Source organism: Yersinia vastinensis (assembly GCF_044905075.1).
GTDB classification, from domain to species: domain Bacteria; phylum Pseudomonadota; class Gammaproteobacteria; order Enterobacterales; family Enterobacteriaceae; genus Yersinia; species Yersinia vastinensis.
In genome coordinates, this window is the sequence record NZ_CP173260.1 from 2473841 (window position 1) to 2589183 (window position 115343).

Below are 115343 nucleotides of genomic sequence, written 5' to 3' on the forward strand. Positions count from 1 at the left end.
AGGGCGGCGTGCGTCTGCTCACGATTGACCGGTTTAAACGGCTTATTGTGAGCATGGGTGACTTCCATTTGAATCGGTACTTCACCCTTTGCCAGCAAGTCGGCATGCAGTTCCCAATACTCTTCAGGAACGAATGCTTTAATGTCCCGCTCACGTTCGACCACTAAGCGCACCGCGACGGATTGCACACGCCCTGCAGACAGGCCACGAGCAATTTTTTTCCACAGCAGCGGAGAAACCATATAACCCACAACCCGGTCCATAAAGCGACGGGCTTGTTGGGCATTAACCCGGTTGATATTCAATTCACCAGGTTGATTAAACGCTTGTTGGATAGCATTTTTAGTGATTTCGTTGAATACCACACGACTAAAACGCTTATCATCACCACCAATCACTTCCCGCAAATGCCAGGCAATAGCCTCTCCTTCGCGGTCAAGGTCGGTTGCGAGATAGATATGGTCAGCGTTTTCAGCTAATGCTTTAAGCTCGGCAACCACTTTTTCTTTGCCGGGCAAAATTTCATACTGCGCTTTCCAGCCATGATAAGGATCGACACCCATGCGGTTAACTAATGCAACCTTTTCGTCTTTCTTTACTTTAGTTTTGGGTTTATCAGCTTTCTTGGCTTTATCTTCAGTTGAGTTAGCGCTCTTCTTACTGGCAGATCCACTGGTCGGCAAATCACGAATGTGACCGACACTGGACTTAACCACGTAGTTATTCCCTAAGTATTTATTAATAGTTTTGGCTTTTGCCGGGGACTCAACTATTACGAGAGCTTTACCCATAATTACCTTTACCTAAATTATTTCTTCTAAAAGAAGGTTTTTATCTTGCCGTACCGCGGCATTCGCAATCTCTTTTTTATATTGCGGTACTTTTTCAGGAGATCAACCTGTTTTTTTGATCGGTGCCACAAAAGAGTCATCCGAATCATGCTTGACGATCCCGCAAAATTTTTGCCTGCGCCCAGTGTAACAGCAGTGAATTCTGCCTTATGGCGTCAACAAAACCTTCCACCTAATAGTATAAAATCCCACACTGTACCTGATAAAAAGCGCTACGCAACCTAATTAGCTCGGAATCTTAATTTATCCAATATTGATGATAAAGCCATCAATAGCTCGAATAAACCTTAGTCGGTTTGCGAACAAATGCTAACCCGCAGTACAATAGTGAAAGAATTTACTTGGTTCTGAAAACAAATATGATTGTCGTGAGGGAATATAATGCTCGGAAACACAGCACCGATTACGCGTAATGAATTGTTGGCAGAAGCTAATGAGATTATTCGCCAGCATGAAGATTATCTGCATGGTATGGAAGCAACAGAGGTTGAGCAGAAAGGTTCTGTCTTAGTATTTCGTGGTGAATTCTTCCTCGATTCAGATGGTTTACCAACAGCAAAAACAACCGCAGTATTTAATATGTTCAAACATCTGGCACACGTGTTGTCTGCTAAATATCATTTAATTGATTAATTCTGATTATTCTTCTTTTATTACTTTCTCGTTTAGCTATTGAGCCAACAATAACAGGGGGTTTCCCCCTGTTATTATCTTGTAAAACTCAAATCCTATTCGACTAGAGCAGGGGTTTTTCCCCACGCTGCCACCACCGCAATAATAGGCGGTCGACACTTTCTGCGGCGCTCCCGGTAAAACGATCCATTAGACGTTTGCGACGCGAATAACGCACACCTATAACTTCGTGGTTATCCATTTCAGCAATCAGTAAATCATCACTGGTACCAATCGCATCAACCAACCCTTTCTCTTTTGCTTGAGTACCAAACCAATGTTCACCGGTTGCAACAGCATCAATATCTAAAGAGGGGCGTTGTTGTTGAACAAACTGCTTAAATAGCAGATGAGTTTCATTCAAATCTTCGCGAAATTTCTCGCGCCCTTGCTCAGTATTTTCACCAAACAGCGTTAGGGTTCTCTTAAACTCACCAGCGGTGTGCAGCTCAACATCAATGTCGTTCTTTTTCAATAAGCGGTGGAAGTTAGGTATCTGTGCGACAACCCCGATAGAACCAATAATGGCAAAAGGCGCGCTAATAATGCGATCCGCAACACAAGCCATCATATACCCCCCGCTCGCGGCCACTTTATCCACCGCGACGGTCAGACGTATACCTTTATGACGCAAACGCTCCAATTGCGAAGCCGCAAGGCCGTAACCATGCACAACCCCCCCCGGGCTTTCGAGTCTCAGCAATACTTCATCTTGCGCAGTGGCAACCGCCAACACAGCAGAAATCTCTTCACGCAATGACGTGACTTCATGCGCATCAATGCTACCTTTGAAATCAATGACATATAAACAGGGTTTCCCTGTTGCCACCGCACCGGCTTTCGCGCGCTGTTTCTTCAGTTTTTGATCGGATTTTTGCTGCTTTTTAAATTCTTTACTCCAGACTTTTTGCTCCGAGGGACTCATGCGCGCTAAACGCATCTCACGCTGCATTTCCTTATATTGCTCACCCAAGTCAACTAGATTGAGTTCGCCTCGTTGCCCTTGTTTCCTCATTCCTTGGCTGACAATCAGTAGTACTACCGCACCAATCGCAACCACAATGGTTACCACTTTAGCGAGAAACAGTCCGTACAGAGAAAATAACTCCACAAATACCGCCTTTATTCATCTGCTATTAAAGAGATACCTGCATTCTAGCGAACCCATCGGCCGCCGTCTTGCGCAAATGAAAAATTGCATTGGTTTCGCTTAAATATAAGAATGTAAGAGATATCGCGGCATGAAAAATAGAATACTCGCCGCCAGCAAGAGGAATAATTATGCATTATCAACCTAAAGGTGACCTGCTCGATAATCGGACTATTTTAGTCACGGGTGCAGGTGATGGCATTGGTCGCGAAGCGGCGCTGACTTACGCACGTTTTGGTGCTCGTTTGATTCTCGTCGGTCGTACAGAGAGTAAACTCGTCGCTGTAAAACAGCAGATTACAGAGGCTGGCGGGAGGTCTGCAATCGTTCTGGTGCTTGACTTACTGCATGCAAGCGAACAGGATTGCCAGCAGTTAGCCCAAACCCTCAGCACACAAATTTCTCATTTAGACGGAGTGCTGCACAATGCGGGTTTACTGGGTGAAATAGTTCCCATGTCCGAGCAAAGCATTGCTGTCTGGCAAGATGTAATGCAAGTGAATGTCAATGCAACTTTTATGCTAACTCAAGCATTGCTACCATTGTTACTTAAGTCTCCCAGCGCTTCATTGGTCTTCACCAGCTCCAGTGTTGGACGTCAAGGTCGTGCCGAATGGGGTGCTTACGCCGTCTCCAAATTTGCCACTGAGGGCATGATGCAAGTGCTGGCTGAAGAGTATAAGCACAGTAATCTACGAGTTAATTGCATTAATCCCGGCGGAACGCGGACTCAAATGCGGGCAAATGCCTTCCCTGACGAGAATGCCGATAAGCTAAAAACACCTGCTGATATTATGCCGCTATATCTTTACCTGATGGGCGACGATAGCCGAAGAAAGACGGGTATCAGTTTCGATGCACAACCGGGCCGCAAAGCTGGCCCCGCCGAATAAAGGAACGTTTATGTCTGAAGAACGCCACCAGCAGCGCCAACAAAAAATAAAAGAAAAGGTTGAATCACGAGTGGCCGCAGCACAGGAAATTCGCGGTATTTTGATTGTTTTCACCGGCAATGGTAAAGGTAAAACCACTGCTGCATTTGGTACAGTAACCCGTGCAGTTGGCCATGGTCTGAAAGCGGGAGTGATTCAATTTATTAAAGGTGAATGGCCGAACGGTGAGAAAAATTTGCTGCAACAACACGGTGTCGAGTTCCAAGTGATGGCGACAGGTTTTACCTGGAATACGCAGAACAGAGAGACCGATACCGCGGCCTGCCAGGCGGTTTGGCAACACGGATTGCGTATGCTGGCAGACCCGACGTTGGACTTAGTTGTGTTGGATGAGCTGACGTATATGGTGGCGTATGACTATCTGCCACTAGAGGAGGTTGTTAATGCACTAAAACAGCGCCCTGCCCATCAAACGGTCATTATTACGGGGCGTGGTTGCCATCGAGATCTGTTGGAAATGGCGGATACTGTCAGCGAATTACGCCCAGTCAAACATGCTTTTGATGCTGGCATTAAAGCGCAACAAGGTATTGATTGGTAATTATCTGATGGCATAAGAAGAAGTGGGAAGAAGAAAATATCTTCCCACTTAGTGGATTACCCGCGTTTGTTCGATCCGCGACGCCCAGTCGTTGCTGCTGGCGTTGCATTACCTGCATTCTGACGAGTAGAACCTTTACGTGCAGAACCTTGACGGCCTGCAACCTGACGACCAGCGACTTCAGTATGACGCTTAACCGCACGGCGAATTTGGTTCGCTTTCACGCGACGTCGGTCTTTCTCTACTGGCAATTTACTTACAGTTTCAGAATCCAGCTCCACTAATTCACGCAGATAGTTAGTGGCGTTCAGATCTAGCTCTGTCCAGCCGCCACGTGGCAAGCCTTTTGGCAGATTGATATCACCATAACGTACACGAATCAGGCGACTAACTTGCACACCGACAGCTTCCCATAAGCGGCGAACTTCACGGTTGCGCCCTTCGGTTAAGGTGACGTTATACCACTGGTTAAGCCCTTCTCCGCCTTGGAATTTAATGGTGCGGAATGCCGCAGGACCATCTTCCAATTGCACGCCACGGCTCAACTGCTTGATTTTTTCGTCATCAATCTGACCAAACACCCGCACGGCATATTCACGTTCAACTTCGCGGCTTGGATGCATCAGACGGTTAGCCAGTTCACCATCGGTGGTGAACAACAATAACCCGGAGGTGTTGACGTCTAAACGCCCGACCGCGACCCAACGAGACCCGCGCAGTTTAGGCAAACGATCAAATACGGTTGGACGACCTTCAGGGTCATTACGGGTACAAAGTTCACCCTCAGGCTTGTAATACGCCAGAACACGGCACACTGCCTCTTCAGATTCTTTAATAGATAGAAGATGACCGTCTAGACGAATTTTAGTGGCCTGAGTCACTTCAACCCGATCACCCAGCTTTGATATTTTACCATCAACGCTAACGCGGCCTTGTTGAATAATGGTTTCGATTTCTCGACGCGAGCCATGACCGGCGCGAGCCAAGATTTTCTGTAATTTTTCGCCCACAACTTTATCGCCCTGTGGTTTAGGGCTTTGTGGCTTTGAGTTTGGTAATTTCTGGTCTTCTGACTTCTCGCTCATTGAGCAACCTCTAATGTCGCCTTCACAGGCGTCGTGTATAATCGTCTCATCAATAAGTTATGTTTTTTTACCGCACATCAACTCATTGGATTTTAAAACTTTTCAAAGAAAGCACGCAAATAAGGCGCCACAGCAACTGCTACACCTGATGCTTAGGGGTCACGTATATTACACGAATTCTAGCATGAAAGATTCTAATAAATCTTTACAGCCTGTTTAGAGTAAACGAGGGAGTCGTCAGCAAACTCAATGGCATGCCTAAACAGCACCGCAGCCATCAAGACTCTTGGCAGCCCTTTTCTGACCAATTCGCCAGACACACTAAGTATCCACAGACGAGAATCAGAAATAATTGGCTTTTAAAAGATAACGATTTTGAGCCATTCCACTGTACAGCCCAATTTGACCAAAATCGTTAATATTGAATGGATCGAATAATCTTGTACAAACTAATGCTGCCGTGCATTTGTTCCTAGCGGACAGGGAAAATGTTTTTCCATGTCCGGAACCGTTAAACTAGAGAAGAAAATTTATAGTCTGAGCCACACCAGCTACTTTTCTTTATCACCAAAAACATGCCGCAGATTAATTTCTTAACACTCTCCTATTTAGTTTGCGTGACTCAGGAAAGTTAACTCCTGAGTGCAATACATGAGAATGTTACGTCATTATAATCATACCATTGTACTTTGTGGTCCAGAGTGTGTATTGCTCAAGAACTGTGAAACAATTCCGGCATTCATTAGCATAGGTTGTAATGTGTTGATACCCAATTTACCCAAAGCACTGCGTTTGTGATAGCTAACCGTTTTATTACTTAATTCCAAATGATCTGCAATATCATTGTTCGATTTGCCTTGCAGCAATAACGCCAGAACAGTTCGTTCTCGCCGCGATAATATGCATGGCCGTTTTTTATTCAGAGCTGGCGGGCTGGAAAATACTCGATTTAATTGGCTAACGAATTGACTCATCAGGGCATTTTGCGCAATAACAGCATAAACCTGCTCAACCCCAAAGAAATATTGCTTGAGTAGATGAACACAAAACTCATCTGCGATGATAATGACGCGACAATTTGGGCGATGTATCCGTAACCAGTCAACCACTAAGCTTAGGCTATCACCCGATGTATAGTCCTCACCACGTAGATTCAAAATGGCTAGATTAACAGTAGGAAACTTCACCAAGTTATCATAGCAATCTGTGAGGGAGCTGACACTGGCAGCAACATTGACGGATTCACTCATTAAGAGTTTTTTTAAAATACGCTCCAAACTGAAACGAGTAAAAGAACAAGGATGTTGAATGATGGCAAATTTCTCTTCCATAGTGTTAATTTCCTTGATAGCGAACATAAGTTGGACGTTATTTATCTAAACTCTCTTAATTTTTTGAAAAATGAATTAATAAAAAACATGGCGGTCATGGCTGAGAACAGCGATAACCATAATGAGAATGCAATAAGAGAATCATAAGTTTCTTCCGAGACAATAGCGCCGAGATAAATAGAGTGTACGTAGTTCATAAACTCCGGAAATGTCTCAACGATAATCAGGCTAAAAAAACAGAACAGCCAGATAAACCAGAAGAAATAGAGTGAATAGGATACTAATTTATTCATCGGGCAAGACCTTACTCCCATTGACCTTGGGAAATAATGCATATAGTCATTATGCATTCGTGGGCAAATCGACTTGAGGGAAGCAGCAATACCCCGATATTACTGCATCAATTGCACCATCAAGATTAATAACATCATCCTTCTTATATACATATCCACGAACACCTATTCCAAGACATTTTTTCAAATAATAAATTGAGGTTAGTGAGGTATAAATAAGCACTTTTGACTCAGGAGACATTAGCATGAGTTTTTGGATGAGATTAAGTTGAATGTTTTTATATCCAACAAAATCGACAACAATGATACTCGGCTTATAAATACTGGCCATTTTTATCGATTCTAACTCTTCGCCAGTTTCATAAACTTTTCCACCTTTGCACTCTATCAGTCCCCTCACGACATGCCTTATTAAAGGATGTTGGTCAATAATCAGAGCTGAAATGATTTTATTCATCGTGACTTACTCGTGAAGTTATGAGTGTTTAGGCGAAATTATCATTAATGATAAAATCGCCCAGCGAATATATGTCCTAATTAAGAGTGTATTGCCCCGATAATGCACAATTTAAGTCAAGAACAGTTTCAGCTGACGTCGATGGTGATGTAACATAAAGTCCATAATAAATACTGTCGGTATCATACTGCTCTGAAATACCATCAAATCCTGCGACATTAATTGGACGAGAGAATGAATAACCGGCAGCGGTCCCTGCATTACCATCACGATAAGCGCCACAAGTCACTTGAGTGTTCCCACCCGTCGCTATCGTTGTATTGGGTGTAATAGAAAAGTTTAATGTTTTACTTTTCACCGTTGATAACCAGTTAACACAATTAACCGATAACTTAATTTCGCCAATATTTTGCGACAACCGTGTTGCATTGCTGTTATACGAGTAAATATGTTCGCCACTCAAAGTATTCTCAATACTGAGAGGCCCAGATGCACTTGCCTCACAGGCAACATCAAGATTTTGGGCACCCAAATCAATAGTACTGGTTGTATAACCGGTTCCACCGGTAGCCAATGTACAATTGGCATTATTAAGACATGAAAAACCCTCTGAAGAGGTTGTAACTCTAAAACGCCCATTACTGCCAACGAGTGTTGAAATATTAGCATAAGGGATTGACACGTGCTGATTAAGATTGACACCATGGGCCTCTGCCACCCTTAGTGAATTATAATGAGTGGTGGCATTCGATAATTCTGTGTCATAGCTGCCGTCACCCTGAAGATCAACATATCCTCTTTGTATTTCTGCGCCAACAGCACCTGATGATGTTAATAAATTAAACACATAAACCAATCGGCAAGATTGTAATGATTGAGTCCCAGCGCCTGTTTTCATTTTGCAGGTATTAGGATGAGTAGTTTCGTGGCTAGGTAAATAATAATGTGTCAGATCAAAAGTAAGTTCACTTAGACTAGTTTGTGGATTTTCTACAACATAATGGCTAAGTGCGATATTTGGCAGTGCTGAAAAAGCCAATGTGAATGTGATTAAGTTAAATAATTTCATAGTAAATATCCAAAATAAGGTAATGACAAAGCAGGCATAAATTGCGGTAAATATTATTGCCTTCTTTTTTAACTATTCAGCTGCGCATAGAGGGTATTAACATTATGGACATACCCTCTATACCGTTATTTATTTCACTATCGCCTTACATTGTTAAAACAAATTTCATGCTAAATGGCACGGGCACAAACGTCATAACATCCGTATCACTGGTACCATTGATTGTTGCCGTCACGGTACTCTCCCCTGGATTAGTACTGACGAGTGTCACGATAACTTCACCATTTATATCGCTTGTTCCGGTGGCAGCGATCGTTGCGCTATTAGTGGCATTGAAACTGACTGATTGATTCGCGACCACATTGTCAAATGCATCAGTGACAATGGCTTTAACACTATTTTGTGCCGTGCCATCCGCTGGCATATTGCCGATAACAGATTCCAGACTGACCTTTGCCGTGCTCGGATCAGAGACGAAAGTCGTATCTACCGTTTGACTATGACCATTGACCGTCGCGGTGACTTTAGTCATACCTGATTTGGTATTGGTTAAGGTCAATGTCACTGAGCCATCTGCGTCGGTCGTACCGCTGGCTGCAATCACGCCACTGTTATCGGCACTGAAATTCACCAGCAGATTCGGCACCCGGTTACCCTGAGCATCTGTCACCACCGCTTTAACACTGTTTGTGGCGACACTATTAGCCAGCGCACCATCAACTTCAATCGTCAGTGCTCCAGCGACAATAGTTGCCGTACTTTCATCAGCAATAAAGGTGACATCTACATTTTGGCTATTACCATTCACAGTAGCAGTAACACGGCTGACCCCTGAGGTAGTATTGGTCAACGTGACCGTCACTGAGCCATCTGCGCCGGTCGTACCGCTAGCCGCAATCACACCACTATTATTGGCACTGAAATTCACCAGCAAATTAGGTATCAGGTTCCCATGGGCATCCGTCACCACGGCTTTAACACTGTTGGTAGCAGAACCATTTGCCAGCGCACCATCAACCTCAACACTCAGTGCTCCGCCCACAATGGTGGCTGTACTTTCATCAGCAATAAAAGTCATATCCACTGTTTGACTATGACCGTTCACCGTCGCGGTGACTCGACTCACTCCAGCCGTTGTACTGCTCACCGGTAACGTCACCGAACCGTCTGGGCCTGTCGTAGCACTGGCAGTCATCACTGCGCCATTATCGGCACTGAAGTTCACTAGCAGGTTCGGTACCCGATTGCCTTGTGCATCGGTGACTACCGCTTTGACACTGTTGGTAGCAGAACCATTAGCCAGCGCACCATCAGTTTCGATAGTCAACGCTCCACTCACAATCGTTGCCGTACTGCTGTCTGGAATGAAGGTCACATCCACCGCTTGGCTGTTGCCATTGACTGTGGCGGTGACTCGGCTTATTCCTGATGTGGTATTTGTCAGAGGCAAAGTCACCGAACCATCTGAGGCTGTCGTAGCACTGGCCGCAATTACCGCCCCGTTATTGGCACTGAATGTTACTGCCAGATTAGGTATTCGGTTGCCTTGCGCATCGGTGACTACCGCTTTGACACTGTTCGTCGCGACACCATTAGCCAGTGCACCATCGACCTCAATACTAAGTGCTCCGCTGGTAATGGTTGCTGTACTACTGTCTGGAACAAACGTGACATCCACCGTCTGGCTGTAACCATTAACCGTCGCCGTCACGTGGCTCACCCCAGAAGTGGCGTTAGTCAGTGATAAAGTCACCGAACCGTCGGTGCCCGTCGTAGCGTTGGCGGCAATCACCGCACCATTGCTCGCACTGAACGTCACCACCTGATTGGGTACCCGATTGCCAGTAGCATCTGTCACTATGGCCTTCACCGAGTTAGTCGCACTGCCATTGGCCAACGCATTATCACTGGTGATAGTCAGTGCACCACTGAGAATGGTCGCGGTGCCACCATCAGGGATAAACGTCACATCCACGCTTTGGCTACTACCATTTATTGTCGCAGTGACACGGGTCACTCCGGCCACCGTGTTGGTCAGTGGTAACGTTACCGCACCATCAGCACCCGTCGTGCCATTGGCGGCAATCACTGCGCCGTTATTAGCGCTGAAAGTCACCACTTGATTAGGCACCAGATTACCTGTTGAATCCGTCACGACTGCTTTCACCCCGTTGGTCGCACTGCCATTTGCCAACGCATTATCACTGGTGATGGTTAGTGAACCACTGGTAAGGGTGGCGGTTCCACCATCAGGAATAAAGGTCACGTCCACCGTTTGGCTATGACCATTGACCGTCGCCGTTATACGTGTCAGTCCGGTTGTCGTGTTGGTTAGCGGCAGGTTCACTGCACCATCAGCATCGGTAGTTCCGCTGGCGGCAATCACACCACCATGATTAGCGCTGAATGCCACCACTTGATTAGGCACCAAATTACCATTGGCATCCGTGACGACAGCTTTCACTGCGTTGGTCGCAATACCGTTAGCAATCGCATTGTCGCGGGTGATAGTCAGTGATCCACCGAGAAGAGTGGCTGTGCTGCTATCCGGAATAAAGGTCACCTCCACTGCCTGACTATGGCCATTGACCGTCGCCGTCACACGCGTTATCCCGGCAGTGGTGTTGGTTAATGGTAAGGTCACGGATCCATCTGTACCGGTCGTGCCATTGGCGGCGATTACCGCGCCATTATTCGCACTGAAAGTCACCACCTGATTGACGACCAGATTACCGGTAGCATCGGTCACCACCGCTTTTACTGAGTCGGTCGCACTGCCATTTGCCAGTGCATTGTCACTGATAACCGTCAGTGCTCCACTGAGAATAGTCGCGGTTCCGCTATCAGGAACAAATGTCACACTCACTGACTGGCTGTTCCCATTGACTGTCGCTGTCACATGACTTAGCCCGGCGGTAGTATTGGTCAATGGCAACGTGACAGCACCATCCGCACCTGTCGTGCCACTGGTAGCGATTAATGCATTGTTACCTACACTAAACGTGACCACCAAATTCGGTATGAGATTGCCGAACGCATCGGTGACAACAGCTTTTACAGTGTTCGTTGCAACACCATTCGCCAACGCGTTATCACTGATAATCGTCAGCGCACCACTCGCGATAGTTGCCGTGCCACTGTCAGGAATAAAGGTGGTATTCACACTTCGACTCTGACTATTGACTGTCGCGGTAATATGCACCATACCGGCTGTGCTGTTGGTTAGCTGCAAAATCACTTCGCCATTGGCATCCGTGGTGCCACTAGCGGCTATCACCGCACCGTTATCTGCACCGAACGTCACGATCTGATTCGGTACCCGGTTGCCTGTGGCATCGGTCACTACTGCTTTCACCTCATTAGTGGCACTACCATCAGCCAGTGCATTGTCGCGACTAACTGTCAGTGCACCATTGGCAAGTGTGGCCGTTCCACTATCGGGGATAAACGTCACATCCACTGTCCGGCTAATACCATTAATTGAAGCAGTTACACGCGTTACACCCGCAGTCACATTGGTCAGTGATTGCGTCACTGAACCGTCGGCTCCCGTTGTTCCATTAGCCACAATATTTGCACCATTGCTGGCGGTAAAAGCCACGGCGATATTAGGAATGGGGTTTCCGTGAGCATCGGTCACAATAGCTTTAACACTGTTACTTGCATTGCCATTGGCGAGGGCATTATCACTTTGTACAGTCAGCGCACCGTCGACAATTGTCGCCGTGCCAGTGTCTGGAACAAAGTTAACCGCGACACTTCGGCTGGTTCCATTGAGTGTGGCTGTTACATTGACGGCACCTGTGGTGTCGTTCGTCAGCATCACGGTAATTGCCCCATTCGTGTCAGTAGTGCCGCTAGAAAGTGACAGTGTGGCGCTGTTGTCTGCACTGAAATTCACCAGCATATTGGGAACAGGGTTACCATTAGCATCCGTTATGACAGCCATCACGCTATTGGTCGCCGCGCCATTGGCCAATGCATTGTTGCTCAGTACGGTCAGGTTCTCACCCAAGATGGTGGCGGTGCTTTCGTCAGCAAGAAACGCCACTGCGGCTTGTGCTCTGTTGCCATTATCCAACACAGCATGAACCTGCCCAGTACCAGCTCGAGTGCTCTTAACTGAAACAGTCGCTCTTCCTAAATTATCAGTGGTCGCACTTGGCGTGACAATGTCACCAACTGTGGCATTAAACATGACGTTCATGCCCGCCATCGGTGTGTTGGCTCCATTGGCGGTATCAACCACTAATGCCCGATAAGTGACTAGCGAAGCACCGTCAGCCGTCGCGCTCGTATTAGAACCCACAACATTCAGCGCTATCTGATGTGGAGATTCCTGCACAATAATATTCGTGGTCGCTGTATTCGATTTATTGCCACGAACATCATAGGCAACGGCACTGACTTGGTAGCTGTTGACGTTTTGCAGATGTTGATAAGCAGGTAGTGTAACGGAGGCCGATTCCATCGCCAGTGGCATCAAGGCACCACCAGTGGTAATCAATATCGGTGCACTCCACTCAACACGTTCAGCACCATATTTCGACGCCACAACACCTGTCAGAGTGACATTTTCTAAGGCATGAGCAGAAATCGATGCTGGCAGCGTTAAATTAATAAGATTTTGTTTCTCATACTGCATGACAATATTGTAATTGCGATCAACCAAATCATAACGGCTACCCGCCAGACTGCGCATCAAGCCAACCGTGTCTTTATTGATTTGATCAATCCAAGGCACACCGAAGCGGTAATTAAAGTTCAGACCCACCTGAAGCTCATTGGCGGTATTCTGGCCTTTCTTATGCGCCACATCGACGGTAACTAGCGGGATCGGCGTATAATTAACACCCAATGTTACCGCTGACGGTGAATCACCTAAATCATCTGGGTTGGTCTTACCACTATTCAGCGCGACACCTTTGCCGAAATATTTTTCATACATTAACGAGCCACCTAGCTGAGGATAGCTAGGCAGATAGGCCATGGCCCTGACGTCAAAACCATTGGCCGGGCGTTCGTTATAATCTTCCATTTCGGACAGCACTGACTGATGCCAGTCAGTTAAACGAAAATAGCCATTGGCAGAAAATTTGAGATTATCAGTCCAGGCTTCAGCCCCTACCCCTAAACGGCTATTTTTTCCGGTCAGGTCATAGTCATAAAAACTGTTAACGCCGAACATCCAGTTTTCAGTAAATTGGCGGACCCCAATACCCGCATTATTGGTAGTCCGATAACCATCGTAACGCACACCTAACTGACCAAATAACAGGTTGTCTTGAGATTCCACCAGCGGCAGTAATATATCGGCGTTACCCGTGCCAGTAGAATTAAGTTGTACGCGCGCATGACCAAATTGATTTAGCCAATCAGAGGCCGCCTGCGCTGCCAAACCAGAGGAAACCCCTCTCACGGCACTTTCTGCGGCTTTTGCTGAGTTATCACTTCCCATTACGCCCCAAAATTGGGTTGCGGTGCTGGCAACAGTATCTTCAGTAAGATTAAATTTATTCGCTCCAGAGCTATTTGACTCCTGAGCATTATCAGAACCTAAATCAGGTAATGTGCTACCTTGCGGTAAATTTGTAGCTTCTTCTTTCTCTATGAAGGGATTCTTTGATTGAGAATGGTAAGGAACAACCGGTTCTTTAATATAATTATTTGGCTGTTCAGAATAAGTATTAGGTGCCGCTGCCATAGGTTCAACCAGTATTTCGGAGGACCTCATCTTTGCCATTATCTCGTCTATTTCATCTGCACGAACAGATAATGATATTAACGGCGTGAAAGCTATTGTTATAGGCAGCAGTAATTGCATTAATAATGTATTAATTGCAACCACTCGCATAAGTGATTTATTTGAATGGAAACCGTTCATAGTGGATTCAAAGTTCCGATTTTGAATGGCGATATCCGTGACCGCGCAGATACGAGCCGTTTTATTATTGACAGAAATACAAACCCCATCACTGACCAACATATGATGTGATTGTGTATTCCACCCAATAAACTCATTTTTAATAAAGAAACAAAACGCATGACGAAAAGAAATGAGCAATTTAGCGAACTAAACTGCTCTAATTCTAATAGTTACATTAAAAATATCTTATCATCAAAAAATACAACATCTACGCTTACTAAATGTAAGAATGAACATCGTATAAAATGCGAAAACATAAACACACTGATTGTTATAATAACTAAATATAGCAAGTGTCACTGTGTCTTAGTCAATAAAAACTAAATCCGCGAGAGATAGTTCACTTTGTTTTGTACTTCATTGAACGCAGTATTTCTAACTCTGGCACACACCATTTTAAGTTTTGAATCCAGTTCCAGAGAAATGAGTTGCTTCGGATCGTTATCCAAAATGTTTCGGTTTTGTTCTAAAAATGCATACATATCGTTGATTTGGTCGAATTGCCCTCTAAATACACCGAACTCATTGGTGTTAAGCTTTTTGACCATGGAAAAATTATTGACGCACTGATCGTTGGTACTCTTTTTAATAATGGCGGCTGTCTGTTTCTCGGAGTCAACCTTTGCTTGTGTGCTGCATCCTCCCAATACTGCACTTGCCATCAATACTACTATCGCCACTGCTTTCATAAAATACCCTCATTAATCCTTTATAAGTATTCAACCTTCTATTGGATATTATACCCCTAAGACTGATATCATCCCGCATTGCTCTTTTGCCGTGATATCAGTCAGATTCGTTCAATTAAGGGGTCACCCAACATTTGTAGCAGGGACACCTTACATCGCGATCTTTTATGCTGTCAAATGGCGATATGTCAGATCTATAAGCTGAATTAACTCAATAGACCAGATGATTATACTACTCGAAGATCTCGATATGGATGGAAAGATCGTATTTTCAGGAATTAATGGTTTTATATCTCATATTATTTATATAAATCAGTTGATCACCCTAATTAAATTTAAGGCAAAAAAAATATGAATTTAATCTAATTTATTGATGCAGTGCAAAAAATGAAACGTTAATTGTCACCGCCATAATAAATAGAACACAACATCAGCAAATCAATAACAAAATATATCAAATGAGAAGGCGCGCTAATATATCAAGAAAAGTTTAAATAATTTAAGAATTATCTTGGTTGGGTAAGGTTGATTGTATTTAAGAAATATATATTTTTATGATTGAAACTCACTTATTGTTTTTAGCCAATAAATCCTTAAGCATTCCACTAATAACTTTAACTCCCAACTTGTTATATATATTACGTCTATGAGCACTTGCGGTTTTACTTTTCATATCAAGTTTTTCTGAAATTGCATTATTCGTCATTCCAGACAGGAGACACTCCAGAACTTCATTTTCTCTGTGGGTTAGTTGATTTTTTATTTTCCTGTAAAAAACAAATCGGTCAGATTCCTTAGGTGATTTTTTTGATAATAATAATCCCATAAGCATATCTGCTATTTGTTCAAGAGCTGCTGTTTTACATAAGACACCATCACACAACGCTGACAAGTAGATGAAATCCTCTGTATTTTCACCTTTTCGACTAAAAATCATAATAAAGACATGAGGGTTGAACATCCTTATCTTATCAATGGTATTGAATACTTTAGTCGGTGAAATATTGTCAACATCGAAAATAATAACACTGCGAGGGGGAAGTGGATTATAGAGGCTAGCATTATCAACAGAGGAGTATAAATTAATATTATCACTTTCATTAGGAATTAATTTTATTCCCTCAACAACAATCTTTAGAGATAATCTTGTTAAGCTACACTCACTAACAACAATGACTCCCATGACGTTATGTCACTCCTTTTTCACGATTTTTGGGTCGATATAGAATGGTGTTTAATCAATTTGATAGAATATAAATAACGGTGCCGAAGCACCGTTATTTATAAGAGAAGATGACGATTAGAAGTTGTATTTCACCCCTAGCATGACAGCAGTATCGCTGTAGCCTTTATCGCCCAATTGTTGGCCTACGTTGCCCCAAACATTGAGTTGTTTATTCAGTTGCCCCTCAACGCCCAGTTTCAACTCACCAATATTCTTCGCTCCAGCCTGTTTCATCTCAACGGAGTTCATCGTTGTACCGAAGTCTTTGGTGTTATGGATCCAATTGGCTTCAACAAACGGCTGGAATTCACGGTCTTTACCATTGTCGCTAGCATGGTGTCCTTTCATATAAGAACGAACCCCAAGACGCGTCTGGATATTACCATCGCCCTGACCACTCACCTGAGTGCCATTGGCTTCACGGTGCTCGTCTGCCTTCACACCCATCCACGTTATCTGCGCTTTCGGCTGGATAAAGTACGTTTCATTCTTAGCCTTGTTTTCGCCAATCTTGAAGGTGTAGCCACTCTCTACTGAGGCGGTTACCCCTTTCGATTTGTACTCTTCTGTCGCCAGGCCCTCACCTTTCACCGTATTGTTGAACCAGCTATATTGCGCCCAGCCGTCTACATACAATCCTGACTTGTCTTCGTTGTTAGCATACCAAGTGCCATACACACCGGTAGTGTAACCATCAACTGAACCATCAGACTGATAACCCGATGCCGAATGAGTGTTGCTCTTGCTGTTACCGTAACCCGCCATTACGCCTAAATGTAAACGGTCCAGATCATTATTGCTCCACTGAGCAATATCGCCCCCCAATTGCATCACGTACCGATTGCTTTGGGTCTTCAACTGGCCACTCATATCACGCGAACGATTATGCCCACCTTCATTTCGTAACCACATACTGGTGACTTTCTGCTCGCCAGTCAGCGCATCAATATATTGAGTTTCCCCTAAACGATCATGCAGTCGCGTCACGAACATATTGTTAGCCGTGGCCAAGTTAGCAGTGTAACTTCCAGCCTCAGGGCGTTTGATTTCTTCACCAGGATTCACCGGACTCTCTGGATTTTCTGGATTTTCCGGGTTTTCTGGATCAACCGGCACATTGCCTAAGCTGGTTAGATACCAGTTGCTGGCATTCTGTCCCACACCGCGTTTCAGGCTGTAATCATACGCACCAGCCACAATACGACCACTTTGCACGAAATTACCGTCAGACTGGCCGTTGACCTGAATCAACTCAATACCATTGAGCGTTTTAGCGCCAAGCCCTCCTGCGTTATCCACACTCACATTAGTGGTTCCGCTGGTGCTGCCGTTGACTATCATGCTGTCCGTTGCAGAGTTGTCATCACCCAGCGCCGTGTTGAAATGCAGCAATCCGTTGTTACCAATATAATGACCATTTACCACTAACTGATTACCGGTGGTGCCAGTACCGTTACTGGTTTTATTGCCAATAAAGACCGTGCCGCTGTTGGTTAAATCCGTCCCCACCGTGAATACGTTGCTGGCAGGTGCCAAACGGCTCAGTATTGACGTCACTGGTGCTACCGGATTGCCGACAAACAATACGCCTTGGTTATCAATCGCACCAGCTACGCCGCCAAAGCCGCCCATAAAGGCACCGTTGGCAATATTCACTTGCTGGCTAGCCAGTGTCATTGGATCTGCATTGCTGCCCAAGATCAGGCCGCCTGCCTTGATATCTGTCTGGCCGGTATAGGCCGCAGACGGTGTTAACGATACCGTGCCAGTGCCATTCTTAGTCAGACTACCGCTACCAGTAACGCTATTTGCTAATGCCCAATCAGCATCTGAGTTCAATACCAGCGAACCATTATTGGTCACGGACGCCGTGCCCAGGTTCGCCGCCTGAGAAACAGTAAGCTGGCTAGCGTTGTTAATATCAAACAGGCCGCTGAACAGGCTGTTATCACCGCTGGCGATGATGTCGCTATTATTCTGCAATACCACACTGCCCGCATCACTGATGGCATTCACCAACTGACCTGTCGCACTGGTCAATGTTAATAGACCGGCATTGATAATGTTGCCATCACCCAGACCGGCGGCATTGTTCAGTAACGCCTGCGCACCACTGGCAATGGTCGTTACTGCGCTCAGGCCTGTGTTAGCCCCATTAACCGTCAGCACATCGGCAGCGATCGTCAACGCGCCTTTACCGGTGAGTTCACCGTCTGAAATACCGCCTTGACTCAGGGTCAGACTGCCGCCATTGACGTTCAATGAGGAACCGGCAGTACCGTTCAATTCACCTACTGTCTGGCTATGACCGTTCATATCAAAGGCGGTATCGGCTGCCAGAGATAACAGTGACGTATTCCCCAGCACATTGTCATTCGACATTTGCAGGGTGCCACTGCGAACCTCAGTCGCGCCGGTGTAGTCGTTGTTCAGATTGGACAGTGTTACGGTATTGCCTGCGCCGGTATCAATGGCCAGCTCACCCATGCCGGTGATTTTGGCACTCAAATCTGCTGCTGGGCCGGTTTTATTGGTGGCATACAGTGACAATGCGTCAGCGCCGCTTCCCAGTAACTCAACTTGCGTCAGACCGTAACCGACATACAATCCATCGTTACCCACACCGCTGGTCAGGCGATAATCATAAGTTCCTCTAGCGACCGTGGTGCCATTTTGGGCAATATCTGCCGTGGTGGCGTCAGTAATGACATTGCCATACTGGTCTTGCAGCACCAGATTGCCGCCATTACCTTGTACCGCAACATCACTTGTTGCTAGCTGCAATAGCGTGTTGGCATCATCTTGTTCCATAATTGGCAAGGTAGGATTAACGGGAGTCTGGCTGTTATCAACACTCTCGATATTCACTTCTACCGTACCGGTGCCGAGTAAATTCATCTCCTTCGTGGTGTGAATCGTGCTTTTCGCTACCGTTTCACCCGGTGTGCCGGTGTTAAACTTCACCGTACCGCCATCGAAGGCCAGCCCGCCGATAGTCTGAACACCATCGCCCACGGTTGTAAAGCTATCTGCTCCCGCTTTCAGGGTTGCATTCACCAGTGCCGAGGTATTTTCAGCCGCCAGTTCAAAAGTGGCGTGTCCTAATGCCAATACACCATTGAAGGCATTTTGTGCCGCGTTGGTAGTAAAGTTGAATGCATTACCTGCGGCATTTACTGCTACTGTACCCAAGCCATTAAGTTTGCTGTTAAAGTCCACTGCATTCAGGTTGTTAATCTGCAGCAGGCTGCCATCACCTAGGTTAAAACCCGTATCGGCATTGTCATCCTGAGCATTACCCAGTGCCAGCAAGACATTATCCAATGTCAGTGTGGAGTTATTAATCAGGTCGATGTAATCCATATTTTGGATGGTATCAACATCACTCAGCGTATACACCGAGTTATCAAAGGTCAGGGTGTCGCTACCTGTGCCACCATTCAGCGAACTGAACACGCCAGTATCAGCCAGTGTCAGATCTTTTAGGATAAATTCGTCATCACCGCTGCCGGTGGTGAAATCCGTCCCTTTACTGCCTTGCATCAAGGTGACAGTGTTGTTTCCAGTCAATAAATTGACCTGGCCGATAATGCTGCCACCCGTCTGGTTAGTGAAGGCCACACCGCTCCCGGTATTAGTCACCACCGCCTGCTGCGCCGCACTGTTGGCATGGATCGCGCCACTGTTGACGAAACTGGTGACATAACCGTTGTTGATATCCACCACCGGGTTAGTTAGTGACTGTGATATCAAGTTACCAGACTGCTCGACCTCACTGGTGGTGCCTTGCACAATCAGAGCGGCACCGCCTGCGGCATCATTGACATTCACGCTGGCACCGGTTTTCAGATTCTGACTGGAATTAGTCACAATCCCTTTGCCCGCGGCGGAATTGACGTTAATCACCAAGTCAGCCGAGTCGGACATATCCAATGTGTTATCGGTAATGGTATCGCCGGTATTGGCAAACAAAATACCGGTACCACTGCCGTTCACATTGATGGTGCCCGAGTTAGTGGCCGCCATTGAAGCACCGGTACGAATACCCGCGCCATTTCCCACGGTCAACGTGGTGTCTTTTAACTGAATACCTGAAATTTCGGCTTTGTTCTCAATAGCATTACCGGAACCACCGGCTGTCATGGTGATGGTGGCACCATCCACGGTCAGTGCTGTGGCACCGGTATCCAACAGCACACCATGGGCCGTGCCACCGGCTTTGGTTTCACCATTACCCGACAAGGTCAAGCTAGCGCCTGTCCCCAATAAGAAAGCGGCGGTGCCATCAGTCGCATTGACGGTACCCGAGTTATTGACTGTCGAATTAGCGCCTTGAATATTTACGGCAGTGCCATTCACTGAGATCTGATTTTGGTTCGTCAGGATCCCTCCATCGACTAGCACACCCGTGCTGCCAGATTGAGTAAAGTCGATAGAACCTTTGTGGATCAACTCACCACCGTTGCGGGCAATATAACCATAGGCGCCAGAAGCGGTATTACCCGTCGTCAATACCGCCGAGCTGGTTAAGACAGACTGGCCAGTAGTCCCAGTCGCGATACCATCCAAACCGTAGTAATTACCGTCAACAATACCGGCGGTGGCCCCATTACCGCTGAGGATCAGGCTAGCGTCAGCGGTGATCGTACCGGTCGCCCCACCTTCAACTTTCACCCCGGTGGCACCTTCACCCGAGAGCACCATATCTAGTGCACCAGAGCTGAAGCTACTGCCCACTCCCGTGACCTGAATCAACGATGAATTCTGACCGGTTGCATTCATGGTTGAGGCAGTGGTTCCAGCAAAACTGGCTCCTTTATCAACACGATACAAAGTAGAGCCTTCAGTTGACACCGTCTCAGCACCCACTGCAGTGTTATTGACACTGGCACCTGCACCATAAATCAGATATCCCACTTGTTTCTTACCTGAAACAAACTCAACCTGACCATTACCGGTGACATTAATAGTGCCCTTATCTTCAGCCACTACGCCAATAGCGCCGTCGCCCGTAAGGTTAACCTGACCGGAAAGGTTAGCCGCAGCCCCCGTCCCCACCGCTTGAATACCGTAGTTGGCCAGATTGGTCGCCGCATCAAGCCCTTTATTGACATAAATATTACCCGCGTTAGTCGCGGCGCTGCCTGCCAATACTTTCATGCCAACAGTATTGATACCATTGATAATAATATCGCCATTATTGACAACATTGGTGGCGTTCTGGCTGGAAGAAATACCGACATTTTGTGCTGCATTTTGCCCCGGCGTTGCACCCGCACCATTCAACTCAATCGTACCGTTCTGACTAACGGCGGTTCTGACACCTTGTGCAATAATTGCGGTGGAGTTTTCAGTTTTGCTGCCAATGACAATTTTACCGCCCACATTATTGATAAAAGTGGCGATATTGCTCAAATTAACAGTATCTTGAATGAGTTTAACGGCATAAGACTCTGTTTTTATTGCCAGATCAGTGACCACATCGGTTAATGAGCGCTGGGCTTGGCGGCCCACATAGACGGTGCCATTATTCTCAAAGGTAGAGCCTTTCTGAACACTCACCCCTTCGTTCAGATATCCTGCTGCAGGGGATGTATCAACAGTTGCGGCAATGTTTATTGCCCCGTTATTAACCAATGTGGAGTTGCCGTCAATAATAGCTGCGCGGGTATAAACACTGGTGCCACGTGAAGCAGTATTAATCACGCCATTGTTAGTCACTGAAGAGGTGCCATTCGCTAAAATCGCGGTATGACTCCCACTGGCGACATTCAGTGGTAATGTGGCAGACGGTATAGGTTTAAAATCCAGCATATCAGGGTTAGTCCCGGCATCCAGAACCCCTGTTGCTTCGTTAATTACCGTACTGTCTGTTGCTAAAATAATATTGGTGCCACGAACCGTTCCCGCAGCCGAACCTAATATCCCTGCGTTATTCAATGTTGCACCGTCTTGTAGACGCACAACCGAAATATCGGTGTTAAAAGCTTGAATGTTGGCATCAGTGCCAATATTCACAATGGCATGCTGACCATCACCATGAATAAAGGCAACGCGGGAAGAGTCGATAATATGATTTACAGCATCATTGGCATCAATCCCCATATCGAGATAGATCGGGGTAACTTTTGGTGAGGTATTAGAGTCGTTAGTAAAATAGGCGCGTGCCAGCTCGGCCTGATAACCTTTACTGTCGAGAACAATCGCACCACTTTTAATACCTGCGATCAAATCATTGTTGTATTTTTGAAAATCAGCAAAATTTTGAACATTTTGGGCACCTAAATAAGGACTGGTGAAAGCGCCGGTAAAGTCATCAAGTACCGCATTGGCAACTGAGGTGCTTCTGTCACGTATGTTATTGCTGTTATTACCCAGATTGACAACTGTTTTGGCATTATAATTGAGTACAGTATTCTGAGATGATGCGTTATCTGAATCGACATAGAATCCAGAAGACGTGGTTGCTGCCGCCTCACTTTTTAAGCCACCTTTCAGAATGGCGCTAAAATAATTCGTACCATCATTAACCCAACCAGATGCGGTACTACCAACATTCACTGTCAGGTCACTGCTATCCTGCACATGGAATAAATTACGATTCACATACTGACCATTTTCACCGACAGCATAGGATACGGGTACCGCAAAATCGGCAAGTGGTTTAATCGACATCGCCGTGCTGCTGTACACATTAATAGTAATTAATGCACCCGTTCCTTTAGGATCAAGGAAAGTTTCAGTCACCATGTCACCTAAATTGAAAATATTTTTACTGATCAGATTCTCTGCACCATAGAGGAAATTCCCCGCTGGAATATCCCCTAGCTTACTATTTTTAAAACCGGCATCACCTCGGGCAATGTTGCTAAAACTCCCCGATAAAGTATTCCCCGCGCCTGTGAAGGATTGTTCAAAATCAACTTCAGGCGTAAATACCGGAACAGTAATATCTGCCGCAAAAGAAGAGCTGGCCCCGAATGTGAACATCAAGGCGATGGCCATCTGGCTCAGACGAGCGGGCGCTCTTAAACTTAAGGTTGTACCAATCACACCTGAACAATATGACTTGGTTTTTTTACCGGATTTGGAAAACTCTGACGCCACATCATAGCGACCTAGTGCACTATTCCAAATGACTTTAAATACTCGATTCATAAAATTCTCAATTTTCTCTATATGTTATTGGTCATAATTAACGAGCAAGAGTCATACTCAACTAAAAAAATAATTGAGTTGGTAAACGCCCACTAGAAAATGGTTTAACTCTGACATTGGCTCATTAATAGGGATATTAAACTCGCTATGCCATATAGATATATAGGAGCAGAGAACTACATGAGTAGGACGAATCCTACAAATACGAAGAAATGAATTTATTTACAATAAAAATCAATCGGTTAAAAATCGATTTAAATAAGAATATTCTCATAACCATATAAGATTATAGAATAAGATATTTTATATTCATTATTTACACCAGTGACTCACTATAACGGCTTACGGGCACATAATAATCAAAAGAAGTTACATGCACTCAAACATAAGAATGATGTTTTTAATAAAATTCATCTTTTAAACATCACGTATTTGATTTTTTTGACTATTTTTTATAGAAAACGTGCAGATTATACATAAAAAATGATTTTTTTGGTTTTTATGATCGCAATAATCACAAATTCGACACTTTATCCTATCAATGTAATCATATCTAGATATACTAGAATATTGTTCTGTTGGCACTCTTGAGTCGAAGAATAAAAGATCGTTAAATAAAAATGACATTAATATAGCCATATTTACAATTAAATTTTCGTTGGATATGTCTTAAAAATAACTATTCATTTAAATCAGTTAAATAATCAAAATAATATAATGTTAATTATTGATAATAATTTAGCTAAAAATTAATGCAGGTGAATCTAAATGACAGAATCAGAAATCCCTTCTCGCGAATACAGCAGAACAAATCTGAGTAAGATCGGAGTAACACACTAATATTATTGATTATTTATTTAGGGATCGATTAAGTCTATAGCAATATTTGATGAAGGCTCAACGCCAACAATAATAGGTAAAAGACTTTTATTGGTTCGGGCAGGATTGATAAGCAGGTTGGATATCGGCATGTCACGATAAAATTTATGCCGCATCCAACCACTGCGAATACACAAGATGAAATTTAGCGGAACGGTGTGGTGTCCCCCGCTCCTTCGCGGATAACTTCAGGGGAAGAGTCTGTCAAATCAATGACGGTCGTAGGTTGTTGGCCCAATGAACCACCATGAATGATCAAATCCACTTGTTTACCTAAGTGCTCTTTGATTTCTTCTGGGTCAGATTCCGCGAAATCATTGCCCGGTAGCATCAATGTGGTCGACATCAACGGCTCACCCAAGACATCCAGCAACGCCAGCGCAATCGGATTAGACGGCACACGTAAACCGATAGTTTTGCGTTTATCATTCATCAAACGCCGAGGAACTTCTTTGGTCGCTTTTAAGATAAAGGTGTAGTTGCCGGGTGTATTATTTTTGATCAAACGAAAAGCCGTGTTATCCACATAGGCGTAAGTGGACAGCTCTGACAAATCACGGCACATCAAGGTAAAATTATGATGACCATCCAATTGGCGAATGCGACAGATACGTTCCATTGCCGATTTATCTTCTAAGCGGCAGCCAAGGGCATAACCAGAATCTGTCGGATACACAATCACCCCGCCTTTACGTAAAAAATCAACACTTTGGTTGATTAATCTAGGCTGTGGATTTTCCGGGTGAATATAAAAAAATTGACTCATGACTCTACCTCATCATTCAACGTACGAGTTGTCTGGCTCTATAGGCCAATCACGCCATACCGGCTCCACCCCAGCGGGCAGCCACAGTTTGCGGCCCAATTCAATCCAAGAGCAAGGTTGATGGAAATCAGACCCTTGGGATGCAAGTAAATTATAGTCACGCGCATATTGGGCAAGCTGCGCCCGTTCATGAGGAGCTTGCTGACACTGGGCAACTTCCATGGCATCTCCGCCATGTTCAGCAAAATGCGCCAATAACCGCTTTAGCCATTTTGCGGTTAAATCATAGCGACCAGGATGTGCTAGCACCGCTTGCCCACCAGATTGCTTAATCGCATCAATAGCTTGTTCTATTGTACACCATTGAGCAGGAACATAACCGGTCTTACCTTTGGCTAAATATTTCTTAAAAACCTGCCCGACATTGCTGGCAAGCCCTAACTCAACCAAATAACGAGCAAAATGCCCACGAGTTACCTGACCCCCACTCGCCAATCGGTTAGCCCCTTCCCAAGCATCAGGAATGCGCGCTTTAGCCAAACGAGCGCTTATCTCCTGCGCTCGGACATAACGGTGTTCGGATTGCTCACTCAATAATTTACAAATACTTTCATGATGGATATCAATGCCTAGCCCCACAATATGGATCTCATGGTTTTCCCATAATGTGGAGATTTCCACCCCCGGAATAAGCCGCAATGCCAGTTGTTGCTCGGCGATAGTCGCCGCCGCTTCTGCTAACCCCGCAGTGGTATCGTGATCGGTGATAGCCAAGACTCCCACACGCATTTGCGCAGCCCTCACGACTAATGCCGCTGGCGTCAACGAGCCGTCGGATGCCGTAGTATGACTGTGTAAATCATAGAGAGTAAAAGCCGAAGACTCAGCGACTCTATCAGGTGATTCAGCCGTATCAGCTAAAGTGGTGTTATCAGACACAACGGGTTTATTTATCAAAACGGTCTTATTAACCAAAACAGAAAATCCAGAAAAAACGTGGTTGGTTATGATACCTGCTAATAAGGACTTTACGCACTTTAATTGAAATCCGGGCACATCAGCCCGGTAACGCACAATTAAAAAACAATCACTCAGGGGTTGACATTCACTTCGCGAACCAGTTAACTAGTACGCAAGTTCACGAGGAAACCAATGATATCCTCGAATAAAGCAATCTTAGAGAGTCGTGACTGATAATGAAAACTTCCCTGATTTCCTTACTACGTTGGTGGCACATCTCCCTCACTCGGGCGATGTAATCACGCATATCCGTCATCAGACAGTGCAGATTGCTTCAGCCCGCTAATAGCGGGTTTTTTTATGGACAAATTTTGGCGTAATCACTTTTTCAGGATCACATCTTTTTAGGATCAATAGACAATGATGCAAACTTCACGCCCTACTTTACAGTTACTCACCGCCACGGCGTGTTATCGCGATGATCCCACTGCACTGTTTCATCAGCTTTGCGGCGCTCGCCCTGCAACATTATTACTGGAGTCAGCCGAGGTAACCAGCAAACAGAACCTGAAAAGTCTGCTCATTATCGACAGCGCACTGCGTATCACTGCACTCGGGCAAAAAGTGACCATTGAGGCACTGACGCGTAATGGTGCGTCTTTATTATCCTTATTGGATGCCGCTCTACCGGCAGAAGTTAACATTCAAGTGCGCCCTAATGGCCGTGAATTAACCTTCCCCATCATTAATGAAGTGCAAGATGAAGATTCTCGCTTACAAGCACTGTCCGTTTTTGATGCTTTACGCCTGCTACTCACATTGGTCAGCACTCCAGAGACCGAGCGTGAAGCGATGTTCCTCGGGGGCCTGTTCGCATACGATTTGGTTGCTGGTTTTGAAAACTTACCACCGCTGCGTGATGAAAACCGTTGCCCCGATTTCTGTTTCTATCTGGCCGAAACCTTACTGATATTAGACCATCAACATCGTTCAACTCATTTACAAGCGAGTCTGTTCACACCGGATAGCAACGAACATCAACGACTGACGGCCCGCTTAGAGCAGCTTAGTCATCAGTTACAACAGGCACCGCAGCCTATTCCGGCCATGTCAGTACCAGAAATGACGTTACAGTGTAACCAGTCAGATGAAGAATATGGCGCGGTCGTAAGTGAGTTACAGCTTGCCATTCGTGAAGGCGAAATTTTCCAAGTGGTGCCTTCCCGCCGGTTTTCTCTGCCTTGCCCCTCACCTTTAGCCGCTTACCAGACACTGAAAGACCATAACCCAAGCCCTTATATGTTCTTTATGCAGGATAATGAATTCTCTCTGTTCGGGGCTTCACCGGAAAGTGCACTGAAATACGATGCCACTAACCGCCAAATTGAAATTTACCCCATTGCGGGTACTCGCCCGCGTGGTCGCCGTACTAATGGCGAGCTGGATCGCGATTTGGACAGCCGCATTGAGCTGGAGATGCGCACTGACCATAAAGAACTCGCGGAGCACTTGATGTTGGTGGATTTAGCCCGTAATGATCTGGCGCGCATTTGTGAGCCGGGCAGCCGTTATGTCGCCGACCTGACCAAAGTTGACCGCTACTCCTTTGTCATGCATCTGGTCTCTCGCGTTGTGGGCACATTGCGCCACGATTTGGATGTTCTGCACGCCTATCAGGCCTGCATGAACATGGGCACCCTGAGCGGTGCGCCCAAAGTACGAGCCATGCAATTGATTGCTGGCAGTGAGGGTTCACGACGTGGCAGCTACGGCGGCGCTGTCGGCTATTTTACTGCACACGGTGATTTGGATACCTGCATTGTTATCCGCTCGGCTTATGTCGAGGATGGCATTGCCACCGTTCAAGCAGGTGCCGGTGTCGTACTCGACTCCATTCCACAGGCAGAAGCCGATGAAACCCGCAATAAAGCACGTGCTGTTTTGCGGGCAATTGCCACCGCACACCATGCCAGGGAGACCTTCTAATGGCCGATATCTTGCTGCTCGATAATATCGATTCCTTTACTTACAACTTGGTTGACCAGCTGCGTGCCAGTGGTCATCGCGTGGTGATTTACCGTAATCATATTGCCGCAGAAACCATTATTGAGCGCCTGCAACAACTCGAACAACCTGTGCTGATGCTCTCTCCCGGCCCCGGCACACCCGCTCAGGCCGGTTGTATGCCTGAATTACTACTGCGTTTACGTGGACAATTACCCATTATCGGCATTTGCTTGGGTCACCAGGCCATTGTTGAAGCTTATGGCGGTCACGTTGGTCAGGCGGGTGAAATATTGCACGGCAAAGCTTCTGCCATTGAACACGATGGGCAAGGCATGTTTGCCAATATGCCTAATCCATTGCCGGTTGCCCGCTACCACTCATTAGTTGGCAGCAATATCCCGACAGAATTAACCGTTAACGCCCGTTTTGGCGAGATGGTCATGGCTGTCCGCCATGATGCTCACCGGGTTTGTGGCTACCAATTCCACCCGGAATCGATTTTAACCACGCAAGGTGCCCGTTTGCTTGAGCAGACATTGGCCTGGGCGTTAGCGTAATTAAGGAACATAGAATGCAAAATTTACCCTCTAAAGACATGCTGCTGGCCAAAGATCTGTCATTGACCAAAGAGCAGTTGCTGGAAAAACTGTTCCAGGCCGAGATTATGACCCAGCAAGAAAGCCAAATGCTGTTTGCAGCTATCGTGCGCGGCGAATTAGAAGCAAGCCAACTGGCTGCAGCATTGATCAGCATGAAAGTTCGTGGTGAAACTCCCGCTGAAATAGCGGGTGCGGCACAAGCACTGTTGGCTGATGCACAGCATTTCCCGCGTCCAGATTATCTGTTCGCTGATATCGTCGGCACGGGGGGAGACGGCACCAACAGCATTAATATTTCTACCGCCAGTGCCTTTGTTGCCGCCAGTTGTGGTATCAAAGTGGCTAAACACGGTAACCGCAGTGTGTCCAGCCGTTCAGGTTCGTCTGATTTGCTGGCCGCATTCGGTATTCGTTTGGATATGACTGCCGAGCAATCACGGCTGGCCCTAGATGAGTTAGGGGTTTGCTTCCTCTTCGCGCCGCAATATCACATCGGTTTTCGCCATGCGATGCCCGTGCGTCAACAGTTGAAAACTCGGACGTTGTTCAATGTGCTGGGGCCATTAATCAACCCGGCTCGCCCACCACTGGCGCTGATTGGTGTTTATAGCCCTGATTTGGTGTTACCGATTGCACAGACCTTGAAGGTGCTTGGCTATCAACGCGCGGCGGTGGTACATGGCGGTGGCATGGACGAAGTCGCCATTCATGCCCCGACACAAGTCGCGGAATTGAATAACGGCAGCATCGAAAGCTATGAATTAGCACCAGAAGATTTTGGTTTGAATCGCTACCCATTGGGTTCGCTGCAAGGCGGTGCGCCTGAAGAAAACCGTGACATTTTAGCACGGTTGTTACAAGGTAAAGGTGAACCGGCACACGCCGCGGCCGTCGCGGCTAACGTCGCGTTATTACTGAAGTTGCACGGTCAAGAAAACCTGCGTCACAACGCGCAGCAAGCATTGGAAATGATTCACAGTGGTCAAGCGTTTTCACGTGTTACCGCTCTGGCAGCAAGAGGATAAATCATGCAGGAAACCGTACTTCACAAAATAGTGCGCGATAAGGAAATCTGGGTTGCCGCGCGGAAATTGCAACAGCCTCTGGCCAGTTTTCAAAACGATATAACCCTAAGCCAACGCGACTTTTATCAGGCGCTGCAAGGCAGTAAAACCGTTTTTATTCTGGAATGTAAGAAAGCATCCCCATCCAAGGGGATCATTCGTGACAACTTTAATCCGGCAGAGATTGCCGCTGTTTACAAAAACTATGCTTCTGCTATCTCAGTGTTAACTGACGAAAAATACTTCCAAGGTAGTTTTGATTTCTTACCGCAAGTCAGTGCCGTCGTGACTCAGCCTGTTTTGTGCAAAGACTTTATTATCGACGCCTATCAAATTCAACTCGCCCGTTTTTATCAGGCAGATGCGATTTTGTTGATGCTGTCGGTGCTAGACGATGACAGCTATCGCCAGTTGGCTGCGGTCGCACATAGCCTGAATATGGGCGTACTGACCGAAGCCAGTAATGCCGAAGAGCTGGACCGCGCCATTGCGCTGGGCGCAAAAGTCGTGGGTATTAACAACCGTGACTTACGTGACCTATCCATCGACCTTAATCGTACCCGTGAATTGGCACCTCGACTGCCAGAAGGCGTCACTGTTATCAGCGAGTCGGGGATTAATCATTACCGGCAGGTGCGTGAACTGAGCCATATTGCCAACGGTTTTCTGATCGGTAGTGCACTGATGTCCGAAACCGACCTTAATGCTGCCGTGCGCCGGGTATTACTGGGCGAGAATAAAGTCTGTGGGCTGACCCGCGCCCAAGATGCTGCCGCGGCATACCAAGCGGGTGCGGTGTATGGCGGGTTGATTTTTGTTAGCCATTCACCACGTCATGTGGACATCGCCCAAGCCCGTACCGTTATCAGTGGCGCGCCGCTAAAATATGTCGGGGTGTTCCGTGATGCTCAAATCAATACCGTCCAGCAAACTGCCGAGCGTTTATCTCTGGCTGCAGTACAACTGCATGGGCAGGAAGACCCATCTTATATTAATCAACTGCGTGAGGTTTTACCTGCCAGTTGCCAAATTTGGAAAGCACTGACGGTCAGTGACACACTGCCCACCCGCAGCCTACAACATGTCGAACGTTACGTATTGGACAATGGCGATGGCGGTACTGGTCAGCGTTTTGATTGGTCATTATTAGCGGGACAACCACTTGATAATGTCTTGCTGGCAGGCGGCCTGAATGCTGATAACTGTGCTGCTGCGGCTCAACTGGGCGCCGCAGGGTTAGATATTAACTCCGGTGTAGAAAGTGCTCCCGGCATCAAAGATCCTCAATTGATCGCTGCCGTATTCCAGACATTGCGCGCTTACTGATTTAATTTATGACCACATGTTGGTTAATCCGATAAAGGACAGAGAAATGACCACACTAAATCCTTACTTTGGCGAGTTCGGCGGCATGTACGTGCCCCAGATTCTGATGCCAGCATTGAAGCAACTGGAAGACGCTTTTGTCAGTGCCCAACTGGACCCTGAGTTTCAGGCGGCATTTCAGGATTTGCTAAAGAACTATGCAGGGCGCCCAACGGCCCTGACCCTGTGTCAGAATTTGACCGAGGGGACCAAGACCAAGTTATATCTCAAACGAGAAGATCTGCTGCATGGCGGCGCGCACAAAACCAACCAAGTGTTGGGTCAAGCTTTATTAGCCAAGCGCATGGGTAAGACTGAAATCATTGCAGAAACCGGTGCAGGACAGCATGGGGTCGCGTCAGCATTAGCTTGTGCCCTGCTTGGCTTGAAATGCCGTATCTATATGGGGGCGAAAGATATTGAACGCCAATCACCTAACGTGTTCCGTATGCGCCTGATGGGCGCAGAAGTTATCCCGGTACACAGCGGCTCATCGACCCTGAAAGATGCTTGTAATGAAGCGTTGCGTGACTGGTCTGGTAGCTACGAAACCGCCCACTATATGCTAGGTACTGCTGCTGGCCCACATCCTTATCCAACCATCGTGCGTGAATTCCAGCGGATGATTGGCGAAGAAACAAAGACGCAAATATTAGCCAAAGAAGGGCGTTTACCGGATGCGGTACTGGCATGTGTCGGGGGCGGCTCAAACGCGATTGGCATGTTTGCTGATTTTATCGACGAACCGGGCGTGGGTTTAATTGGTGTTGAACCCGCTGGGTTGGGTATCGAAACCGGTCAACATGGCGCCCCACTTAAGCACGGCAAAGTCGGCATCTACTTTGGAATGAAATCACCCATGATGCAAACCCGTGATGGTCAGATTGAAGAGTCTTACTCTATTTCTGCCGGGTTGGATTTCCCGTCAGTCGGGCCACAGCATGCTTATTTGAACAGCATCGGCCGTGCTGATTATGTTTCAGTCACCGATGATGAAGCGCTGGAAGCCTTCAAAGCACTGTCATGCAAAGAAGGGATTATTCCGGCATTGGAGTCTTCCCATGCACTGGCCCATGCTTTGAAAATGATTAAAGCGTCGCCGGAAAAAGAACAAATACTGGTGGTTAATCTGTCTGGGCGTGGTGATAAAGATATTTTCACCGTCCACGATATTTTGAAAGCACGGGGAGAAATTTAATGGAGCGTTATCAGCAGCTTTTCAAACAGTTGGCCGCCAAAAAAGAAGGGGCTTTTGTTCCTTTCGTGCAGTTAGGTGATCCATCACCGGCCCTCTCTTTGGATATTATTGATACTTTAATAGCAGCAGGCGCGGATGCGTTAGAGTTAGGTATCCCGTTTTCCGACCCGTTGGCTGATGGGCCGACCATTCAAAACGCGGCATTGCGAGCCTTCGCTGCGGGTGTGACGCCAGGTATCTGCTTTGAGATGTTAGCGGAAATTCGCAAAAAACATCCAACCATCCCTATTGGTCTGCTGATGTATGCAAATCTAGTATTCCACAACGGGATTGATACTTTCTATGAGCGCTGTGCTGAAGTGGGCGTTGACTCGGTACTGATTGCTGACGTGCCATTCGAAGAGTCAGCTCCGTTCCGCGCGGCCGCAGCACGCCATGGCATTGCTCCTATCTTCATCTGTCCCCCCAATGCTGACGATGATTTATTGCGTGAAATTGCTTCACATGGTCGTGGCTATACTTATTTACTCTCACGCGCTGGTGTTACCGGCGCTGAGAACCACGGTCATCTGCCGTTAAATCATTTGATTGATAAACTGCGTGAATACAATGCCGCACCAGCACTGCAAGGTTTTGGTATCTCAGAACCTGAACAGGTAAAAGCCAGTTTAGCTGCCGGGGCTGCGGGGGCAATTTCTGGCTCTGCCATTGTCAAAATCATAGAAAATAATGTCTCACAACCTGCTGAGATGTTGAAAAAATTAGCTCATTTCGTCTCAGAAATGAAAGCCGCAACTCGTCTCTAATCTTTACTCAGCGCCTGAAAGTCTCATTCTCAGGCGCTGAACTCATTATCGCGTGAGTATTAACGCTAAAATTTCTCGCGGCCTGTGGGAACATTGCAATCTTGGCAGTAATTACTCCCTTATTTTCAATATGTTCTCCACGAATTATTCACTGCTAATTTGAATTAACGCCATTAATAACCAATACTAATTATTGTGTTACATATGCCCTATGACATCGATAAACATGGAGAGTCATTTATGAAGATTTTCAAAACCCTTTCGGCCCTATGTATTGCAGTGATTATGGCGATGGCGGTATCCGCCTGTGCACCGACAGCAAAGTCTGAAGGCACAGGGGGCTATCTGGATGACACGGTGATCACGACGAAGGTAAAAGCGGCACTACTGGGTGAGAAGAATCTAAAATCCACGGAAGTCAGTGTTGAGACATTCAAAGGGCGGGTTCAACTGAGTGGTTTCGTCAGCTCACGCCAAGATGCTAATCGGGCCGTACAAATAACCCGCACCGTACCTGGGGTGAAATCGGTCAGTGATCAGATGCAAATCAGATAATTTAACGATAGGAGGCGCATTTCTGCGCCTCCTTTATCACCCAGTCCTGCCATATCAAGCACAACTGGCTTGCTCAAAGCATTACCGTTACAGATGGGCGAATCCCGATAAGCTTAACCAAGTAAGTGCAGCTAACCCTCTTGTCGCGGCAAAAGCGACGGGAAGTTAGAAGCGATAACCCGCGCCAAACATAAATACCCATGGGTCAAGGCGTGTATGGATGCTCTGCTCCACCCCACCAGCTTTGAATTTAACGTCGGTTTCGATGTTCATCCACCAGACAGACATGTTCAGCATCCAGTTTTCACTGACCATGTAATCCAAACCAGCTTGTCCTGCCACACCCCAAGAGTCTTTAACACTTAAATCGGTCAAGCCCGCAGAAGCACCGGTATTGTTGAATTTCTCGTCAAAGAAGGTGGTGTAGTTTAAGCCAATCCCTAAATACGGACGCAGTTTGTCTTGTTTATCACGGAAATAATATTGCGCCATCAGTGTTGGTGGTAATTGCTTAACTTCTGCAATATCCCCGGTTGGCCCAAGACCGACTTTATGACGGAACGGCGTAGCCGCCAGCAGCTCGACCCCAATATTGTCAGTGATCAGATAGCTGAAAGTCAGACCTAACTGAGTATTATTATCCGCCTTGAAAGAACCATAACCTAGTACATCATCAGACCCTGCATTTGGTCTGACTGTCGCCGTCCCTGCCCGGAAAATATAATCGCCTGCTTGATGCGCACTGACTGCAGTCGATGCCAGAGTTGCTACGGCTAATAATGCCAAAGTGACTTTTTTCATTATCCATTCCATTTGTAGGTACATTCGCGAACAGAATATACCTACAAATAAGTATTCATGATCCAATCGAGATCACATCTTTCGTAACAATCTAAATAAATCCTAATTTAAGTAGGGTTATTTAATTCCTTAATAACATTGAAATTGATCTGGATCATAAATGACCTTTTTCAGCAAATCGTGCTAATGACCATTGATGAAAAAGTGAACCGTCGTCATGCTGCTATGCTTGGATGTCAAATGTGTGAAATCGTGATCGGTTAGCTGTTTACTTTGTAAGGAGCGGTAGATTAAAGATGAGCGCTGAAATTAATCCGTGTGTGAATTGTGGTGCCTGCTGTGCCTATTTTCGGGTTTCATTCTATTGGGCAGAAGCCAAAGAGGGGGGTGGTACAGTACCTAATGCGATGACAGAACAAGTCACGCCATTTATTAGCTGCATGTCAGGAACTAACAGCAAATCCCCCCGCTGTATCGCCCTTCAAGGAGATGTCGGTCAGTCCGTTTCCTGTTCAATTTATGGCGATCGACCGCCGCCTTGCCACGAATTTGAGCGCTCTGGCGAGGCCGGAGAACCTAATCCTTATTGTGATCGCGCCCGCGCCCACTACGGCTTGCCACCGTTACCCATTGATAATATCCAGATAATTAGATCAGAAGAAATCAGCCATTGGCCAATCACGGGATCCCATAGCGCGCCATAACAAGGTATAATCATCGGCTAGCGCTATTTTTTCGATCCCAAGGAGCTTTCATGCCTATCACGGCTAACACTATATACCGTGACAGTTTTAACTTTTTGCGTAATCAGCTACCCACCATTTTGTTGCTGGCGTTGCTGACTGCGTTCATTACCGTCATGCTGAATCAGGCATTTATCCCTGATGCTGAACAACTGGGTATTTTAAGTGCTTCAGAAAGTGATTTTGCTTCATCGGGAGATATCAGTATTAGAGATATGGTGGCACAGCTCACACCAGAGCAGCAAATTGTGCTACTGAAAGTCTCTGCTGCGGCAACCTTTTCCGCATTAGTGGGCAATGTATTATTAGTGGGTGGAATGTTAACGCTGATCTCCATGGTATCAACTGGGCGTCGTGTTAGCGCATTACAGGCAATCGGAATTTCACTGCCTATTTTACCTCGCTTGCTGCTGTTAATGTTTATTGGCACATTGTTAATTCAGTTGGGATTAATGATATTCATCGTGCCTGGGATCATCATCGCCGTTGCTCTTTCTCTCTCACCGGTTATCGTGACTACTGAAAAGATTGGCGTTTTTGCCGCAATAAAAGCCAGTTCGAAACTGGCCTTTGCGAATGTGCGCTTAATTGTTCCTGCGATGATGCTGTGGATAGCCGCCAAATTGGTCTTGCTGTATTTGGTCAATCACTTAACAGCGTTGCCAACCCCCATTGCCAGCGTCATCTTAAGTTCATTGAGCAATCTGGTTTCTGCATTATTGCTGGTGTATCTGTTCCGCTTATATATGTTGCTGCGCCCGACGGATATTACAGTCTAAATATCCTGTCATTCTCATAAAAAGGGGCACTATATGCCCCTTTTGTTATTTATGATAAACGCATTATTCTCTACACATCGTTTTCAGGTTCCAGTTCCGTCACTGACGCCTGTTTTTCAGCCACACGCTGTTTACTCTGAATCAGCTTAAGAGCCAGATACAAGTCAGGGACCAAAATCAGATCTTCATCATGGCTTTTGAGTCGGTTAATCCTGAACCAACGCGTCAACTCAGTACGTCTTCCGGCTAATATCAGTTTGATATTGCGCTGTCTTAAATCGCGTTTTAATTCATCGATAGCCGCCAACACGCTGATATCGGCATAGGTAAAGCTGGCAACCGCATCAATCACCACCCAATCCGTCGGATGTAAAGTACTATCAACCAAATTCAGAATGCGCCGCTTAAAATAGGCCACATTGAAGTAGGTCAATGGTGAGTTAAAACGGTAAATCATCACTCCAGGAACAGGTTTAATACCGTTGCCACTGCGCATTGAATGGATCATGCCATCTTCATTGACCCCTAACAGCTGCTCCGTTGGACGAAATACCGTGCGTAAAAATTGTAATATACCCAGTAATACCGCTAAACCAATACCACTGATAACCCCGACCAACACCACACTGGCAAAGGTAAAAAGCGCCAGATAGAAAGCTTGAGTATTACGTTTGCGTAGCTGCCATAAGCTTCTGAACCCGAGCAGAGACCAAGCCGCATAAATCAACACCACACCCAGAGCGGCGATGGGAATAAATTGCAGTGGGCGAGTTAAGAACAACAGCACCATCGCAATAACCAGCGCGGCAATAATTGAAACCAACTGACTCTTACCATTATTGGCATCATTCACTGCAGTGCGAGTGCTCGCCCCACTGATAGCAAAACCTTGGGATAAGGCGGAGACAATATTCGTGACCCCCAGCGCCCGCAATTCCACATCGGCGTCAACTTCATAACCATTTTTGGCGGCAAAACTACGGGCCGTCAGCATCATGCTGACAAAACTGACCACCGCTAAGTTAAGGGCTGGAATGACCATGTCACGTAGTAAACCAGGCTGGAAAGCCGGCCATTGCACGATTGGCAACCCGCCATCAAAACCGCCGACGACAGAAACACCAAATTGCTGCATATTGGCAGCCCAAGAGACAAAAGTCGCGATGACAATGGCCAACAAAGGTGCTGGCCAATTGGGTCTTAACCATTTAACGCCATATAGCACGACAAAAGTCAGCAACGAAATTGCGACCGTCGGCAAATGACTATTAATCAAATTATGCGGTAATGCTAACACCCGCTCGATTAACTGGGGCGGTCGGGTCATAAAACCAAAAACTTTGCCTAGCTGGTCGACGATAATGGTAATCGCTACCCCGTTAAGCAGCCCTGTGAGTATTGGCCGCGATAACAAATCAGCCAATGCTCCCAATTTAAAGCGGCTCGCCACCAGGCACCACGTCCCCATCATCAATGTCATTATGATGGTCAGTTGCCAGTGAACCTCACTATTACCTGCCGCCAGTGGTGCAACAACCGCTGCTATCACCGCACAAGTCGCAGCATCAGGCCCCACAATCAATTGCCGCGATGAACCAAAAAATGCGTAGGCAATCATGGGTAAAATACAAGAATACAACCCCACCGCAGCACTTACGCCGGTCAATTCGGCATAAGCTATAGCGATAGGCAATGCTACAGCGGCAACGGATAATCCAGCTCTCACATCTGGCTTGAACCAACCACGCTCATAGGCCATTAATTGGGTCAAACCCGGCATCCAATACCGGAGTGATTTTCTCTGCATAACAACCCTACCCAGCCTTAACCCAATATTTACCGCTTATCATGCTGGGTTAATGCATGGCTGGCAATATACAGACAAAATCTGTTACCTGTTTATCGTAAGTTTCTGCAAATTCCGCTGGCAGTGCGCGCATTCCGGCAGATAATTAAGGATAATAGTGTTTTACCGCAGGTACACTCACCTCACTGAATCCGGTATAGTCGGGCGGTGTATAAATGATGGATTGATTCATGAAGCAACTTTTAGATTTTCTCCCATTGGTCGTATTTTTTGTTTTCTACAAGATGTATGACATTTTTGTCGCCTCAGGGGCGCTCATTGTCGCAACGTTGTTAGCGCTGGCCTTTACTTGGGTCAAATATCGCAAAGTTGAAAAGATGACGCTAATCACCGCGATTATGGTACTGGTCTTCGGTACGCTAACACTGGCATTCCACAGTGATTTATTCATTAAATGGAAAGTAACAGTGCTGTATGTTCTGTTCGCTGCCGCTTTGTTAGTAAGCCAATGGTTTATGAAGAAGCCATTGATTCAACGAATGCTTGGTAAAGAGTTGTCGTTGCCTGATGCCGTGTGGTCAACACTGAATATGTCTTGGGCAATCTTCTTCCTGGCCTGCGGCCTGCTGAATATCTATGTCGCTTTCTGGTTACCTCAGGATATCTGGGTGAACTTCAAAGTCTTTGGCTTAACTGCGCTGACACTGGTATTCACGCTAATCAGCGGTGTTTATATTTACCGACATATGCCGGAAGAGCAGAAAAAGTCATAATTTAACTAACTTATACCCGATAGATTTTCCATTGCAGGTTGGCGGTCACTGAATAAGCTCAATGAAATGAGTCAGTGATGACAACCAACAACCTTGCGGCTTGAAAGATAGCGGGTATCTATAACCCAAGTAGCGACAGAGATGACTCAAGAACAGCAATCACCTCGCGGTGAACAATTATTACCGAATGGTGAACTAGTCCTTCGTACCCTTGCCATGCCCGCAGACACCAATGCCAACGGCGATATCTTCGGTGGCTGGTTAATGTCGCAAATGGACATTGGCGGAGCCATTCAAGCAAAAGAAATAGCGCAAGGTCGAGTTGTCACCGTCCGTGTTGATGGAATGACTTTCCTCAAACCTGTGGCTGTAGGGGATGTCGTATGTTGCTATGCCCGTTGCATTAAAACCGGCCGTAGCTCTATTACCATCAATATCGAAGTGTGGGTGAAAAAGGTCTCTTCTGAGCCTATTGGTCAGCGCTATCGTGCGACTGAGGCCGTGTTCACCTATGTCGCAGTCGATGATGCAGGCAAAGCTCGAGCATTACCCGACGGACGGGGAAATTTTGAGGTGGGTGCGACACAATAGCTCCCCGCTTTCTATTAATGTCAAAAGGGCGCTGTTAAGGCGCCCTTTTCTTATCATGCGATTTCGCGTCCAACTAAGCTATTTTTGCTTTTCCAAACAATAAAATATAAGCCTTAGTTCATTTCCATCGTGCCGCCAATTTTGAACACGATGGTTGTGACATAATCTTTAGCAGCCACTGCCTCAAACCGCCACTTACGCATTACTTGCTTAACTTCTCGCTCAAAGGTATTTCGCGGAGTGGCTTCCAAGATTCGGACATTGGTAACTCGACCATTCTCATCAATGTCGTATTGTACTTTAACCTGCCCTTCAACCCCTAAAGCCAAGGCGCGCGCCGGGTAAGTCGGTTTCGCCTTACTCAGTGCTTTTGGTCCTGCTGATGTTGATGCTCCGGGTACTGATGCCTTCGGTGCTGATTTTACCGGTGCATTGTTAGAAAACAGAGCTGGCTCATCCGATTTAAAAGGCTTGTCATCCGGTGGCGCGACGGTCTTCTTCACGTCCGGCTTTTTCACTTCAGGCTTCTTAACTTCTTTTTTCACCGGTTTAGGTTTCGGCTTAGGTTTCACCGGTTCAGGAAGTGGCACTGGAACCGGCTCTGGTAACACTTCAGGCTCTGGTGGTGCCTCTTCGACCGGTTCTGGCTCGGGCTCTGCCTGTGGTTCCGCCGCTGCTGGCTGTGGAGCAGCAAAAGTAGCAACGTTCACCATCGTGACAGCCAGTGGTGCGTCCTCGATTTCAGGCTGTACGTGAATTTGCTCTACAGAGACGTATAGCAATGCCGCAACAACGCTGCCATGTAGCCCTACTGAAAATGCGATTGGCCATGTAAGCCGTCGACCCAGAAAAAATTTATTTAGCTGCATAATAATTCAGTGTCCTCTAATGCAGCTAAGTTTAAATGCAAATAGCAATCATATTCAATAAGCAACTGCAAACTATCTCATCAATAGGCTTTAAATGGTGTTTTAAGCGACAATATCAACGAAATGGTACTTTCTATTTACCCTTAATTATCATTTTATTTCATTGTTCATTACTGGGGTAAGCGCCAGATAATGGATACAGCGCCATTAGCGCACCTTATTGAATTTATGGGTGGAACATGCTGTTATGGGATACCAAATTCGATGCATATCATGATAATAATTTTAAAGGTGAAACATGTTTTATGTAATCTTCTCGACCGATGTTCCCGATTCACTGGAGAAACGCTTATCAGTGCGCCCTGCACATCTAGCACGCTTGCAGACTTTACAGGACCAAGGGCGTTTACTGACCGCAGGCCCCAACCCTGCGATTGACAGTGCAGACCCCGGTGCAGCCGGATTCAGTGGTTCTACCGTGATAGCCGAGTTTGCCTCACAGCAAGAGGCTGAAACTTGGGCAGAACAAGACCCTTATGTCACCGCAGGTGTGTACCAATCAGTCATTGTTAAACCCTATAAGCGAGTATTCTGACACCATACTTATCGGGCCGCCGCGCTAGCATCGTGGCAGCCCCGCTAGAAAACGGCTTATCATTCTTCATCCTAACGCTTCGCAATTACATCTCTTTAATCATCTTTACTTATAATTACTGAGAATCATTGTCTAATGAATTATCGATTTCTCTCTTGAGATATTGAGCCATTTTGTTAAACGCGGAGATGAAGACTATGCAGTGTCCAGTATGCAAAGATACCCAATTGGTGATGTCTGAACGTAAAAGCATTGAAATTGATTACTGCCCAAATTGCCGTGGAGTCTGGCTGGATCGCGGAGAGTTAGATAAAATCATCGAAAAATCTGTGGAAAATGGGCCTGCAACGGCCTCTTATTCTGAGCCGAGAGACCGTGAACGTCATCATGACCGTGATAACCACGGATACTCAAAACCTAAGCATTACAAGAAGAAAAGTTTTCTATCAGAATTATTTGATTAATTGAATTGATAAACATTATTAATCCACACAATACGCCTGCGTTCAGGCGTATTTGATTGACTATTTTCCCCTCTGTGCCCCACTACACTTTATAGTGCTTCAACCAATGGTCCTCACAAGCCTCCACCGCTTTATCCAACATATGCGCTGGTGATTTCAGTATCATATGATCTTTTCTTACCCATACTGGATATGTATGTTTACCGGCAGCAATGACTTGCTCAGAATAAATAGCAGCGTGGTATATCAGTTCAGACTCTTCGCAATAAATTTCATATTTATAGAGTGCGGTGCTAGTTTTTAAGTCCCCAAAGAATACTGTTTTAGCTAATTTATATTGAGACATGAACGATAGCCTTTGCTGTAATAGGGACTATATCATCCACCGAACCACAGCATATATCTGTGATATTCACAGCAAAAGCCTCCTAACTTGATGTCCTACCGACAAAAATTCTCTTTCCTTGTGTGTGGATTATTATTTTTACGTGAGTATCATTTGAGTAAACTTATCTGACATCAAAATGGTCATAGTGCAGCGTGAGGTTATGGAGTTCATTTAATGGAGACGCACTAAATAAGTAACCTTGCATGGCATCAACACCCATATCTGTAAGTTGGATAAATTGTTGGTGAGTTTCTACGCCTTCAACAACCACATTCTGGCAGTGATCACGCAAGCGGGTCACCAGATTGTCAAACGTCACACTCCCTCCCCACTGCCAGTAAAAATGCTTATCAACCTTTACACATTCAAAGAAACCACTGGCTGCCGCAGCAATGTGCGCATTGCCACTGCCAAAGTCATCCAACCACAAGGAATATCGTTTAGCCAACTTACTTAATAGTGTATTCTTTGCACCGTCACCCAGATTAGGAAAACTCTCCATTATTTCCAGTCGGATAAAAGGCATTGAGTCTAATAATGATATGACTTTCTCGTCATACAACACCGCTTGAGCCATATCAAAATCTATATTTATTGAGAGTATTATTTGTTTTTCAATAAGCCATTGCTGATGGTTTTTTACTGCACATAATTGGTCATGCAGTAATTGGGCCTTCATCTGAGCATTAAGCTGATGCAAAAAACGCTCGGTATAAATAGGCGATTTAAAGGCACACGTTGTAAAACGACTCAATAACTCCACTGCCAGTAACTGACCATTATGCTGGTATACCGGCTCACAGATAAAAGTGCAATCGACTGCAATGTTTAGCCTGCTATCCACAGTAAAATCCTTTTCTTTGATAAGAACAGCAGTATTGATCAATTGATAAAATTGATCAATTTTTTATTATTGATCACTAAAAACGATAATGAGAATTGAAGAAAAAAATAACATCAATCAACAACCCATTGATAGATAAGAAAGTATTAATCAATCATGATGATTATTAAGTTTATTATTTCAGAATCACATATTTAGCAGGAGGATGGCCACTTCGAACAACCTAACAGTAACACCCCTGAAACTGAACGATTAGAACGAAGCGGCCTAATATATAAGGTAGCGCGATGCCATTCAGATGTGAAATAAACTGATAGATCATTATTCTGCACTATCTATTATTAAAAATGACATCAGAATTATCGCATTTTGATAATTTAGGATAGGTGTGATTTTTATGCGAAAGAAAACGAAATTTAAAGTGGAAAATATCATTACTCAATTTCAAATAGACCATACTATTGTACAGGAATCACGTAAAATTCCGTGTCGGCTGATGGCGTTATACACGTAATTTTATAGTAGAAATTTAGTCATCGCCCAATATCTTAATGACTGAAACAAAAACAGCCTCATGAAGAGACTGTTTTTATTAGCGAGCACGTGAATTACCATTCATAAGCCACGGTGAACAATAGCGCCCTACGATGCTGATGTTCATGAAGCTGGCGAATACAATAGATATGGCGATAACGCCGCGATTGACCTTCAAGCCAACGACTTCTGCGGCGTTGATTTTGCCGCAGCATACGCCAACGGCCTACCTCATTTTTACTCCGTCTCATGAAACGACTCTTCCAAAGCTGAGAACTGGGCTATTATAAACTTTTCACTCCTCGATCCAAGTCGGCCCACAGTAAAAGTGCATGTTTCCCCCTAAATCCTATCGTTATCAATGCAGGAAGAATAACAAACGCCTGCTATATTTATTCTTGCAAGTCCTTTAGCTAAAAAGATTTTATCAATTAATATATCCGATTAAAGGTTTCGCCTTTGCCACACTGTGCGTACACTCTTTAGCGACCATTTGTGAACAGGATTTCCGCCCTTATGACAACATTTTATACCGTAATCAGTTGGCTCTCTGTTTTTGGCTATTGGTTGCTTATTGCCGGGGTAACATTGCGTATTCTGATGAAACGCAGAGCCGTTCCTTCGGCCATGGCATGGCTGCTTGTTATCTATATTCTGCCTTTGGTTGGGATCATTGCTTACCTCTCATTTGGTGAGCTTCATTTGGGCAAGCGGCGTGCAGAGCGAGCAAAAGCCATGTGGCCCTCCACTGCGCGCTGGTTAAGTGAACTGAAAGATTGCCAACACATTTTTGCCAGCTCCAACAGTGAGGTCGCGACACCTTTATTCCAATTATGTGAACGACGCCAAGGCATCAGTGGTGTTAAAGGTAATCAATTACAATTACTGACAACGACTGATGACACGTTAAAAGCGCTAGTGCGTGATATTGAACTGGCCCGGCATAATATAGAAATGGTGTTTTATATTTGGCAGCCTGGAGGATTGGTAGATCAAGTTGCTGAGTCTCTTATGGCCGCGGCACGTCGCGGTGTCCACTGTCGCCTGATGCTGGATTCAGCCGGAAGTCAGCAATTCTTCCGTAGTCCATATCCTTCCATGATGCGCAATGCCGGAATCGAAGTGGTCGAAGCGCTCAAAGTGAATGTTTTCCGGGTGTTTTTCCGTCGTATGGATTTGCGTCAACACCGTAAAGTGGTCCTGATTGACAACTATGTGGCCTACACCGGCAGTATGAATATGGTGGATCCACGCTTCTTCAAACAAGATGCTGGTGTGGGCCAATGGATTGATATGATGGCGCGCATGGAAGGTCCTGTGGCCACAACCATGGGTATTGTCTATGCCTGTGACTGGGAGATTGAAACCGGCAAACGTATTCTGCCGCCGCCACCAGATACCCATATCATGCCGTTCGAAGAAGAGAGCGGTCATACCATTCAAGTCATCGCATCCGGCCCTGGCTTCCCTGAAGAGATGATTCATCAGGCATTATTAACTGCTGTGTATGCCGCTCGTAAGCAGTTGGTCATGACCACCCCTTACTTAGTTCCCAGTGATGATTTACTGCACGCCATTTGTACCGCAGCACAGCGCGGTGTCGATGTGAGCATTATCGTTCCGCGGGATAACGACTCGATGATGGTTCGCTGGGCCAGTCGAGGGTTCTTCTCAGAACTTCTTGATGCTGGTGTTAAAATTTACCAATTTGAAGGTGGCCTGTTGCACAGCAAGAGTGTGCTGGTCGATGGTCAGCTAAGTTTAGTTGGCACGGTAAATTTGGATATGCGCAGTTTATGGCTGAATTTTGAAATCACATTGGTGATTGATGATGATGGTTTCGGTGCCGATTTAGCCCAAGTTCAAGATGATTATATTGCTCGTTCGAAGTTATTAGACGGGGAAGTTTGGAACAAGCGCCCACTCTGGCATCGGGTTACTGAACGGTTATTCTACTTTTTCAGCCCCTTCTTGTAATAAATTGAATACCAACCGTCATTCAATTGTAGATTCTCTGAGTTATTCATTTTCAGCAGTAGAATAATTGTAAAAGTTAGAGAGAGAATGTTTTAATGAGCGCAATCTGCACATGATAAATGGGAATCTGCAAATGGATCAGAATGCACAAGAGCCAAACTTAATGGACCTGAATAACCGCCTAACTGAAGATGAAACACTGGAACAGGCGTACGATATCTTTCTAGAACTGGCGGGTGACAACCTCGACCCAGCAGATATTCTTTTGTTTAATCTTCAGTTTGAAGAACGTGGCGGTGCTGAGTTATTTGATCCCGCTGAAGACTGGCAAGAGCATGTCGATTTTGACTTAAACCCAGACTTTTTCGCCGAAGTGGTCATTGGTCTTGCTGACAATGACGGTGAAGAGATCAACGATGTCTTTGCTCGTGTTCTTTTATGCCGTGAAAAAGACCATAAATTGTGCCATATACTGTGGAAAGAATAGCGGGGAGCTCATCCGCAGCGGTTCATGTTCAATGAGAATAAAAAAGCCCCACTTATTTAGCGGGGCTTTTTATTAACTTATCAATTGCCGTTAAATGGCTTTATAACGGGTCCACTTTTAGACAAGAGACTGCATGACGGAAACTGCCTTCCAATAATGGGCGAGTCTTGGCACACTCAGGCCCCGCGATTGGGCAGCGAGTGCGAAATACGCACCCCGACGGTGGGTTTATCGGTGACGGCAACTCCCCTTCCAATAACTGAATCACTTTCGCCTTTTCTTTATCCGGATCAGGGATAGGCACTGCCGACATCAACGCTTTGGTATAAGGATGCTGCGGATTATGGTAAACCTCATCATAGGTGCCCAGCTCAACAGCATGCCCCAAATACATCACCAACACTCGGTCAGAAATATGTTTTACTACAGCCAAATCATGGGCAATAAAAATCAGGGATAACCCCATTTCGCGCTGCAATTGCTGCAATAAGTTCACGACTTGAGCTTGAATTGACACATCCAGCGCCGATACCGGTTCATCACAAATGACCAGTTTCGGTTCCAAAATCAGTGCACGGGCAATGCCAATTCGTTGACACTGACCACCTGAAAACTCATGAGGATAGCGGTTGATTAAGTTAGGCAATAAACCTACTTTCAACATCATGGCTTTCACTTTGTCTTTGATTTCTTGACGCGGCATTTTGGGATGGTAAGTCCGCAAGGGTTCAGCAATGATATCGCCAATGGTCATTCGTGGATTTAATGATGCCAGTGGATCCTGAAATATCATCTGTATATCACTGCGCGTCGCACGCCATTCGGCATCACTCATATTGAGCAGATCTTTGCCCAACCAAGCCACACTACCGCCGGTCGCCTTCACCAAGCCAATAATGGCACGGGCAAAAGTAGATTTACCACAGCCAGATTCACCCACGACGCCCAAGGTTTCACCCTCATACAAACGTAAGGTGACACCATCGACGGCCTTGAGGGTTTTGCTCGGCTGCCAGAACCACTGTTTGCCATCCTGAATATCAAAATGCACTTTCAGGTCAGCCACTTCCAACAAAACTTTCTTCTCTGTCATGGCATTCATACCAACTCCCCTACTGGTTTATAGCAGGCACGTAAACGGCCATCACCAAAATGCTCTAATGCGGGCGCCGTTGAACAGCGATCCATTGCATACTGGCAGCGAGGTTGGAATGGGCAGCCTTTCGGCAAGCGCAGTAGATTGGGTGGGTTACCCGGAATAGTCATGAGAGATTCGCCTTCAGCATCAAGGCGAGGAACTGCATTCAGCAAACCAATAGAATACGGATGGCTTGGATGATAAAAAACATCACGTGCCTGGCCATACTCCATCGTTCGACCTGCATACATCACCAGAACTTTATTACAAATGCCAGCAACTACCCCAAGGTCATGAGTAATCATGATAATGGCGGTATTAAACTCATTCTTTAGTTCATTCAGCAAAGTCATGATTTGAGCTTGAACCGTAACATCCAACGCTGTGGTTGGCTCATCAGCAATTAACAGTTTAGGCCGACACAATAATGCCATTGCAATCATCACACGCTGGCGCATACCACCTGAAAATTCATGCGGATACATGCGCATGCGCTTGCGTGCTTCAGGCATTTTCACCGCATCAAGCATGCGGATTGACTCTTCAAATGCCTCACTCTTACTCATCTTCTTATGCAGTTGCAGCACTTCCATCAACTGCTCACCCACACGCATATACGGGTTCAGAGAGGTCATAGGATCTTGGAAAATCATTGAGATTTCTTCAGCCCGTAAACGGTTTAGCTGCTTTTCGGGCAAATTCAGGATTTCACGGCCATTAAACTTTGCCGAGCCGCCTATCCGACCATTACTGGCCAGTAACCCCATCAAAGCAAACGCCGTTTGAGATTTGCCGGAACCAGACTCTCCAACAATGCCCAATGTTTCACCGGCGCGCAGATCAAAATTCAGTGCGTTAACCGCAGTAACATCACCATCGGGTGTGCCGAAAGTGACCGTCAGGTCCTTCACATCTAGCAGTACATTGTGCTCAAACAAGCTCGATTGCTGAACAGCAGACTGATTATCTATCGTCGTCATGGTGCGACTCCTCAGCGATCTTTCGGGTCGAGGGCATCACGCAAGCCATCGCCGATAAAGTTAAAACAGAACAAAGTCACTACCAAGAAGCCGGCAGGGAACATCAATAACCAAGGAGAAACTTCCATTGAGTTAGCGCCATCACTAAGTAATGCCCCCCAGCTACTCAGTGGTTCTTGTGTACCTAACCCAAGGAAACTCAGGAAAGATTCAAACAAAATCATGCTGGGAACCAATAGAGATGCGTATACCACCACCACCCCTAACACGTTCGGAACAATATGGCGTAAAACGATATTGCGCGTGGAAACTCCGCCCACTAGCGCCGCTTCAATAAACTCCTTCCGCTTCAAACTTAAAGTCTGTCCACGCACAATACGCGCCATATCCAGCCAAGACACCATACCTATAGCCACAAATATCAATAGAATATTCTGGCCAAAGAAAGTCACCAGCAGAATGACGAAAAACATGAAAGGAAATGAGTTCAGGATTTCCAATAAGCGCATCATCAACGAGTCAACTTTCCCGCCAAGATAACCGGATAACGATCCATACAATGTGCCGACGACCACGGCAACCAGTGCCGCAGCAACACCGACCATCAAGGAAATTCGCCCACCAATGGCAACGCGAACCAGCAGATCTCGGCCAGAGGAATCAGTCCCAAAATAGTGTCCTGATTCCATATCGGGTGCTGCAGACATCATGCCCCAATCCGTATCCGAATAGGAAAACTGCGCCAGCATCGGGGCTAGAATAACAAATAAGGTAATAAACATAAGGATCACCAAACTGGTGATCGCCGCGCGGTTATGAATAAAGCGGCGGCGGGCATCCTGCCAAAGGCTACGCCCTTCAACTTCCAGTTTTTCACTGAAAACTTCTAGAGCTTCGCTATTTTTTTTGCTCAACATAATGGGCGTGCTCCAGTGCTAGTAACGGATTTTCGGATCAATGACGGCATACAGCACATCGACAATCGCATTAAATAAAATAGTTAAAGCACCCACTAAAATGGTCAAACTTAAGACCAGAGAGTAATCGCGATTTAACGCTCCGTTGACGAACAACTGACCTATGCCCGGCAAACCAAAAATAGTTTCAATCACCATTGAGCCGGTGATAATACCGACAAATGCAGGCCCCATATAAGACAGAACCGGCAGTAATGCGGGCTTTAATGCATGACGCAATACAATAACTCGCAGTGGCAAGCCCTTGGCCCGCGCAGTACGAATAAAATTGGAATGAAGAACTTCAATCATTGAACCGCGGGTAATACGCGCGATACTGGCGATATAAGCCAGCGACAGTGCCACCATCGGCAAAATAATGTATTTCGGTGCCCCGCCATTCCATCCTCCACCCGGTAGCCATTTTAATATAATGGCGAAAACCAGCACTAATAGCGGTGCCACGACGAAACTGGGAATAACCACTCCAGTCATAGCAAACCCCATGACGGTATAATCCCACTTGGTATTTTGGTTTAGTGCGGCAATCACACCGGCACTCACCCCTAATACCACTGCCAGTAAAAATGCGGCGAATCCGAGTTTTGCCGAAACAGGAAACGATGCTGAAACCAACTCATTGACTGTGTAATCTTTATATTTGAACGATGGCCCAAGATCACCTTGTGCCAGTTGCCCCAGATAATTGAAATACTGCTTATAAACGGGGTCATTGAGGTGATATTTCGCCTCAATATTCGCCATAACTTCAGGTGGAAGATTGCGCTCGCCGGTAAATGGGCTGCCCGGGGCTAGACGCATCATAAAGAATGAAATGGTGATCAAAATGAAAAGTGTCGGAATTGCTTCCAGACAGCGGCGTAGAATAAATTTTAACATTGCCTGTACCTTTAGCCTCTTACTGCGACTTTATATTTCAAAGCATTAAGGGCAGCACACAAATTGAGTGGCTGCCCTTACTCTATTAGTGCTTGATAATATAAAGATCTTTAACGTGCATATTATCCAGTGGATCCTTACCGGTATACCCACCGACATAAGGTTTCACTAAACGGGCATTCACGTAGTAGAACAAAGGTACGATAGCGGAATCTTTATCCAGCAACACTTCAGCTTGTTGGTATAAACCAGCACGCTCTTTCTCAGATTTAACTTTCAGCGTATCTCCCATCAGCTTATCAAACGCCGGGCTCTTATAATGCACGGTGTTATTACTGCTGTCAGACAGCATCATATTCAGGAATGAAGAAGGTTCGTTATAGTCAGCACACCAACCGGCACGTGCAACATCGAAAGTCCCTTGATGGCGGGTATCAAGGAACGTTTTCCACTCTTGATTTTCCAGCTTGACGTCAACACCCAGATTTTTCTTCCAGATAGAAGCCGCTGCAATAGCCAGCTTTTTATGTAAATCAGAAGTGTTGTACAACAGGTTGAATGTCAGTGGCTTATCTTTAGTGTAACCTGCTTCTGCCAGTAATTTCTTCGCCACTTCATTGCGTTTTTCTTGTGTCCAGCTAAACCATTCTGGCGGTGTTAACTCCGCACCACTGGTGTACGGTGGGGTGAAACCATAAGCCGGTAAATCACCTTGGTTTTTCACTTTATTCACAATGATATCGCGATCCATGCCCAGTTTCAGTGCTTCACGTACTCGAGCATCGGTGAATGGGGCTTTTTGGTTGTTGATTTCGTAGTAATAGGTACACAGATACGGATCAACATGAACTTCCTGTGGGATCTCTTTTTTCAATTTCTGGAACAGTTCAATCGGCATGTTGTTGTAAGTCATGTCGATTTCACCACTGCGATAGCGGTTAACATCAGTCACTTCAGAAGAGATTGGCAGGTAAGTTACCTGATTAATCACGGTTTTCGCATTATCCCAATAGGTTGGACTGCGTTCTAAAACAATACGTTCGTTAACGGTCCAATCTTTCAGCTTATAAGCGCCATTACCAACAAAGTTTTGTGGCTGAGTCCACTTATCACCAAATTTCTCAACCACGGTTTTATTCACCGGGGACATAGATGGGTGAGCAAGTAGTTTGTCCAGATAAGGAACTGGCTCGGTAAGTGTGACTTCCAGAGTATGGTCATCCAACGCCTTCACACCCAACGTATCAGGCGACTTTTTACCCGTGATAATATCGTCAATATTCGCGATATGTGCATATTGTACGTAGCTTGCATAAGGGGAAACGGTTTTCGGGTCAGCCAGACGTTGCCAGCTATAAACAAAATCCTGTGCCGTTACAGGGTCACCATTTGACCATTTAGCATCTTTACGTAAATGGAAGGTCCAAACTTTAAAATCTTTATTATCCCAACTCTCAGCGACACCCGGCAAAATTTTACCGTTAGGGTCATTGATAACCAGCCCTTCTAATAGGTCACGGGAGATATTTGATTCAGGTACACCTTCAATTTTATGTGGGTCCAGCGATTGCGGTTCGGATCCATTATTGCGGACTAAAACTTGTTTTTCAGCCAATTGCACGCCTGCAGGCACATCTGCCGCAAACGTATTTCCTACAGCCATCATACCCAAGGCAGCCACAATACCTGCGGCCAAGAGACTTTTCTTTGTGATGTTGGTCATGCTTATATCCACTCCAGTTTTTATTATTGCATCGCCCAGTGACGGGACATGCTTCGCCTTTAAAAGGCATTTTTAAATTACATCGCTCGGGGAACGAATCCGACGATATAAATATTCTATGTATTTGCAGCAGGCGAAAATTCGTGCTGCGTTATACACCCCTATGACTCTGTCTTTACTAAATACTTCGTGATTCTGTTTCTTGCTGCAATCAATATTTCCAGTGATTACAACTTACGAATATAAAGATTTTTCAAATCCACCAAGTCTTGCGGGTCTTTGCCCGTAAATCCTCCCACCGTTGGCCGAATAAGCCGAACACTGACGCGGTAGTAGACCGGAACCATTGCAGAATCTTTATCCAATAAATTTTCAGCTTGTTGATATAACGCGGTACGTGCATTGGCATCAGGCGCTGCCAATGTTTGCGCTAAAAGCGCATCGAACTCTGGGTTCTTATAGAAGAATGTATTATTACTGCTGTCTGACAACAACATATTGAGAAAAGCAGTCGGCTCATTGTAATCGCCGCACCAGGTTGCTCTGGCAACATCAAATTGGCCCTGGTGGCGACTTTCTAATGATGTTTTCCACTCTTGATTCTGTAAGGTGACAGTGGCCCCCAGATTCTTTTGCCACATAGATGCAGCAGCAATAGCTTGCTGTTTATTTTGATCTGACGTGTTGTAGAGCAAATTAAACGTCAGTGGATTCTCGGCGTTAAAACCAGCTTCTGCGAGCAATCTTTTTGCCTCAGCGTTGCGTTTCTCTTGAGGCCAACTTGCCCATTCTGGCAATGCGAAATTCCCCCCCTCCGTAAATGTTGGGGTAAAACCATAAGCAGGAATCTGCCCTTGCCCCATAATTTTGGTCGCAATAATATCTCGATCCAGCGTTAATTTGATTGCTGTTCTTACCCTTGCATCAGTAAATGGTGCTTTCTGATTATTAATTTCGTAATAGAAGGTGCAAAGATACGGGTTGACATGAACCTGCGATGGCAGGTCTTTCTTCATTTTGGCGAATAAATTTGGCGGAATGGCGCTATTAGTAATATCAATTTCACCACTGCGATAACGATTAATGTCGCTGACTTCTGAGGTTATTGGTAAAAAAGTGGCCTGATTAATAACGGTCTCTTTGTTATTCCAATATGTTGGGTTGCGCTCAAGCACAATGCGTTCATTAACGACCCAGTTTTTTAACTGGTAGGCACCATTACCCACAAAGTTTTGTGGAAGTGTCCACTTATCGCCGTATTTTTCCACAACATCACGCTTAACAGGCTTCATTGAGGTATGCGATAACATACTGATAAAATAAGGAACAGGCTCAGTCAGAGTCACTTGCAATGTTTTGCTATCAAGGGCCTTAACACCTAACTCATCTGGCTTTTTAGTCCCTTTTAGTACCTCGTTAACATTCTCAATTTGAGCATATTGTAAATAACTGGCATAGGGTGAACCTATTTTAGGATCTGCCAAACGCTGCCAACTATAAACAAAATCTTGTGCGGTGACGGGTGAGCCATCACTCCACACTGCGCCATCACGCAAATGGAAAGTCCATATTTTATAGCCGTCATTATCCCAGCGGGTCGCGACAGCTGGAATGATATGTCCATTAGCATCATTACTCACCAACCCTTCTAAGAGGTTGAGGATAATATTGGTTTCAGGGTTTCCTTCGACTTTATGCGGGTCCAGAGAAGCCACTTCAGAACCATTATTAATAGTAATACTCTGATCTAGAGCTAATACCACACCAGTAGGAATTGTTGCCGCCATTGAGACCGTGGAGAATGACAAACCCAGAATAGTGCCAATTATTGCCAGTGGTCGCTGTTTAAACTTTATTTGCATTTCTATCCGCCCTTTTGCGAGATTTGTGATGTTTTCTCTAGGTCTGCGTCAATCTGCCACCAACAACGACTAGCAATAACTATTCCAAGATAAAAATTACGGCCCAGTTTCTTTGAAAAAACAAGAAAACTCTCGTCAGCGAATTGACCGGAAACTAACAGAACCCGATATCCGACGCCAATAATTTTTACAGAAATGTTAAGCAATTCTCTATTTCAATACATAGCTAACGATAGTGACTCACTACATTAGCAATGTCATAAATAATTAAGCTACTGATTTTATACAAAAAACACACACCACCATTTAACTTCACACCGGAAAATATGCTTCAAAACAGCGAAAAGAAACATAAAGTTAACATTTATATCGTTACCAGAATAAACCCCTACACATCTGGGTCTAATCACTAATAACACCTAGATAAATTCAGCACAAGCCCTACAGAATGATGTGAGCATTTTAACAACAACTCGCGCATTTTATTTAATCGGAGAGTGTGTGAATTATTATTAAAGATATAAAAATAAGCCTTAAGCTAAATTATTTATACAGAACAACCATTATTGCAGCATTTAAGTGCAACAGATTAAACTTCATACATTATCTGCACCAAATTAATGCCTAATGATTTGAGTCTTTTACTTACGAAAAGCAAAAGACCACCGGTAATAAACAGGTGGCCTTTCTAAGATGATGAGTCGTGGATTCTAATGAACTGGTTAGATTAAAGTAATCCGGGGAAAATAGCCTTAATACCTGTCACAATGAATTCGATACCCAATGCCATCAGCAATAAACCCATAATACGCGTGATAACGTTGATACCGGTTTGCCCTAACAATCGAACCAATAGCGGTGCAGCACGGAACAATAACCAACAGCAAAATGCAAACAGAGCAACCGCGACAGTCAACCCCAGCAGGTTTTGCCAACTGTGATAGCGAGAGCTCCACACTATAGTTGAACTGATAGCGCCTGGTCCTGCCATCAATGGCAATGCCAGTGGAACAACACCGATACTTTCTCGTACGGCAGTTTCTGTTTTTTCCTGTTTATTCTGCTTGTCTTCACCGAGTTTGCCGCTGATCATCGACATTGCAATGCTGACAACCAAGATCCCACCCGCTATTCGGAATGAATCAATAGAAATGCCAAAAATTTTCAGGATGGCATCCCCCAAGAACAGAGAGATCCACAAGATAATGGCTACCGACAGGTTAGCTGTTAGGTTGGTTTTGTCCCGCCCTGCCGCCGCCTGATAGCTAGTCATACTGATAAATACCGGTAGAATACCGACCGGATTAACCAGCGCAAATAAGCCAACAAAAAACTTGATGTAACCTGAAAGGTCCAACAGTGATTGACTCACACATCACTCCGCGAAATTGCTAATAAATACATCACAGACAACGGGCCATTTTCACCAATGCCCCAGACAACACACTTTATGGTCAGAATCAGGAAGATTTGCGACACAAATGATGTCATCCACGCGCAGATACTATTCTGCATTATTCGAACATCACACCACAGCACTTTTCACTAAAAATCGACCTTAGAGCCACTACCATACAGATGTGCGCGCTAATGTAATGGAATTAGTCACAGGAATCCATGTAATAAACCTGCATTTATACTGGGTAAATGCTTATCGGTTAAAAGCGTCATTATTGTTAATACCCTGTGGCGTTAATGGTGTATTAACGTCATGAATTATCACTTTTTTTATGTTAATGATAATTACTCTCAACAAATAATTGCTGAATGGTGTCAGCTTGCTAATTTTGTGATTTAAATCACGAAAAACATACCTAAGAATAGTTAAGCTCTGGCCTGTAGTGAAGAATGCACTGCGAAGAAATAGAGTATAAAGGTTGAAAATAATCCTTTTATCCAAATTTATTCCTAGCAGACTAAAAGCTCTTTCAGTAAATCAGCGGTGAAAATGAGAAAGTAAGATACAAAAACTATCTCTAATTGACAGTACAGCATGCTAGAGCCTGTCTATACTTGTTGCTTCAACAGCTCATTTACTAAAAGAGTTTAACATTATCAGGAGAGCATTATGGCTGTAACGAATGTCGCTGAACTTAACGAGCTAGTAGCACGCGTCAAGAAAGCCCAGCGCGAGTATGCCAACTTCACTCAAGAGCAGGTTGATAAAATCTTCCGTGCCGCAGCTCTAGCTGCCGCAGATGCCCGTATTCCTTTAGCCAAACTGGCTGTAGAAGAATCAGGCATGGGTATTGTGGAAGACAAAGTGATCAAAAACCACTTTGCTTCTGAATACATTTACAATGCTTACAAAGATGAAAAGACTTGTGGCATTTTAGAAGAAGACAAAACCTTCGGTACTATCACTATCGCTGAACCTATCGGTTTGATCTGCGGTATCGTACCAACCACTAATCCGACCTCTACCGCTATCTTCAAGGCGTTAATTAGCCTGAAAACCCGTAACGGTATCGTATTCTCTCCACACCCACGCGCTAAAGACGCAACCAATAAAGCCGCCGATATCGTGCTTCAAGCCGCCATCGCAGCAGGTGCGCCAGCAGATATTATCGGTTGGATTGATGCGCCAACGGTTGAGTTGTCTAACCAACTGATGCACCACCCAGACATTAACCTGATTCTGGCAACGGGTGGTCCAGGCATGGTTAAAGCCGCATACAGTTCAGGTAAACCTGCTATCGGCGTAGGTGCAGGTAATACACCTGTAGTTGTTGACGAAACTGCAGATATCAAACGCGTTGTCGCATCTATCTTGATGTCTAAAACCTTTGATAACGGTGTGATTTGTGCTTCAGAACAGTCCATCATTGTTGTGGATTCTGTATACGATGCCGTTCGCGAGCGTTTTGCTTCACACGGTGGTTACCTGTTACAGGGTAAAGAGTTGAAAGCTGTTCAGGATATCATCCTGAAAAATGGTGGCCTGAATGCGGCTATCGTAGGTCAACCAGCCACTAAAATTGCTGAAATGGCAGGCATCAAAGTTCCAGCTAACACCAAGATTCTTATCGGCGAAGTTAAAGTTGTTGATGAATCAGAGCCATTTGCTCACGAAAAACTGTCACCTACTTTGGCAATGTATCGTGCGAAGAGCTTCGAAGACGCTGTTGAAAAAGCAGAAAAACTGGTGGAAATGGGCGGTATCGGCCATACATCTTGCCTGTATACAGACCAAGATAACCAGCCTGCGCGCGTTAAGTATTTCGGCGATAGAATGAAAACCGCCCGAATTCTGATCAACACGCCTGCCTCTCATGGTGGTATCGGTGACCTGTATAACTTCAAAGTAGCGCCATCTCTGACGCTGGGTTGCGGTTCTTGGGGTGGTAACTCCATCTCTGAAAACGTCGGTCCGAAACACTTGATCAACAAGAAAACTGTGGCTAAGCGAGCAGAAAACATGTTGTGGCATAAACTCCCGAAATCTATTTACTTCCGTCGTGGCTCCCTGCCTATCGCGTTGGAAGAAGTGGCAACTGACGGTGCAAAACGTGCCTTCATCGTGACTGACCGCTACCTGTTCAACAACGGTTATGCTGATCAAATCACTAGCGTACTGAAATCTCACGGTATCGAAACTGAAGTCTTCTTCGAAGTAGAAGCTGACCCTACCCTGAGCATCGTACGTAAAGGTGCAGAGCAGATGAACTCATTCAAACCAGACGTGATCATCGCGCTGGGTGGTGGTTCACCGATGGATGCTGCCAAAATCATGTGGGTTATGTATGAGCACCCTGAAACCCACTTCGAAGAACTGGCATTGCGCTTTATGGATATCCGTAAACGTATTTACAAGTTCCCGAAAATGGGCGTGAAAGCGAAAATGATCGCCGTAACAACCACATCAGGTACAGGTTCTGAAGTAACTCCATTCGCGGTAGTTACCGATGATGCTACAGGTCAGAAATATCCATTGGCTGACTACGCATTGACCCCAGATATGGCTATCGTTGATGCCAACCTGGTTATGAATATGCCTAAGTCTCTGTGTGCTTTCGGTGGTTTGGACGCCGTCACTCATGCTATGGAAGCTTATGTTTCTGTACTGGCAAATGAATACTCTGATGGTCAGGCTCTGCAAGCACTGAAACTGCTGAAAGAATTCCTGCCTGCCAGCTACAACGAAGGCGCTAAAAATCCTGTTGCACGTGAACGTGTTCACAACGCAGCAACTATCGCCGGTATCGCTTTTGCCAACGCCTTCTTGGGTGTCTGTCACTCAATGGCCCACAAACTGGGTTCTGAGTTCCACATCCCACATGGCTTGGCAAATGCGATGTTGATTTCCAACGTTATCCGCTACAACGCGAATGACAACCCAACCAAACAGACTGCTTTCAGCCAGTATGACCGCCCACAAGCGCGTCGCCGTTATGCTGAAATCGCAGACCATCTGGGCCTAAGTGCACCGGGCGACCGTACCGCACAGAAAATCCAGAAACTGCTAGCTTGGTTAGATGGAATAAAAGCAGAATTGGGCATCCCTACTTCAATCCGTGAAGCAGGCGTTCAGGAAGCTGACTTCTTGGCTAAAGTAGACAAATTGTCTGAAGATGCATTTGATGACCAGTGTACCGGTGCTAACCCACGTTACCCACTGATCTCTGAGTTGAAACAGATTCTGATGGATACTTACTATGGCCGTGAATTTAGCGAAGAGCTTGCGAGTGAAGAAGCAGCCGTGGTAGCTCCAGCACCTAAAGCTGAGAAAAAAGCTAAAAAGTAATCGCCATCTCAATGTGTGAACCTCATTTTCGATAGAGGTGAACCCGAGAAGGCCTAACCCCCGAATGACACTCGTTATTCGGGGGTTTCTTTTGCTATAACGCCATCATCAAATTGCATGGCCCATACTCAATAGCGTCTTATCTTCCTCAACCTGTCATCACAGCAGCACCGTGCTTTTGCCTTAACCTTCCCCCCCGACTCGATAAACTCTCCCCATTTCGCGTTTTGTGGTGCTCTCTGCGGGCAATTCGTTCGGTGCCTTGATACAGTTTTTTAGCCGGGTCATCTATTCTGCATTGTTCTCTGAGTTAAAAGCTCAAATACGTACGGCACTGCGATTCTCACCTAAATAAAGAGCCACTGAGAGGTTGCCATGACAGATAATCACAATAAATGAGCCTGTATGAAGTCCTATGGAGTTAATGCAAGAATAGGCTGGTTACCCCACAGCTTTACGGATAAAGCGCGTGAGGTATCTTATCTGAGGTATGAGGTGATTAAGGGTGTTGCTGATGCTGTTGCAGGCACGCGGCTTTGATAGCTTCTTTATAATGGCGGCGACAAACTGAGACGTAACTTTCATTGCCCCCGATGACGACCTGTTCACCATCATGCATCGCCCGCCCCTGTTCATCCAGACGTAACACCATATTTGCTTTACGCCCGCAATGACAAATTGTTTTTAGCTCAACCAATTTGTCGGCCCAAGACAACAAATACTTGCTGCCCGGGAATAGCTCGCCAAGAAAATCGGTACGTAAGCCATAACACAGAACAGGGATATTTAATTCATCGACCACTTGGCACAATTCCTGAACTTGCTCTTTTGTCAGAAATTGGCACTCATCAAGTAAAACACAATGGACAGGTTTATCCTGATGTTCAGCAGCGATAATAGATAATAATGATGTCCCGCTATTGAACAGCATCGCTTGTGAGGACAGTCCTATACGCGAACTGACAGTTCCAACCCCAAAGCGATTATCAATCTCGGCCGTAAAAACCAGAGTGCGCATCCCACGCTCTTGGTAGTTATAAGAGGACTGTAATAGCGCGGTTGACTTCCCAGCATTCATCGCTGAGTAATAAAAATAAAGTTGAGCCATGGGCCCGTAACTCCAGTGGTATAATAAATGGTCATAGTGACAATGAATTTGTAGTTTATCATAAATTCAGGCTTCGCGGTGAGCTGGCCACCTCATCTATATTACTGTTTTTTATATTAAGTAATGATATAGCTAATGTCATTGATAGAACTTTCATGTGAAACATGCGCTATTATTAGACACATTACATGACCAATTTCACAATATTGATACAGTTGAAATATTCTGCTTGAACATTAACCAAACCTGAGAGAAGGGAAACCAATTGTGTCCGATATGTACGCAGCACGATTGGTTCATTAATGATGCTGGTAATGTGTTCTCATGATTAATTCGTAAAATAGTGATAACAAATATTGTCATAACCTGACAATTCCGATGGCACATGCTTTTTTCTTACTCAATATTTCGTTAGAGCTATATCAATATCCCGACGCACTTATGCGATCAGTTATTGTGCATCCTTACAAGCGAAGGAACCTATTTTTGCTTTATTGATATAAAGCAAACTTATAACTTAGTGAGAAAATCATGTTCGCAAGTAGGATCATTAGGGAGCAAAACGAACTTTCACGTTAAAAACAGCTCAGATAATAACAAGTGCTCGCCGTTTATTAGTAGCACGCAGCAAATTTTCACTAATAAAATACGTAAATTCGAGTATACCAATCAAATTGGCTATTGCAGAAATTAAAATAGCACTCTATTATTATCCAGACGCCCCCCCACCAATTATAATTTGAGACCAGGACAATGAGCGAAGCGTTAAAAATTCTTAACAACATCCGTACTCTGCGTGCACAAGCGCGTGAATGCACTCTTGAAACATTAGAAGAAATGCTTGAGAAACTCGAAGTGGTCGTTAACGAACGCCGCGAAGAAGACTCCCAAGTACAGGCTGAAATTGAAGAACGCACACGTAAATTACAACAATACCGCGAAATGCTTATTGCAGATGGTATTGATCCAAACGAACTGTTGAATACTATGGCTGCTGCTAAAGCGGCTACTGGTAAATCAAAACGTGCTGCACGCCCTGCTAAATATCAGTATACCGATGAAAATGGCGATGTTAAAACCTGGACTGGCCAAGGCCGTACCCCAGCAGTGATTAAGAAAGCCATTGAAGAACAAGGTAAATCACTGGATGATTTCCTGCTGTAATCGTAATAGTTAATTTACTATTGTGATGAGAATACCCTCCTATTATATGGGGGGTATTTTTTGTTTATCGCCAAACTGCCAATCAGTATTTTTACCCTACGCGGGTAAATTACCCCCACTCAATCGCTGACAAAACATCATCGATGTTAGGGCCGTCTAAACATATCATTTCCAATAAATAACCCTGTGCAATCACTCTGATTGTAAATCGATAAGAATACTCTGCTAATTTATAACATCATAATAATCGATATAGCTGTGGTGCCCTAACGACACCATTGACTGTAATATAAGTGAAATTAAGCAATAAGCGACAGTATCTAAGCCCAACCACGATAGCGTTGGCTACAAAACAGAACTAATTTAAATTTTGCACCCAACACATAAAATCATCTTTCTCACTTATTACAACCGATTAATCGACGCACCACGACCAATCCCATAATAAGTGAATCCTCGGCTATTTAACCGCTCAGGATCGTACAAATTACGCCCATCAAAAATAACGGGTTGTTTCAGACAAGACTTGATCATATCAAAATCTGGAGCCCTAAAATTTTGCCATTCGGTGCAAATAACTAATGCATCAGCACCTTGTAATGCTGCCTCTTTTGTCCCCATTAATCTCAAGTCATCCCTTGCGCCATAAATTCGCTGTGCTTCATCCATAGCCTCTGGATCATAAGCCTGAATAGTCACTCCGGCTTCCCACAATGTCTCCATTAAAATCCGACTAGGGGCTTCTCGCATATCATCTGTATTGGGTTTAAAAGCTAATCCCCATAGAGCTAATATTTTTCCAGCAAGTTGTGAAGAAAAATGATGTTGAATAAATTCGGCCAATTTATACTTCTGTTGGTTATTGATCTGTTCGACTGCTTGTAGCAAATGTGGTTGATAGCCATTACTTTCAGCTGTACGAATTAACGCCTGAATATCTTTGGGAAAACAGGACCCGCCATAACCGCAACCCGAATAAATAAAATGGTAGCCAATACGAGAATCAGAACCGATGCCTTGTCGTACTTTCTCGATATCAGCACCCAATCGCTCTGCAATATTCGAAATCTCATTCATAAAGCTGATTTTGGTTGCAAGCATGCCATTCGCTGCATATTTCGTCAGTTCCGCGCTGCGAATATCCATAATTAATATGCGGTCATGGTTTCGATTAAACGGTTCATATAGCTCACTAATTAAATCGATAACACCATTATCATTTGTATCAATACCGATAACGATACGTTCTGGTCGTTTACAGTCAGCAACTGCCGCCCCTTCTTTCAAAAATTCGGGGTTTGAAACCACATTGAATACTATTTCTTGGTCGCGCTGCTGAAGAACAGTTTGTATTCTTTCCCGTACTTTATCCGCAGTTCCTACGGGGACAGTAGATTTATCAATAATGACTTTCGGTGCATCCATATATTTAGCAATAGTGTCAGCGACCTCAAGGACATATTTCAAATCAGCAGCACCATCTTCATCAGGGGGAGTACCCACAGCAATAAACTGAATAGTACCGTGCGCTACGCCAGCCTTTGCATCCGTAGAAAATTGAAGTCTCCCCTCGTCATAGTTTTCCTTTACTAACGATGCCAGTCCTGGTTCAAAAATAGCAATGCGGCCATCTTGTAAATCAGCAACTTTTTTTGCATCAACATCAATGCAGAGAACATCGTGGCCAACCTCTGCCAGAACTGCGGCTTGAACCAACCCGACATAACCAATACCAAAAACCGTAACTTTCATTCAAACAATCCTCAAGTAGAACTCGAATAAGGGGCGTACTACTCACTATTATCAGGAACTAACCTTAATTTAGCCTGAGGCGACGTAACCTTATTGCTAACGAATCAAAATGCTAATAGCCAATTTTTAGAGATAAGTAAGAGCGGGAGTATATCAACCGATATTTTTGACATCTCGCTCAGGCACATCGATTGAAACAAATTGGCTTTATTTCGCAGATTCGTTATAGGAGTATTTATGTTTGGCTGGCGGTAACCGTAAATAAAAGATGAATGCATTAAAGATTAGGTGGTTTTCCAGTGACTGACTTAATATCTGAGCTATTCATCAGCGGAAAGCATCAAACGTAACCGACTCCCTCCTCCCCACACCTGACATTGCCATGCTTCACAACGTTGGCTAATTTGGTTTAGATGCGTTGTTTTCAGTGTTCCAAGAGGCACGCCATTACTGAGCTGAATCTGGTTTTTGCCTGCATTAACATTTGCATGCAAGCCCGCTGAGACCAGTATTAAATTCTGATATTCCACATGATAGTAACCCACCAACAAAGGAAATTGCCCATCGAGATGAGTTCGCCTTAATAGTTGGTTAACTTGTTCAAGTAGAGATGACATCTGAGGTAAGCGATGCTGCTGATGCGCTAAATGTTCTTGTAAAATCCCGTTAAATAGCACGCGTAATAGCAAAGCGGCTAAAACACCATTATCCCCCGCTCGCGTTACATCCAAACAATAAAATGCTAAATCCTTATCTGACAATGCGGCAATATCAAGTACCAATCCTGGTTTCTCAACCATGGTCAATTGCCGGTAATTTATCCGACAGCGTGCAATTGTTTGTTGTGCTGGAGGTTGTAGCTGTTTTAACAGTTGGGCCGCGTTATAGGGATTTCTGCGTAGCGCATCCCAATCTTGTATAAGCTCAGTTTCTTCAATGGCATGAGAAGTAAACAATGCAGGATAGAGGCAAGCCAACACAACTTCACGTAAGCGATTTAAATCAACAATCGGCTTTAGCAATACGTCCTTAACACCCAGACGCAAAACTTTTGCGATATCAGTCATTTTATCTGTCGCTGAGATAACCAAAACAGGAATCTTTACACCTTGAGTCAGTAACCTTTCAACAAACTCTATGCCACCCATTTTTGGCATGGCGAGATCGCAAAGAATCAGATCTGGAGTCTGAATTTTTAGCTGATCAAGAGCCTCCAAGCCGTTCCCGGCTTGCTGAACTGTCGCACCGAGTGAACCCAAGAATCCCGCCACAACTGAGCGAAAGACGGTTTCATCTTCGATGACTAGAATATTTTTGCCTGCTAGTGGTTTATCCATGCACTGCTTCTCTTACTAACCTTATGGTAATAGTGGCTCAAAATGAATGTTTGTGCTTGTCAGAAATTGTCATGAACTATTGGGCCGATATATATCTATATCTATCAGCGTTTTATCAAATGGTGTAATTGTTCAGCACACTTTTCAGCAGCTAACTGCCCAGCGGCTATTGCTTCATCAGCGCGATGAAAATCCAACAGGGATATTTGCGGGCAATAGGGTTGAATCAGTACATCAGGAGGATCACCCGCCATTCGATTTCGTTTTAAACGGTTCTCTAGCACTTGAATTGATGTTGACATTATTTCCATCGCGCTAGGAACACTGTTAGCCGGGTCCGGAACGATATTGGCGATCCGCATTTTTAAACGCCGATGCCAACTTTCAGGCATATCTGGGGGGTTACCTTCAAGAGATATTTGTGAGGAAAGCATATCTTGCCGAACCAAATGTGCGTCATGCTGCAAGTCAACGGCAATAACGATATCGGCTCCCATCGCTCTAGCGAGAGAAACAGGGACAGGATTAACAACTGCGCCATCAACAAGCCAATAGCCACCATAACGAACAGGGGAAAACAGCCCAGGCATACTGCACGATGCTCTAATAGCCTGTTTTATATCTCCTTCTGTTAGCCATAACTCACGGCCTGTCGTTAAATTTGTAACAACTGAACCAAAAGGTAACGTACATTGCGAGATATCCTGCACTTCAATTATTTCGTTCACAGCATTGAATACTCGCTCCCCTCGCAGTAATCCACCACGGCGCCAGGAAAAATCCATCAGTCGAAGAACATCCCAGTATTTAAAAGATCTTACCCAGCGTTCCATCACATCCAAGTGATCACTGGCATATGCAGCACCGACTAACGAGCCAACCGAACATCCCGCTACGACATCGATCGTCACCCCCATTTTTTTTAGCACATTGATAACACCAATATGTGCCCATCCTTTAGCCGCTCCTGCACCCAGTGCCAGTCCAACTTTGATCTGTCTCATTGTATTTCTTCCATTTTCAATCGATTTGGCACTTTTTATAGCCTTAGGCGAAACCTATATTTCTTCTTTTACTTTGTACATTTACCTATATAACTATAGTGAATATTTACCCTTCTGGTTATTGGATACAAATACTTTACATTCGATGACTAAGATATAGCCTGTAGAGAGAGGGACATACTATGAATATTGAAATATGCCAGAGCGATCTGTTTATTCCTGAACTCATTACATTGATTACTCAATTAGATGCGTACCAAGAGGCACTCTACCCAGCAGAAAGCAATCATACAGAATCTATTGAAAATCTGTCTCAGGGGACAACAGTCGTTTATATCGCAAAATTGGAAGGATTAATTGTAGGATGCGCGATTCTTACATTACCTGAAACCCCATATCCTGAGGTTAAGCGCGTCTTTGTCAGCCCTAACTATCGAGGGAGAGGGATTGCATTATTGCTAATGAATGCAATATTAGAAAAATCTAACACATTAAAATTAAAGAATATTTATCTTGAGACCGGGGTTTACCAACCAGAGGCTATCAGGTTGTATCAGCGGTTGGGTTTTGAATTGACATCTCAATTTGGCCATTATCAATCTGACCCTCTGAGCGTATACATGGTGAAATCTTTAAATGTACATCAGTGATGATTACATAATTAATTCACGATTAATTTACTATCACAATGATTTATTATTTCTACAGTTTCATAAATACAAAATAGCCACCTTAATGGGTAGCTATTTAGATAACTATTCTGGGTTAATTAATATCAAAAAAAACGTCTAATAATAACAATTTAACCTACAGACAATTGCATATTATGCTTTATTTTTCACTGCCAAATTTTTCGATGACAGTGTCATTATCTACAAATCAAACTTAGACCAGAATATTATGAAAATCTCAGGTTAATAATGAAATGATTAACCGTTGATAGTACCGAATGAGACACTCATTTTTTCAAACATTGCGATGACTTTATTGATCAGTTTCATGGGTTGCTCCTGTAAATATCTTTATTTTTATGTGATACACATCACAGTTATAAAGTTACGCCAGAATGAAACGCCGGTCAAGTTTTTTTGTGAGCTATATCACAAATCTTTTTATCGTCCCTCCAATCTTGCTCAATGATCAACTTTGAACCTCAACACATGATTAGGTAAGATAGTTATCGTATTCGCCATAACTCTACTACCCGCCTTGGTCTGCCGCTCATTTTCTTGCACAGATATCTCGGCGTTATTATTTGGGAGATATTTTGTCAGAACTGTGTCCATGCGGTAGCAACATTGAGTATCAGCTCTGCTGTGAGCCTTATATCCTGGGGTCTAAAATTGCGACTGACCCTGCTATTTTGATGCGTTCACGTTATAGCGCCTATGTGAAAAAGGATGCCGATTATCTGATTAAAACCTGGCATCCAGATTGTCACGCACAAGAATGGCGTGACGGGATAACGCAAAGTTTTACCAATACGATATGGCATGGGCTTACAGTTATTACTAAAAGTCCTGGAGCTAACAATGATGAAGCCTTTGTGGAGTTCATTGCCCGTTTTACTGATGCGAATAATGCCCAGATAAGCGCGATGCATGAACGTTCACGCTTCCTTCGTATAAATGAACACTGGTACTATATAGATGGAGTCCGGCCATCCGTAGGCAGAAATGATATATGCCCATGTGGTTCGGGAAAAAAATATAAGAAGTGCTGCGGGCATTAGCAAAAAATCGTTCCATTACTGACCGCAACATCAGAAATTTACATAACATCAAGTCATGTTGAGACGGGATTTACCACCTTATGCCACACCAGAATGTACAGAAAAAAGTATTACGCACTATTTGTCCTGATGCTAAAGGCTTAATCGCGAAAATCACCAATATCTGTTACAAGCACGAGTTAAATATTGTGCAAAATAACGAGTTTGTTGATCACCTAACCGGCCGTTTTTTCATGCGCACCGAGCTTGAGGGTATTTTCAATGATACCACTCTGTTAGCTGATTTAGACTCCGCATTGCCTGTAGGAACCACTCGAGAATTACATACTGCCGGGCGTCGACGCATAGTTATTATGGTCACGAAAGAAGCACATTGCCTGGGTGATTTGTTGATGAAAAGTGCTTACGGTGGTTTGGATGTTGAAATTGCCGCTGTTATTGGTAACCACGATGCATTACAGAGTTTGGTGGAGCGTTTTGATATACCGTTTCATCTGATTAGCCATGAAGGTTTGACCCGCGACCAGCATGATCAACGTTTGATTGAGCAAATTGAACAATATCAGCCTGATTATGTGGTGCTGGCAAAATACATGCGAGTACTGACGCCGGCCTTTGTCCAGCGCTTCCCCTATCAGATCATTAATATTCATCACTCATTCTTGCCTGCATTTATCGGTGCTCGTCCTTATCATCAGGCCTATGAACGTGGCGTGAAAATCATTGGTGCCACTGCCCATTATGTCAATGACAGCCTAGATGAAGGGCCGATCATTATGCAGGATGTGATTCATGTGGATCATTCTTATACCGCAGAAGATATGATGCGGGCGGGTCGTGATGTCGAAAAAAATGTTCTGAGCCGAGCTTTGTATCGCGTTTTAGCGCAGCGTGTTTTTGTATACGGTAACCGCACAGTTATTTTATAAGCGCACAATAAATCGAGATTTTTTGCCCACATAATCATCTCCACGGACAAAAAATCATCGAACAAATTATTTTTTTCATTTCAAGTCTTTACAGGGGCGTTTCATTTGATATGATGCGCCCCGCTTACCAAGATAGTGTTGTTAAGCAGTTAGGCCAGTGGTGGGGTTCCCGAGCGGCCAAAGGGAGCAGACTGTAAATCTGCCGTCATCGACTTCGAAGGTTCGAATCCTTCCCCCACCACCATTTCTAGTCTCGAGTCTAAATCGGTTTAGAAGAAAGTAGAGCCTTTTATAGCAAGCATGTACGGCCAAGTATTTAGTATTAAAAACCACGAATTCTGTGGTGGGGTTCCCGAGCGGCCAAAGGGAGCAGACTGTAAATCTGCCGTCATCGACTTCGAAGGTTCGAATCCTTCCCCCACCACCATCTCTTCATAGTCCTCATATCTACTTAATAATCATTAAATACAAAATTGTGACTCAATGCCGGGGAAGGTAAGAACCTTCGACAAGGTTCGCACCGAGCGTAGCGAGATAACGACGCGAAGCGGCGGCCCGCAGGGTGAGGAGCGAAGTGACGAGTAATCCTTCCCCCACCACCATCTCTTCATAGTCCTCATATCTACTTAATAATCATTAAATACAAAATTGTGACTCAATGCCGGGGAAGGTAAGAACCTTCGACAAGGTTCGCACCGAGCGTAGCGAGATAATGACGCGAAGCGGCGGCCCGCAGGGTGAGGAACGAAGTGACGAGTAATCCTTACCCCACCACCATATCTTCATAGTCCTCATATCTACTTAATAATCATTAAATACAAAATTGTGACTCAATGCCGGGGAAGGTAAGAACCTTCGATAAGGTTCGCACCGAGCGTAGCGAGATAACGACGCGTAGCGGCGGCCCGCAGGGTGAGGAACGAAGTGACGAGTAATCCTTCCCCCACCACCTCATATTACATTTAACTCACTCTATAAAGAGTGCAATTAAAAACCACCAGAATGGGGGAGGAAAGAGTACTCAATAATGTATATAAAGATGGTCGATTAACCACGTTGTCATTTACGTCAGAGTATAAATATAATCTATTAGTCCATTTAGCACACTTGAATGTGACCTTGACTTATAAAAGTATAATTTATTTTCATCTTGAAAATTTGCTAAATTTATAAAATCTAATTGAGAGTCACCATTAAAATTATCCATAATGGAGTCAGTAATACAGATATATCGCCCAGAATAGATGAAATCCAAGCAGCAAGCTAGGTTATCAACTTGCCTGACACTCACTTTACTATGTTGTTTTTTAACGAATTCTTCTAAATACTTTACAAACTTGCTCCTGTACAGTGTCGGATTACATAACCAAATATTGTTATGAAGAATATTAATCACATCCTGACTTTCATTAATAATATCTTTACGTCCATAGATTCCAAAACCACTGTCTGGAACTTCATTCAGTAATATGAATCTTTCACTGGTTATTTTTTCTGATGATAAAATAAGCGAGTTTCCATCATAATCTCCAATTTCATCAATATTTTCATAATAGAATTTTATTATATTAGCCTGAATGTTATTCTTTTCTGCGACTTTATACAACTTCGTCAATTTCTCACTTTTACCCCAATCGTAATAAATATTGATGACATTGGAAACATGACCAGTAAGGTGTTTTTTGGTTATTTCTTTTTCTTGCTGATATAAATCTTTTAGATCATTATATAAAACCTCACCATCCCGAGTTAAACTCATCCCAAACTTTTCTCGTTTAAATAATTTTTTCCCTATTATGCTCTCAAAGTCTTTTATTGACTTCGCGACCGGCGGCGTAGTCCTGTTCATCACTCTTGCAGCTTTACTTAGCGAACCATTTTCAACTACAGCCATAAAGGCTTCCAACTTACGAGATAGAAACATAATTCACCAATCCTTTGCTTTGCATAAAAATTGATCAGAAAAAAATGACAAGCATGCCTACATATATAATGCTAACTTTGGAAATTATTTTATATATAATGTAAAACACACCAGTTGGATTTGGAATAATTGAGAGATAAATTATAAAAAATTATTATCGCGTAGACACTAACGACGTGAAGTTGCACTTTTTGCAATCAAAGTTTTGGAGACTTTGTGTATTATCACCCTATCACTACAAATATTTTTAACAGAGTTCACTGTGTAGATCCATGATATTAAATGACTATTTTTTATTCTTCCTGTTACAAAATCAGTTAACTAAGCCAAACATAAAACAAAAGAGCATGACCTTAATCTATAAATAAATAGACTGTCATTTTATTACGAGAGGTATTGGATGAGTTTATTTCTAACACAGAAATGAAAGAATTCATCAATAGATATATGTTATAGCGTTATAAAAATTAAAGTAAAACATTCACAATTTGTTTCTAAAAAATAGGAATACCATAAGATGTAAATAAATCATAAAAGCTAATCAATAAAAACAACACAACATACGACATTTAACTCCATTAGTCATCGTAGATATAGATTAAGTTCTATCTATGATATCAAAAAAATAAATTTAATTATTTTTAATTTCTTGTTTGTGAATGTTTTCACTTTCCTTTTTTCATCATTCATTATTATTTATTCTCTTCTAGCACATTACATTTCCATTCTGTTTCTGCTAATATTTGTGTTCATTTCTAGCGAATAAACGGTGCTGACCATGAAGTTTGTTTCTTTTAATATCAACGGCCTACGTGCTCGGCCTCATCAACTAGCGGCTATTATTGAACAACATCAACCTGATGTTATTGGGCTTCAGGAAACCAAAGTACACGATGATATGTTCCCGCTAGAAGAAGTCAGCCAGCATGGTTATCACGTTTTCTATCATGGACAAAAAGGTCATTACGGTGTCGCATTGCTCACCAAGCAAGCACCTTTAGCTATACGCCGTGGTTTCCCTACAGATGAAGAAGATGCCCAGCGCCGTATTATCATGGCCGATATTGCCACTGAACAAGGAACTTTAACGGTTATCAATGGTTATTTCCCGCAAGGTGAAAGTCGCGATCATCCTATTAAGTTTCCAGCTAAAGAGCGGTTTTATGCTGATTTACAGCAATATTTGGAACAACAGCTTTCAGCTGATGCTCACGTTCTGATTATGGGAGACTTAAATATCAGCCCAACAGATCTGGATATTGGTATTGGCGAAGAGAACCGTAAACGTTGGTTGCGTACAGGGAAGTGCTCATTCTTGCCTGAAGAGCGCGCATGGTTAGAGCGTTTACAAAATTGGGGTTTAGTCGATACTTTCCGTGCCGCAAATCCAGATTGCCATGATCAATTTTCGTGGTTTGATTATCGTTCACGCGGATTTGATGAAAATAGAGGGCTGCGTATCGATTTACTATTGGCGAGTAAGCCACTGGCTGCTCGTTGTATTGCCACGGGTATTGACTATGAAATTCGCGGGATGGAGAAACCTTCAGATCACGCCCCTGTCTGGTCTGAATTTGCACTCTAATTCTATCTCTTCGCCCTCGATTACCTTATGGCTGACATGAGGAATATGTGCAACTTTGATTGTGTCGGCGATACTGGCCCTATTTTAAGATAGGGCTATTTTTATGGCATAAATAAACCACTGTCACTGAGAAAATAAAAATGATTGATGTCGTCGCAGCAATTATCGAACAAAACGGCAAAATTTTACTGGCACAGCGAGATTCACATCGCGATCAGGCGGGAATGTGGGAGTTCCCTGGCGGAAAGGTCGAGGCTGGCGAAAGTCAGCAGCAAGCATTGATACGCGAACTTGCTGAAGAGTTAAATATCAGGGCGACAGTGGCAGAGTATATCGCCACCAATCAGTGGGACTCGCCAAAAGATAGGATCCGGCTACATGCCTGGCACATAGACAATTTCAGCGGTGAGTTGGTATTGAATTGCCATTCAGCATTAGTTTGGCTAGCACCAGAGGACGCATATAACTACCCTCTGGCACCCGCCGACATTCCACTATTAGAGGCTTTTATTGCTCGAAAACTTTTATTTCTCAAAAACAAATAAACTACTATCTGGTTAATCTTTTCCAAATCAGTGGATTTGTCCCGACCACGCTGGAGTCACGCACGCATTGCAGAACTTCTCCCTCGACTCGCAATACGGCCCCTTCCGAGTAATTTTGGTTTTGATAAATGCAACAGCGCGTACACGGGTTATTATTTGTGTTGCGATTTGATGAGTTATTCCATACCTCTGGCGGCAAAGGAACGACAACATCGACATTATTTCTGTTCGCCATCGCCGCACCGGAAATAAGCGTGGCGAAACCAATAAGGCCCAGTAATAGCTGTGTTCTCATGACTTATTCTCCTTGGCTTTAGACGATGTTTTCTTTCGCTTCTTTGTCGCACTAGCAGGGGCTGTTGGCAACCCACGAAAAACCTGAGGCGAACGATTTTGTTTTGCTTGATTGATTAAATCTTGCAACGTGGTTACTAGCGGCTGCATAAAATCCTGATATCGACAATTCTTTTCACTGATTTGCGTCAGCGTCGATTCCCAATGTGCCGTCATATCTGGGCGGGCGGCAATATCAGGTAACGCATGAATCAATGCTCTACCTGCCGGGCTAGCATGGATATAGCGGCCCTTTTTAAACAAAAAAGTCCGTTTAAAAAGCAGCTCAATAATACCTGCGCGTGTCGCCTCAGTCCCTAAACCGTCGGTGGCTCGCAGGACTTTCTTTAACTCTTTATCTTGTACAAAACGCGCAATACCCGTCATTGCAGAAAGTAGGCTGGCATCGGTAAATGGCCGTGGAGGTTGAGTTTGCCGCTCAACAACCTCACCACGTTCACACAATAACTCCGCGCCTTTCTCTACCACGGGCAGCGGCGCACCTTCGTTTTCTTCATCGCGTTCTTTGCTACCTAGCAGAGTCCGCCAACCCGCCTCAGCCAGAAAACGCGCTTTAGCAATAAACTTGCCACCAGCAATATCCAATTCAATAACGCACTTACGGAACTGTGCATCTGGGCAAAACTGCATCAGATATTGCTGCGCGACTAATCGGTAAACCTTACTCTCATCCGTGGTGAGATTCACTTTAGTGGATCGTGCCGTTGGGATGATAGCATGGTGCGCATCCACTTTTTTGTCATCCCAGCAACGGTTACGTCGATCGCTATCCATCACTTCTAACGGCAGTAAATCAGCCTGATGGATGCTGATAGCATTGAGCACCGAATGGCGGCCGGCAAAATGTTCTTCTGGTAGGTATCGGCAATCTGAACGAGGATATGTAATCAATTTGTGCGTTTCATATAAACGTTGACAAATATCAAGCACTTGTTGTGCACTCAGGCCAAATCGTTTTGCGGCTTCAATCTGTAAAGTCGAAAGCGAAAATGGCAAAGGGGCTGTTTCTGATTCCCGTTTATCATTATAAGACGTGACAAAAGCAGGTTGGCCAGTGATGCGATTAACGACATGATCCGCCAGTGGTCGGTGCAACAAGCGCCCTTCTTCATCTTGATAAGATTCGCAGGAATCACTCGGTTGCCATAAAGCAATAAAACGCTCATCAGCAGGTGTGACGATGTGCGCTTTAACTTCAAAAAAGTCTTTAGGGACGAAATCTTCAATCTCTTCATCACGACGTACAACCAGCCCTAATACTGGCGTTTGTACTCGTCCGACAGATAGAACACCGTCATAACCCGCGTTGCGCCCAAGAATGGTATAGGCACGTGTCATATTGATGCCATAAAGCCAATCCGCTCTAGCCCTCGCCAAGGCGGAAACACACAGCGGAATAAACTCCCGGTTATAACGTAGTCGCTCGACTGCGCGCTCCACCGCCTGGGGATTTAAGTCATTAATCAGACAGCGGCGCACATTTTGCCGTTTCTCCGCCTCCAAATCGAGGTAGTCCAATACTTCATCAACCAGAAGTTGCCCTTCGCGATCAGGGTCACCGGCATGGATAACTTCGTCAGCCTGCTGCAATAACTGTTTGATGACATTAAGTTGTTTACTAACAGAAGGGCGTGGCTGCAATCGCCACTTTTCAGGAATAATAGGCAGGTCAGCCAAAGACCAACGGGCATAGCGGCTGTCGTAAGCATCAGGTTGAGCCTGCTCCAGCAAGTGGCCAATACACCACGTCACCATTTGGTCATTGCCACAAGCAATGAATCCATCACCTCGGCGATGCGGCTTTGGCAGGATATCGGCAATCGCTCGCGCCAAACTGGGCTTTTCGGCAATAAAAAGTCGCATCATTCACCGTATAAATACATCAGAGAGAAGGTCATTCTGTTATCTCAATCAGCGCCCGACGATTATCCACCGCATGTAGCTCACCAATTGCGCTGAGTGTCATACCGTGTTGAGCTGCAATCTCTTGCACTTGGTTTTGTGCCTCTGGTAATACCGCCAATAACAATCCACCCGATGTCTGCGGATCACAGAGTAAATTTTTCTGCAGATCAGACATCGCGCCAATCAGATGGCCATAGCTATCAAAGTTGCGTCCAGTTCCTCCCGGCACGCAACCTTTCGCAATATACTCTTCGACCGCCGGCAGACGAGGAATGGCCGAAAAATGCAAGGTTGCCTGAACACCCGACCCCTGACAGATTTCGCTTAGATGCCCTAGCAAACCGAACCCAGTCACATCCGTCATCGCAGTCACTCCGGCAATATGCGCAAAGTCGGCACCCGATTTATTCAACTGACACATGGTTTGCGTGGCAATACCTTGATGTTCCGGGCGTAATTGACTTTTCTTTTCTGCCGTAGTCAGGATGCCTATCCCTAGTGGCTTAGTGAGAAATAGCTGACAACCCGCTTTTGCTGCACTGTTTTTCTTAACCTGATCCGTGCTGACAATACCGGTTACTGCTAACCCGAAAATCGGTTCTGGCGCGTCAATAGAGTGCCCACCAGCCAGCGAAATTCCGGCCTGTTGACAAACATAGCGCCCACCTTCAATTACCTGTTGGGCGACTTCTGGCGCTAATTTATCAATAGGCCATCCTAGAATGGCAATCGCCATAATCGGTTTGCCACCCATAGCATAAATATCACTGATGGCGTTCGTCGCCGCTATACGCCCGAAATCAAACGGATCATCGACGATCGGCATGAAAAAGTCGGTAGTGCTGATAATGCCAACCCCACTGCCAATATCATACACCGCGGCATCATCACGGGTTTCATTGCCCACCAGCAGACGGGGATCAAGAAATTTTTGTTGCTCAGAATGCAAAATTTTATCCAACACTTTGGGTGATATTTTGCAACCGCAGCCCGCTCCGTGGCTGTATTGAGTAAGACGTATCGCTGGCGATGTCATAACACTCTCCCGTCTGATGGTTCAGTAACAAACAATCTAACCAATATGCTATTAAATCAATGAATAAGCTATTTAGTCAGGAATGATGCAGATAAGGTAAATATCCAGAGTATCTATGGTAGCGCCTCTAGCTTGGCTTGGTAAGTGGAGAGCCGTGATAAGGCGGATAGGTTGGTCACAAAGCGGGCTAAAACGCAGCTTGCCGCTGAAAAAACAAGCAAACTGCGTTTTGATATGAGAAATCAAGTCTCAGAAATAACGAACAAAAGGCGAGTAATCCGGCGGAGTGACTTTGGTGGCTGATTTCAGTTGTGGAGTACCAAGGTAGAGGAAACCGACGATTTCATCCTGCTCGCGGCAGGCAAAACCCTGACGAACAACTGGGTGGTGAGTCCAAGAACCCGTGCGCCAAATACCATTGAACCCTTGTGCCAGCGCCGCCATTTGCATAGCCTGCACGGCACAACCAGCAGAAACAACCTGCTCCCAATTTGGTACTTTAGGGTTTTCTGTGACATGGGCAATCACCGTAATAATCAGCGGTGCGCGGAAAGGCGCTAACTTCGCTTTTTCCAAAACAGCCTCATCAGACCCATCGTGTTTAACCGCATCTTGCAGTAATTGGCTAAATCGCTCCAGACCATCATTTTGAATTAAAACAAAACGCCACGGCTGTAATGTGCCATGATCAGGTGCACGCATACCTGCATGAATTATATTATCCAATGCCTCACCTGATGGGGCTGGTGTGGTTAAGCGGGACGCCGAACGACGATTGAGTAACAATTCCAATGCATCCATCATTTTCTCCTGATAACGATTTTCATTTTCAGCACGGTAGCATAAGTTGTCGTTTTGTTACCAGTGTTGACCGATTCTCGAGGTTTTTCGGTGATTTAAAGCTGACTTTTGTTCATCAGGTCATTAGGATAACTGCACTTGCCCGGTTTTGTTGGAGATAACATGCGCACTTTGTGGCGAATTATTGCTGGTTTTTTTAAGTGGACTTGGCGTCTGCTGAATTTTGTCAGAGAGTTTATTCTTAATCTTTTTCTCATCCTGCTGATTTTGGTCGGCGTTGGTATTTACCTTCAGTTCCAAAGCAAACCGGCAGAACCGGTTAAGGGCGCACTATTAGTTAATTTAAGTGGTGTGGTGGTTGACCAGCCAGCAGTGAATAATAAGCTCCGTCAACTGGGGCGTGAATTATTAGGGGCATCCAGTAATCGTCTACAAGAAAACTCCCTATTTGATATTGTAGAAACTATTCGTCTAGCTAAAACCGATAACAATATTACGGGGTTGGTATTATCGCTGAGTGATTTTACCGGCGCTGATCAGCCTTCGCTGCAATATATCGGCAAAGCACTGCGGGAATTCCGTGATACGGGTAAACCGATTTACGCTATCGGCGATAGTTATAATCAGACACAATATTATCTAGCCAGCTTTGCCAATAAAATCTATTTGTCCCCACAAGGGGCCGTCGATCTGCATGGTTTTGCCAGCAATAATCTTTATTACAAATCGTTGTTGGAAAAACTCAAAGTCACCACCAATATTTTCCGCGTGGGCACATATAAATCGGCAGTTGAGCCGATGATCCGTGATGATATGTCTCCTGCTGCCCGTGAGGCTGACAGTCGCTGGATTGGCGGTTTATGGCAAAACTATCTGACAGCGGTTTCTGCTAATCGTCAATTAACGCCAGAGCAATTGTTCCCGGGTGCCACGGGTGTTATCAGTGGATTACAAGCTGCTGGCGGCTCCCCTGCGCAATATGCACTCAATAGTAAGCTGGTCGATCAACTGGCGGCTCGCCCTGAAATTGAAACTGAGTTGGTGAAGACGTTTGGTTGGGATAAAAGAAATAATGACTTTAATTACGTCAGTATTTATGACTATCAACCGACACCAACCCCACAGCAAGGTGAGCAAATTGCGGTTCTCTTTGCTAATGGCGCAATCATGGATGGACCACAAACACCGGGGAATGTCGGCGGCGATGCTCTGGCTGCGCAAATTCGTCAGGCGCGTTTAGATCCAAAAATCAAAGCGGTTATCTTGCGAGTGAACAGCCCTGGCGGCAGTGTCAGTGCCTCTGAGTTGATTCGTTCGGAATTGGCGGCGCTGCGGGCTGCTAATAAACCATTGGTTGTATCAATGGGTGGCATGGCCGCCTCTGGCGGGTATTGGATTTCAACCCCAGCCAATTATATTATTGCCAACCCAAGCACACTGACTGGTTCTATTGGTATCTTCGGCGTAATTAATACTTTCCAAAACTCGCTGGAAAGCATTGGTGTACATACCGACGGCGTGGCAACGTCACCACTAGCGAATGTATCGATAACCAAAGATTTGCCACCTGAATTTTCCCAGATGATGCAAATTAATATCGAAAACGGCTACAAAACCTTTATTGACTTGGTTGCTACCGCTCGCCATAAAACACCGGAGCAAGTCGATCAAATCGCGCAAGGCCATGTGTGGATAGGTCTGGATGCCAAAAACAACGGGCTAGTAGACCAACTCGGTGATTTTGATGATGCCGTCAAGAAAGTCGCCGAACTGGCAAAACTGAAAACCTGGCAACTGAATTGGTTTGTTGATGAACCGAGTCTCAGTGATTTGATTTTCGGTCAAATGAGCGCGTCAGTACAGGCGATACTGCCTGAAGCTATTCAGGCATGGTTACCTGCACCAATATCAGCCATGGCACGAGCAGTTAAAGATCAACCAAGTTTGCTCAATACACTCAATGACCCACAGAATCGGTATGCGTTATGCCTAACTTGTGGTGATGTGCGCTAGTCAAATCCTCAAATCGTAGATAAATACTCCGCCCGGCACCTGCCGGGCTTTTTTTCCTCACCAACCGCCCTATAATTCACTCATCTTATTCAGTTCGACTTTTCAGGCATATGACTCATGCAGAAGAAATCTATTTATGTCGCTTATACCGGCGGGACTATCGGTATGCAGCGTTCAGATCACGGCTACATTCCCGTGTCTGGTCACTTGCAACGCCAACTGGCCTTGATGCCTGAATTCCATCGGCCCGAAATGCCTGATTTTACTATTCATGAATATGCTCCATTAATTGATTCTTCTGATATGACGCCTGAGGACTGGCAGCATATTGCCAATGATATTCAGCAAAATTATGATTTATACGATGGCTTTGTTATTTTACATGGCACTGACACTATGGCGTTTACCGCCTCGGCCCTCTCCTTCATGCTGGAAAATCTGGCTAAACCCGTGATTGTCACCGGTTCGCAAATTCCCTTGGCGGAGTTACGTTCCGATGGGCAAACCAATTTACTTAATGCTCTGTATCTGGCAGCTAATCACCCTGTGAATGAAGTCAGTTTGTTCTTCAACAACAAATTGTTTCGCGGTAACCGTACCACCAAAGCTCATGCCGACGGTTTTGATGCTTTCGCCTCTCCTAATCTCTCTGTTCTGCTAGAAGCGGGCATCCATATTCGTCGTATGGCATCAGTTGAGTCCCCTATCAATAATGGGCCATTGGTCGTTCATAACATCACGCCGCAACCCATTGGCGTAGTCACTATCTATCCCGGAATCTCTGGTGCAGTAGTGCGGAACTTCCTGCTGCAACCGGTCAAGGCTTTGATTTTGCGATCCTATGGTGTGGGGAACGCACCACAGAAAGCAGAATTACTGGATGAGCTAAGAAATGCCAGCGAGCGCGGTATTGTGGTGGTAAATTTAACCCAATGTATTTCTGGCAGGGTCAATATGGATGGCTACGCTACGGGGAATGCACTGGCCCATGCTGGCGTGATCAGTGGTTTTGATATGACCGTTGAGGCTGCCCTGACAAAACTGCATTATTTGTTGAGTCAATCTCTATCCCCCGAAGAAATCCGCCGGTTGATGCAACAAAACCTGCGCGGCGAATTAACCGACACCCACTGATCTGGCGGAACTCTCATGAAAGCGGCACTGTTATTAATTGATTTGCAAAATGATTTTTGTCCGGGAGGCGCATTGGCTGTCACCGAAGGTGACGAGGTTATTGCTATTGCGAATGAGGCTATTCATGCCTGTTTGATGTTAAAAATACCTGTTATCGCCAGCCAAGATTGGCACCCAGCCGAGCACCGTAGTTTTGCGATTAATTCCAATGCAGAACCGGGTTCTGTTGGCGAATTAGACGGTTTAACGCAAGTCTGGTGGCCCGTGCATTGTGTACAAGACAGCCCCGGTGCAGCTTTGCATCCACATTTAAACCATGAGGCTATTGCTGCGATTTTCCGTAAAGGCCAAGATCCCGCGATCGACAGCTACAGTGCTTTTTTTGATAATGGCAGACGAGCAAAAACCCCCCTGGATGGGTGGTTGCAGCAACACGGAATTGAGCGTTTGTATATTATGGGGTTAGCAACAGATTATTGTGTGAAATACACCGTTTTAGATGCATTAACTTTGGGTTATCAAACCACCATCATCAGTGATGGTTGCCGTGGTGTCAATCTGCAACCACAAGACAGCCAACAAGCCTTTGACGCTATGCGTGATACTGGCGCCAACATACAAACATTGGCGCAACTTCTGACGGACTTAGAGGTAAAAGCAACTTATTAAACGAGGCACTCAACGGAGCCGATATCGACGCCGTTGAGTGATTCATTCTGGTTTCAACTTCACCAACGTCGGCTGGCTAAATTGCTGCTTAAGCTCTTGTTTGGTTTTCATCACAATCTGACCATCGGTGCCAATACTCATATGCTGGGCATCAGTGTTATGGCGCGCTTGCCATAGCATGACCATTTGCAGACTGTTCTCTTTCTGCTCAGGCGTCAGTGCCACACCATCTGGCCATTTACCTAACTCTACCGCCTGAACTAAACGTTGGTAAATTTCGGGTGTCATCACTGATATTAGGTCTTCAAGCTCCATCGGAACATCCTCAGGTAAAGGAATAGCAAGCTGAATCGATTTTTCACTTATCCGGTTACGGTTTTTATCAGCCGTTATCCCGCAGTCTGTTCGCCATTTTGGTCATCAACAAAATTCAGTGATGCCGAGTTCACGCAATAGCGCTCTCCGGTAGGTTGTGGGCCATCAGGGAACACATGCCCCAAATGTGCATCACAGTTACCACAACGAATCTCGACACGGTGCATATTATGAGAATAATCATCAATATAGCGGATTGAATTCGCGTCAAGCGGTTGATAAAAACTCGGCCAACCACAACCGGAATCAAACTTAGATTCCGAGATAAAAAGCGGTTGGTGGCAACACAAGCATTGATACACACCGTCACGTTTATTGTGCAGTAATTTGCCACTAAAAGGCGCTTCCGTCCCCCGCTGCTGGGTGACATGCCGCTGAATATCGGACAGTTTCTCAATATTTTCTGTAGGGTTCAGTTCTTTAGCCATTTGTGCGATTCTCTGGCAGGGAATAAAGTCAACGAAAACAACGTCTAATAATAACAAAAAATTAACAACAAAGCAGTTAAAATTGTCCTAAACTGTATGCCATCGAAGCGATAACGGTGTAAATGTGATAAAAATCGCAAATATTACTGATTCTCACTTTAAACTAAATTATTCGCCCCAATATAAAAATGAGGCTAATCGTATCAGGAAACGCGTGATTAATGTTCGATCTACCTCCCCTGGTTTGATTTGTAGCAATAATTGACACGATTCCGCTTGACGCTCGGTAAGGTTTTTGTAATTTTACAACCAACCTTTTATTCACTAACAAATAGCTGGTGGAATATATGACTATCAAAGTAGGTATCAACGGTTTTGGCCGTATCGGTCGCATTGTTTTCCGTGCTGCTCAGGAACGTTCTGACATCGAAATCGTTGCAATCAACGACCTGTTGGACGCTGACTACATGGCGTACATGCTGAAATACGACTCTACCCATGGTCGTTTCGACGGTACTGTAGAAGTAAAAGACGGCCATCTGGTTGTTAACGGTAAAACCATCCGTGTTACCGCAGAGAGAGATCCGGCTAACCTGAAGTGGAACGAAGTTAACGTTGACGTTGTTGCTGAAGCAACTGGCCTGTTCCTGACCGACGAAACTGCACGTAAGCACATCGCTGCTGGCGCGAAGAAAGTGGTTCTGACTGGTCCTTCTAAAGACGACACCCCTATGTTCGTTATGGGCGTTAACCACAAGGCTTACGCTGGCCAAGAAATCGTTTCTAACGCTTCTTGCACCACTAACTGCCTGGCTCCACTGGCTAAAGTTATCAACGACAAGTTCGGTATCGTTGAAGCGCTGATGACCACTGTGCATGCAACTACTGCAACTCAGAAAACTGTTGATGGCCCGTCTCACAAAGACTGGCGCGGCGGCCGCGGCGCATCCCAGAACATCATCCCTTCTTCTACCGGTGCTGCTAAAGCAGTAGGTAAAGTTATCCCAGAACTGAACGGTAAACTGACTGGTATGGCGTTCCGCGTTCCTACCCCTAACGTTTCTGTTGTTGACCTGACTGCGCGTCTGGAAAAACCAGCTTCTTACAAAGAAATCTGTGCTGCCATCAAAGCAGCTTCAGAAGGCGAGCTGAAAGGCGTTCTGGGCTACACCGAAGATGACGTTGTATCTACCGATTTCAACGGCGAAAAACTGACTTCAGTATTCGATGCTAAAGCAGGTATCGCGCTGAATGACAACTTTGTGAAACTGGTTTCTTGGTACGATAACGAAACTGGCTATTCAAACAAAGTTCTGGATCTGATCTCTCACATCTCCAAATAATGGATTGATGTAGATTTCTGTCAAAAGCCACCCTCGGGTGGCTTTTTTATTGTCTAAAAATGCGGAGATGGCTACACGACTCCTTCGGGTCAGTGTAATAAATTGCGTAATATCAATGATTCACCACTACTCTACTGTAGGCTTGCTGCAAGATTTTGCGTCTGTGATATTATCGAAAGTCTGAAGTTCAATGGATCTCAAGTTCCTATTCCCATAAGGCCAAACGAATGAACGAGAAAGTATTCACCCTACCTGTTGTTGAACAAATTTCGCCTTACATCAGCCAACGCCAGTTAGACGAATTACCCGTCGTAGTTGTCTCCCACCCCAAAGTGCGCGCTGCAGTCACCTTGCAAGGTGCTCACCTGCTGGCTTTCCAGCCAAGCGGTGAACAGCCAGTTATTTGGTTGAGTAATAACACACCATTTAAAGATGGCGTTGCGATTCGTGGTGGCGTTCCTATCTGTTGGCCTTGGTTTGGTCCATCCGCGCAACCTTCCCATGGTTTTGCGCGTTTATTGCCATGGACTCTCAGCGCTCATGATGAGAACGAAAATGGGGTTATTTTGACCTTCACACTGGAAGACAGTGATGCCTCACGTAAATTCTGGCCACACGCATTCACTTTAATCGCCCGCTTCAAGTTGGGTGAGGAATGCGAAATGGAACTAGAATCACACGGTGATTATGAAGCGGTTGCCGCGTTACATACCTACTTCCAGATTGGCGATATCAACCAGATAAAAATCAGCGGACTTGGCGAAAAATACTTAGATAAAGTGCTGAAAGTGGCTGATGCCACACAGCAAGGCGACTTAGTGTTTAACGGCCAGACTGACCGGATCTATACTCAGCCAGAAGCCTATAGCCTGATAAAAGATGCCGCGCTGAAACGTACTATTGAAGTGCATCATCATCATCAAAGTGATGTTGTGGCCTGGAACCCTGGAGCTGAACTGTCTAGCAGTATGGTCGATATGCCAAATGATGGCTATAAGACGATGGTTTGCGTGGAGACTGCGCGTGTGAATAAACCTTTAGTTGCAACGCCAGATGCACCTGCTCGCCTTTCCATGACGATTCGTAGCCGTAAACACGCCTGATTGTGACATACTCTGTCAGGCACAAAAATGGGGCATAACGCCCCATTTTTTATGATTCAGATACCCTACGCACAAATTAGCGGAAAGTATAAGTCACACCTGTCCATAACACGCCACTGTATGACGCATCGACCATTGGGCTGTTTTTCACTTCACTTGCCAGACGGATATAGCGGCCAGTAAAGAAAGCATTCCAATTAGGGTTGATGTTGTAATTAGCGGTCAATTCCAGATACGGTGCCCAGCTATCACTTGGGCTGTATTGCGCCAGACCACTACGAGCCGACTCATTGCGACTCACACCGTAGTAGTAGTCGTTTTGGTCCTCGCTATTCCAGCTTACACCCACGCCCGGCGTCAGTGTCCAACTATCAACATTAAAGCGATAGAGATAAGCCAGATCTGCAACAAAACCACCGCTATTATCCAGCACATCGCCAGAGAACATGGTACGGATGGTCCCCCAATCTTCGATATGAGAATATGACATCCCTGCCATCATAGTACTGCGGCGTTTGTCCAGCTGTTTCATCTGCTGGTCATCACTGTCACCTGGCTTAAAGTGCAAAGGCAAATAATAGGCATCAATCGACAAACGATTAGTGTCATCTTTCCACAGGTAATAGCCAGCCGCCAAAGTACGGAAGTAGAAATTATCACTTTCATAAGAAACGATAGGCACGGGATAGACACGGTCATTCTTACCACGATAAGGGTCTGGACTGACTAATGCAGATGCCCCCAGAGACCATGTACCTGCCATCGCTGTTGGCATACAAACAGCGGTAGCAACAGCCAATGCTGCCAGTGTTTTTATTTGCTTCGTTTTTATGTCATGTTTTTTCACGGATTAAATCCCATTGGTCACTAAATCATGAGGTAACTTAGTGTAAATCAATTGCTTGCCTGTGGCGAAATCTTTACACATGCAAGCCTAATAATCATTTTACCTGTACAACTTATCATCAATAAGTATCAAACAGGCAAGCTAAAAATTTACGCAGATTTGATTACAATAAAATAACAATATATTCAAACAGATAATTTCGATTAATCATATATAAAACTCTGCAAACGAAATAAAAAATAGATTTAATTACCAAATAGTGGTTATTTATTGTACTAAGGGTGGAAAATCTAGGGTTTAGGTGAACTTGACCTTTAGAGGAGACGCGACCATAACAATAAGGTAGTAGTTTCAAAATTTTAACCCAATAAAGCACTACTATTATTTTATGTTCCCAACCATTCAAACAGGACGGGCATCGCTATGAACATATTTGATCACTATCGCCAGCGCTACGAAGCTGCCAAGGACGAAGAGTTCACACTGCAGGAGTTCCTTACTATCTGTCAGCAAGATCGCAGTGCATACGCCAATGCGGCTGAGCGTCTGCTGATGGCTATTGGTGAACCTGTGATGGTCGATACCGCACTTGAATCCCGCATGTCTCGACTGTTCTCTAATCGGGTTATCGCCCGTTATCCTGCTTTTGAAGAATTCTATGGTATGGAAGAAGCCATAGAACAGATAGTTTCGTACCTGAAACATGCTGCTCAAGGGTTAGAAGAGAAGAAACAAATTCTGTATTTACTCGGCCCTGTAGGGGGGGGGAAATCATCACTGGCCGAACGTCTTAAGGCTCTGATGCAACGGGTGCCTATCTATATTTTAAGTGCCAATGGTGAACGTAGCCCAGTCAATGACCACCCATTATGCTTATTTAACCCGCAGGAAGATGCGGCAATTTTAGCCAAAGAATACAATATCCCTAGCCGTTACCTCGGCACTATTATGTCGCCATGGGCGGCCAAACGCCTGCATGAATTTGGCGGGGATATTACCAAATTCAAAGTCATAAAGGTCTGGCCTTCTATTCTTGAGCAAATTGCGATAGCGAAGACAGAGCCTGGGGATGAAAACAACCAGGATATCTCGGCGTTGGTCGGTAAAGTTGATATCCGTAAACTGGAAAATCACGCACAAAATGATCCTGATGCCTATGGTTATTCCGGCGCATTATGCCGGGCAAACCAAGGGATTATGGAGTTCGTGGAGATGTTCAAAGCTCCTATTAAGGTGCTGCATCCACTGCTGACGGCGACACAGGAAGGAAACTATAACGGTACTGAAGGGATCTCTGCCCTGCCATTTAGCGGCATTATCCTCGCGCACTCTAACGAATCAGAGTGGGTCACATTCCGGAATAACAAAAATAATGAGGCATTCCTTGACCGTGTCTATATCGTCAAAGTGCCTTATTGCTTGCGTGTATCGGAAGAGATCAAAATCTACGACAAGTTATTGAATCACAGTGAATTAACCCATGCACCTTGTGCTCCGGGGACGTTGGAAACACTGGCTCGCTTCTCGATTCTTTCCCGTATGAAAGAGCCGGAAAACTCCAGCATCTACTCCAAAATGCGGGTATATGATGGTGAAAGCCTGAAAGATACCGACCCGAAAGCTAAGTCCTATCAGGAATATCGGGACTATGCCGGGGTTGATGAGGGTATGAATGGTCTCTCGACTCGATTCGCCTTTAAAATTCTGTCTCGGGTATTTAACTTTGACCATGCAGAAGTTGCCGCGAACCCGGTCCATCTCTTCTATGTCCTGGAACAGCAGATCGAGCGCGAGCAATTCCAACAGGATGTTGCAGAAAAATATCTCGAACACCTTAAAGGTTATCTGATTCCGAAGTATGCCGAATTTATCGGTAAAGAAATTCAGACCGCCTATCTGGAATCTTACTCTGAGTATGGCCAGAATATCTTTGACCGCTACGTTATCTACGCCGATTTCTGGATTCAGGATCAAGAGTATCGTGACCCAGATACCGGGCAATTATTTGACCGTGAATCGCTGAATGCTGAGTTGGAGAAAATTGAAAAACCTGCGGGTATCAGCAACCCGAAAGACTTCCGGAATGAAATCGTCAATTTTGTGTTGCGCGCCAGAGCCAATAATAATGGCCGTAATCCAAACTGGACCAGCTATGAGAAACTGCGCACGGTTATTGAGAAGAAAATGTTCTCTAACACCGAAGAGTTACTGCCCGTTATCTCCTTTAACGCGAAGACCTCAACGGATGAGCAGAAAAAGCATGATGACTTTGTCGATCGGATGATGGAAAAAGGCTATACCCGCAAGCAAGTACGCTTGCTGTGTGAATGGTATCTGCGGGTAAGAAAATCATCATAATTTGTGACTGATTCTCTATGGCATCTGGCTCTGAAGGCTTAGTCCGTTGAGTTCTCAGGGTAAGTGAAGGCGGCAATTTAACCCATCCCCAGTCATTGAGTTGACTCAGTGACTGGGGTCAGTGAAGACCGTCAACACAGCAACAACGTGAAAGATGCAGAGGCTGGGGGAGCTATGGGCTACTTTATTGACCGACGACTTAACGGTAAGAATAAAAGCATGGTTAATCGCCAGCGCTTTTTGCGCCGCTATAAGTCGCAGATTAAACAATCGATTTCCGATGCCATCAATAAAAGGTCGGTGACTGATATTGAGAGTGGCGAGTCTGTCTCAATACCTATTGACGATATCAATGAACCGATGTTCCATCAGGGCCGGGGCGGATTGCGTCATCGTGTGCACCCCGGCAATGACCATTTTGTTACCAATGACCGTGTGGAGCGCCCTCAAGGGGGCGGGGGCGGTGGAGGTAGCGGTCAAGGTAATGCCAGTCAAGATGGTGAAGGTGAGGATGAATTTGTCTTTCAAATTTCCAAAGACGAATATCTCGATTTATTGTTTGAAGATCTCGCTCTACCTAACTTGAAAAAAAATCAGTACAAGCAACTGACGGAATTTAAAACCCATCGTGCGGGTTATACCTCCAATGGGGTGCCGGCCAATATTAGTGTGGTACGTTCACTACAAAACTCACTGGCGCGTCGTACTGCCATGACTGCCAGCAAACGCCGTGAACTGCGGGAGTTGGAAGAAACTCTCGCCGTGTTGGAAAACTCAGAACCCGCGCAATTGTTGGAAGAAGAGCGCGTTCGTAAAGCCATTGCGGAATTAAAACAGAAGATAGCCCGCGTACCTTTTATTGATACTTTCGATTTGCGTTATAAAAACTATGAACGACGCCCTGAACCATCAAGTCAGGCAGTTATGTTCTGCCTGATGGATGTGTCAGGCTCGATGGATCAGGCCACCAAGGATATGGCGAAACGGTTCTATATCTTGCTGTATCTTTTCTTAAGTCGTACTTATAAAAACGTCGATGTCGTTTATATTCGCCACCATACGCAGGCCAAAGAAGTGGACGAGCAGGAGTTTTTCTATTCGCAAGAAACCGGTGGGACTATTGTATCCAGTGCACTGAAACTGATGGATGAAGTGGTTCAAGAGCGCTATGACCCGGCACAATGGAATATATACGCCGCCCAAGCGTCTGATGGCGATAACTGGGCCGATGACTCGCCATTGTGTCATGAATTATTGGCGAGAAAAATTTTGCCTGTGGTGCGTTACTACAGCTATATCGAGATAACACGCCGTGCCCATCAAACACTGTGGCGAGAGTACGAGGACCTGCAAGCAAACTACGAGAATTTTGCTATGCAGCATATACGTGAACCTGAAGATATTTATCCCGTCTTTCGTGAGTTGTTCCATAAACAGACCGTTGATAACTGATAGCAGCCCTACCCAGCCGGTTAACTCTTTCTATGACAGAAATAGCTTTCCGGCTTTTTCATGGGCTAAAATCACCCTACCTTCATTATTCTCAGAACTTACCCATGAAATGGCATGATGGATTACGACAACCCGGCGTCGCCGCTGCATTAATTGCCGCAGTACTGTTCGGTGCGGGCACCCCGCTGGCAAAACAGTTGCTGAATACCGTCAGCCCGTGGTTATTGGCGGGTTTGCTGTATCTAGGTTCTGGCGTTGGTTTGGCGCTTTATCGAGCCATAACCCGGCAGGCCGCTGTACACCTGCCTCGAAACGAACGCCTGTGGTTTATCGGTGCCATTACCTCTGGAGGCGTTATTGCTCCAGTGCTGCTGATGGTTGGCCTGACCGGGATGCCTGCATCCGGTGCATCATTGTTACTCAATGCCGAGGGGGTATTTACCGCCCTACTTGCCTGGTTTGCTTTCAAAGAGAATTTTGACCGCCGTATTGCCTTAGGCATGGTGGTCATTGTGGCTGGTGCTGCTATTTTAAGCTGGCCCGGAGAAGCTCAATTTTCCGGATTGTGGCCCACGCTGGCTATTTTAGGAGCCTGCTTTGCCTGGGGGATTGATAACAACCTGACACGTAAAGTCTCGCTGACCGATGCCACCTGGATTGCCGCTGTCAAAGGGTTGGTAGCCGGCGTGGTGAACCTTGCTTTGGCTTTCGCGCTCGGGGCAACATTACCACCGCAGATAAATTTAGCTGGTGCACTGTTAGTGGGATTTTTTGCGTATGGCGTCAGTCTGGCACTGTTTGTGATTGGTTTGCGCCATCTTGGCACCGCGCGGACGGGGGCTTATTTCTCCATCGCTCCATTTTTAGGTGCAGTATTGGCCGTTGCTATGGGCGACACCATTACCTTGCCTTTGGTTATCGCAGGCTTGTTGATGGCGATAGGGATTTGGCTACATCTTACCGAACAGCATGAGCATCAACATCATCATAGTGACTTGATACATGAGCACGAGCATCTGCATGATGAACATCACCAGCATTCACATGACTTTCCTGTTAACCCGAATGAGCCACATAAGCACCGTCATCAGCACCAGCCGCTGGCGCATTCTCATCCCCATTTTCCAGATTCACACCACCGTCATAAACATTAGTTTCCCTATTTATATAAAAAGGCTTTTATAAAACACCACTTTTACGGATATTTAATAGAATAAATATCAGTTTGTAAGTTGCCATCAGCATAACTTACCAATTAAAACTAAAATACAGATGAGCTGCATCAGAGAGATTTCTAAAAATAACAAACGACTATGGTGAAACTATTAATATGTATAATTATTTTATCTGTCGTCATTTTTAAAACAATAAAATGGTTTTAAAAGATCACCTAAAATCATCGGTTTATCTCTACAAGCAAATCATCTAATATAAGAATATTCTTATTCGCATGTGTTGTAGAGAAAACTGTGCGCCTCCTACTTTCACTGACACTATTCTTATCATTCATCCCTGTATCTCAGGCGGTGTATAACCCAAAAGAATATAATATTTGGTATATTCATGGCGGCGTTTTATACGGGGCGACTCAAACAGAAGACGAGGAGCCAGTACTTATCAGTATTGCTGGCCCCACAACAGATTGGGCAAATATGGTGATTTCATTGATGAGTCATGAGCCTTGTGACCCAACGAAAGTCACGACGGAATTTGCCTTCAATAACGATATGCTCACGGTAGAATATCGCTGTTTAAAAGCCGCAGATCACACAGTAAGCAGCTATACCCTGCATGATGCAGTCAAAGTCAATCAACTCTATAACCAACTGAAATCAGGTTTTACTGTCACGCTGGATAAGCGCATTAAAGTGTGGGCGGCAAATATCGCCACCCCTAAAAATAGTGACTGACAGTGTTAATCCTGATTTATCGATCATCCAGTTGACTAAAACGCGACTCGAGATAATCAAGCACACTGCGTACCGATGGCAGCAGTCCACGCCGTGAAGGAAATACCGCATGGATGATTTCGTGGCGCAACGACCAATCAGGTAATAAACGAATCAGTGAACCTGAGGCCAGTTGTTCAGTCACCATCATGACCGGAAGCTGCACCGCACCGACACCACGGAGTGCGGCACTGCGCAATGTGGTCATCTCTGCCGTCACCAGCCGCGGTTGATGGTAAATGGCAGCATGTGCCCCCTCTGGCCCATCTAAATTCCAGATAAACTCCTGCTGCGGTTGCCCTAATCCCAGACTTGGCCATCCGGTCAAATCAGACGGTACCTTTACCTCACCTTGACGTGCTATCAGTTCAGGGCTTGCCACTAAGCACTGGCAGCGATTACCTAAGATTTTCAATACCAGATCACTGTCTTGCAGCGGCGGTGGCCGGACACGAATAGCAATATCAATAGCTTCTGCTACGGGATCAACCTGCCGATTCGTGGATTCAAGGTGAATCGTCACCAAAGGGCACGTGGCCATAAAATCGGCCAATATGGTACTGACTGTTGCCTGTAACAGAGCCACAGGGCAAGTCATTCGAACGATGCCCCGTGGCTCTACCCTCGTTAAGTCGATTGATTCCTGTGCTGCTTTAGCTTCCTCCAACATCGCCTTGCAATGTTCGTAATAGGTACGCCCAACATCAGTAACAGCGAAACGCCGAGTTGACCGCTGGATTAGTCGCACACCCAGCCGCTCCTCCAACAAAGCCAGCCGCCGACTCAGCTTTGACTTTGGCAACCCCAATGCTCTGGCGGCCGCACTGAAACCACCATGTTCCACAACCTCAGCGTAATAATAGAGATCATTGAGATCTTGCACACTCAGCCCCTAGGTTATCGATAACCATCTGTCTCATTGTTCTAATAATAGGACACTGATAACCAATTTTGCTATCTACTGCTTGGATTATTGCAGATATATACTTTCCTCAACGGGTCGCCAGAGCTGTTGAACATAGAGCGACCGTCCCTAATTGAGGAGAAAACAGATGAAAAAAGTCCAAGGTATTTATCGTGCGCCACGGCAACATTGGGTAGGTGATGGTTTCCCGGTACGCTCACTGTTTTCATACCAAAGCCATGGTAAACAACTCAGCCCTTTCCTGCTGCTGGACTATGCTGGGCCGATGGATTTTACTGCCACCCAGCATCGCCGCGGTGTCGGGCAACATCCACATCGTGGCTTTGAAACTGTCACTATTGTTTATCACGGTGAAGTCGAACACCGGGATTCCACCGGTAAAGGCGGTGTTATTGGCCCAGGTGATGTGCAATGGATGACGGCGGGCGGCGGGATTCTGCATGAAGAGTTTCATTCCGATGCATTCGCGCGGCGTGGTGGAGCCTTTGAAATGGTGCAATTGTGGGTCAATTTGCCAGCAAAGGATAAAATGACAGCCCCAGGCTATCAGGCGATCCGCAGTGAAACCATTCCTCAAGTCGCACTACCCGATGCCGCCGGTAACCTGCGCGTCATCGCCGGCGAATATGATGGTGAACACGGCCCAGCTAACACATTTTCACCGCTGAACGTATGGGATATCCGGCTGAATCAGGGAAAAAGTGCCGAATTCTCACTGCCTGATGGCTGGAACACCGCTCTGATAGTGTTGCGAGGCACTGTGCAGGTCAATGGTGATGCGATTGCTCGTGATGCGGAAATGGTGTTACTGGACTCTGTGGGCAGCAATGTCACCGTCGAGGCCAACAATGATGCAGTGCTGTTATTACTCAGTGGTGAACCAATCGATGAGCCTATTATCGGTTACGGGCCCTTTGTCATGAACACACAGCAGCAAATAGCCGAAGCTATCGAGGATTTCAATAGTGGTCGCTTTGGCTCAATGGATAACCACGCATAATCTTGTTCTACTGGCCATGGCCTGACTGCACAATTGTCAGGTCATGGCATTTTACTTTTAGCCCAATAGCGATACTTTAATCAAACCATTTGTCGCTCACGCCTGACGATAAATCACCCTTTTCCTCTCTGGTTATCAACTAAACTTATTACTGTATCGAGCTTATAAAAACAACATTGAAATAAATAAGACTACGGTGTTTTTTTAACATTCCGATTATTTATCCACACATTAATATTTGTCATTTATCCTATTTTATTTACTCATAAATAATGATATTTCAATAAACAGTAGCAATGACTTTATTTAACCAAATAATGACTGCCAAGCGCTTCTTTTACATAGGAATTTATTATGAAGCCAGAAAATACAGCAATATCGCAAGATGCAACGCAGTCTGAATACAACGAAAATAGCGCATTATTAAGTGCTCTGGACCGCTCATTAGCCATTATTGAGTTTGATCTTTCCAGTCGTATTATTGCTGTTAATCAAAACTATCTTGATTATTTTGGTTATCAACGTGATGAAGTCATTGGTCAGCACCATCTTATGTTTTGCCCTTCGGATTATGCCACCAGCAAAGAATATCAAACACTTAAAGAACATTTACATGCTGGAGAATCTCAAGAAGGTACATTTGAACGGCGGCACAAAGATGGGTCAACAGTCTGGTTGGCTGCGATTTATCAACCTGTAGCGGGCCCCGATGGCACATTGACTCGTATGGTAAAAATTGCCAAAGACATTACTTTTTTAATTGAACAACAAAAAGCCACACAAGAATGGGTACAGCTACTAACTCAATTAACTGATCGCAGCGACAGCGCCATGTTTATTGCCGCCAATAGTGAGCATGGACAACAAGCCGTGTATATCAATCAGGGATTCACGAAGCTATTTGGTTATACCCCTGAGCAAGCTCTGGGACAGAACATGGTCGATCTGCTGCAAAGCGCGCATCCAGAACAACTGGCATTAATGGGTTCAACATCAACGGATGCACGCCAACAACTCTTGCCACAAGAACTGTTCTACAGCCAAGACCGCCAACCCCATTGGTGTTCGGCCATTATTAACTCGTTGGTTAATGAGCACGGTGAACAAAGTTATAGCATCGGGGTATTAACCGATATCACCCTGACCAAAATGTACGAAGTGCTGCAATATAAGGTATTAGAAGCGTTGGTGCGAGAGCGCCCTCTTGAGGAAGTCATGTCATTGCTGTGCCACGAAGTTGAGCGTATCGCCCCAGAGGTGACCGCCAGTATTTTGCTTGCCACAGGGACTGATATGCTAAGTCATCTTGCTGCCCCTAGCCTACCGCTCAGTTACACCGCAATGCTTGCCAATGTTCCTATCGGACCATTAGCCGGTTCTTGCGGTACTGCCGCATTTCGCAAAGCCCCCGTCGAAGTACAGGATATCGCCACAGACCCATTGTGGGAAAACTACCGGCATCTCATTCTACCTCACGGGTTTTTGGCGTGCTGGTCAACCCCTATCCTGTCGAGCCAAGGCGATATTCTGGGGACATTCGCTTTTTATTACAAACAGATACAAGGCCCAAGCCTATTTCACCGTCAATTGGTCAAACTCATTGCCAATTTATGTTCGCTCGCAATGGAGCGGGAGCTTTCACGCAAGCAGATTCAGCATTTAGCGTTTTATGATTCATTGACCGGGCTACCTAACCGCAGCCAGTTCTTAGTTTACGCCAAACAAGCCATTGCGCTGGCAAATGAAGTTAGCCATTCGTTGGCCGTATTAGTGATTAATCTTGACCGCTTCAAGCAGGTTAATGACTCGCTTGGCCATGCGGCTGGTGATGAACTTCTGGCGGTAATTGCACAACGCCTGCGCGATGAATTGCCAAAAAGTGACATTATTGGCCGCCTATCTGGTGATGAATTCATTATTATTCTGGCATCGTGCACCGTGCAGCAAGCCACCGTAAAAGTTGAGAAAATGCTCAGTTTGCTGGCTCAACCTTGTCTGATAGCCAACGTCAATATTATTCCTTCTGCCAGTATTGGGATCAGCTTATATCCAGAAAATGGTCAAGAAATGGATACGCTGATGAACCATGCCGATATTGCGATGCATAAAGCCAAGAATATGGGGACCGGACATTTTAATTTCTTCAGCGTGGAAATGAATAATCTCAATCAACAACGCCAAGATATGGAGGATGCCCTACGCCACGCATTCCATATTGGCTCCCTTGAGCTATTTTATCAGCCACAAGTGATGTTGAAAGACGGGCATCTATACGGTGTAGAAGCACTTAGCCGCTGGATTCATCCGGTGTTGGGGAATATCCCACCGCAACGCTTTATTCCTATTGCCGAAGAGAGTGGGCTGATTAATGAGCTCTCCCTATGGGCTATCGAAACGGCTTGTCAGCAGTTGGCGGACTGGCGTCTACGGGGCATTGACGTACCCTCGGTGTCAGTGAATTTGTCACCGACCAATTTTCACAACCCGGGTCTGCCGGATATGATTGCGCATATTTTGCAGCACTACCATTTACCGCCGCAGGATCTGACATTAGAGATTACCGAAGATATCTTGATTGAAAATAATCTGGCCATTTTCACTACCATCGAAAAAATTCATCGATTGGGCGTGAGATTGTCAATGGATGACTTTGGTACAGGATATTCTAGTCTGAGCTATTTACGCCGTCTGGATCTTGATGAAATCAAACTGGATAAAAGTTTTGTCCATGACCTTGAACATGATGAAACCAGCCGCACCCTGAGCGAAGCCGTAATACGCATTGGCGAAAGCTTGCAACTTTCAGTTATCGTTGAGGGCGTTGAAAATGAAGCTCAACGCACATTATTGAGCCGACAGGGCTATCAGATTGGTCAAGGGTTCCTCTTCTCTGAGGCCCTGCCTGCCGTCAAACTGGAGAAGTGGCTAGCACATCGGGCGACACCTTAATTGATCTTAGATACACATAAGTGACATTGTCACTTTAGATGATTTGGTAGTACACAACCTTTTCATTTGTCGGCAAATTCTTTATCCTTGCCGCCTGTGTCATTTGGATGTTGTTTTGTTGTTATGCAAAAATTTCTCTTCTTGCTGTTAAGCCTGATTCTGCTAGGCCCACTGGGCATAGATCTCTATCTACCAACGATTCCCGCCATAGCCAAAGGGCTTAATAGCAGTGAGTCACTGATCCAATCCACCATTGCCTTATTTATTCTCGTCCTGGGGATCGGCCAACTGATTGCCGGCCCTCTAGTGGATAAATATGGTCGTAAACCGATAGCTATTGTTGGCATTGTCCTCTACATGCTTGGTGCCATTATGGCCGCTCTTGCCGTCAGCCCCTTGATGTTTGTCAGCTCGCGCCTGCTGCAAGGTGTTGCCGTTTGCTGTACTGCAGTGGTGGCATTCAGTGGCGTCCGCGACCGTCTCAATGGTAATGAGGCCGCCCGTGCCTTTGGCTTCCTTAATGGCACGTTAAATATTGTTCCGGCATTAGCGCCACTGCTTGGGGGGCTACTGGCCGAAGCTTTTGGCTGGCGAGCACCTTTCTGGTTCTTGGCGCTGTATGGATTGTTGGTACTCATTCTTATCATTATTTTCCTGCCAGAAACCCGCCCGGCAGATACGCAGCCAGTGAAGAGTTTGCCGATTAAAAATTATTTGCGCATCTTACGTGACGACCGTTTCTTGATTTTCTCGCTGGTAAACGCCGGGGCTATGGGCATGGCATTAACCTATGTCTCACTGGCACCAAATGTGTTGATGGTAGGCGCTGGACTCAGCCCATTGCAATTCTCATTAGTATTTGGTGCCAATGGTTTTTGGATTATGGCCGTTAGCTTCTTTGCCAATCGAATTATCCAGAAAGTCGGCCGACCAACGTGTCTGATGACCGGTAGTTTACTGATGGCATTGGGTTGCCTGGGGTTATTATTTGGCCTGACTCAACTGTCGGTAGAGACACAGCATCACTGGCTGGTTTACATGTTACCGGTCGCCAGCGCCTGCGCCGGTTTGGCCTTTATGATGGGGCCGGCGACCAGTTATGCACTGGAACCTTATGCTAATGAAGCCGGTGTCGCTTCAGCATTGGTCGGGTTCGTACAGATGGCGGGTGGCGCCGGATTGGGCCTGCTGGCAATGGCTCTGCCCATTGAGCCTAAACTCTCACTGGCTATCGTTATGCTGGCTGGTTGCTTACTTGCATGGCTAGCGCGCCGTACCAGTAAACATATGCGTGGGACCTTGCAGAAAATAAACTAGAAGCCTGCACGCATAGCCATTGGCGTCGTCGCAAAGCCGCAAAAAAATCCCGATGAGCTTACCCAAGTAAGTGATTCGGGGTTGCCCTACCACTGCGTCAAGGGTACAAAGTCACTGGCACTCGGCTAGCCAGTGCACACATCAATTCATACCCCACAGTCCCAGCGGCTTTCGCCACATTGTCTATAGGCAGATTTTCACCCCAGATCTCAACTTTGCTACCAATTTGCGCATGCGGACACGCGGTTAAATCCACCGTCAGCATATCCATCGAAATCGCCCCAACAGTATGCGTCAATAAGCCATCCACTCGGATAGGTGTCCCACTCGGTGCCAGTCGTGGATAACCATCAGCGTAACCACAGGCCACTACACCAATTCGCTGCGCGCCACTGGCGGTGTAGCGACTGCCATACCCCACCGAATGCCCCGAAGACAATGACTGTACCGCTATGATTTCACTGTTCAGATTCATCACCGGACGCAGACCAATGCCCGCAATATCGGCTGTGTCGCCGCTGGGCGATGCACCATAGAGAATAATGCCGGGACGAACCCAGTCATAGTGAGTCTCTGGGTTACGCAGTATTGCCGCTGAATTTGCAAAGCAGCGTGTTGCGGCAAGATGCTCACTGGCTTGCTGAATCACGGAAAATTGAGTCTGTGCACCAATATGATTATCTGCATTGGCGAAGTGGCTCATTAAGGTTACCTCAGCCACATTGCTCAAACTTTTCGCCCATTGCCAAACAGCATCCACCTGCCCGATGGGAAAACCTAAGCGATTCATACCGCTATTGAGTTTTAAATAAATATTAAGGGGAGTAGACAAGCGTGCAGTTTTAATCGCTTCAAGTTGCCAGTCACTGTGCACCGCTGTGGTTAGGCGATAATGGTCCAACACTTTCAGGTCTTGCGGCTGAAAGAACCCTTCGAGTAACAAAATAGGCCCTTGCCAGCCCTGCTCACGTAGCAGCACGGCCTCATTCAAATCCAGTAATGCAAACCCATCGGTTGCCGCAAGCCCTTGCCAGATACGCGCCAGACCATGACCATAGGCATTAGCTTTAACAACGGACCAAATTTTTGCTGTTTTGGCGTAGCCCCGAACAATATTCAGATTGTGTTGCAGTGCAGATAAATTCAGCGAGGCAGAGATCGGGCGAGGCATGCTTATTCCTTTCAGATAAATTCATTGCTTCACAGCCCGGCACTCCGCAGAGCTGTGACTGTCAACAAGTGCCTTAGCGAACAGGATGAATATCGTGTAAAGGCGCGGTATTCAATGGCCGAAAGCCAGCGTTATAACGTGATACCGCAAGATCATCAGCTAAGATTGCCGGGCGGCGGCCATACATAATATCGGCCAATAATTGACCGGAACCACAAGCCATGGTCCATCCCAAGGTGCCGTGCCCCGTATTGAGGTAGAGGTTTTTGAGAGAAGTTCGCCCGACGATAGGCGTGCCATCCGGTGTCATTGGGCGCAGGCCAGTCCAGAACGTAGCCTGACTGATGTTCCCTCCGTGGGGATACAAATCACTGACTACCATTTCCAGTGTTTCACGTCGTGCTTGTGCCAATTGCGTATTGAACCCCACGATTTCCGCCATACCACCAACGCGAATACGATCGTCAAAACGGGTAATAGCAATCTTGTAGGTCTCATCCAATACCGTGGAAAATGGTGCAGATGCGGGATCAGTAATCGGAATGGTCAGTGAGTATCCTTTAAGCGGGTAAACAGGAATCGACACTAACCCGGCCAATAACGCTGTCGAGTAGGCACCAAAAGCAACGACATAGGCATCCGCCTTGATAATGTCATCACCGCACAGTACACCTGCAATCTGGTCACCCTCCACCAACAACTTATCGACCGAGCGGTTAAACATAAATTTCACCCCAGCCTGTTCAGCCATTTTGGCCAATCGTTCCGTAAATAGCTGACAGTCACCGGTTTCATCATTAGGCAGACGTAACCCCCCCGTCAGCTTATGCGCGACCTTAGCTAATGCAGGCTCGACAGTCGCTAATTGGTCAGCGGTGAGCAGAGAATATGGCACGCCCGCATCATCTAATACCGCGATATCTTTAGTGGCATTATCAAATTGCTGCTCGGTACGAAACAATTGCAACGTTCCCCCCTGACGCCCTTCATATTGAATGCCGGTATCTGCACGTAGGTCTTTTAAACAATCACGGCTGTATTCTGCCAACCGCACCATTCGGCTTTTGTTAATCATGTAGTGGGATGTGTCGCAGTTTCTTAACATTTGCCACATCCAGCGCAATTGGAATGCACTGCCATCGAGATGAATTGCGAGCGGCGCATGGCGCTGGAACATCCATTTAATCGCTTTCAGTGGCACGCCCGGTGCAGCCCAAGGGGCAGCGTACCCCGGTGATATTTGGCCCGCATTGGCTGCACTGGTCTCCTGCGCAGGTCCCGACTGGCGATCAATCACGATGACATCATGACCGTCTTTGGCCAAGTACCAAGCGCTGGCAACGCCCACCACACCACTTCCTAAAATGACAATGCGCATATCATCCCACTCCGAAATCACACCAAAAGCATAATATTCTGTTGACAGAAAATTAACCCAGCAGAAAAAACTATCCAACACATTAATTATAGACTGTGACATTATTCACAATTAATTTACGGCGCAATGACTTCCCAATTCAATAGCGTCAGAGAAATAGCGATAAGATGCTATTTTTTACCCATTACGCGAAATAAAGACTGAAAATCGACCTAATTATCCTTATTTACAGCATGAATAATTGGCATATTGTATAAATGAAATTTATTAGATTATTGTTCTGATTAACCGGCAAATAAACAGAATAATAATCTAATAAATTGTCATTTAAGATTATTGATTCAATTGATAAAAAATAATCTATATTGACATAAGGTCTTGCCATGCCTCAGTTTGTTCATATTGAGCTAGGATTATTGAAGTGACCGGTATTTTGCAGGGTTATAAAACCGTGAGGATGCGCTAATGACAACTTCAACACCGAAACACACCGCGCAAGATAAGCGCCTGACTGACGGCCCGGACTGGACATTTGAGTTGTTACAGGTCTATCTGGATCAAATAGACAAAGTGGCAAAACATTACCGTCTAGAGACTTATCCTCATCAAATAGAGGTGATTACCTCAGAACAAATGATGGATGCCTACTCAAGTATCGGCATGCCAATTAATTACACGCACTGGTCTTTCGGTAAGAAATTTATCGAAACCGAGCAAAAATATAAGCATGGACAGCAAGGGTTGGCTTATGAAATTGTGATTAACTCCAACCCTTGTATTGCTTATCTAATGGAAGAAAATACCATTACTATGCAAGCCTTAGTCATGGCGCATGCTTGCTATGGTCATAATTCTTTCTTTAAGAATAACTATTTATTCCGAGCATGGACCGATGCCAGCTCCATCGTTGATTACCTGTTATTTGCCCGTCATTACATCAGTGAATGCGAAGAGCGCTATGGTGTAGAAGAAGTTGAGCGGCTACTGGACTCTTGCCATGCGTTGATGAATTACGGAGTAGACCGTTATAAACGCCCGCAAAAAATTTCATTGGTTGAAGAAACTGCGCGCCAAAAAAGTCGTGAGGAGTATCTGCAAAGCCAAGTCAATTCTTTGTGGAAAACCCTACCCCGCAAGGACAGAGAAGAAGTGCAAGCTCAGGCTCAACGCTACCCAAGCGAGCCGCAAGAAAACCTACTCTATTTCATGGAAAAAAATGCCCCATTGCTGGAATCATGGCAACGCGAAGTGCTGCGCATTGTTCGTAAAGTCAGCCAATATTTTTATCCACAAAAACAAACCCAAGTGATGAATGAAGGCTGGGCGACTTTCTGGCATTACACCATTCTTAACCATCTGTATGATGAAGGTCAGGTCACCGACCGGTTCATGATGGAGTTTTTGCACAGCCATACTAATGTTGTCTATCAGCCGCCGTATAACAGCCCTTATTACAACGGCATTAACCCTTATGCTCTTGGCTTTGCTATGTTTCAGGACATCAAACGTATTTGCCTTTCCCCAACGGAAGAAGATTATTATTGGTTCCCTGATATCGCAGGGAAAGATTGGTTGGATACACTGCATTTTGCCATGCGTGATTTTAAAGACGAGAGTTTCATCAGCCAATTCTTATCACCCAAAGTGATGCGTGACTTCCGTCTCTTTACTGTGCTGGATGATGATAAGAATAATTATCTGGAAATCTCAGCTATTCATAATGAGGAAGGCTATCGTGCCATCCGCAATGAATTGTCTGCTCAATATAATTTAAGCAATCATGAACCTAACATTCAGGTCTGGAACGTGGATTTACGTGGGGACCGGTCCCTGACGTTGCGCTATATTCCGCATGACCGAGCACCACTGGATAAAAGCCGCCAACAAGTGATGAAACATATTCATCGGCTTTGGGGATTTGATATTCACATGGAGCAGTTGAATGATGATGGCAGTATTGAACTGCTCGATAGCATCCCGCAGAGAACCAATAAGCTCTAAACAAGTTCAACGCGGCTAATTCTCATCAAAAAGGGGCACTATATGCCCCTTTTGTTTTTCGGTTTTGCCGCCTTTCTCTAGCGGCGAGCTTCAGCCAAATCACTTGGCATGGTGCCCTGCATACTGTGCCAGATAGCACCGCTCTCTTTACCATAGGTTCGCAGACATTCAACAACCTGCTCATGCCCTTTCTCATCACACAGTGTCGACAACTTGCTATAAAACGTCAGTGCCAACTTACGCGCTTCTGGATTTGAGAAGTAATAACGCCCTACGCGAGTATAAAGCCCTTTCAACCCATTGAGAATCAAACCATAAATCGGGTTGCCGGAGGCAAATGCCAACCCACGGAAAATGCCATAATCCAGTGCAGTAAATGCTTCTGAATTATCATCAACCGTCTGTGCTTGAGCCAGAATTTCCTGCGCTTTTTCTGGATGATTGCGAATGGCTGTGCGCACAAAAATTGTCGCGATATTTGTTCGAACAGCCAGTAAGTTGTCTATCAATTGTGGAACGCTGTCGTGGTCAAGCCGCGCCAGTGTTTCCAAGATATTAAGACCGGACGTCTCCCAAAAGTTGTTTACTTTCGTCGGTTTACCATGCTGAATAGTGAGCCAGCCATCGCGGGCTAACCGTTGCAGCACTTCGCGCAATGTTGTGCGGGTAACTCCAATTAGCTCTGAAAGTTCACGCTCCGCGGGCAAAATAGTGCCTGGAGGGAAGCGATTATTCCAAATACTTTCAATAATATACTCTTCCGCGAAACCGGCAGGACTTTGCGCCTTTATAACCATATTTTTTGACGTTCCGTAGCGATACATATCAGCAATTTAGTGCGCTCATCATACCAGACGACTCTATTCTGATATAGCTCCAGAGCCGAACAAATGGTGAAAGCAGTCATAAAGTTGCAAAAATTGCGCAGATGCAATGATGAGCAGATTATACATATTGCTTTTAGGTCGATAACGTAAAGTAAAATGTAACTTTGAACAGTAATAGCACCATAATCATTTATGAAGGAGACCACGACCCACAATGGATATGACCATTAGACAAGCCATACTCAGGAATTTTCTTGGAAGTTCACCCGACTGGTACAAACTGGCCATCATAGGGTTCCTTATTATCAACCCTTTGGTGTTCTTCTTTGTCAGCCCGTTCCTCGCAGGCTGGATGTTGGTTATTGAGTTTATCTTTACCTTGGCGATGGCACTAAAATGCTATCCCTTACAACCCGGTGGTTTACTGGCTATTCAAGCCGTAGCGATCGGTATGACCAGCCCACATCAGGTTGCAGAAGAAATTGCTAATAATTTGGAAGTCCTGTTGCTGTTGGTGTTTATGGTCGCAGGTATTTACTTTATGAAGCAGTTATTGCTGTTTGTTTTTACTAAACTGCTGCTAAATATCCGTTCAAAAATCATTCTCTCGTTAGCTTTTTGTCTCGCTTCAGCCTTTCTCTCCGCCTTCCTGGATGCTTTAACTGTCATCGCGGTAGTCATTAGCGTATCTGTCGGTTTTTATACTATTTATCACCATGTAGCATCCAATCACGCTGATAAAGACATAAATGATGACAGTTGGATAGACAGTCAGGAAAACCGTAAAACACTAGAGCAGTTTCGGGCGTTTTTACGCAGTCTGATGATGCATGCTGGTGTGGGTACGGCTCTGGGTGGGGTGATGACCATGGTGGGTGAACCACAAAACCTGATTATCGCCAAAAGTGCAGGCTGGCATTTTGCCGATTTCTTTATGCGCATGTTGCCTGTTACTCTGCCGGTACTGTGTTGCGGATTATTGGTTTGTCTGCTGGTCGAGCGTTTTAAATTGTTTGGCTATGGCGCTGAACTCCCTGAGCGCGTTCGTCAGGTTTTGACTGATTATGATAAACAAACCAGTGAAAAACGCACCCAGCAAGAAAAAGTCAAACTGTGGGTACAAGCACTGATCGGTGTTTGGCTTGTGCTAGCACTGGCATTGCATTTGGCTGAAGTTGGCTTGGTGGGGCTGTCGGTGATTATTCTTGCAACTTCACTTTGCGGCATCACCAATGAACATACGCTGGGTAAGGCGTTTCAGGAAGCCCTGCCGTTTACCGCATTACTCACCGTATTTTTCGCTGTGGTCGCGGTTATTATTGAGCAAAGTTTATTCACACCTATTATTCAATTCGTTTTGCAATCTTCGCCGTCAGCTCAATTATCGCTGTTTTATCTGTTTAACGGCTTGCTGTCGTCGGTATCAGACAATGTCTTTGTCGGCACGGTGTATATTAATGAAGCGCGAAAGGCATTTGAGCATGGCATCATTTCACTCCAGCAATTTGAGTTACTGGCTGTCGCCATCAATACCGGAACTAACTTGCCATCTGTCGCCACGCCAAATGGTCAGGCTGCATTCTTGTTCCTGTTAACCTCAGCACTCGCTCCACTTATTCGCCTATCCTATGGTCGTATGGTATACATGGCTCTGCCATATACTATCGTAATGACTGTTGTCGGTTTGTTGGGCGTTGAGTTTTTGTTGGTTCCCATGACGGAATGGATGACGCAAAGTGGCTGGATAAGTTTACCTCATATTGCAGAAGGGGTTAGCATCACGCACTGATGACTTGCATTATTGTCTCTGCCAGCCCTACACTTTCTTTCGCCGCGAAAGGTGACCTAAAAGCCAACGTCATGCATATTGACCGACGATGGGGATAATCTTCGAGGGATTCGGGGCTGGCAAGACAAACCAATATCTCATCCAAAGCAAAATTTATACCCGTGACAGCCTGTCATTCGCGAGAAATCGCTGATTTTTGCCTAATTTTACCTTTGGGTGGCTGGCAGCAAAGATGAATTGGTTTACACTGCCGGTACAATTGCTTACTGCATGGAAAATAAAGATATGTTGCAATTCCTTAACCGCTGCTCTAAAGGGCGCGGTGCTTGGCTATTACTGGCCCTGACTGCACTTGCATTAGAATTAGTTGCGCTCTATTTTCAGCACGTAATGTTGCTTCAACCTTGCGTGATGTGTATTTATGAACGGGCCGCATTATTTGGTATCCTGGGTGCCGCGTTATTAGGGGCTATTGCGCCTAAATCACCCTTACGTTATCTGGCTATTTTCATCTGGATTTACAGTGCTTGGAAAGGAGTTCAGTTAGCCTGGACACATACGATGCTACAACTGCATCCGTCCCCATTCACCACCTGTGATTTCTTTGTAAGCTTCCCTTCTTGGTTACCATTGGATAAGTGGTTCCCGGCTATTTTTGTTGCCAGCGGTGATTGTGCTGTCAAACAATGGGAATTCCTGACATTAGAAATGCCACAGTGGTTGGTGGGTATCTTCGCTGCTTACTTATTGATCTCAGTGCTCGTCTTGATTAGCCAATTTGTTAAGCCAAAAAGACGCGACCTTTTTAGCCGATAAGTCCCATACATATCTTTATCTATTTAAGACGCCATATGATATGGCGTCTTTTTTATTTCTGTCCGCGCTTTTGACATAAAAAAGGCCGCCCTAAGGCAGCCTTTTTTCACACTAATTATCAACGAATTAAGCTTTAGTGTGCGTACAAATATATTGATTAGCTTGCTCACCATCAACAACCGCCAAGCGAATTGGCAGCGCAGAAATATTGAGGGACGCAATAACCTGCTCCTCGCTACTGGCCTTTTGGAAGATTAGCGACTCACCCTGACCTTCTGGATTAACTTTTACAAACTTAAACACCGACTTATCAATGGTTAATTGTTGGTTCGGACCATCTAATACCGCAGTAAGATTCCCGCCATCCTTCAATTCGCAATCAAGATTAATTAATGATGCGCCAGCCGCTTGAGCCTGATGTGAAACGCTACCTAATGTAGCGGATAAGCCGATGATAACAGCGGCTAATGTTGAATATTTCATATTTTAAGTTTCTTCGTTAGATACGGCGTATGTCAGCCAAATCTGGCTTATTAATAGGTAAGTATTATCTGGCCCACTGCGGTTTATTCAGAATATGATCTTGCCAGTCAATGACTTCACTCTCGCGAACGGCAATATGACGCACCGAAATCCGCTCACCATGCATGGCTGATTTCGACCCTGTCAACAGGGGGTGCCAACTCGGTAAATCTTGTCCCTCACCGATTAAACGATAGGCACAAGTGGGTGGCAACCAATCAAAAGTGACCAAATTTTCGCGGGTTAACTTGATGCAATCTTCTTCTAATTCAAAGCGACGCTCATAGTTACGGCACTGGCAGGTTTTAATATTGAGCTGATCACAGGCCACATTGGTGAAATAAATTTCATCAGTGTCCTCATCAATCAACTTATTCAAACAGCATTGACCGCATCCGTCGCACAGTGATTCCCATTCGCTATCTGACATCTCAGCGAGTGTTTTTTGTTGCCAAAATGGACGTTGCGACATATCGGTATCCGGTGTGGTTAATGAACGTGCAGTTAATAAGCATATAGCTAAATGAGCGGGTCGTTATAGACGCTTTGGCTACCAGATGCAAGTATTTGCCGCCCAACCACAAGGACAGGCGGCCTAAACTACTTTAGATTATACGGGTACTCATCGTCTTGTCATTGAGCTTAATCGTTAGCATATCGCCCGATATCATTGGCCCAACCCCCTGCGGAGTTCCCGTCAACACAACGTCGCCTGCACGTAATGTAAAGAAACGACTGATATAGCTTATCAATGGGATGATCGGGGTGATCATATCGCGGGTATTACCCTGCTGGCGGATGTCCCCGTTAATGGTCAGGGATAAATCAGCATCTTGCGCATCGCCGAACTCAGCGACTGGAATAAAACCGGAAATTGGGCATGAGCCATCAAAGGCTTTCGCTTTTTCCCACGGTTGCCCAGCTTTTTTCAAACCTGCCTGTAATTCACGCAGAGTTAAATCCAATGCCACGCCATAACCGGCAATAGCACGCGCCACTCTATCTTCACTGGCTTGCTTTAATGGCGTGCCAATCAGAACAGCCAACTCCACTTCATGGTGTACAGCACCAAAATCTTTCGGAATGGCGACCGGCTGGCGAAGATCGCATAATGCCGTTTCTGGTTTGATAAACAGCACCGGTTCCGCCGAGGCCGTACTCCCCATTTCTTTAATATGCTCGGCATAGTTACTGCCAACGCAAACCACTTTATTTACTGGAAAATCCAGCAAAGACCCTTGCCAGTCTCTATGTTGATACATACTGCCTCTCCTGAATTCACATCCTGATAGACACGACACCGCGGTCATTTTAACCACAGACATTATTGACCAACACTATCGGCCATCATACCAATGCTGATGGCAAAATAGTAAGAGCGGTTCCAGTGCATAATGGTCCGAAAATTATCATAAACCAGAAATGCCCGCCCTTGCACATCATCGGGAACGATCACCCAAGCACGTAACTCAGGGTGAGTGATCTTCTTCCCAGATACAGGTTTGATACCAAGCCGCTGCCACTGCCCGATAGTCTTGGCTTGATTATCTTTCAAACCCGCCAGAGCAACATTGAACCCTTTTGGCAACTGTACTTCTTGCCCCCAACCTATCCCTGATGTCCAACCTTCAGTAGATAGATAGTTGGCAGTTGAAGCAAATACATCATCAATATTATTCCAAATATCGATTTTACCGTCACCATCACCGTCAGCACCATAATTCAGGAAAGAACTGGGCATAAATTGACTTTGTCCCATAGCTCCAGCCCATGACCCCTTCAATTGCGGGTCTTCCACTCGACCTTGTTGGACAATCTTGAGTGCGGCCATCAGTTCTTTAGTAAAGAATGCTTCTCGCCGGCCTTCAAATGCTAGTGTCGAGAGCGCAGAAATGACGTCTTCTTTACCTTGAATTTTACCAAAGCCACTTTCTAGCCCCCAAAGCGCAACAATATAGCGCTCTGGTACGCCATAACGTGCCGTCGCTTGTGATAACTGGGGCTGATAGCGCCGATAAATTGCCTTACCTTGCTCTATTTTTTTAGTCGTCAGAACCTTAGACAGATAATCATCTAATGTGACTTTCTTTTCTAGTTGGTTACGATCAGATTGAATCACCCGGTCAACAAAATGAATATTCGCAAATGCAATATCCAACGTCGCGCGACTGATCCCTTGCGCACGAGCATGCGCTTTCAACTGTTCGACATAAGCCGGGAACTGAGCCGGATCCCGACCTTGCTGAGAGAGCGTTGTTGTAGTGCTGTTCTTATTGACAGAAGCCGCGGCTGCAGCGCCTGAATCAGCCTCAACTTGTTGGGCGCTCGGCTGGGTTGGTATCGGGGCCGCGGCATTCTTACTGGAACATCCTACAGAGATGACTGTCGTCACAGCAATGGCAATTATTGACAGTTTCATCGTCACGTTCCTTTATAAAACAGGGGATTATGCCTTGGTTTCACCCAAATGCATTTTTAGCAAACTTTCTGGTGGCGGTGGGACTTGCAGATAAAAACCCTGCTCGACAAGCGCATTCTTCACTTTCTCAATATCGGCTGTCGCCAAGCTTTTTCGCTCGTTTAATGAAAGTAACATCGCAAATTGCGGTTGACCAAAACTGGCCAGTAGCTCCGCAGGAACTCTTGAGAAATCATCTTTCTTTTCAATATAAAGGTAGGTCTGATCCCGTTTCGGGCTTCGGTAGATAGCACAAAGCATGTTCTGGACTCTGGTTGGTAAATTCAATAATAAAATTGCATAGTTAGCTTAAGATTATAACACGTCATGCTAGATTGCATGTCTGAGATCTCAATAGATAGGGATGTCTATACCTATACTCTGTGCACATGGGTCAGGCACATAATGTTGATACTTTCCATTGTTGGTGCGTCGATGTTGTTGGTATCCCTGCTGTCTATTCTGCTGATACCCCTGCTGTTGGCATTTTGCCTGTTTATCACTTTCACGTTTTGCCGACTCGGCGTCTATCCGTGCCTTTTCCTGATCAAGCTGCCGCTGCCATGAATCAGCATTTGGAGTGACAGACCTCAGTGCTTTACGTTTTTCCAGATAATCCTTAGAAACCTTACTATCTTTTGGAATTTCAGCGTGATAGCTAAAATCAGCCCAGCTTGTTGCTGGAGCAGAAGTGGCAATAACACAGATAAATGACAGTGAGATGAAATTCCTTTTCATCGTTGATTTCCTTTAGAGTGATTGGTGTAAAAACCGCAAATTATCACAAAATGATTATCATTCTCAATATTAAATAACTAAAAATAGTACTGATTGGCGCAGTTTATAGTGAACAGAAAAGATGCCCGACAGTGAATGTTTAATTATTGCACGCTCTCTACTGTCGGCGTTGACAAAGTATCTGATCAGAGTTTTCTTAAATATTATTGTGAGCTATTTCACTAAGTCGATATTAACCATAATCAACCACTCTATTTCATCGTCTTAAAAGTGATAATAATGGTTACGTATTGTCATATCTTATAAAAACTGGAGTCACTCGATAAAAAACCTTGTTTGACTGAAAATAATGCTTTTTATGGGCGGCAACAAACCAGCATGAAGTAAATCTGACTGTTGAAAAAATATCCAATTTAATCATGGCAGTGATAATAGCCAAATATAGACAGGCCAAGGCTAGCGAATAAGCGGAAGTTATGCTGTAATTTCTTGTCAGATTGAAGTCATTAACGCTTTAGGATTTCAATATATTGATACGGATAGATTTCTCTTTATATTACCTATAACATGCTTGGGAAGATCAGAATATTGTACCCCGAATGGTATTTTGGGGATTAAACGCAGCTGAAACTGAGTCAGGATAGATGTCACAATCGCCAATTGAGTTAAAAGGCAGTAGTTTTACCCTTTCGGTCATTCATTTGCATGATTCGCGACCGGAGGTAATCCGTCAGGCATTACAGGAGAAGGTGGATCAAGCGCCTGCTTTCCTGAAAAACGCCCCTGTTGTGATTAACGTTGCAACGTTACCTAACGGTGCTAACTGGAAAGATCTCCAACAGGCTGTCACCTCAGCGGGTTTGCGTATTGTTGGCATCAGTGGTTGTCAGGATGAACGTCAAAAACGGGCAATAGCACGGGCAGGTTTGCCGTTACTGAGTGAAGGTAAAGGCCAGAAAATGGCACCAGAGCCAGTTGCCAGCCCACCAGAAAACGTTTCTACCAAGACACGAATTATCAACACACCTGTTCGTTCCGGCCAACAGATTTATGCTCGTAATTGCGATTTGATTGTTATCAGCAGCGTCAGCGCCGGTGCTGAATTAATTGCCGACGGCAATATTCATATCTATGGAATGATGCGAGGCCGTGCGCTAGCAGGTGCATCAGGTGATGGCCAATGCCAGATTTTTTGCACGCATCTCGGTGCTGAACTAGTCTCTATCGCAGGGCAGTACTGGTTGAGTGATCAGATCCCGCGCGACTATTTTGGTCAGGCTGCGCGTTTGCATCTGCTGGATAACGCATTAACTATACAACCTTTAAATTAAGCCCTTTTGACAAGGAATCCATTTCATGGCACGCATTATTGTTGTTACATCGGGTAAAGGGGGCGTTGGCAAGACCACATCAAGCGCGGCTATCGCAACCGGCTTGGCCCAAAAAGGTAAAAAAACCGTTGTTATCGATTTCGATATCGGGCTGCGGAACCTAGACTTGATTATGGGATGTGAGCGCCGAGTCGTTTATGATTTTGTTAATGTGATTCAAGGTGATGCCACATTGAACCAAGCATTAATAAAAGATAAGCGTACAGATAATTTGTATATTTTGCCCGCCTCTCAGACGCGTGACAAAGACGCCCTGACCAAAGAGGGTGTTGAAAAGATTTTGAATGATCTTGGCGACATGAATTTTGAGTTCGTGGTGTGTGACTCGCCAGCGGGTATCGAAAGTGGCGCATTAATGGCGCTGTATTTTGCTGACGAAGCCGTCATCACGACCAACCCTGAGGTTTCCTCGGTTCGTGACTCAGACCGTATCCTTGGAATATTGTCATCCAAGTCACGTCGTGCAGAAAATGGTCAGGAACCGATTAAAGAACATCTGCTGTTAACCCGCTACAATCCAGGGCGTGTTAATCGCGGCGATATGCTGAGTATGGAAGATGTCCTCGATATTCTGAGGATCCCACTGGTTGGCGTTATTCCAGAAGATCAGTCTGTATTGCGCGCCTCAAACCAAGGTGAGCCCGTGATTCTGGACAAAGAGTCTGATGCCGGTAAAGCTTATGACGATACCGTTGACCGTTTACTAGGAGAAGAACGTCCTTTCCGCTTCATCGAAGAAGAGAAGAAGGGCTTCCTGAAACGCCTTTTTGGGGGATAAACCATGGCTTTGTTAGACTTTTTTCTGTCCCGCAAAAAACCGACAGCCAATATAGCCAAGGAACGGCTGCAAATTATCGTCGCAGAGCGTCGTCGTGGGGACAGTGAGCCCCATTACTTGCCTGACTTGAAACGCGATATTTTGGCGGTTATTTGTAAATATATCCAGATCGACCCTGAAATGCTGCACGTGCAATTTGAGCAGAAAGGGGATGATATTTCGGTACTTGAACTTAACGTGACATTACCGGAAACGGAAGAAACGCCTAAATGATTTCTTCGCAATAACTCCCCCCTGTATTTATTTACAGGGGGGAGTTTTCTGTTATTGACTGTATAAATATCCAGTTTTGTTTCTGCTATTAATATATACCCATCTAAACAAGAAAAATCTTAATCTCTATTTCAGTTATTCATAAACTATCTATAAATTTAAACTGAAGTATTCAGAGTGAAGTTCCCTCCCCTCTGAATTTCGATTAATACTGCTGTAAAATCTCCGTCAATTCCACAGACAGCAAATCACCACGCCAGCCACTTAATAACTCAGGCTGTGTTTCTGTTGATTTCAGTTTCCAATGCCAACTGAGTAATTGGTTTATTTGACGACGTGATGCCAGTAACTCGCTGCTAAGTCCGCTGCGCTCACTGACTGATAATATTAGCGCTTTAATATCTTTAAAGACTTTCTTGTAACCGGGTTGATCAATCAAATTAATGACCGGTGGAGGGAGTTGATCTTCAGGGACAGCATCACTCTCTGCCACTAGCGCTAGCAAGGTGCGTCCGTGATAACGAATCTCTTGCCCACTCAGCCCTAGAGAATCCAGCTCACCTAGTGACGTCGGTTGGTAACGCGCAACTTGCCATAGGTTCTCTTCTCGCACGACAAAATTCACGGCTAAATCACGCTCACGCGCTTGGCGTAAGCGCCATGCAGCCAGCTTCTGCAAACAGGCCAGTTGACGACCACGTAATTGCCAAGCATTGGTGATTTCACGGTATGCCAGTTCCGGGTCAAGTGTTTCGCTGCGGCGTCGGCACAACAATTGGCACTCATCAATCGCCGCATCCATCCACCCTGCGGCCTCAGTGGCTTCCACTAACTTAGCGGCCAAAGGTAACAAATAGAACACATCCGCAGCGGCATAATCACACTGTTTTTCACTTAGCGGACGAGCAATCCAGTCTGTCCTAGATTCACTTTTATCTAACTCGACACCTTCAAATTCATTCACCAGCATGGCAAAACCACACGATAGCGTGCGCCCAGAAAATGCGGCCAAAACCTGAGTATCAATCATCGGCGTGGGCATCTGATCAAAGGCATTTAAGAATACTTCGAGATCTTCACTGCCCGCATGCAGATATTTCACTACATTGATATCTTGCAGCAGCTCGCGGAAAGGTTGCCACTGTGTGATAGGCAAAGGGTCAATCAGTGAAAGTTGTTCACCGTCATACAGTTGAATCAGGCCCAACTGCGGATAGTAAGTGCGTGTTCTGACAAACTCTGTATCCAGTGCGACATGGGCATGTTTTTGAGCTTGTTCGCAAGCCTGCTGCAACGCACTGTCGGTCGTGATCAACTGATAATTCAAAACGTCATTCTCTTGGTCGTTATACCCGTTATCTTTGGGGGTATAGTCTATGGCAAACACAACAACGCCGGTGATGACCGGCGTTGTTGATGATGATTAGGTGACTCAGTTAAGTTAAGCCGCGTTTTGCTCGCTAGCCTTAGTGTTAACTTGCTCGTCACGCAATTCCCTGCGCAAAATTTTACCGACATTCGATTTCGGCAATTCGTCACGGAACTCTACAATTTTCGGTACTTTATACCCAGTAAGGTAGCGGCGGCAATGGGTTAGCAGCTCTTCTGGCGTCAGTGAGGCATCTTTTTTCACTACAAATAATTTTACCGTCTCGCCCGAGACTTCATTAGGCACCCCTACGGCGGCAGACTCCAGCACTTTGGAATGTAACGCGACCACATCTTCAATCTCATTGGGGTAGACGTTAAAACCAGACACTAAAATCATATCCTTTTTACGATCAACTACGCGCAAAAAGCCCTGTTCATCAAGAGTGGCAATATCACCCGTTGCCAGCCAGCCATCTTTGAGCACTTCATCGGTCGAATCTGGCCGCTGCCAATAGCCTAACATAACTTGAGGGCCGCGCACCCATAGTTCGCCCGGCTCGCCGAACGCAGTGACTTCATTACCCTCATCATCAACCAAGCGAACATCTGTCGAAGGCACTGGTAGGCCAATGCTGCCACTGTAATGTTTCAAATCATAAGGGTTGCCCGTGACAAGCGGAGAACACTCAGTCAGCCCATAACCTTCCAAAAGGTGTCTACCGGTGAGTTTCTCCCATTTTTCGGCAACGGCTTTCTGGACTGGCATACCGCCCCCCACCGAAAGCCGTAACGAGGAAAAATCTAATTTGCTAAACTCTTCATTATTTAATAATGCATTAAATAATGTGTTCACACCCGTCATTGCTGTGAATGGATAGCGGCTCAGTTCTTTAACCATTCCCGGAATATCACGTGGGTTAGTGATTAATAAGCTACGCCCACCGAGCTCAATAAACAGCAGGCAATTCATGGTTAACGCGAAAATATGATAGAGCGGCAGTGCCGTCACGACCAACTCATGGCCGGGTTGCAGTAAGGGCGCATAGGCCGCTTTCGCCTGCTCCAAATTAGACTGCATATTCCGGTGCGTCAGCATGGCGCCTTTCGCCACACCGGTAGTTCCACCGGTATATTGCAAAAATGCCATATCCGTATTGATAACATCCGGCTTCACATATTGCATACGGCGGCCTTTCTGTAATGCCGTACGGAACGAAATGGCATCAGGCAAATAATATTTCGGCACCAAACGCTTTATGTATTTCACTACGAAATTCACCAGCGTACCTTTAGCTGTCGATAATTGGTCACCCATACGGGTTAAAATGACGTGCTTAACCTGAGTTTTGAAAACGATTTTTTCTAGTGTATGAGCAAAGTTGGAGACGATAACAATGGCTGCTGCCCCACTGTCATTTAGCTGATGCTCGAGTTCACGCGGGGTATATAGCGGATTAACATTTACCACCACCATGCCCGCGCGCAAAATACCAAACAAGGCGATAGGATATTGCAGCAGATTTGGCATCATCAGGGCGACACGGTCACCTTTTTGTAATCCTAAACCTTGCTGTAAATAAGCAGCAAAAGCACGGCTACGCTCTTCCAGTTTACGGAAGGTCATTACCTCCCCCATATTGATAAACGCAGGTTGGTCCGCATAACGCAATGCTGCGTTCTCAAACATTTCCACCAAAGAAGAATAGCGATCCGGGTCAATCTCTGCGGGGACGTCTGCCGGATAACGCTTTAGCCATACTTTTTCCAAGGTAGCACTCCTGAAATGATTATTGATCGCCAGAGTAAAACTCAAATTCACATCATAACTTTAACAATATTTTAACTCAGCTTACCAGTTTGCTTTTAAACAATTTTGAGGTTGCGATATACGTCACTATTTTCTGGTGCCGAGATAACTCAAATAGGCAATACAACAATCGAAATTGAATAAATTCCAATTAAATCAATAAATTATAGTTTTATGAAATGTTAAATTATGTAACCTTATGATTATGATACAAAAAAAAGGCGCTGAATTCAGCGCCCTTCTCTTAATTACGTGCCCACTATGCCACCGACTCGCTACTCCGTAACAATTGTTTGTATTGGTGCCGGGCCTGGATTATACCAGCCACCCCATCCTGGCCCCCACATTCCGGGGCTACGGTAACCCCAAGGCCCCATGGCAGGTGGCATCATCACTTGTTGAGCCAGATTCCAGCGCTTGTAGCCTGTCGCATTCATCACGACAAAGTCATACGGCGTCATCCCAATCTTGCCCGCTTCAACTCCAGTAATGGGGCCGACCACGGTAACCAGATGCCCTCGGAAATCAACTGGTTCAAGAAAACCATTCACATAAGCAATAACTCGCCCCTGTGAAGGTTCACCCAAAATAGGCCTCGCTCCAGAATCCAAAGGTACACTGGCTATCTCCAGCCGAGTACGTTGCTGCTCGTTAGTGACATTAATGACCGTGCCACCAAAGCGCGCCTCCTGACCGACAAATACCTGTGGAGAGGTTCTGACCAACGCCAAATTTTGCTGCGGTGTCGCCGTTGTTCCCTGAATCGCTGGCGGGATCGTGACACAGCCAGAAAGTAGCAAAACGCCCAAGCCCAGCCAACAACACATCCATCCACGACTTCTGCTCTGTCTAGATTGAGTGATTACCATTGCTTGCTACCCCTTATTATTTCTTTTTCACTATCCTGATATTTTAGACGCTAAACCAGATAACAAGTTGCTAAGTTCTAGCGTCCGGGCAGTTTTTTCCATGTCACTTCATTACGTAAGTAAACTGGCTCGGCATTTTCTACACTGACAACCTGCCCGCTGTCCCATGATGATAAAGCCAATGGCAACATATCTTCGGCTTGCGGCAAAATAACGTGTCCATCAGCCAGCACCACATTGCTGCCATTGATCATGTCGGGATAAGTCTGCCAACCCGTTCCCACGGTTGCCCATTGACCACTCAATGACTGGGCATGCTGTAGCACTTGTGCCGGGGTCATAACTGCCTCGGTAGCCTCGCCAAACCAGTGTCCTTGCGCATCACGCTCAAACTCGCCCCAATAGACTTCCCCCATACGCGCATCAATGGCAGCCAACACGCGTTGAGCGCCAGTCAGGCGAAATGCCCCCTGCGCCATGGTCTGCAAAGTAGAAACACCAATCATCGGTAAGTCGGCACCTAATGCTAGCCCCTGACCAATACCAATACCAATGCGCACACCGGTAAAGCTGCCTGGGCCTCGACCAAAAGCTAAGGCATCGAGTTGTTGTAGGGACAGGCCAGACTCGGACAATATTTGCTGTACCATCGGCAATATTCGTTGGGTGTGTTCCCGTGGGCACAGTTCAAACAACGCCTGAACGTCGCCGTTATTCCAGAGTGCGACAGAACAAGCTTCTGTTGCGGTATCGATCGCTAAAATTCGCGTGGACATGCCAACCTCGGCAGGAAAAGAGTATGAATTCAACACAGGGCGCGCATGATAGCACACCCCTCCTCGCTTTTCCCTCAATCGCGCTGCTTGAGAAAAGCGATGGCTTTCGCCAAGTCGCGAGTTCGTGGTGCTGGCGGTAAACTATTGAGGAACATCGCCCCATAAGGGCGCATCACTAGCCGATTATCACAAATCACTAGAACACCGCGATCATCAATATCGCGAATTAATCGGCCCACACCTTGCTTCAGAGTAATGACGGCATCCGGTAATTGCACATCATTGAAGGGATCACCACCGCGCAGACGGCAATCTTCGATTCGTGCTTTCAATAAAGGATCATCAGGCGAGGTAAACGGCAGTTTATCGATAATGACACAAGAGAGTGCATCACCCCGTACGTCTACCCCTTCCCAGAAACTGCTGGTTGCCACCAATAGCGCATTCCCTGCCGCCACAAACTGTGTCAGTAATTGCCCTTTGCTGGTTTCCCCTTGTACCAACACCGGCAATGTCATGCTGGCGCGGAACTCCTCCGCCAAGCCACGCATCATCTGGTGTGAAGTACACAGGAAGAAACAGCGCCCTTTATTCGCATCAATCAAAGGCTTTAGCATGACCGCTAATTTGCGTGCTGCCCCCGGCTCATTTGCCGAAGGCAAATTACGCGGTACACACAGCAATGCCTGATTAGCGTAGTCAAATGGGCTGGGTAACAGCAGCGTCTTGGCGTTGGTCAGCCCCAGCCGTGTGGTGAAGTGCGACAATTGGTCATTCACAGAGAGTGTGGCCGACGTGAAAATCCAAGTTCCTGGTTTTTCTTCGATTAATTCACGGAAACGGTCAGAAACAGAAAGCGGCGTGAGAGCCAGAACAAAATGGCGTGAATTACACTCATACCAGTAGCTGTAACCCGGCGTGTTAACATCTTTCAACCGCTTGAGACGATTACGGTACACTGTCGCTCGCTCAAAGGCGGCGTCCAGCATGGCTGATCGTCCCAGTGAGAGTTTCATCACGTCGTAACATAACTCCAGCGCATCATCGAGCAATAGCAATGCGCGCTGAATGGCCGGCTGCTCCATAACATCGCGTAAATTGCCGCGGTAACCGGGGTCGCCAAGCACCAAACGAAAGTCTTGCGTGCTTTGTGTCAGCCGGTCAGCACTTTTTTGTAGCTGTGCGGCGTCACGCACTTCGGTGCGATAAGCAATAATGATGTCTTTCGCCAGATCCATCAGTTGTCTGCTGGTCAGTTGCTGGCCGAAATATTGACTGGCAATATCTGGAATCTGATGGGCTTCATCGAAAATCATCACGTCAGCGGTGGGGATTAATTCAGCGAATCCACTCTCTTTCACCACCATATCGGCAAGAAACAGATGATGGTTTACCACCACAATATCCGCATCCATCGCCTTACGACGCGCTTTAACCACGAAACAATCTTTGTACAACGGGCAATCACTGCCCAGACAATTATCATTGGTACTGGTCACCAGCGGCCAGACAAAACTGTCTTCTGCAACCTGACCACAAGTGCTGATATCACCATCAACGGTTTCTGCTGACCAACCTCGCAGGCGAACCAAATCAACCAATGTCTCACTCGCCAATTCTCCCCCCGCCAATGACTGCTGTTCAAGTCGCTCCAGACAGAGGTAATTTGAGCGGCCTTTGAGTAAAGCCAGCTTCCCTTTGTACTTTAAAGCGGTTGCAACAGTGGGGAGATCCCGGGAATAAAGTTGATCCTGTAATGCCTTAGAGCCGGTGGAGATAATGACTT

General features: G+C 45.4%; 94 protein-coding genes, 2 tRNA genes, 3 other RNA genes, 2 pseudogenes and 1 other annotated feature (2 of these 102 running past the window's edge). Of the genes and pseudogenes, 49 read left to right on the plus strand and 52 right to left on the minus strand.

Annotated features, from left to right (window positions below; genetic code table 11):
• On the minus strand, window positions 1-791 hold the 5' portion of the coding sequence (gene topA, locus ACIOG0_RS11570) for a type I DNA topoisomerase (protein WP_050101311.1). It extends 1825 nt beyond the left edge of the window; only the first 791 of its 2616 coding nucleotides appear in the window; its start codon is at window positions 789-791; its stop codon lies off the left edge, out of view.
• Window positions 792-1232: 441 nt separating this feature from the next.
• On the opposite strand from topA, the gene ACIOG0_RS11575 reads away from it, so the two are divergent.
• Window positions 1233-1484 (plus strand): YciN family protein, encoded by a 252-nt coding sequence (locus tag ACIOG0_RS11575; RefSeq protein WP_050101312.1) that lies wholly within the window; start codon window positions 1233-1235, stop codon window positions 1482-1484.
• A 103-nt stretch (window positions 1485-1587) separates the two neighbouring features.
• On the opposite strand, the gene sohB is transcribed toward ACIOG0_RS11575, so the two are convergent.
• Complete coding sequence (gene sohB, locus ACIOG0_RS11580) at window positions 1588-2634, minus strand: protease SohB (protein WP_050101313.1); 1047 nt, start codon at window positions 2632-2634, stop codon at window positions 1588-1590.
• Between the two features lie 170 nt (window positions 2635-2804).
• Here sohB and ACIOG0_RS11585 point away from each other — a divergent pair, with 170 nt between their 5' ends.
• Together ACIOG0_RS11585 and cobO are read left to right on the plus strand one after the other, a co-directional pair.
• Window positions 2805-3566 (plus strand): YciK family oxidoreductase, encoded by a 762-nt coding sequence (locus ACIOG0_RS11585; protein WP_050140605.1) that lies wholly within the window; start codon window positions 2805-2807, stop codon window positions 3564-3566.
• A gap of 10 nt (window positions 3567-3576) precedes the next feature.
• Window positions 3577-4167 carry a cob(I)yrinic acid a,c-diamide adenosyltransferase gene (gene cobO, locus ACIOG0_RS11590; RefSeq protein WP_050101315.1) on the plus strand — a complete coding sequence of 197 codons (591 nt, stop codon included), beginning with the start codon at window positions 3577-3579 and terminating at the stop codon, window positions 4165-4167.
• A gap of 56 nt (window positions 4168-4223) precedes the next feature.
• Here the strand turns inward: cobO and rluB are convergent, their stop codons facing one another.
• The 10 genes from rluB to ACIOG0_RS11640 all read right to left on the minus strand — a co-directional run bounded on the left by rluB (window position 4224) and on the right by ACIOG0_RS11640 (window position 25984).
• Window positions 4224-5252 (minus strand): 23S rRNA pseudouridine(2605) synthase RluB, encoded by a 1029-nt coding sequence (gene rluB / locus ACIOG0_RS11595; RefSeq protein WP_050101316.1) that lies wholly within the window; start codon window positions 5250-5252, stop codon window positions 4224-4226.
• Window positions 5253-5926: 674 nt separating this feature from the next.
• Window positions 5927-6583 (minus strand): LuxR C-terminal-related transcriptional regulator, encoded by a 657-nt coding sequence (locus tag ACIOG0_RS11600; protein WP_050101317.1) that lies wholly within the window; start codon window positions 6581-6583, stop codon window positions 5927-5929.
• A gap of 342 nt (window positions 6584-6925) precedes the next feature.
• Window positions 6926-7333: a response regulator gene (locus ACIOG0_RS11605; RefSeq protein ID WP_072086744.1), complete on the minus strand. Its 408-nt coding sequence runs from the start codon at window positions 7331-7333 to the stop codon at window positions 6926-6928.
• A 76-nt stretch (window positions 7334-7409) separates the two neighbouring features.
• Entirely contained in the window at window positions 7410-8402 is a 993-nt protein-coding gene (locus ACIOG0_RS11610; protein ID WP_128451534.1) for a heme utilization protein, read from the minus strand.
• Between the two features lie 145 nt (window positions 8403-8547).
• Entirely contained in the window at window positions 8548-14145 is a 5598-nt protein-coding gene (locus ACIOG0_RS11615; protein ID WP_164908378.1) for an Ig-like domain-containing protein, read from the minus strand.
• A gap of 503 nt (window positions 14146-14648) precedes the next feature.
• Window positions 14649-15017, minus strand: a complete 369-nt coding sequence (locus ACIOG0_RS11620; RefSeq protein ID WP_050101321.1) for a hypothetical protein — start codon at window positions 15015-15017, stop codon at window positions 14649-14651.
• Between the two features lie 565 nt (window positions 15018-15582).
• Entirely contained in the window at window positions 15583-16200 is a 618-nt protein-coding gene (locus ACIOG0_RS11625) for a LuxR C-terminal-related transcriptional regulator (protein WP_128451532.1), read from the minus strand.
• A gap of 117 nt (window positions 16201-16317) precedes the next feature.
• Window positions 16318-23400, minus strand: a complete 7083-nt coding sequence (locus ACIOG0_RS11630) for an autotransporter outer membrane beta-barrel domain-containing protein (RefSeq protein ID WP_128451531.1) — start codon at window positions 23398-23400, stop codon at window positions 16318-16320.
• A gap of 1024 nt (window positions 23401-24424) precedes the next feature.
• The gene (locus tag ACIOG0_RS11635; RefSeq protein WP_050101324.1) at window positions 24425-25045 is read right to left on the minus strand and encodes an L-threonylcarbamoyladenylate synthase; all 621 of its coding nucleotides are present in this window, start codon (window positions 25043-25045) and stop codon (window positions 24425-24427) included.
• A gap of 12 nt (window positions 25046-25057) precedes the next feature.
• Window positions 25058-25984 (minus strand): RNase RNM, encoded by a 927-nt coding sequence (locus ACIOG0_RS11640; RefSeq protein ID WP_087770257.1) that lies wholly within the window; start codon window positions 25982-25984, stop codon window positions 25058-25060.
• Window positions 25985-26241: 257 nt separating this feature from the next.
• Between ACIOG0_RS11640 and trpL the strand changes: the two genes are divergently transcribed.
• From trpL to ACIOG0_RS11680, 8 genes and pseudogenes are all read left to right on the plus strand, one after another.
• Complete coding sequence (gene trpL / locus ACIOG0_RS11645) at window positions 26242-26304, plus strand: trp operon leader peptide (RefSeq protein ID WP_115155793.1); 63 nt, start codon at window positions 26242-26244, stop codon at window positions 26302-26304.
• Window positions 26266-26367: a sequence feature (Trp leader region), on the plus strand. (Overlaps the previous gene by 39 nt.)
• 61 nt (window positions 26368-26428) lie before the next feature.
• On the plus strand, window positions 26429-27991 hold the full coding sequence (locus ACIOG0_RS11650; RefSeq protein WP_128451559.1) for an anthranilate synthase component 1: 1563 nt from the start codon (window positions 26429-26431) through the stop codon (window positions 27989-27991).
• A pseudogene (locus ACIOG0_RS11655) lies at window positions 27991-28563 on the plus strand (gamma-glutamyl-gamma-aminobutyrate hydrolase family protein); the annotation flags it as partial. The gene ACIOG0_RS11650 and the pseudogene ACIOG0_RS11655, both read left to right, overlap by 1 nt.
• 80 nt (window positions 28564-28643) lie before the next feature.
• Window positions 28644-29636: pseudogene (gene trpD / locus ACIOG0_RS11660) on the plus strand (anthranilate phosphoribosyltransferase); the annotation flags it as partial.
• 3 nt (window positions 29637-29639) lie between these two features.
• Entirely contained in the window at window positions 29640-31001 is a 1362-nt protein-coding gene (gene trpCF / locus ACIOG0_RS11665) for a bifunctional indole-3-glycerol-phosphate synthase TrpC/phosphoribosylanthranilate isomerase TrpF (protein WP_145582057.1), read from the plus strand.
• 46 nt (window positions 31002-31047) lie between these two features.
• A complete protein-coding gene (trpB, locus tag ACIOG0_RS11670) occupies window positions 31048-32238 on the plus strand; it encodes a tryptophan synthase subunit beta (RefSeq protein ID WP_050101328.1) in 1191 nt (396 codons plus the stop codon).
• Window positions 32238-33044, plus strand: coding sequence for a tryptophan synthase subunit alpha (gene trpA / locus ACIOG0_RS11675; RefSeq protein ID WP_050101329.1), 807 nt, complete (start codon window positions 32238-32240; stop codon window positions 33042-33044). Before trpB ends, trpA begins: the two co-directional genes overlap by 1 nt.
• A gap of 240 nt (window positions 33045-33284) precedes the next feature.
• Window positions 33285-33599 (plus strand): BON domain-containing protein, encoded by a 315-nt coding sequence (locus tag ACIOG0_RS11680; RefSeq protein ID WP_050101330.1) that lies wholly within the window; start codon window positions 33285-33287, stop codon window positions 33597-33599.
• Window positions 33600-33764: 165 nt separating this feature from the next.
• On the opposite strand, the gene ompW is transcribed toward ACIOG0_RS11680, so the two are convergent.
• Complete coding sequence (gene ompW / locus ACIOG0_RS11685; RefSeq protein WP_072086745.1) at window positions 33765-34400, minus strand: outer membrane protein OmpW; 636 nt, start codon at window positions 34398-34400, stop codon at window positions 33765-33767.
• A gap of 296 nt (window positions 34401-34696) precedes the next feature.
• On the opposite strand from ompW, the gene ACIOG0_RS11690 reads away from it, so the two are divergent.
• A complete protein-coding gene (locus ACIOG0_RS11690; protein WP_050101332.1) occupies window positions 34697-35104 on the plus strand; it encodes a YkgJ family cysteine cluster protein in 408 nt (135 codons plus the stop codon).
• 50 nt (window positions 35105-35154) lie between these two features.
• The gene (locus ACIOG0_RS11695; protein WP_050101333.1) at window positions 35155-35922 is read left to right on the plus strand and encodes a YciC family protein; all 768 of its coding nucleotides are present in this window, start codon (window positions 35155-35157) and stop codon (window positions 35920-35922) included.
• Window positions 35923-35992: 70 nt separating this feature from the next.
• Here ACIOG0_RS11695 and ACIOG0_RS11700 read toward each other — a convergent pair whose 3' ends face one another.
• Window positions 35993-37729, minus strand: coding sequence for a SulP family inorganic anion transporter (locus ACIOG0_RS11700; RefSeq protein WP_050101334.1), 1737 nt, complete (start codon window positions 37727-37729; stop codon window positions 35993-35995).
• Window positions 37730-37959: 230 nt separating this feature from the next.
• On the opposite strand from ACIOG0_RS11700, the gene ACIOG0_RS11705 reads away from it, so the two are divergent.
• Window positions 37960-38502: a septation protein A gene (locus ACIOG0_RS11705; protein WP_050101335.1), complete on the plus strand. Its 543-nt coding sequence runs from the start codon at window positions 37960-37962 to the stop codon at window positions 38500-38502.
• A 141-nt stretch (window positions 38503-38643) separates the two neighbouring features.
• The gene (gene yciA / locus ACIOG0_RS11710) at window positions 38644-39093 is read left to right on the plus strand and encodes an acyl-CoA thioester hydrolase YciA (protein WP_050101336.1); all 450 of its coding nucleotides are present in this window, start codon (window positions 38644-38646) and stop codon (window positions 39091-39093) included.
• A gap of 113 nt (window positions 39094-39206) precedes the next feature.
• Here the strand turns inward: yciA and tonB are convergent, their stop codons facing one another.
• Window positions 39207-39962, minus strand: coding sequence for a TonB system transport protein TonB (tonB, locus tag ACIOG0_RS11715; protein ID WP_050101337.1), 756 nt, complete (start codon window positions 39960-39962; stop codon window positions 39207-39209).
• A gap of 298 nt (window positions 39963-40260) precedes the next feature.
• On the opposite strand from tonB, the gene ACIOG0_RS11720 reads away from it, so the two are divergent.
• Together ACIOG0_RS11720 and ACIOG0_RS11725 are read left to right on the plus strand one after the other, a co-directional pair.
• The gene (locus tag ACIOG0_RS11720) at window positions 40261-40557 is read left to right on the plus strand and encodes a YciI family protein (RefSeq protein WP_128451529.1); all 297 of its coding nucleotides are present in this window, start codon (window positions 40261-40263) and stop codon (window positions 40555-40557) included.
• A gap of 197 nt (window positions 40558-40754) precedes the next feature.
• On the plus strand, window positions 40755-41021 hold the full coding sequence (locus ACIOG0_RS11725) for a zf-TFIIB domain-containing protein (protein WP_050101339.1): 267 nt from the start codon (window positions 40755-40757) through the stop codon (window positions 41019-41021).
• A gap of 82 nt (window positions 41022-41103) precedes the next feature.
• Here the strand turns inward: ACIOG0_RS11725 and ACIOG0_RS11730 are convergent, their stop codons facing one another.
• From ACIOG0_RS11730 to ACIOG0_RS11740, 3 genes are all read right to left on the minus strand, one after another.
• Window positions 41104-41367 (minus strand): hypothetical protein, encoded by a 264-nt coding sequence (locus ACIOG0_RS11730; RefSeq protein ID WP_050101340.1) that lies wholly within the window; start codon window positions 41365-41367, stop codon window positions 41104-41106.
• Window positions 41368-41530: 163 nt separating this feature from the next.
• Window positions 41531-42253, minus strand: coding sequence for an EAL domain-containing protein (locus ACIOG0_RS11735; RefSeq protein WP_050296121.1), 723 nt, complete (start codon window positions 42251-42253; stop codon window positions 41531-41533).
• 608 nt (window positions 42254-42861) lie between these two features.
• Window positions 42862-43038 carry a YciY family protein gene (locus ACIOG0_RS11740; protein WP_050101342.1) on the minus strand — a complete coding sequence of 59 codons (177 nt, stop codon included), beginning with the start codon at window positions 43036-43038 and terminating at the stop codon, window positions 42862-42864.
• Window positions 43039-43303: 265 nt separating this feature from the next.
• Here ACIOG0_RS11740 and cls point away from each other — a divergent pair, with 265 nt between their 5' ends.
• Complete coding sequence (cls, locus tag ACIOG0_RS11745; RefSeq protein WP_050101343.1) at window positions 43304-44764, plus strand: cardiolipin synthase; 1461 nt, start codon at window positions 43304-43306, stop codon at window positions 44762-44764.
• Window positions 44765-44927: 163 nt separating this feature from the next.
• The gene (locus ACIOG0_RS11750; RefSeq protein WP_050101364.1) at window positions 44928-45251 is read left to right on the plus strand and encodes an HI1450 family dsDNA-mimic protein; all 324 of its coding nucleotides are present in this window, start codon (window positions 44928-44930) and stop codon (window positions 45249-45251) included.
• A 100-nt stretch (window positions 45252-45351) separates the two neighbouring features.
• Here ACIOG0_RS11750 and oppF read toward each other — a convergent pair whose 3' ends face one another.
• The 7 genes from oppF to ACIOG0_RS11785 form a co-directional block, all read right to left on the minus strand.
• Entirely contained in the window at window positions 45352-46353 is a 1002-nt protein-coding gene (oppF, locus tag ACIOG0_RS11755) for a murein tripeptide/oligopeptide ABC transporter ATP binding protein OppF (RefSeq protein ID WP_050101344.1), read from the minus strand.
• A complete protein-coding gene (locus tag ACIOG0_RS11760; RefSeq protein WP_050101345.1) occupies window positions 46350-47369 on the minus strand; it encodes an ABC transporter ATP-binding protein in 1020 nt (339 codons plus the stop codon). Before ACIOG0_RS11760 ends, oppF begins: the two co-directional genes overlap by 4 nt.
• An 11-nt stretch (window positions 47370-47380) precedes the next feature.
• A complete protein-coding gene (oppC, locus tag ACIOG0_RS11765; RefSeq protein ID WP_050101346.1) occupies window positions 47381-48289 on the minus strand; it encodes an oligopeptide ABC transporter permease OppC in 909 nt (302 codons plus the stop codon).
• Between the two features lie 15 nt (window positions 48290-48304).
• A complete protein-coding gene (gene oppB, locus ACIOG0_RS11770) occupies window positions 48305-49225 on the minus strand; it encodes an oligopeptide ABC transporter permease OppB (RefSeq protein WP_050101347.1) in 921 nt (306 codons plus the stop codon).
• 85 nt (window positions 49226-49310) lie between these two features.
• Window positions 49311-50948: an oligopeptide ABC transporter substrate-binding protein OppA gene (oppA, locus tag ACIOG0_RS11775; RefSeq protein ID WP_050140597.1), complete on the minus strand. Its 1638-nt coding sequence runs from the start codon at window positions 50946-50948 to the stop codon at window positions 49311-49313.
• A 227-nt stretch (window positions 50949-51175) separates the two neighbouring features.
• On the minus strand, window positions 51176-52810 hold the full coding sequence (locus tag ACIOG0_RS11780; protein WP_050296120.1) for an ABC transporter substrate-binding protein: 1635 nt from the start codon (window positions 52808-52810) through the stop codon (window positions 51176-51178).
• A gap of 727 nt (window positions 52811-53537) precedes the next feature.
• Window positions 53538-54182 (minus strand): YchE family NAAT transporter, encoded by a 645-nt coding sequence (locus ACIOG0_RS11785; RefSeq protein WP_050101351.1) that lies wholly within the window; start codon window positions 54180-54182, stop codon window positions 53538-53540.
• Window positions 54183-54878: 696 nt separating this feature from the next.
• Here ACIOG0_RS11785 and adhE point away from each other — a divergent pair.
• A complete protein-coding gene (gene adhE, locus ACIOG0_RS11790) occupies window positions 54879-57554 on the plus strand; it encodes a bifunctional acetaldehyde-CoA/alcohol dehydrogenase (protein ID WP_050101352.1) in 2676 nt (891 codons plus the stop codon).
• A gap of 499 nt (window positions 57555-58053) precedes the next feature.
• Here adhE and ACIOG0_RS11795 read toward each other — a convergent pair whose 3' ends face one another.
• Window positions 58054-58662, minus strand: a complete 609-nt coding sequence (locus ACIOG0_RS11795) for a thymidine kinase (protein WP_050101353.1) — start codon at window positions 58660-58662, stop codon at window positions 58054-58056.
• A gap of 753 nt (window positions 58663-59415) precedes the next feature.
• Between ACIOG0_RS11795 and hns the strand changes: the two genes are divergently transcribed.
• Entirely contained in the window at window positions 59416-59826 is a 411-nt protein-coding gene (gene hns, locus ACIOG0_RS11800) for a histone-like nucleoid-structuring protein H-NS (protein WP_050101354.1), read from the plus strand.
• A gap of 405 nt (window positions 59827-60231) precedes the next feature.
• Here hns and ACIOG0_RS11805 read toward each other — a convergent pair whose 3' ends face one another.
• The 3 genes from ACIOG0_RS11805 to rssA form a co-directional block, all read right to left on the minus strand.
• Window positions 60232-61578: a UDP-glucose/GDP-mannose dehydrogenase family protein gene (locus tag ACIOG0_RS11805; protein ID WP_128451528.1), complete on the minus strand. Its 1347-nt coding sequence runs from the start codon at window positions 61576-61578 to the stop codon at window positions 60232-60234.
• Window positions 61579-61898: 320 nt separating this feature from the next.
• Window positions 61899-62915, minus strand: coding sequence for a two-component system response regulator RssB (gene rssB / locus ACIOG0_RS11810; RefSeq protein WP_128451527.1), 1017 nt, complete (start codon window positions 62913-62915; stop codon window positions 61899-61901).
• A 104-nt stretch (window positions 62916-63019) separates the two neighbouring features.
• A complete protein-coding gene (gene rssA / locus ACIOG0_RS11815; RefSeq protein ID WP_050101357.1) occupies window positions 63020-63919 on the minus strand; it encodes a patatin-like phospholipase RssA in 900 nt (299 codons plus the stop codon).
• A 182-nt stretch (window positions 63920-64101) separates the two neighbouring features.
• Here rssA and ACIOG0_RS11820 point away from each other — a divergent pair, with 182 nt between their 5' ends.
• The 8 genes from ACIOG0_RS11820 to ACIOG0_RS11855 all read left to right on the plus strand — a co-directional run bounded on the left by ACIOG0_RS11820 (window position 64102) and on the right by ACIOG0_RS11855 (window position 67532).
• The gene (locus tag ACIOG0_RS11820; protein WP_080990647.1) at window positions 64102-64569 is read left to right on the plus strand and encodes a GNAT family N-acetyltransferase; all 468 of its coding nucleotides are present in this window, start codon (window positions 64102-64104) and stop codon (window positions 64567-64569) included.
• A gap of 617 nt (window positions 64570-65186) precedes the next feature.
• On the plus strand, window positions 65187-65651 hold the full coding sequence (locus ACIOG0_RS11825; protein WP_050101366.1) for a YchJ family protein: 465 nt from the start codon (window positions 65187-65189) through the stop codon (window positions 65649-65651).
• Between the two features lie 80 nt (window positions 65652-65731).
• Window positions 65732-66580 (plus strand): formyltetrahydrofolate deformylase, encoded by an 849-nt coding sequence (purU, locus tag ACIOG0_RS11830; protein WP_050101359.1) that lies wholly within the window; start codon window positions 65732-65734, stop codon window positions 66578-66580.
• A gap of 159 nt (window positions 66581-66739) precedes the next feature.
• Window positions 66740-66824 (plus strand) — tRNA-Tyr (locus ACIOG0_RS11835).
• Between the two features lie 98 nt (window positions 66825-66922).
• Window positions 66923-67007 (plus strand) — tRNA-Tyr (locus ACIOG0_RS11840).
• Window positions 67008-67055: 48 nt separating this feature from the next.
• Window positions 67056-67182: non-coding RNA, RtT sRNA (locus tag ACIOG0_RS11845), on the plus strand.
• A gap of 48 nt (window positions 67183-67230) precedes the next feature.
• A non-coding RNA gene (locus ACIOG0_RS11850) (RtT sRNA) lies at window positions 67231-67357 on the plus strand.
• A 48-nt stretch (window positions 67358-67405) separates the two neighbouring features.
• A non-coding RNA gene (locus ACIOG0_RS11855) (RtT sRNA) lies at window positions 67406-67532 on the plus strand.
• Between the two features lie 111 nt (window positions 67533-67643).
• Here the strand turns inward: ACIOG0_RS11855 and ACIOG0_RS11860 are convergent.
• A complete protein-coding gene (locus ACIOG0_RS11860) occupies window positions 67644-68504 on the minus strand; it encodes a LysR family transcriptional regulator (RefSeq protein ID WP_050140594.1) in 861 nt (286 codons plus the stop codon).
• Window positions 68505-69282: 778 nt separating this feature from the next.
• Between ACIOG0_RS11860 and xthA the strand changes: the two genes are divergently transcribed.
• Together xthA and ACIOG0_RS11870 are read left to right on the plus strand one after the other, a co-directional pair.
• Entirely contained in the window at window positions 69283-70089 is an 807-nt protein-coding gene (xthA, locus tag ACIOG0_RS11865; RefSeq protein ID WP_050101877.1) for an exodeoxyribonuclease III, read from the plus strand.
• Between the two features lie 140 nt (window positions 70090-70229).
• A complete protein-coding gene (locus tag ACIOG0_RS11870; protein ID WP_050101878.1) occupies window positions 70230-70634 on the plus strand; it encodes a pyrimidine (deoxy)nucleoside triphosphate diphosphatase in 405 nt (134 codons plus the stop codon).
• Window positions 70635-70638: 4 nt separating this feature from the next.
• Here the strand turns inward: ACIOG0_RS11870 and ACIOG0_RS11875 are convergent, their stop codons facing one another.
• The 4 genes from ACIOG0_RS11875 to ACIOG0_RS11890 all read right to left on the minus strand — a co-directional run bounded on the left by ACIOG0_RS11875 (window position 70639) and on the right by ACIOG0_RS11890 (window position 74730).
• Window positions 70639-70929 carry a DUF1496 domain-containing protein gene (locus ACIOG0_RS11875; RefSeq protein WP_050101879.1) on the minus strand — a complete coding sequence of 97 codons (291 nt, stop codon included), beginning with the start codon at window positions 70927-70929 and terminating at the stop codon, window positions 70639-70641.
• Window positions 70926-72851, minus strand: a complete 1926-nt coding sequence (locus ACIOG0_RS11880; RefSeq protein WP_050101880.1) for a DNA topoisomerase III — start codon at window positions 72849-72851, stop codon at window positions 70926-70928. Before ACIOG0_RS11880 ends, ACIOG0_RS11875 begins: the two co-directional genes overlap by 4 nt.
• 31 nt (window positions 72852-72882) lie before the next feature.
• Entirely contained in the window at window positions 72883-73929 is a 1047-nt protein-coding gene (gene selD, locus ACIOG0_RS11885) for a selenide, water dikinase SelD (protein ID WP_050101881.1), read from the minus strand.
• Window positions 73930-74178: 249 nt separating this feature from the next.
• Window positions 74179-74730, minus strand: coding sequence for an NAD(P)H nitroreductase (locus ACIOG0_RS11890; RefSeq protein WP_128451891.1), 552 nt, complete (start codon window positions 74728-74730; stop codon window positions 74179-74181).
• A gap of 162 nt (window positions 74731-74892) precedes the next feature.
• Between ACIOG0_RS11890 and sppA the strand changes: the two genes are divergently transcribed.
• The 3 genes from sppA (at window position 74893) to pncA (ending at window position 78546) form a co-directional block, all read left to right on the plus strand.
• Window positions 74893-76743 carry a signal peptide peptidase SppA gene (gene sppA / locus ACIOG0_RS11895; protein ID WP_128451892.1) on the plus strand — a complete coding sequence of 617 codons (1851 nt, stop codon included), beginning with the start codon at window positions 74893-74895 and terminating at the stop codon, window positions 76741-76743.
• A 117-nt stretch (window positions 76744-76860) separates the two neighbouring features.
• On the plus strand, window positions 76861-77877 hold the full coding sequence (gene ansA, locus ACIOG0_RS11900) for an asparaginase (protein WP_050101884.1): 1017 nt from the start codon (window positions 76861-76863) through the stop codon (window positions 77875-77877).
• 15 nt (window positions 77878-77892) lie between these two features.
• A complete protein-coding gene (gene pncA / locus ACIOG0_RS11905) occupies window positions 77893-78546 on the plus strand; it encodes a bifunctional nicotinamidase/pyrazinamidase (protein WP_128451893.1) in 654 nt (217 codons plus the stop codon).
• A 42-nt stretch (window positions 78547-78588) separates the two neighbouring features.
• Here pncA and ACIOG0_RS11910 read toward each other — a convergent pair whose 3' ends face one another.
• Window positions 78589-78861, minus strand: coding sequence for a YeaC family protein (locus tag ACIOG0_RS11910; RefSeq protein ID WP_050101886.1), 273 nt, complete (start codon window positions 78859-78861; stop codon window positions 78589-78591).
• A 74-nt stretch (window positions 78862-78935) separates the two neighbouring features.
• Window positions 78936-79349 (minus strand): peptide-methionine (R)-S-oxide reductase MsrB, encoded by a 414-nt coding sequence (msrB, locus tag ACIOG0_RS11915; protein ID WP_004708435.1) that lies wholly within the window; start codon window positions 79347-79349, stop codon window positions 78936-78938.
• 347 nt (window positions 79350-79696) lie between these two features.
• Here msrB and gapA point away from each other — a divergent pair, with 347 nt between their 5' ends.
• Together gapA and ACIOG0_RS11925 are read left to right on the plus strand one after the other, a co-directional pair.
• Complete coding sequence (gene gapA, locus ACIOG0_RS11920) at window positions 79697-80692, plus strand: glyceraldehyde-3-phosphate dehydrogenase (protein ID WP_002224141.1); 996 nt, start codon at window positions 79697-79699, stop codon at window positions 80690-80692.
• Between the two features lie 227 nt (window positions 80693-80919).
• A complete protein-coding gene (locus ACIOG0_RS11925; RefSeq protein WP_128451894.1) occupies window positions 80920-81795 on the plus strand; it encodes a D-hexose-6-phosphate mutarotase in 876 nt (291 codons plus the stop codon).
• Window positions 81796-81871: 76 nt separating this feature from the next.
• On the opposite strand, the gene ACIOG0_RS11930 is transcribed toward ACIOG0_RS11925, so the two are convergent.
• The gene (locus ACIOG0_RS11930; RefSeq protein WP_050101888.1) at window positions 81872-82642 is read right to left on the minus strand and encodes a MipA/OmpV family protein; all 771 of its coding nucleotides are present in this window, start codon (window positions 82640-82642) and stop codon (window positions 81872-81874) included.
• A gap of 423 nt (window positions 82643-83065) precedes the next feature.
• Here ACIOG0_RS11930 and yeaG point away from each other — a divergent pair, with 423 nt between their 5' ends.
• The 4 genes from yeaG to ACIOG0_RS11950 all read left to right on the plus strand — a co-directional run bounded on the left by yeaG (window position 83066) and on the right by ACIOG0_RS11950 (window position 88362).
• The gene (yeaG, locus tag ACIOG0_RS11935) at window positions 83066-85000 is read left to right on the plus strand and encodes a protein kinase YeaG (RefSeq protein ID WP_050101889.1); all 1935 of its coding nucleotides are present in this window, start codon (window positions 83066-83068) and stop codon (window positions 84998-85000) included.
• Window positions 85001-85174: 174 nt separating this feature from the next.
• Window positions 85175-86452: a YeaH/YhbH family protein gene (locus ACIOG0_RS11940; protein WP_050101902.1), complete on the plus strand. Its 1278-nt coding sequence runs from the start codon at window positions 85175-85177 to the stop codon at window positions 86450-86452.
• Between the two features lie 104 nt (window positions 86453-86556).
• Window positions 86557-87606: a DMT family transporter gene (locus ACIOG0_RS11945; RefSeq protein ID WP_050296430.1), complete on the plus strand. Its 1050-nt coding sequence runs from the start codon at window positions 86557-86559 to the stop codon at window positions 87604-87606.
• 315 nt (window positions 87607-87921) lie between these two features.
• Window positions 87922-88362 carry a hypothetical protein gene (locus ACIOG0_RS11950; protein ID WP_230678391.1) on the plus strand — a complete coding sequence of 147 codons (441 nt, stop codon included), beginning with the start codon at window positions 87922-87924 and terminating at the stop codon, window positions 88360-88362.
• Window positions 88363-88378: 16 nt separating this feature from the next.
• Here the strand turns inward: ACIOG0_RS11950 and ACIOG0_RS11955 are convergent, their stop codons facing one another.
• Complete coding sequence (locus ACIOG0_RS11955; RefSeq protein WP_128451895.1) at window positions 88379-89284, minus strand: LysR family transcriptional regulator; 906 nt, start codon at window positions 89282-89284, stop codon at window positions 88379-88381.
• A gap of 169 nt (window positions 89285-89453) precedes the next feature.
• Here ACIOG0_RS11955 and ACIOG0_RS11960 point away from each other — a divergent pair, with 169 nt between their 5' ends.
• The 3 genes from ACIOG0_RS11960 to ACIOG0_RS11970 all read left to right on the plus strand — a co-directional run bounded on the left by ACIOG0_RS11960 (window position 89454) and on the right by ACIOG0_RS11970 (window position 94592).
• The gene (locus ACIOG0_RS11960) at window positions 89454-90326 is read left to right on the plus strand and encodes a pirin family protein (protein WP_050101893.1); all 873 of its coding nucleotides are present in this window, start codon (window positions 89454-89456) and stop codon (window positions 90324-90326) included.
• Between the two features lie 354 nt (window positions 90327-90680).
• Window positions 90681-93275 carry an EAL domain-containing protein gene (locus ACIOG0_RS11965; RefSeq protein WP_128451897.1) on the plus strand — a complete coding sequence of 865 codons (2595 nt, stop codon included), beginning with the start codon at window positions 90681-90683 and terminating at the stop codon, window positions 93273-93275.
• Window positions 93276-93398: 123 nt separating this feature from the next.
• On the plus strand, window positions 93399-94592 hold the full coding sequence (locus ACIOG0_RS11970) for a multidrug effflux MFS transporter (protein WP_128451898.1): 1194 nt from the start codon (window positions 93399-93401) through the stop codon (window positions 94590-94592).
• Window positions 94593-94689: 97 nt separating this feature from the next.
• Here ACIOG0_RS11970 and dadX read toward each other — a convergent pair whose 3' ends face one another.
• Both dadX and ACIOG0_RS11980 read right to left on the minus strand, forming a co-directional pair.
• On the minus strand, window positions 94690-95763 hold the full coding sequence (gene dadX, locus ACIOG0_RS11975; RefSeq protein WP_050140586.1) for a catabolic alanine racemase DadX: 1074 nt from the start codon (window positions 95761-95763) through the stop codon (window positions 94690-94692).
• Between the two features lie 73 nt (window positions 95764-95836).
• Window positions 95837-97141 carry a D-amino acid dehydrogenase gene (locus ACIOG0_RS11980; protein WP_128451899.1) on the minus strand — a complete coding sequence of 435 codons (1305 nt, stop codon included), beginning with the start codon at window positions 97139-97141 and terminating at the stop codon, window positions 95837-95839.
• 465 nt (window positions 97142-97606) lie between these two features.
• Here ACIOG0_RS11980 and ACIOG0_RS11985 point away from each other — a divergent pair, with 465 nt between their 5' ends.
• Window positions 97607-99142 (plus strand): SpoVR family protein, encoded by a 1536-nt coding sequence (locus tag ACIOG0_RS11985; RefSeq protein WP_050101897.1) that lies wholly within the window; start codon window positions 97607-97609, stop codon window positions 99140-99142.
• 77 nt (window positions 99143-99219) lie between these two features.
• Here ACIOG0_RS11985 and fadR read toward each other — a convergent pair whose 3' ends face one another.
• The gene (gene fadR, locus ACIOG0_RS11990) at window positions 99220-99939 is read right to left on the minus strand and encodes a fatty acid metabolism transcriptional regulator FadR (protein ID WP_050140585.1); all 720 of its coding nucleotides are present in this window, start codon (window positions 99937-99939) and stop codon (window positions 99220-99222) included.
• Between the two features lie 244 nt (window positions 99940-100183).
• Here fadR and nhaB point away from each other — a divergent pair, with 244 nt between their 5' ends.
• Complete coding sequence (gene nhaB, locus ACIOG0_RS11995) at window positions 100184-101758, plus strand: sodium/proton antiporter NhaB (protein WP_050101239.1); 1575 nt, start codon at window positions 100184-100186, stop codon at window positions 101756-101758.
• 285 nt (window positions 101759-102043) lie between these two features.
• Complete coding sequence (gene dsbB / locus ACIOG0_RS12000; protein ID WP_050101273.1) at window positions 102044-102574, plus strand: disulfide bond formation protein DsbB; 531 nt, start codon at window positions 102044-102046, stop codon at window positions 102572-102574.
• A gap of 126 nt (window positions 102575-102700) precedes the next feature.
• Here the strand turns inward: dsbB and ACIOG0_RS12005 are convergent, their stop codons facing one another.
• The 6 genes from ACIOG0_RS12005 to ACIOG0_RS12030 all read right to left on the minus strand — a co-directional run bounded on the left by ACIOG0_RS12005 (window position 102701) and on the right by ACIOG0_RS12030 (window position 106292).
• A complete protein-coding gene (locus ACIOG0_RS12005; protein WP_050101238.1) occupies window positions 102701-103057 on the minus strand; it encodes a hypothetical protein in 357 nt (118 codons plus the stop codon).
• Between the two features lie 64 nt (window positions 103058-103121).
• The gene (locus ACIOG0_RS12010; RefSeq protein WP_050101172.1) at window positions 103122-103568 is read right to left on the minus strand and encodes a YcgN family cysteine cluster protein; all 447 of its coding nucleotides are present in this window, start codon (window positions 103566-103568) and stop codon (window positions 103122-103124) included.
• A gap of 133 nt (window positions 103569-103701) precedes the next feature.
• Window positions 103702-104358: a fumarylacetoacetate hydrolase family protein gene (locus tag ACIOG0_RS12015; protein ID WP_050101171.1), complete on the minus strand. Its 657-nt coding sequence runs from the start codon at window positions 104356-104358 to the stop codon at window positions 103702-103704.
• A 62-nt stretch (window positions 104359-104420) separates the two neighbouring features.
• Window positions 104421-105515, minus strand: a complete 1095-nt coding sequence (locus ACIOG0_RS12020; protein WP_128451900.1) for a lytic transglycosylase domain-containing protein — start codon at window positions 105513-105515, stop codon at window positions 104421-104423.
• Between the two features lie 27 nt (window positions 105516-105542).
• Window positions 105543-105815 (minus strand): YcgL domain-containing protein, encoded by a 273-nt coding sequence (locus ACIOG0_RS12025; protein ID WP_050101169.1) that lies wholly within the window; start codon window positions 105813-105815, stop codon window positions 105543-105545.
• A gap of 90 nt (window positions 105816-105905) precedes the next feature.
• Window positions 105906-106292, minus strand: coding sequence for a hypothetical protein (locus ACIOG0_RS12030; RefSeq protein WP_050101168.1), 387 nt, complete (start codon window positions 106290-106292; stop codon window positions 105906-105908).
• Between the two features lie 644 nt (window positions 106293-106936).
• On the opposite strand from ACIOG0_RS12030, the gene minC reads away from it, so the two are divergent.
• Genes minC through minE form a run of 3 tightly spaced genes read left to right on the plus strand, consistent with a single transcriptional unit; the run spans window position 106937 to window position 108734 of the window.
• Window positions 106937-107623: a septum site-determining protein MinC gene (minC, locus tag ACIOG0_RS12035; protein WP_050101167.1), complete on the plus strand. Its 687-nt coding sequence runs from the start codon at window positions 106937-106939 to the stop codon at window positions 107621-107623.
• Between the two features lie 25 nt (window positions 107624-107648).
• Window positions 107649-108461 (plus strand): septum site-determining protein MinD, encoded by an 813-nt coding sequence (gene minD, locus ACIOG0_RS12040; protein WP_050101166.1) that lies wholly within the window; start codon window positions 107649-107651, stop codon window positions 108459-108461.
• 3 nt (window positions 108462-108464) lie between these two features.
• Window positions 108465-108734 carry a cell division topological specificity factor MinE gene (minE, locus tag ACIOG0_RS12045; protein ID WP_002211180.1) on the plus strand — a complete coding sequence of 90 codons (270 nt, stop codon included), beginning with the start codon at window positions 108465-108467 and terminating at the stop codon, window positions 108732-108734.
• Between the two features lie 205 nt (window positions 108735-108939).
• On the opposite strand, the gene rnd is transcribed toward minE, so the two are convergent.
• The 5 genes from rnd to ACIOG0_RS12070 all read right to left on the minus strand — a co-directional run.
• The gene (gene rnd, locus ACIOG0_RS12050; RefSeq protein WP_050101268.1) at window positions 108940-110061 is read right to left on the minus strand and encodes a ribonuclease D; all 1122 of its coding nucleotides are present in this window, start codon (window positions 110059-110061) and stop codon (window positions 108940-108942) included.
• Window positions 110062-110175: 114 nt separating this feature from the next.
• Window positions 110176-111873 carry a long-chain-fatty-acid--CoA ligase FadD gene (gene fadD / locus ACIOG0_RS12055; RefSeq protein WP_050101165.1) on the minus strand — a complete coding sequence of 566 codons (1698 nt, stop codon included), beginning with the start codon at window positions 111871-111873 and terminating at the stop codon, window positions 110176-110178.
• Between the two features lie 314 nt (window positions 111874-112187).
• Complete coding sequence (locus ACIOG0_RS12060) at window positions 112188-112781, minus strand: Slp family lipoprotein (RefSeq protein ID WP_050101164.1); 594 nt, start codon at window positions 112779-112781, stop codon at window positions 112188-112190.
• A gap of 77 nt (window positions 112782-112858) precedes the next feature.
• On the minus strand, window positions 112859-113557 hold the full coding sequence (tsaB, locus tag ACIOG0_RS12065) for a tRNA (adenosine(37)-N6)-threonylcarbamoyltransferase complex dimerization subunit type 1 TsaB (protein ID WP_050140650.1): 699 nt from the start codon (window positions 113555-113557) through the stop codon (window positions 112859-112861).
• A gap of 74 nt (window positions 113558-113631) precedes the next feature.
• Window positions 113632-115343 carry the 3' portion of an ATP-dependent DNA helicase gene (locus tag ACIOG0_RS12070; RefSeq protein ID WP_128450974.1) on the minus strand. It continues 193 nt past the right edge of the window, so 1712 of the gene's 1905 nt are visible here — the last part of the coding sequence; the start codon falls outside the window, past its right edge; its stop codon occupies window positions 113632-113634.

Bases quoted from the DNA above. Each gene is read 5' to 3' on its own strand.
- ACIOG0_RS11575 (WP_050101312.1), top strand. From the start codon at position 1,233: ATGCTCGGAAACACAGCACCGATTACGCGTAATGAATTGTTGGCAGAA.
- ACIOG0_RS11585 (WP_050140605.1), top strand. From the start codon at position 2,805: ATGCATTATCAACCTAAAGGTGACCTGCTCGATAATCGGACTATTTTA.
- cobO (WP_050101315.1), top strand. From the start codon at position 3,577: ATGTCTGAAGAACGCCACCAGCAGCGCCAACAAAAAATAAAAGAAAAG.
- rluB (WP_050101316.1), bottom strand. From the start codon at position 5,252: ATGAGCGAGAAGTCAGAAGACCAGAAATTACCAAACTCAAAGCCACAA.
- ACIOG0_RS11600 (WP_050101317.1), bottom strand. From the start codon at position 6,583: ATGGAAGAGAAATTTGCCATCATTCAACATCCTTGTTCTTTTACTCGT.
- ACIOG0_RS11605 (WP_072086744.1), bottom strand. From the start codon at position 7,333: ATGAATAAAATCATTTCAGCTCTGATTATTGACCAACATCCTTTAATA.
- ACIOG0_RS11610 (WP_128451534.1), bottom strand. From the start codon at position 8,402: ATGAAATTATTTAACTTAATCACATTCACATTGGCTTTTTCAGCACTG.
- ACIOG0_RS11615 (WP_164908378.1), bottom strand. From the start codon at position 14,145: ATGGCAAAGATGAGGTCCTCCGAAATACTGGTTGAACCTATGGCAGCG.
- ACIOG0_RS11620 (WP_050101321.1), bottom strand. From the start codon at position 15,017: ATGAAAGCAGTGGCGATAGTAGTATTGATGGCAAGTGCAGTATTGGGA.
- ACIOG0_RS11625 (WP_128451532.1), bottom strand. From the start codon at position 16,200: ATGGGAGTCATTGTTGTTAGTGAGTGTAGCTTAACAAGATTATCTCTA.
- ACIOG0_RS11630 (WP_128451531.1), bottom strand. From the start codon at position 23,400: ATGAATCGAGTATTTAAAGTCATTTGGAATAGTGCACTAGGTCGCTAT.
- ACIOG0_RS11635 (WP_050101324.1), bottom strand. From the start codon at position 25,045: ATGAGTCAATTTTTTTATATTCACCCGGAAAATCCACAGCCTAGATTA.
- ACIOG0_RS11650 (WP_128451559.1), top strand. From the start codon at position 26,429: ATGCAAACTTCACGCCCTACTTTACAGTTACTCACCGCCACGGCGTGT.
- trpCF (WP_145582057.1), top strand. From the start codon at position 29,640: ATGCAGGAAACCGTACTTCACAAAATAGTGCGCGATAAGGAAATCTGG.
- trpB (WP_050101328.1), top strand. From the start codon at position 31,048: ATGACCACACTAAATCCTTACTTTGGCGAGTTCGGCGGCATGTACGTG.
- trpA (WP_050101329.1), top strand. From the start codon at position 32,238: ATGGAGCGTTATCAGCAGCTTTTCAAACAGTTGGCCGCCAAAAAAGAA.
- ACIOG0_RS11680 (WP_050101330.1), top strand. From the start codon at position 33,285: ATGAAGATTTTCAAAACCCTTTCGGCCCTATGTATTGCAGTGATTATG.
- ompW (WP_072086745.1), bottom strand. From the start codon at position 34,400: ATGAAAAAAGTCACTTTGGCATTATTAGCCGTAGCAACTCTGGCATCG.
- ACIOG0_RS11690 (WP_050101332.1), top strand. From the start codon at position 34,697: ATGAGCGCTGAAATTAATCCGTGTGTGAATTGTGGTGCCTGCTGTGCC.
- ACIOG0_RS11695 (WP_050101333.1), top strand. From the start codon at position 35,155: ATGCCTATCACGGCTAACACTATATACCGTGACAGTTTTAACTTTTTG.
- ACIOG0_RS11700 (WP_050101334.1), bottom strand. From the start codon at position 37,729: ATGCAGAGAAAATCACTCCGGTATTGGATGCCGGGTTTGACCCAATTA.
- ACIOG0_RS11705 (WP_050101335.1), top strand. From the start codon at position 37,960: ATGAAGCAACTTTTAGATTTTCTCCCATTGGTCGTATTTTTTGTTTTC.
- yciA (WP_050101336.1), top strand. From the start codon at position 38,644: ATGACTCAAGAACAGCAATCACCTCGCGGTGAACAATTATTACCGAAT.
- tonB (WP_050101337.1), bottom strand. From the start codon at position 39,962: ATGCAGCTAAATAAATTTTTTCTGGGTCGACGGCTTACATGGCCAATC.
- ACIOG0_RS11720 (WP_128451529.1), top strand. From the start codon at position 40,261: ATGTTTTATGTAATCTTCTCGACCGATGTTCCCGATTCACTGGAGAAA.
- ACIOG0_RS11725 (WP_050101339.1), top strand. From the start codon at position 40,755: ATGCAGTGTCCAGTATGCAAAGATACCCAATTGGTGATGTCTGAACGT.
- ACIOG0_RS11730 (WP_050101340.1), bottom strand. From the start codon at position 41,367: ATGTCTCAATATAAATTAGCTAAAACAGTATTCTTTGGGGACTTAAAA.
- ACIOG0_RS11740 (WP_050101342.1), bottom strand. From the start codon at position 43,038: ATGAGACGGAGTAAAAATGAGGTAGGCCGTTGGCGTATGCTGCGGCAA.
- cls (WP_050101343.1), top strand. From the start codon at position 43,304: ATGACAACATTTTATACCGTAATCAGTTGGCTCTCTGTTTTTGGCTAT.
- ACIOG0_RS11750 (WP_050101364.1), top strand. From the start codon at position 44,928: ATGGACCTGAATAACCGCCTAACTGAAGATGAAACACTGGAACAGGCG.
- oppF (WP_050101344.1), bottom strand. From the start codon at position 46,353: ATGAATGCCATGACAGAGAAGAAAGTTTTGTTGGAAGTGGCTGACCTG.
- ACIOG0_RS11760 (WP_050101345.1), bottom strand. From the start codon at position 47,369: ATGACGACGATAGATAATCAGTCTGCTGTTCAGCAATCGAGCTTGTTT.
- oppB (WP_050101347.1), bottom strand. From the start codon at position 49,225: ATGTTAAAATTTATTCTACGCCGCTGTCTGGAAGCAATTCCGACACTT.
- oppA (WP_050140597.1), bottom strand. From the start codon at position 50,948: ATGACCAACATCACAAAGAAAAGTCTCTTGGCCGCAGGTATTGTGGCT.
- ACIOG0_RS11780 (WP_050296120.1), bottom strand. From the start codon at position 52,810: ATGCAAATAAAGTTTAAACAGCGACCACTGGCAATAATTGGCACTATT.
- adhE (WP_050101352.1), top strand. From the start codon at position 54,879: ATGGCTGTAACGAATGTCGCTGAACTTAACGAGCTAGTAGCACGCGTC.
- ACIOG0_RS11795 (WP_050101353.1), bottom strand. From the start codon at position 58,662: ATGGCTCAACTTTATTTTTATTACTCAGCGATGAATGCTGGGAAGTCA.
- hns (WP_050101354.1), top strand. From the start codon at position 59,416: ATGAGCGAAGCGTTAAAAATTCTTAACAACATCCGTACTCTGCGTGCA.
- ACIOG0_RS11805 (WP_128451528.1), bottom strand. From the start codon at position 61,578: ATGAAAGTTACGGTTTTTGGTATTGGTTATGTCGGGTTGGTTCAAGCC.
- rssB (WP_128451527.1), bottom strand. From the start codon at position 62,915: ATGGATAAACCACTAGCAGGCAAAAATATTCTAGTCATCGAAGATGAA.
- rssA (WP_050101357.1), bottom strand. From the start codon at position 63,919: ATGAGACAGATCAAAGTTGGACTGGCACTGGGTGCAGGAGCGGCTAAA.
- ACIOG0_RS11820 (WP_080990647.1), top strand. From the start codon at position 64,102: ATGAATATTGAAATATGCCAGAGCGATCTGTTTATTCCTGAACTCATT.
- purU (WP_050101359.1), top strand. From the start codon at position 65,732: ATGCCACACCAGAATGTACAGAAAAAAGTATTACGCACTATTTGTCCT.
- ACIOG0_RS11860 (WP_050140594.1), bottom strand. From the start codon at position 68,504: ATGTTTCTATCTCGTAAGTTGGAAGCCTTTATGGCTGTAGTTGAAAAT.
- xthA (WP_050101877.1), top strand. From the start codon at position 69,283: ATGAAGTTTGTTTCTTTTAATATCAACGGCCTACGTGCTCGGCCTCAT.
- ACIOG0_RS11870 (WP_050101878.1), top strand. From the start codon at position 70,230: ATGATTGATGTCGTCGCAGCAATTATCGAACAAAACGGCAAAATTTTA.
- ACIOG0_RS11875 (WP_050101879.1), bottom strand. From the start codon at position 70,929: ATGAGAACACAGCTATTACTGGGCCTTATTGGTTTCGCCACGCTTATT.
- ACIOG0_RS11880 (WP_050101880.1), bottom strand. From the start codon at position 72,851: ATGCGACTTTTTATTGCCGAAAAGCCCAGTTTGGCGCGAGCGATTGCC.
- selD (WP_050101881.1), bottom strand. From the start codon at position 73,929: ATGACATCGCCAGCGATACGTCTTACTCAATACAGCCACGGAGCGGGC.
- ACIOG0_RS11890 (WP_128451891.1), bottom strand. From the start codon at position 74,730: ATGGATGCATTGGAATTGTTACTCAATCGTCGTTCGGCGTCCCGCTTA.
- sppA (WP_128451892.1), top strand. From the start codon at position 74,893: ATGCGCACTTTGTGGCGAATTATTGCTGGTTTTTTTAAGTGGACTTGG.
- ansA (WP_050101884.1), top strand. From the start codon at position 76,861: ATGCAGAAGAAATCTATTTATGTCGCTTATACCGGCGGGACTATCGGT.
- pncA (WP_128451893.1), top strand. From the start codon at position 77,893: ATGAAAGCGGCACTGTTATTAATTGATTTGCAAAATGATTTTTGTCCG.
- ACIOG0_RS11910 (WP_050101886.1), bottom strand. From the start codon at position 78,861: ATGGAGCTTGAAGACCTAATATCAGTGATGACACCCGAAATTTACCAA.
- msrB (WP_004708435.1), bottom strand. From the start codon at position 79,349: ATGGCTAAAGAACTGAACCCTACAGAAAATATTGAGAAACTGTCCGAT.
- gapA (WP_002224141.1), top strand. From the start codon at position 79,697: ATGACTATCAAAGTAGGTATCAACGGTTTTGGCCGTATCGGTCGCATT.
- ACIOG0_RS11925 (WP_128451894.1), top strand. From the start codon at position 80,920: ATGAACGAGAAAGTATTCACCCTACCTGTTGTTGAACAAATTTCGCCT.
- yeaG (WP_050101889.1), top strand. From the start codon at position 83,066: ATGAACATATTTGATCACTATCGCCAGCGCTACGAAGCTGCCAAGGAC.
- ACIOG0_RS11940 (WP_050101902.1), top strand. From the start codon at position 85,175: ATGGGCTACTTTATTGACCGACGACTTAACGGTAAGAATAAAAGCATG.
- ACIOG0_RS11945 (WP_050296430.1), top strand. From the start codon at position 86,557: ATGAAATGGCATGATGGATTACGACAACCCGGCGTCGCCGCTGCATTA.
- ACIOG0_RS11960 (WP_050101893.1), top strand. From the start codon at position 89,454: ATGAAAAAAGTCCAAGGTATTTATCGTGCGCCACGGCAACATTGGGTA.
- ACIOG0_RS11965 (WP_128451897.1), top strand. From the start codon at position 90,681: ATGAAGCCAGAAAATACAGCAATATCGCAAGATGCAACGCAGTCTGAA.
- ACIOG0_RS11970 (WP_128451898.1), top strand. From the start codon at position 93,399: ATGCAAAAATTTCTCTTCTTGCTGTTAAGCCTGATTCTGCTAGGCCCA.
- dadX (WP_050140586.1), bottom strand. From the start codon at position 95,763: ATGCCTCGCCCGATCTCTGCCTCGCTGAATTTATCTGCACTGCAACAC.
- ACIOG0_RS11980 (WP_128451899.1), bottom strand. From the start codon at position 97,141: ATGCGCATTGTCATTTTAGGAAGTGGTGTGGTGGGCGTTGCCAGCGCT.
- ACIOG0_RS11985 (WP_050101897.1), top strand. From the start codon at position 97,607: ATGACAACTTCAACACCGAAACACACCGCGCAAGATAAGCGCCTGACT.
- fadR (WP_050140585.1), bottom strand. From the start codon at position 99,939: ATGGTTATAAAGGCGCAAAGTCCTGCCGGTTTCGCGGAAGAGTATATT.
- nhaB (WP_050101239.1), top strand. From the start codon at position 100,184: ATGGATATGACCATTAGACAAGCCATACTCAGGAATTTTCTTGGAAGT.
- dsbB (WP_050101273.1), top strand. From the start codon at position 102,044: ATGTTGCAATTCCTTAACCGCTGCTCTAAAGGGCGCGGTGCTTGGCTA.
- ACIOG0_RS12005 (WP_050101238.1), bottom strand. From the start codon at position 103,057: ATGAAATATTCAACATTAGCCGCTGTTATCATCGGCTTATCCGCTACA.
- ACIOG0_RS12010 (WP_050101172.1), bottom strand. From the start codon at position 103,568: ATGTCGCAACGTCCATTTTGGCAACAAAAAACACTCGCTGAGATGTCA.
- ACIOG0_RS12015 (WP_050101171.1), bottom strand. From the start codon at position 104,358: ATGTATCAACATAGAGACTGGCAAGGGTCTTTGCTGGATTTTCCAGTA.
- ACIOG0_RS12020 (WP_128451900.1), bottom strand. From the start codon at position 105,515: ATGAAACTGTCAATAATTGCCATTGCTGTGACGACAGTCATCTCTGTA.
- ACIOG0_RS12025 (WP_050101169.1), bottom strand. From the start codon at position 105,815: ATGCTTTGTGCTATCTACCGAAGCCCGAAACGGGATCAGACCTACCTT.
- ACIOG0_RS12030 (WP_050101168.1), bottom strand. From the start codon at position 106,292: ATGAAAAGGAATTTCATCTCACTGTCATTTATCTGTGTTATTGCCACT.
- minC (WP_050101167.1), top strand. From the start codon at position 106,937: ATGTCACAATCGCCAATTGAGTTAAAAGGCAGTAGTTTTACCCTTTCG.
- minD (WP_050101166.1), top strand. From the start codon at position 107,649: ATGGCACGCATTATTGTTGTTACATCGGGTAAAGGGGGCGTTGGCAAG.
- minE (WP_002211180.1), top strand. From the start codon at position 108,465: ATGGCTTTGTTAGACTTTTTTCTGTCCCGCAAAAAACCGACAGCCAAT.
- ACIOG0_RS12060 (WP_050101164.1), bottom strand. From the start codon at position 112,781: ATGGTAATCACTCAATCTAGACAGAGCAGAAGTCGTGGATGGATGTGT.
- tsaB (WP_050140650.1), bottom strand. From the start codon at position 113,557: ATGTCCACGCGAATTTTAGCGATCGATACCGCAACAGAAGCTTGTTCT.